Origin of the sequence: Bradyrhizobium genosp. SA-4 str. CB756 (genome assembly GCF_000473125.1) — a bacterium.
Classification (GTDB): domain Bacteria; phylum Pseudomonadota; class Alphaproteobacteria; order Rhizobiales; family Xanthobacteraceae; genus Bradyrhizobium; species Bradyrhizobium arachidis.
The window spans coordinates 8,202,118-8,315,237 of the sequence record NZ_KI421499.1 but is presented as its reverse complement, the minus strand read 5'-3'; the positions used below and the strand labels follow the sequence as shown (position 1 = coordinate 8,315,237).

The 113,120-nt window shown below is 64.4% G+C and carries 102 protein-coding genes, 1 tRNA gene and 3 pseudogenes (2 of these 106 only partly in view); 61 read left to right on the top strand and 45 right to left on the bottom strand.

Annotated features, from left to right (window positions below; translation table 11 throughout):
- A protein-coding gene (locus BRAGE_RS0140220) for a transglycosylase domain-containing protein (RefSeq protein ID WP_027563296.1) crosses the window boundary here: on the top strand, positions 1-1,181 show its 3' portion. Its footprint begins 1,042 nt before the window's first position; 1,181 of the gene's 2,223 nt are visible here — the last part of the coding sequence; its start codon lies off the left edge, out of view; it ends in the stop codon at positions 1,179-1,181.
- Positions 1,182-1,660: 479 nt separating this feature from the next.
- Positions 1,661-2,320 (top strand): hypothetical protein, encoded by a 660-nt coding sequence (locus BRAGE_RS0140215; RefSeq protein WP_027563297.1) that lies wholly within the window; start codon positions 1,661-1,663, stop codon positions 2,318-2,320.
- Between the two features lie 157 nt (positions 2,321-2,477).
- On the opposite strand, the gene BRAGE_RS0140210 is transcribed toward BRAGE_RS0140215, so the two are convergent.
- The 4 genes from BRAGE_RS0140210 to BRAGE_RS0140195 form a co-directional block, all read right to left on the bottom strand.
- A complete protein-coding gene (locus BRAGE_RS0140210) occupies positions 2,478-3,317 on the bottom strand; it encodes a M48 family metallopeptidase (RefSeq protein ID WP_027563298.1) in 840 nt (279 codons plus the stop codon).
- 311 nt (positions 3,318-3,628) lie between these two features.
- Positions 3,629-4,957 carry a polyhydroxyalkanoate depolymerase gene (locus BRAGE_RS0140205; protein ID WP_027563299.1) on the bottom strand — a complete coding sequence of 443 codons (1,329 nt, stop codon included), beginning with the start codon at positions 4,955-4,957 and terminating at the stop codon, positions 3,629-3,631.
- A gap of 121 nt (positions 4,958-5,078) precedes the next feature.
- Entirely contained in the window at positions 5,079-5,897 is an 819-nt protein-coding gene (locus BRAGE_RS0140200) for an ABC transporter permease (RefSeq protein ID WP_027563300.1), read from the bottom strand.
- Positions 5,898-6,114: 217 nt separating this feature from the next.
- A complete protein-coding gene (locus BRAGE_RS0140195) occupies positions 6,115-6,915 on the bottom strand; it encodes an ABC transporter ATP-binding protein (protein ID WP_027563301.1) in 801 nt (266 codons plus the stop codon).
- 105 nt (positions 6,916-7,020) lie between these two features.
- Between BRAGE_RS0140195 and BRAGE_RS0140190 the strand changes: the two genes are divergently transcribed.
- Entirely contained in the window at positions 7,021-8,343 is a 1,323-nt protein-coding gene (locus BRAGE_RS0140190; RefSeq protein WP_027563302.1) for an ActS/PrrB/RegB family redox-sensitive histidine kinase, read from the top strand.
- 103 nt (positions 8,344-8,446) lie between these two features.
- The gene (locus BRAGE_RS0140185; protein WP_027563303.1) at positions 8,447-9,001 is read left to right on the top strand and encodes an ActR/PrrA/RegA family redox response regulator transcription factor; all 555 of its coding nucleotides are present in this window, start codon (positions 8,447-8,449) and stop codon (positions 8,999-9,001) included.
- A gap of 252 nt (positions 9,002-9,253) precedes the next feature.
- Here BRAGE_RS0140185 and BRAGE_RS0140180 read toward each other — a convergent pair whose 3' ends face one another.
- On the bottom strand, positions 9,254-9,745 hold the full coding sequence (locus BRAGE_RS0140180; RefSeq protein WP_027563304.1) for an MmcB family DNA repair protein: 492 nt from the start codon (positions 9,743-9,745) through the stop codon (positions 9,254-9,256).
- Between the two features lie 271 nt (positions 9,746-10,016).
- Here BRAGE_RS0140180 and BRAGE_RS0140175 point away from each other — a divergent pair, with 271 nt between their 5' ends.
- The gene (locus BRAGE_RS0140175) at positions 10,017-11,717 is read left to right on the top strand and encodes an alpha-amylase family protein (RefSeq protein ID WP_027563305.1); all 1,701 of its coding nucleotides are present in this window, start codon (positions 10,017-10,019) and stop codon (positions 11,715-11,717) included.
- Between the two features lie 172 nt (positions 11,718-11,889).
- Here the strand turns inward: BRAGE_RS0140175 and BRAGE_RS0140170 are convergent, their stop codons facing one another.
- The gene (locus BRAGE_RS0140170; protein WP_027563306.1) at positions 11,890-13,488 is read right to left on the bottom strand and encodes an alpha-amylase family glycosyl hydrolase; all 1,599 of its coding nucleotides are present in this window, start codon (positions 13,486-13,488) and stop codon (positions 11,890-11,892) included.
- Between the two features lie 172 nt (positions 13,489-13,660).
- Here BRAGE_RS0140170 and BRAGE_RS0140165 point away from each other — a divergent pair, with 172 nt between their 5' ends.
- Positions 13,661-14,341, top strand: a complete 681-nt coding sequence (locus BRAGE_RS0140165) for an MBL fold metallo-hydrolase (protein ID WP_027563307.1) — start codon at positions 13,661-13,663, stop codon at positions 14,339-14,341.
- A 3-nt stretch (positions 14,342-14,344) separates the two neighbouring features.
- On the opposite strand, the gene BRAGE_RS0140160 is transcribed toward BRAGE_RS0140165, so the two are convergent.
- On the bottom strand, positions 14,345-14,713 hold the full coding sequence (locus BRAGE_RS0140160) for a winged helix-turn-helix transcriptional regulator (protein ID WP_027563308.1): 369 nt from the start codon (positions 14,711-14,713) through the stop codon (positions 14,345-14,347).
- Between the two features lie 138 nt (positions 14,714-14,851).
- On the opposite strand from BRAGE_RS0140160, the gene BRAGE_RS0140155 reads away from it, so the two are divergent.
- On the top strand, positions 14,852-15,154 hold the full coding sequence (locus BRAGE_RS0140155) for a hypothetical protein (RefSeq protein WP_231164169.1): 303 nt from the start codon (positions 14,852-14,854) through the stop codon (positions 15,152-15,154).
- 189 nt (positions 15,155-15,343) lie between these two features.
- Here BRAGE_RS0140155 and BRAGE_RS0140150 read toward each other — a convergent pair whose 3' ends face one another.
- Positions 15,344-16,516: an extracellular catalytic domain type 1 short-chain-length polyhydroxyalkanoate depolymerase gene (locus tag BRAGE_RS0140150; protein ID WP_027563310.1), complete on the bottom strand. Its 1,173-nt coding sequence runs from the start codon at positions 16,514-16,516 to the stop codon at positions 15,344-15,346.
- Positions 16,517-16,656: 140 nt separating this feature from the next.
- Positions 16,657-18,069, bottom strand: a complete 1,413-nt coding sequence (locus BRAGE_RS0140145) for an MFS transporter (RefSeq protein ID WP_027563311.1) — start codon at positions 18,067-18,069, stop codon at positions 16,657-16,659.
- A gap of 160 nt (positions 18,070-18,229) precedes the next feature.
- On the opposite strand from BRAGE_RS0140145, the pseudogene sthA reads away from it, so the two are divergent.
- A pseudogene (gene sthA / locus BRAGE_RS50985) lies at positions 18,230-19,620 on the top strand (Si-specific NAD(P)(+) transhydrogenase).
- Between the two features lie 152 nt (positions 19,621-19,772).
- Here the strand turns inward: sthA and BRAGE_RS56240 are convergent.
- Complete coding sequence (locus tag BRAGE_RS56240; RefSeq protein WP_167336474.1) at positions 19,773-19,940, bottom strand: hypothetical protein; 168 nt, start codon at positions 19,938-19,940, stop codon at positions 19,773-19,775.
- Between BRAGE_RS56240 and BRAGE_RS0140135 the strand changes: the two genes are divergently transcribed.
- Positions 19,884-21,119: an LLM class flavin-dependent oxidoreductase gene (locus tag BRAGE_RS0140135; protein ID WP_027563312.1), complete on the top strand. Its 1,236-nt coding sequence runs from the start codon at positions 19,884-19,886 to the stop codon at positions 21,117-21,119. The genes BRAGE_RS56240 and BRAGE_RS0140135 overlap by 57 nt on opposite strands.
- Positions 21,120-21,262: 143 nt before the next feature.
- Positions 21,263-22,639 carry a cytochrome P450 gene (locus tag BRAGE_RS0140130; protein WP_027563313.1) on the top strand — a complete coding sequence of 459 codons (1,377 nt, stop codon included), beginning with the start codon at positions 21,263-21,265 and terminating at the stop codon, positions 22,637-22,639.
- Positions 22,640-22,894: 255 nt separating this feature from the next.
- On the opposite strand, the gene BRAGE_RS0140125 is transcribed toward BRAGE_RS0140130, so the two are convergent.
- On the bottom strand, positions 22,895-23,734 hold the full coding sequence (locus BRAGE_RS0140125; RefSeq protein WP_027563314.1) for an SDR family NAD(P)-dependent oxidoreductase: 840 nt from the start codon (positions 23,732-23,734) through the stop codon (positions 22,895-22,897).
- Positions 23,735-23,897: 163 nt separating this feature from the next.
- Here BRAGE_RS0140125 and BRAGE_RS0140120 point away from each other — a divergent pair, with 163 nt between their 5' ends.
- The 14 genes from BRAGE_RS0140120 (at position 23,898) to BRAGE_RS0140045 (ending at position 42,917) form a co-directional block, all read left to right on the top strand.
- On the top strand, positions 23,898-24,863 hold the full coding sequence (locus BRAGE_RS0140120; protein WP_027563315.1) for a sensor histidine kinase: 966 nt from the start codon (positions 23,898-23,900) through the stop codon (positions 24,861-24,863).
- Positions 24,864-25,212: 349 nt separating this feature from the next.
- A complete protein-coding gene (locus BRAGE_RS0140110; protein ID WP_027563316.1) occupies positions 25,213-26,949 on the top strand; it encodes a putative bifunctional diguanylate cyclase/phosphodiesterase in 1,737 nt (578 codons plus the stop codon).
- A gap of 295 nt (positions 26,950-27,244) precedes the next feature.
- Entirely contained in the window at positions 27,245-28,186 is a 942-nt protein-coding gene (locus BRAGE_RS0140105; RefSeq protein WP_028146490.1) for an IS110 family transposase, read from the top strand.
- 125 nt (positions 28,187-28,311) lie between these two features.
- Positions 28,312-29,751: a sigma-54 interaction domain-containing protein gene (locus BRAGE_RS0140100; RefSeq protein ID WP_027564003.1), complete on the top strand. Its 1,440-nt coding sequence runs from the start codon at positions 28,312-28,314 to the stop codon at positions 29,749-29,751.
- Between the two features lie 197 nt (positions 29,752-29,948).
- Complete coding sequence (locus BRAGE_RS0140095; protein ID WP_027564002.1) at positions 29,949-31,259, top strand: MFS transporter; 1,311 nt, start codon at positions 29,949-29,951, stop codon at positions 31,257-31,259.
- A 114-nt stretch (positions 31,260-31,373) separates the two neighbouring features.
- Positions 31,374-33,419, top strand: coding sequence for an acyl CoA:acetate/3-ketoacid CoA transferase (locus tag BRAGE_RS0140085; RefSeq protein ID WP_027564001.1), 2,046 nt, complete (start codon positions 31,374-31,376; stop codon positions 33,417-33,419).
- Positions 33,420-33,524: 105 nt separating this feature from the next.
- Entirely contained in the window at positions 33,525-34,709 is a 1,185-nt protein-coding gene (locus BRAGE_RS0140080) for a substrate-binding domain-containing protein (RefSeq protein WP_027564000.1), read from the top strand.
- Between the two features lie 166 nt (positions 34,710-34,875).
- Positions 34,876-35,640, top strand: a complete 765-nt coding sequence (locus BRAGE_RS0140075; RefSeq protein ID WP_027563999.1) for an ABC transporter ATP-binding protein — start codon at positions 34,876-34,878, stop codon at positions 35,638-35,640.
- Positions 35,637-36,359, top strand: a complete 723-nt coding sequence (locus BRAGE_RS0140070; RefSeq protein ID WP_027563998.1) for an ABC transporter ATP-binding protein — start codon at positions 35,637-35,639, stop codon at positions 36,357-36,359. Before BRAGE_RS0140075 ends, BRAGE_RS0140070 begins: the two co-directional genes overlap by 4 nt.
- Entirely contained in the window at positions 36,356-37,366 is a 1,011-nt protein-coding gene (locus BRAGE_RS0140065; RefSeq protein WP_027563997.1) for a branched-chain amino acid ABC transporter permease, read from the top strand. The genes BRAGE_RS0140070 and BRAGE_RS0140065 overlap by 4 nt, the downstream gene beginning before the upstream one ends.
- The gene (locus BRAGE_RS0140060) at positions 37,363-38,448 is read left to right on the top strand and encodes a branched-chain amino acid ABC transporter permease (protein ID WP_027563996.1); all 1,086 of its coding nucleotides are present in this window, start codon (positions 37,363-37,365) and stop codon (positions 38,446-38,448) included. The genes BRAGE_RS0140065 and BRAGE_RS0140060 overlap by 4 nt, the downstream gene beginning before the upstream one ends.
- 174 nt (positions 38,449-38,622) lie before the next feature.
- Positions 38,623-41,736, top strand: a complete 3,114-nt coding sequence (locus tag BRAGE_RS0140055; protein ID WP_027563995.1) for a bifunctional diguanylate cyclase/phosphodiesterase — start codon at positions 38,623-38,625, stop codon at positions 41,734-41,736.
- Positions 41,736-42,779, top strand: a complete 1,044-nt coding sequence (locus tag BRAGE_RS0140050; protein WP_027563994.1) for a sensor domain-containing diguanylate cyclase — start codon at positions 41,736-41,738, stop codon at positions 42,777-42,779. Before BRAGE_RS0140055 ends, BRAGE_RS0140050 begins: the two co-directional genes overlap by 1 nt.
- A gap of 61 nt (positions 42,780-42,840) precedes the next feature.
- Positions 42,841-42,917, top strand: a tRNA-Arg gene (locus BRAGE_RS0140045).
- A 152-nt stretch (positions 42,918-43,069) separates the two neighbouring features.
- On the opposite strand, the gene BRAGE_RS0140040 is transcribed toward BRAGE_RS0140045, so the two are convergent.
- The gene (locus tag BRAGE_RS0140040; protein WP_141263337.1) at positions 43,070-43,405 is read right to left on the bottom strand and encodes a hypothetical protein; all 336 of its coding nucleotides are present in this window, start codon (positions 43,403-43,405) and stop codon (positions 43,070-43,072) included.
- 438 nt (positions 43,406-43,843) lie between these two features.
- Between BRAGE_RS0140040 and BRAGE_RS0140035 the strand changes: the two genes are divergently transcribed.
- Positions 43,844-44,359: a Spy/CpxP family protein refolding chaperone gene (locus BRAGE_RS0140035; RefSeq protein ID WP_027563992.1), complete on the top strand. Its 516-nt coding sequence runs from the start codon at positions 43,844-43,846 to the stop codon at positions 44,357-44,359.
- Positions 44,360-44,499: 140 nt separating this feature from the next.
- Here the strand turns inward: BRAGE_RS0140035 and BRAGE_RS0140030 are convergent, their stop codons facing one another.
- Positions 44,500-45,399 carry a transglutaminase family protein gene (locus tag BRAGE_RS0140030; protein ID WP_027563991.1) on the bottom strand — a complete coding sequence of 300 codons (900 nt, stop codon included), beginning with the start codon at positions 45,397-45,399 and terminating at the stop codon, positions 44,500-44,502.
- A gap of 194 nt (positions 45,400-45,593) precedes the next feature.
- Positions 45,594-45,863, bottom strand: a complete 270-nt coding sequence (locus BRAGE_RS57390; protein WP_035731982.1) for a hypothetical protein — start codon at positions 45,861-45,863, stop codon at positions 45,594-45,596.
- Between the two features lie 286 nt (positions 45,864-46,149).
- Here BRAGE_RS57390 and BRAGE_RS55385 point away from each other — a divergent pair, with 286 nt between their 5' ends.
- A complete protein-coding gene (locus BRAGE_RS55385) occupies positions 46,150-46,347 on the top strand; it encodes a hypothetical protein (protein ID WP_027563990.1) in 198 nt (65 codons plus the stop codon).
- Between the two features lie 1,665 nt (positions 46,348-48,012).
- On the opposite strand, the gene BRAGE_RS0140020 is transcribed toward BRAGE_RS55385, so the two are convergent.
- The 3 genes from BRAGE_RS0140020 to BRAGE_RS0140005 all read right to left on the bottom strand — a co-directional run bounded on the left by BRAGE_RS0140020 (position 48,013) and on the right by BRAGE_RS0140005 (position 50,021).
- Positions 48,013-48,423: a hypothetical protein gene (locus tag BRAGE_RS0140020; protein WP_027563989.1), complete on the bottom strand. Its 411-nt coding sequence runs from the start codon at positions 48,421-48,423 to the stop codon at positions 48,013-48,015.
- Between the two features lie 406 nt (positions 48,424-48,829).
- On the bottom strand, positions 48,830-49,123 hold the full coding sequence (locus BRAGE_RS0140010; protein ID WP_027563988.1) for a hypothetical protein: 294 nt from the start codon (positions 49,121-49,123) through the stop codon (positions 48,830-48,832).
- Between the two features lie 211 nt (positions 49,124-49,334).
- Entirely contained in the window at positions 49,335-50,021 is a 687-nt protein-coding gene (locus BRAGE_RS0140005) for a DNA-3-methyladenine glycosylase I (protein WP_027563987.1), read from the bottom strand.
- Positions 50,022-50,166: 145 nt separating this feature from the next.
- Between BRAGE_RS0140005 and BRAGE_RS0139995 the strand changes: the two genes are divergently transcribed.
- Entirely contained in the window at positions 50,167-50,994 is an 828-nt protein-coding gene (locus BRAGE_RS0139995) for a metallophosphoesterase family protein (protein WP_027563986.1), read from the top strand.
- On the opposite strand, the gene BRAGE_RS0139990 is transcribed toward BRAGE_RS0139995, so the two are convergent.
- The 6 genes from BRAGE_RS0139990 to BRAGE_RS0139965 form a co-directional block, all read right to left on the bottom strand.
- On the bottom strand, positions 50,933-51,418 hold the full coding sequence (locus BRAGE_RS0139990) for a Crp/Fnr family transcriptional regulator (RefSeq protein WP_027563985.1): 486 nt from the start codon (positions 51,416-51,418) through the stop codon (positions 50,933-50,935). The genes BRAGE_RS0139995 and BRAGE_RS0139990 overlap by 62 nt on opposite strands.
- A gap of 130 nt (positions 51,419-51,548) precedes the next feature.
- Positions 51,549-52,085, bottom strand: coding sequence for a GNAT family N-acetyltransferase (locus tag BRAGE_RS0139985; RefSeq protein ID WP_027563984.1), 537 nt, complete (start codon positions 52,083-52,085; stop codon positions 51,549-51,551).
- 152 nt (positions 52,086-52,237) lie between these two features.
- A complete protein-coding gene (gene bchE, locus BRAGE_RS0139980) occupies positions 52,238-53,764 on the bottom strand; it encodes a magnesium-protoporphyrin IX monomethyl ester anaerobic oxidative cyclase (RefSeq protein WP_027563983.1) in 1,527 nt (508 codons plus the stop codon).
- Between the two features lie 133 nt (positions 53,765-53,897).
- Positions 53,898-54,626: a di-trans,poly-cis-decaprenylcistransferase gene (locus tag BRAGE_RS0139975; protein ID WP_027563982.1), complete on the bottom strand. Its 729-nt coding sequence runs from the start codon at positions 54,624-54,626 to the stop codon at positions 53,898-53,900.
- Positions 54,627-54,698: 72 nt separating this feature from the next.
- Entirely contained in the window at positions 54,699-55,073 is a 375-nt protein-coding gene (locus BRAGE_RS0139970) for a winged helix-turn-helix domain-containing protein (RefSeq protein WP_027563981.1), read from the bottom strand.
- Positions 55,060-55,677, bottom strand: a complete 618-nt coding sequence (locus BRAGE_RS0139965) for a hypothetical protein (protein WP_027563980.1) — start codon at positions 55,675-55,677, stop codon at positions 55,060-55,062. The genes BRAGE_RS0139970 and BRAGE_RS0139965 overlap by 14 nt, the downstream gene beginning before the upstream one ends.
- A 198-nt stretch (positions 55,678-55,875) precedes the next feature.
- On the opposite strand from BRAGE_RS0139965, the gene BRAGE_RS0139960 reads away from it, so the two are divergent.
- Positions 55,876-57,120, top strand: a complete 1,245-nt coding sequence (locus tag BRAGE_RS0139960) for a S1C family serine protease (protein ID WP_027563979.1) — start codon at positions 55,876-55,878, stop codon at positions 57,118-57,120.
- A 176-nt stretch (positions 57,121-57,296) separates the two neighbouring features.
- Here BRAGE_RS0139960 and BRAGE_RS0139955 read toward each other — a convergent pair whose 3' ends face one another.
- From BRAGE_RS0139955 to BRAGE_RS0139930, 6 genes and pseudogenes are all read right to left on the bottom strand, one after another.
- Positions 57,297-58,034 (bottom strand): DUF899 domain-containing protein, encoded by a 738-nt coding sequence (locus BRAGE_RS0139955; RefSeq protein WP_027563978.1) that lies wholly within the window; start codon positions 58,032-58,034, stop codon positions 57,297-57,299.
- Positions 58,035-58,056: 22 nt separating this feature from the next.
- A pseudogene (locus tag BRAGE_RS0139950) lies at positions 58,057-58,389 on the bottom strand (SRPBCC family protein); the annotation flags it as partial.
- Positions 58,390-58,400: 11 nt separating this feature from the next.
- The gene (locus tag BRAGE_RS0139945; protein ID WP_035730588.1) at positions 58,401-58,865 is read right to left on the bottom strand and encodes an ArsR/SmtB family transcription factor; all 465 of its coding nucleotides are present in this window, start codon (positions 58,863-58,865) and stop codon (positions 58,401-58,403) included.
- 99 nt (positions 58,866-58,964) lie between these two features.
- Positions 58,965-59,219: a DUF3551 domain-containing protein gene (locus BRAGE_RS0139940; RefSeq protein WP_027563975.1), complete on the bottom strand. Its 255-nt coding sequence runs from the start codon at positions 59,217-59,219 to the stop codon at positions 58,965-58,967.
- Between the two features lie 129 nt (positions 59,220-59,348).
- Positions 59,349-59,615: a DUF3551 domain-containing protein gene (locus BRAGE_RS0139935; protein ID WP_027563974.1), complete on the bottom strand. Its 267-nt coding sequence runs from the start codon at positions 59,613-59,615 to the stop codon at positions 59,349-59,351.
- 148 nt (positions 59,616-59,763) lie between these two features.
- Positions 59,764-60,738, bottom strand: a complete 975-nt coding sequence (locus BRAGE_RS0139930; protein WP_027563973.1) for a Bug family tripartite tricarboxylate transporter substrate binding protein — start codon at positions 60,736-60,738, stop codon at positions 59,764-59,766.
- 159 nt (positions 60,739-60,897) lie between these two features.
- On the opposite strand from BRAGE_RS0139930, the gene BRAGE_RS0139925 reads away from it, so the two are divergent.
- Positions 60,898-61,308 (top strand): VOC family protein, encoded by a 411-nt coding sequence (locus tag BRAGE_RS0139925; RefSeq protein WP_027563972.1) that lies wholly within the window; start codon positions 60,898-60,900, stop codon positions 61,306-61,308.
- Between the two features lie 87 nt (positions 61,309-61,395).
- Here the strand turns inward: BRAGE_RS0139925 and BRAGE_RS0139920 are convergent, their stop codons facing one another.
- Positions 61,396-62,490, bottom strand: coding sequence for an HD-GYP domain-containing protein (locus BRAGE_RS0139920; RefSeq protein ID WP_027563971.1), 1,095 nt, complete (start codon positions 62,488-62,490; stop codon positions 61,396-61,398).
- Positions 62,491-62,771: 281 nt separating this feature from the next.
- Between BRAGE_RS0139920 and BRAGE_RS0139915 the strand changes: the two genes are divergently transcribed.
- The 4 genes from BRAGE_RS0139915 to BRAGE_RS0139900 all read left to right on the top strand — a co-directional run bounded on the left by BRAGE_RS0139915 (position 62,772) and on the right by BRAGE_RS0139900 (position 65,421).
- Positions 62,772-63,536, top strand: coding sequence for an alpha/beta fold hydrolase (locus BRAGE_RS0139915; RefSeq protein ID WP_027563970.1), 765 nt, complete (start codon positions 62,772-62,774; stop codon positions 63,534-63,536).
- Positions 63,537-63,560: 24 nt separating this feature from the next.
- Entirely contained in the window at positions 63,561-63,890 is a 330-nt protein-coding gene (locus BRAGE_RS0139910; RefSeq protein ID WP_027563969.1) for a hypothetical protein, read from the top strand.
- Positions 63,891-64,049: 159 nt separating this feature from the next.
- Complete coding sequence (locus BRAGE_RS0139905) at positions 64,050-64,724, top strand: dienelactone hydrolase family protein (RefSeq protein ID WP_027563968.1); 675 nt, start codon at positions 64,050-64,052, stop codon at positions 64,722-64,724.
- Positions 64,725-64,941: 217 nt separating this feature from the next.
- Entirely contained in the window at positions 64,942-65,421 is a 480-nt protein-coding gene (locus BRAGE_RS0139900; protein WP_027563967.1) for a hypothetical protein, read from the top strand.
- A gap of 124 nt (positions 65,422-65,545) precedes the next feature.
- On the opposite strand, the gene BRAGE_RS0139895 is transcribed toward BRAGE_RS0139900, so the two are convergent.
- The 3 genes from BRAGE_RS0139895 to BRAGE_RS0139875 form a co-directional block, all read right to left on the bottom strand.
- Positions 65,546-66,283 carry a polysaccharide biosynthesis/export family protein gene (locus BRAGE_RS0139895; protein WP_027563966.1) on the bottom strand — a complete coding sequence of 246 codons (738 nt, stop codon included), beginning with the start codon at positions 66,281-66,283 and terminating at the stop codon, positions 65,546-65,548.
- A gap of 204 nt (positions 66,284-66,487) precedes the next feature.
- Complete coding sequence (msrA, locus tag BRAGE_RS0139885) at positions 66,488-67,144, bottom strand: peptide-methionine (S)-S-oxide reductase MsrA (RefSeq protein WP_027563965.1); 657 nt, start codon at positions 67,142-67,144, stop codon at positions 66,488-66,490.
- A 148-nt stretch (positions 67,145-67,292) separates the two neighbouring features.
- Positions 67,293-67,610, bottom strand: a complete 318-nt coding sequence (locus tag BRAGE_RS0139875) for a hypothetical protein (RefSeq protein WP_027563964.1) — start codon at positions 67,608-67,610, stop codon at positions 67,293-67,295.
- Between the two features lie 361 nt (positions 67,611-67,971).
- On the opposite strand from BRAGE_RS0139875, the gene rpsT reads away from it, so the two are divergent.
- The 7 genes from rpsT (at position 67,972) to gyrB (ending at position 77,476) form a co-directional block, all read left to right on the top strand.
- On the top strand, positions 67,972-68,238 hold the full coding sequence (rpsT, locus tag BRAGE_RS0139870) for a 30S ribosomal protein S20 (protein WP_027563963.1): 267 nt from the start codon (positions 67,972-67,974) through the stop codon (positions 68,236-68,238).
- Positions 68,239-69,538: 1,300 nt separating this feature from the next.
- Entirely contained in the window at positions 69,539-70,951 is a 1,413-nt protein-coding gene (gene dnaA / locus BRAGE_RS0139865; RefSeq protein WP_027563962.1) for a chromosomal replication initiator protein DnaA, read from the top strand.
- A 269-nt stretch (positions 70,952-71,220) separates the two neighbouring features.
- Positions 71,221-72,339 (top strand): DNA polymerase III subunit beta, encoded by a 1,119-nt coding sequence (gene dnaN, locus BRAGE_RS0139855; RefSeq protein ID WP_027563961.1) that lies wholly within the window; start codon positions 71,221-71,223, stop codon positions 72,337-72,339.
- 54 nt (positions 72,340-72,393) lie between these two features.
- Positions 72,394-72,681, top strand: coding sequence for a GIY-YIG nuclease family protein (locus tag BRAGE_RS0139850; protein ID WP_027563960.1), 288 nt, complete (start codon positions 72,394-72,396; stop codon positions 72,679-72,681).
- A 46-nt stretch (positions 72,682-72,727) separates the two neighbouring features.
- Entirely contained in the window at positions 72,728-73,864 is a 1,137-nt protein-coding gene (gene recF, locus BRAGE_RS0139845; protein ID WP_027563959.1) for a DNA replication/repair protein RecF, read from the top strand.
- A gap of 128 nt (positions 73,865-73,992) precedes the next feature.
- Entirely contained in the window at positions 73,993-74,751 is a 759-nt protein-coding gene (locus BRAGE_RS0139840) for a hypothetical protein (RefSeq protein WP_027563958.1), read from the top strand.
- A 289-nt stretch (positions 74,752-75,040) separates the two neighbouring features.
- Positions 75,041-77,476 (top strand): DNA topoisomerase (ATP-hydrolyzing) subunit B, encoded by a 2,436-nt coding sequence (gene gyrB, locus BRAGE_RS0139835; RefSeq protein ID WP_027563957.1) that lies wholly within the window; start codon positions 75,041-75,043, stop codon positions 77,474-77,476.
- 13 nt (positions 77,477-77,489) lie between these two features.
- Here gyrB and BRAGE_RS55375 read toward each other — a convergent pair whose 3' ends face one another.
- Entirely contained in the window at positions 77,490-77,645 is a 156-nt protein-coding gene (locus tag BRAGE_RS55375; protein WP_156950905.1) for a hypothetical protein, read from the bottom strand.
- 30 nt (positions 77,646-77,675) lie between these two features.
- On the opposite strand from BRAGE_RS55375, the gene BRAGE_RS0139825 reads away from it, so the two are divergent.
- The 6 genes from BRAGE_RS0139825 (at position 77,676) to BRAGE_RS0139800 (ending at position 83,972) form a co-directional block, all read left to right on the top strand.
- Entirely contained in the window at positions 77,676-78,143 is a 468-nt protein-coding gene (locus BRAGE_RS0139825; protein ID WP_027563956.1) for a hypothetical protein, read from the top strand.
- Positions 78,144-78,320: 177 nt separating this feature from the next.
- Positions 78,321-79,616 (top strand): UDP-N-acetylglucosamine 1-carboxyvinyltransferase, encoded by a 1,296-nt coding sequence (murA, locus tag BRAGE_RS0139820; RefSeq protein ID WP_027563955.1) that lies wholly within the window; start codon positions 78,321-78,323, stop codon positions 79,614-79,616.
- A 426-nt stretch (positions 79,617-80,042) separates the two neighbouring features.
- Complete coding sequence (locus BRAGE_RS0139815; protein WP_027563954.1) at positions 80,043-81,437, top strand: MATE family efflux transporter; 1,395 nt, start codon at positions 80,043-80,045, stop codon at positions 81,435-81,437.
- Entirely contained in the window at positions 81,434-81,922 is a 489-nt protein-coding gene (locus BRAGE_RS0139810) for a DUF2867 domain-containing protein (RefSeq protein ID WP_027563953.1), read from the top strand. The genes BRAGE_RS0139815 and BRAGE_RS0139810 overlap by 4 nt, the downstream gene beginning before the upstream one ends.
- Complete coding sequence (locus tag BRAGE_RS0139805; RefSeq protein WP_027563952.1) at positions 81,919-82,575, top strand: 2-hydroxychromene-2-carboxylate isomerase; 657 nt, start codon at positions 81,919-81,921, stop codon at positions 82,573-82,575. The genes BRAGE_RS0139810 and BRAGE_RS0139805 overlap by 4 nt, the downstream gene beginning before the upstream one ends.
- 74 nt (positions 82,576-82,649) lie before the next feature.
- Positions 82,650-83,972, top strand: a complete 1,323-nt coding sequence (locus BRAGE_RS0139800; RefSeq protein WP_027563951.1) for an SMI1/KNR4 family protein — start codon at positions 82,650-82,652, stop codon at positions 83,970-83,972.
- Between the two features lie 120 nt (positions 83,973-84,092).
- Here the strand turns inward: BRAGE_RS0139800 and BRAGE_RS0139795 are convergent, their stop codons facing one another.
- Positions 84,093-85,205 carry an FUSC family protein gene (locus BRAGE_RS0139795; protein ID WP_027563950.1) on the bottom strand — a complete coding sequence of 371 codons (1,113 nt, stop codon included), beginning with the start codon at positions 85,203-85,205 and terminating at the stop codon, positions 84,093-84,095.
- A 119-nt stretch (positions 85,206-85,324) separates the two neighbouring features.
- Here BRAGE_RS0139795 and BRAGE_RS0139790 point away from each other — a divergent pair, with 119 nt between their 5' ends.
- The gene (locus BRAGE_RS0139790) at positions 85,325-86,692 is read left to right on the top strand and encodes an MmgE/PrpD family protein (RefSeq protein WP_027563949.1); all 1,368 of its coding nucleotides are present in this window, start codon (positions 85,325-85,327) and stop codon (positions 86,690-86,692) included.
- Positions 86,693-86,788: 96 nt separating this feature from the next.
- On the opposite strand, the gene BRAGE_RS50975 is transcribed toward BRAGE_RS0139790, so the two are convergent.
- From BRAGE_RS50975 to BRAGE_RS0139775, 3 genes and pseudogenes are all read right to left on the bottom strand, one after another.
- The gene (locus BRAGE_RS50975) at positions 86,789-88,258 is read right to left on the bottom strand and encodes a serine hydrolase domain-containing protein (protein ID WP_035730584.1); all 1,470 of its coding nucleotides are present in this window, start codon (positions 88,256-88,258) and stop codon (positions 86,789-86,791) included.
- Between the two features lie 324 nt (positions 88,259-88,582).
- A pseudogene (locus BRAGE_RS50970) lies at positions 88,583-89,637 on the bottom strand (helix-turn-helix domain-containing protein).
- Between the two features lie 53 nt (positions 89,638-89,690).
- A complete protein-coding gene (locus BRAGE_RS0139775) occupies positions 89,691-90,260 on the bottom strand; it encodes a GNAT family N-acetyltransferase (RefSeq protein ID WP_027563948.1) in 570 nt (189 codons plus the stop codon).
- 64 nt (positions 90,261-90,324) lie between these two features.
- Between BRAGE_RS0139775 and BRAGE_RS0139770 the strand changes: the two genes are divergently transcribed.
- The 3 genes from BRAGE_RS0139770 (at position 90,325) to BRAGE_RS0139760 (ending at position 94,818) form a co-directional block, all read left to right on the top strand.
- The gene (locus BRAGE_RS0139770; RefSeq protein ID WP_027563947.1) at positions 90,325-91,242 is read left to right on the top strand and encodes a pirin family protein; all 918 of its coding nucleotides are present in this window, start codon (positions 90,325-90,327) and stop codon (positions 91,240-91,242) included.
- 63 nt (positions 91,243-91,305) lie between these two features.
- Positions 91,306-92,220, top strand: coding sequence for a phosphoribosylaminoimidazolesuccinocarboxamide synthase (locus BRAGE_RS0139765; RefSeq protein ID WP_027563946.1), 915 nt, complete (start codon positions 91,306-91,308; stop codon positions 92,218-92,220).
- Positions 92,221-92,601: 381 nt separating this feature from the next.
- Positions 92,602-94,818 carry a SulP family inorganic anion transporter gene (locus BRAGE_RS0139760; RefSeq protein WP_027563945.1) on the top strand — a complete coding sequence of 739 codons (2,217 nt, stop codon included), beginning with the start codon at positions 92,602-92,604 and terminating at the stop codon, positions 94,816-94,818.
- A gap of 224 nt (positions 94,819-95,042) precedes the next feature.
- Here the strand turns inward: BRAGE_RS0139760 and BRAGE_RS50965 are convergent, their stop codons facing one another.
- Positions 95,043-95,951 carry an NAD(P)H-binding protein gene (locus tag BRAGE_RS50965; protein ID WP_245161748.1) on the bottom strand — a complete coding sequence of 303 codons (909 nt, stop codon included), beginning with the start codon at positions 95,949-95,951 and terminating at the stop codon, positions 95,043-95,045.
- Between the two features lie 212 nt (positions 95,952-96,163).
- Between BRAGE_RS50965 and BRAGE_RS0139750 the strand changes: the two genes are divergently transcribed.
- Positions 96,164-96,901: a helix-turn-helix transcriptional regulator gene (locus tag BRAGE_RS0139750; protein ID WP_159073972.1), complete on the top strand. Its 738-nt coding sequence runs from the start codon at positions 96,164-96,166 to the stop codon at positions 96,899-96,901.
- Positions 96,902-96,999: 98 nt separating this feature from the next.
- Here BRAGE_RS0139750 and BRAGE_RS0139745 read toward each other — a convergent pair whose 3' ends face one another.
- A complete protein-coding gene (locus BRAGE_RS0139745) occupies positions 97,000-97,878 on the bottom strand; it encodes an MBL fold metallo-hydrolase (RefSeq protein WP_035730578.1) in 879 nt (292 codons plus the stop codon).
- A gap of 28 nt (positions 97,879-97,906) precedes the next feature.
- Complete coding sequence (locus BRAGE_RS0139740) at positions 97,907-98,896, bottom strand: zinc-dependent alcohol dehydrogenase family protein (RefSeq protein ID WP_027563942.1); 990 nt, start codon at positions 98,894-98,896, stop codon at positions 97,907-97,909.
- 153 nt (positions 98,897-99,049) lie between these two features.
- Between BRAGE_RS0139740 and BRAGE_RS0139735 the strand changes: the two genes are divergently transcribed.
- Entirely contained in the window at positions 99,050-99,967 is a 918-nt protein-coding gene (locus BRAGE_RS0139735; protein ID WP_027563941.1) for a LysR family transcriptional regulator, read from the top strand.
- Positions 99,968-100,068: 101 nt separating this feature from the next.
- On the opposite strand, the gene BRAGE_RS0139730 is transcribed toward BRAGE_RS0139735, so the two are convergent.
- Together BRAGE_RS0139730 and BRAGE_RS0139725 are read right to left on the bottom strand one after the other, a co-directional pair.
- Complete coding sequence (locus tag BRAGE_RS0139730; RefSeq protein WP_027563940.1) at positions 100,069-101,562, bottom strand: NAD-dependent succinate-semialdehyde dehydrogenase; 1,494 nt, start codon at positions 101,560-101,562, stop codon at positions 100,069-100,071.
- A 105-nt stretch (positions 101,563-101,667) separates the two neighbouring features.
- Positions 101,668-101,988, bottom strand: coding sequence for a hypothetical protein (locus BRAGE_RS0139725; RefSeq protein WP_027563939.1), 321 nt, complete (start codon positions 101,986-101,988; stop codon positions 101,668-101,670).
- Between the two features lie 344 nt (positions 101,989-102,332).
- On the opposite strand from BRAGE_RS0139725, the gene BRAGE_RS0139720 reads away from it, so the two are divergent.
- On the top strand, positions 102,333-103,526 hold the full coding sequence (locus tag BRAGE_RS0139720) for a serine hydrolase domain-containing protein (protein WP_027563938.1): 1,194 nt from the start codon (positions 102,333-102,335) through the stop codon (positions 103,524-103,526).
- A 160-nt stretch (positions 103,527-103,686) separates the two neighbouring features.
- On the opposite strand, the gene BRAGE_RS0139715 is transcribed toward BRAGE_RS0139720, so the two are convergent.
- Positions 103,687-104,688: an adenosine kinase gene (locus BRAGE_RS0139715; RefSeq protein WP_027563937.1), complete on the bottom strand. Its 1,002-nt coding sequence runs from the start codon at positions 104,686-104,688 to the stop codon at positions 103,687-103,689.
- Between the two features lie 124 nt (positions 104,689-104,812).
- Here BRAGE_RS0139715 and murJ point away from each other — a divergent pair, with 124 nt between their 5' ends.
- The 4 genes from murJ (at position 104,813) to BRAGE_RS0139695 (ending at position 108,829) form a co-directional block, all read left to right on the top strand.
- Complete coding sequence (murJ, locus tag BRAGE_RS0139710) at positions 104,813-106,363, top strand: murein biosynthesis integral membrane protein MurJ (protein WP_027563936.1); 1,551 nt, start codon at positions 104,813-104,815, stop codon at positions 106,361-106,363.
- A 74-nt stretch (positions 106,364-106,437) separates the two neighbouring features.
- Positions 106,438-107,490 carry a tryptophan--tRNA ligase gene (gene trpS, locus BRAGE_RS0139705; RefSeq protein WP_027563935.1) on the top strand — a complete coding sequence of 351 codons (1,053 nt, stop codon included), beginning with the start codon at positions 106,438-106,440 and terminating at the stop codon, positions 107,488-107,490.
- A 107-nt stretch (positions 107,491-107,597) separates the two neighbouring features.
- Positions 107,598-108,092 (top strand): universal stress protein, encoded by a 495-nt coding sequence (locus BRAGE_RS0139700; RefSeq protein WP_027563934.1) that lies wholly within the window; start codon positions 107,598-107,600, stop codon positions 108,090-108,092.
- Between the two features lie 167 nt (positions 108,093-108,259).
- Positions 108,260-108,829 carry a NifU family protein gene (locus BRAGE_RS0139695; RefSeq protein WP_027563933.1) on the top strand — a complete coding sequence of 190 codons (570 nt, stop codon included), beginning with the start codon at positions 108,260-108,262 and terminating at the stop codon, positions 108,827-108,829.
- A 133-nt stretch (positions 108,830-108,962) separates the two neighbouring features.
- On the opposite strand, the gene BRAGE_RS0139690 is transcribed toward BRAGE_RS0139695, so the two are convergent.
- Positions 108,963-110,609, bottom strand: coding sequence for a methyl-accepting chemotaxis protein (locus BRAGE_RS0139690; protein WP_035730573.1), 1,647 nt, complete (start codon positions 110,607-110,609; stop codon positions 108,963-108,965).
- A 375-nt stretch (positions 110,610-110,984) separates the two neighbouring features.
- Here BRAGE_RS0139690 and tsaB point away from each other — a divergent pair, with 375 nt between their 5' ends.
- The 4 genes in view from tsaB to BRAGE_RS0139670 are tightly spaced (at most 38 nt apart) and all read left to right on the top strand, a layout consistent with a single transcriptional unit that may run on beyond the window.
- Positions 110,985-111,677, top strand: coding sequence for a tRNA (adenosine(37)-N6)-threonylcarbamoyltransferase complex dimerization subunit type 1 TsaB (tsaB, locus tag BRAGE_RS0139685; RefSeq protein ID WP_027563931.1), 693 nt, complete (start codon positions 110,985-110,987; stop codon positions 111,675-111,677).
- A complete protein-coding gene (rimI, locus tag BRAGE_RS0139680) occupies positions 111,674-112,159 on the top strand; it encodes a ribosomal protein S18-alanine N-acetyltransferase (protein ID WP_027563930.1) in 486 nt (161 codons plus the stop codon). The genes tsaB and rimI overlap by 4 nt, the downstream gene beginning before the upstream one ends.
- A gap of 38 nt (positions 112,160-112,197) precedes the next feature.
- A complete protein-coding gene (locus BRAGE_RS0139675) occupies positions 112,198-112,653 on the top strand; it encodes a Fur family transcriptional regulator (RefSeq protein ID WP_027563929.1) in 456 nt (151 codons plus the stop codon).
- Positions 112,654-112,662: 9 nt separating this feature from the next.
- Positions 112,663-113,120: the 5' portion of an HAD family hydrolase gene (locus tag BRAGE_RS0139670; protein WP_027563928.1), read on the top strand. Its footprint extends 223 nt past the window's final position; 458 of the gene's 681 nt are visible here — the first part of the coding sequence; its start codon is at positions 112,663-112,665; its stop codon lies off the right edge, out of view.

The window sequence follows — 113,120 nt, the reverse complement described above, 5'->3', positions numbered from 1 at the left end:
TGCTGGACGATCTGGTCGGGCAGATCGACGAGAGCATCAAGGTCGAGACCACGATCGATCCGAAGCTGCAGAGCGTTGCGGAAGCCGCCATCATCGACGAGCTTGCGGCCAAGAGCGTGAAGTTCAATGTCAGCCAGGGCGCGCTGGTGGCGATGACGCCCGATGGCGCGGTGCGCGCCATGGTCGGCGGGCGGAACTATTCCGAGAGCCAGTACAACCGCGCGGTCACGGCGAAGCGCCAGCCGGGCTCCTCGTTCAAGCCGTTCGTGTATCTGACCGCGCTCGAGCAGGGCCTGACGCCCGACACCGTCCGCCAGGACGCGCCGATCGAGGTCAAGGGCTGGAAGCCCGAGAACTACACCCATGAATATTTCGGCGCGGTGACGCTGACCCAGGCGCTGGCGATGTCGCTCAACACGGTCGCGATCCGCCTCGGCCTCGAGGTCGGGCCGAAGAACGTGGTGCGCACCGCGCACCGGCTCGGCATCTCCTCCAAGCTCGAGCCCAACGCCTCGATCGCCCTCGGCACGTCCGAAGTCTCGGTGGTCGAGCTGGTCGGCGCCTATGCGCCGTTCGCCAATGGCGGCTTGGCCGTCACCCCGCATGTGGTGACGCGGATCAGGACGCTGAGCGGCAAGCTGCTCTACATGCGCCAGCCGGACGAGCGCAATCAGGTGATCGATCCCCGCTATGTCGGCATGATGAACGCGATGATGCGGGAGACGCTGATATCAGGCACCGCCAAGAAGGCGGAGATCCCGGGCTGGCCGGCCGCCGGCAAGACCGGCACCAGCCAGGATTACCGCGACGCCTGGTTCATCGGTTACACCGCGAGCCTCGTCACCGGCGTCTGGCTCGGCAATGACGACAACTCGCCGACCAAGAAGGCGACCGGCGGCGGCCTGCCGGTGGAGGTCTGGTCGCGCTTCATGAAGACGGCGCATGAGGGCGTGCCGGTGGCGGCCTTGCCAAACTCGCAAGCTAGCTGGGGCCTCTCGAACCTTGCGCAAGCGGCCTCGCAGATCTCGCCGCCGACACCGGCCGCGCCTGGACCTGCACCGGCGCCAGTCAGCAATGGCGGCTATCGCCCGCCACCGCCGACGCGCGCCAATGTGCGGCCGGAGGCCGCCGCGGGCCTGGATGGCTGGCTGATGGACCGGCTGTTCGGCGGGAATCGGTAGCTTCGGCCTGGGGTCATCGAGGCCTCGAAACCGAACTGCGAAAACAACCCCATGCACAGTAGGTGGTGATATCAGGCGCTGTGCGCGGTGGATGGTGCGAAGCGCTTGAAGCGACGGGGCAAATGACGCGTCTCGCGCAAGCGTCGCGGAGTGTGGCGAGAATCGAGCAAGGCGCGCGGACGTCACCTCGTCCTCTGCTGTCATTCCCCGCGCAGGCGGGGAATCCAGTACGCCGCGGCTCCTCGATTCAATCACTGCCGTCGCGGAATACTGGATCGCCCGCTTTCGCGGGCGATGACCTTGTTTGCTGGGCTGGCAGCCCGCGCCTCCCCGCTGCCGCTTCGGCAAGTCCTGCCTAGCGCGGCAAGATTCTCCGCGGGGCCGCAGCTCCCTAAAAGCAAAAACACCAATCTCTTCAAGCGCCCGTCAGCGGCCCGGGATTTGCTCTCACAGGTTGTGCGAGTACAGGAGAGCGTTCCATGATTTCAGGTGTATCCAACGGCGCGTTGCCTCAGCTGCGGCCTGCGTCAACGTCCACGTCGAGCGCGACATCGGGTCTCCAGCCGGTGGTACCGGATGCGAGTGACGCTGCGACCGGGGGCTTCCGGATCGACGTCTCGCAGGTCAAGCCGCTGACAGGTGCCAAGCCGATCTCGGCGGCGGATGATCCGTTCCTGCGCGACCTCATGGCAACGCACTGGCTGATCTCCCACGAGACCAGTGCGCCTGAATCGTCCGTCCCCGACAATGCACCGGAGAACGTTTATGCGCAGGTCAAGGTCGACGGCAAAGTGGTCGCCACGCTGTACAATGCCGGGTCTTCGGCGATGACAAACCAGGCGGCCGCCAAGATCGGCAAGCTCGAGGATCCTCCCGGTTTGAGCGGGCCGGATCTGGCGCAATGGAGGGCCGACCAATACGCCGAGCGGCTTGGCGGCACCGTCGAAAAGGCGCCCACCGCCATCACGCAATCGCAGTGGACGCCGCGTGAAAGCAAGTCCACGACCTATAGCCGCGAGCAACTCGACGCCGCGTTCCAGGCGATGCTGGCGGAGGGGCAGAAGGCGACAGCGCAGCAGCAATCGTCGTATGCGGCGTCACGCGCGCAGGCGGGGACGAGTGCGGATTTCAGTGCGTGAAGGTTGCTTGATGCCGCCGCACTCTTCGCTGTCATTCCCCGCGAAAGCGGGGAATCCAGTACGCTGCGGCGTCTGGGCTTAACAAGAACGGCCTCTGGAATACTGGATCGCCCGCTTTCGCGGGCGATGACACCTTCCAAGACGCTGGCGGCGAGCCCTAATCCTCGGCCCCGTACCGGTGCAGGTCGTTGCCGTGCGTATCGAGCCACTTCTTGGCGCGCTCCATTGACGGGCAGATCCTGCCGCAGACCCGCCAGAACCGCGCCGAGTGGTTCATCTCGACGAGATGGGCGACCTCGTGGGCGGCGAGATAGTCGAGCACGAAGGGCGGCGCGAGGATCAGGCGCCAGGAGAACGACAGCGAACCCGCCGAGGTGCAGGAGCCCCAACGGCTGGACTGATCGCGGATCGAAAGCCGCTTCACCCTGACGCCGAGTTCGTCGGCATAGGTTTCCGCCGAGCGCTGCAGATCGCGGCGCGCCTCGCGCTTGAGGAAGTCGCCGACGCGGCGATCGACATGGTCGAGCCCGCCGGCGACGCAGAGAATGCGTTCACCGCTGTCGCGCATCTCGGTCCACACCGTGCCGCGCTGACCGGCGCGATGAACGATGCGATGGGGCGTGCCGCGAAGCGGTATCACTGTGCCAGGTTGGAACGGCGCAGCCTTCGGCAGACGGCCGAGACGTGCCGCGATCCACGCGCCGTGACGCGACGCAAAGTCCTTCGCTTCAGCGAGTGTGCCGCGCGGCGGCATGGTGAGGATGGCTTCGCGGTCGCTCGGATGAATTCTGAGCGTGTAACGGCGCGCTCGGCGATGTCTGCGCAGGCGAATCGCAAAGAATTGCGATCCATGGGTGATGACGAGGGTCTTTGGTTCGTGGGGCCGCCGATAGAGGAGCGCGCGTGTGGCCATGTCTGTGAGTCCGGGGAGCAGGAGTTCGCCCGGATTCTGCCATAACCGCCGCCAGGGAAAGCGCTCGGCGCAAAAACAAATCATTTGCCCAATATACAGGGGTCTGACGTCCGGGAGACCCTACAGACTGGGGTTGGAACCCGTTTTTTTCGCCCCCTCTGGACGCATGCGGCACCCCCAAGGGGTGAGGCCGGACTCACTCCTACAGCGCTACCTAAATACCTCGAATCTGGCGGGAACCAAGCCCTCCCGAAGCCTCCGGGAGGACCTGAAATTTCGACGGGAAAGCCGAAATCGCGCCTAGAGCCGCCCCGATGTAATCGGAACGGCTCTAGATTCTTCTTTTGACGCGTTTTCTTTACGCGAACCGGTCGCCACTTCGCTCGAAAACGCTGTTACTCAGCCGCGAGAGCCTGCAACGAGGTCGGATTCGCCGCCGAGACCATGAAATCATGGATGCGCGGAACGATTTCCGACTTGAATCGCGATCCGTTGAACACGCCGTAATGTCCAACACCCTTCTGGACGTAATGAACACGGCGATGATCGGGGATCGAGCTGCACAAAGTGTGCGTCGCTTCGGTCTGACCGAGCCCGGAGATGTCGTCGTTCTCGCCTTCGACCGTCATCAACGCGACGCGGGTGACCTTGGAGGGATCGACGCGCGTTCCACGATGGGTCATCTCGCCCTTCGGCAGCGAGTGCTTCACGAACACGGTGTCGACGGTCTGGAGGTAATACTCGGCGGAGAGATCCATCACCGCGAGATATTCGTCGTAGAAGTCGCGGTGCTTGTCGACGAGGTCGCCGTCGCCCTTCACGAGGTTGGCGAACAGACGCTTGTGGGCGTCCATGTGCCGGTCGAGGTTCATGCTGATGAACCCGTTGAGCTGGAGGAAGCCCGGATAGACGTCGCGCATCATGCCCGGATGCGGGAACGGCACCTTGGTGATGACGGTGTTGCGGAACCAGTCGATGCCGCGCTCCTGCGCGAGCTTGTTCACCGAGGTCGGATTGCGGCGGGTGTCGATCGGGCCGCCCATCAGCGTCATCGAGGTCGGCACGAAGGGATCGCGCCGCGCTTCCATGATCGAGACGGCCGCGACAACAGGCACGGAGGGCTGGCACACCGCCATCACATGGGTGTTGCCGCCGAGGACGTGCAGCATCTCGATGACATAGTCGATGTAATCGTCGAGATCGAAGCGGCCTTCGCTGAGCGGCACCATGCGTGCATCGGCCCAATCGGTGATGTAGACTTCATGCGCCGGCAGGAAGGCCTCGACCGTGCCGCGAAGCAGGGTCGCATAGTGGCCGGACATCGGCGCGACGATCAGCACGCGCGGCTGCGGGCTGCGCAGCGGACGGGCGAACTTGCGATCGAAGTAGAGCAGCTTGCAGAACGGCTTTTCCCAGACCGAGCGGACCTCGACGGGGACGCGGATGCCGTTGACCTCGGTGTCGTCGAGGCCCCATTCCGGCTTGCCGTAGCGGCGCGTGGTGCGTTCGAACAATTCGCAGGCGGCGGCAACGGACTTGCCGACCTCGGTGCGCGCCCAGGGATTGAGGGGATTCTGAAACAGCAGCTTGGTCGCATCGGTGACCGCACGCGCCGGATTGAGAGAGGCCTGTGCCATCTCGTACATCCAGTACATCGGCGTCGTCAGGACCGGACTGCCTTCTGCAGCCAGGGGCGGCGCGCCGCCGAACTCACCAATAGGCATCGTCATATTCCTCTTCGCATCGCAGCATACTGCCGAATGCGTAATATTGCGTCAATGCATGCTTCCGTACATCTACGGAGCCGCCAGCGCTAAATCAGCCTGAATCCACGAGAAAGTGACGTTATTCACCGGCCGAGAGCAGCGAGCCGTGCTTTTTGGCGCTGCGCAAAAGGGCAAGGAATGCCCCAAAAGAAGCGACCAGAAGCACCGCGTTGATGAGCAACGCATCCAGCATCAGATCGCTCCTAAAGGTGTTCTCGATCAGCAGCGCGCGCATCCCTTCGAACACGTAGGTCGGCGGCAGCGCCCAGGCGACATATTGCAGCCAGACCGGCAGCACGCTGACGGGATAGTAGACGCAGGCCAGCGGCATGATCGCGAACATCAAGGTCCAGACGATGCTCTCCGCGCCGAGGCCGTTTCGTACGACCAGGCCGGAAACGAAGATGCCGACCGACCAGCTGGTGAAGATCAGATTGCAGAAGAAGGCGATCAGCGGCAGGCCGAGGGCGTAGACGTTGAAGTGAAATAGGAACAGCGCCAGCAGCGTCATCGGAATGACGCCGATGGCGAGCCGGATCAGGCTCATGATCATCAGCGACAGCAGAAACTCGATTGGTTTCAGCGGGCTCATCATGAGGTTGCCGAGATTGCGCGCCCACATCTCCTCCAGGAAGGAGATGGAGAAGCCGAGCTGGCCGCGGAACAGGATGTCCCAGAGGATCACGGCGCCGATCAGCGTGCCGCCGGCGCGGGCGAAGAAGCTGGCGTTTTCCGCGATGTAATACTGGATGAAGCCCCAGGTGATGACCTGGAGCGCCGGCCAGTACAGCAGCTCGAGCAGCCGCGGCCAGGACGACAGCAGCAGGTACCAGTAGCGCAGGATCATCGCGCCGATGCGGTGGGCGGAGATGCCGCGGTGGAGGGAGAGCTCGGTCATAACGGCACCGTGTAGCCCGGATGAAATCTGTCATCCCGGGGCGCGACGTAGTCGCGAACTATGATGCGCAATTGCGCATCTGAGGATCCATAACCACAGGATTGAATTTGGCGAAGACTCGGAGTTGCCAATCTCGCCCCACAACGATCGCCTGTGGTTATGGATTCCGGGCTCGCGCTCCGCGCGCCCCGGAATGACAAACGAATACGGCTACCCCTCACCTCGCTGCCTCCTTCGCGCCGTTCACGCGGCCGCGCGCGACGTCCAGAAACACCTCCTCCAGCGTGGTGCGGTTGTAGCGGGCCATGATGGCCTCCGGCGTGTCGTCGTCCTCGATGCGGCCGCGCTTCATGATGATGACGCGGTCGCAGAGTCGTTCGACCTCGAGCATGTTGTGCGAGGCCAAAAGGATGGTGGCGTTGTTTTCCTTGCGATAGCTCATAAGATGCGCCCGCACCCAGTCGGCGGTATCGGGATCGAGCGAGGCGGTCGGCTCGTCCAGCAGCAGCAATTCGGGCTGGTTGATCAGCGCCTTTGCCAGCGCGACGCGGGTCTTCTGCCCGGCGGAGAGTTTGCCGTTGGCGCGATCGATGAAATCGGTGAGGTCGAGATCGTCGGCGAGTTTTGCGATGCGATCCGAGAGATACTTGACTGCGTACAGCTTGCCGAAAACTGTCAGGTTCTGGCGTACCGTGAGCCGCATAGGCATGTCGACATAGGGGCTCTCGAAATTCATCCGCCCCAGCACGGCCGCGCTCTCCTCGGGCATCTCATGACCGAGCACCTGCACGCGGCCGGAGGTCGGCAGCACCAGGCCCATGATCATCGCGATGGTCGTGGTCTTGCCGGCGCCGTTGCCGCCGAGCAGCCCGGTGATGCTGCCGCGCGGCAGCGAAAAGGAGATGTCGTCGACGGCGCGGGTCTGCTTGTAGACCTTGACCAGATGATCGACCGCAATCGCCGGGGAGCTGTGCTCCGCGACAGTCGGCCGACTTGAAGCCTTGCCATTCTCGGTCATGCTGGCCGTTCTTCTGCTATTGCAGCGGATAGCGCAAGGCTTGTAATCCGGTGGTTCCGCCAGCCCTGCGCTTGTGATCGAGAAGGCACCGCCACATTGGCCGATATGACCGAAATCGCCGCTTCCGGCTTCCGCCCCGCGCAGCGGCATATCCGGCTCGACACGATCCTGCGGCTGCGCTGGCTCGCCGTGCTCGGCCAGCTCGCCGCGATCTTTATCGTGGCGCAGGGGCTGGAGTTCAACGTCGAGATCGTCCCCTGCGTCAGCATCATCGCCCTGTCGGCGGCGCTCAATCTGGGACTCCAGACCGCGGCCAATCCGATGCAGCGGCTGGAGCCGATGCAGGCGGCCGGGCTGCTCGCGCTGAACATCGTGGAGCTGGCCGGGCTATTGTTCTTCACCGGCGGACTGCAGAACCCGTTCTCGTTCCTTTTCCTCGCGCCGGTGCTGATCTCGGCGACCGCGCTGCCGGCCCGCTTCACCTTCGGCCTCGGCCTCCTGGCCGTTGCCTGCGCATCGATCCTGTTCTTCTTCCATTTTCCGCTGCCCTGGGATTCCGACGATCCCCTGGTGCTGCCGCCGATCTATCTCGTCGGCGTCTGGCTCTCGATCGTGCTCGCGATCGGCGTCACCAGCCTCTATTCGTTCCAGGTGACCGAGGAGGCGCGCAAGCTTGCGGACGCGCTGGCCGCGACCGAGCTGGTGCTGACGCGCGAGCAGCATCTGACCCAGCTCGATGGCCTTGCCGCCGCCGCCGCGCACGAGCTCGGCACGCCGCTCGCGACCATCTTCCTGATCTCGCGCGAATTGGAAAAGACCGTGAAGGATCCGGTCTTTGCCGCCGATTTGAAGACGCTGCGCGAGCAGACCCAGCGCTGCCGCGACATATTGAGCAAGATCACCCAGCTCTCCTCCACCGGCGCGCCGTTCGACCGCATGAAGCTGTCCGAGCTGATCGAGGAGGTGGTGGCCCCGCACCGCGATTTCGGTGTCGAGATCAAGGTGCGGATCGCGGTGACGGCCGCCGCCGAGCCGGTCGGCTCGCGCAATCCGGCGATCCTCTACGGCGTCGGCAACATCGTCGAGAACGCGGTCGATTTCGCCCACACCACCGTCGAGGTCAATGCCTGGTGGAACAAGGACGCGATCGAGCTCGTGATCTCCGACGACGGCCCCGGCATTCCCCCCGATATCCTTAACAGGATCGGCGAGCCCTATCTGTCGCGGCGGCGCACCGTCGATGACGTCGGCGGCGAGCGGCGCGGCCTCGGGCTTGGCGTGTTCATCGCGCGCACGCTGCTGGAACGTACCGGCGCCAAGGTCTCGTTTACCAACCGGACCTTCCCGGAACACGGTGCAGTGGTGCAAGTCACGTGGCCGCGAGAGCGTTTTGAGGCTATCGAGACGCTCGAAGAAACAATAGGATAGACCGCGACCTAGGGTCGCACAGCAGGGCCGATCGACTATAGGCGGCCTTGGCACCGCCCGATTGCGACGCCATATGTAGACGCGCTGGAGAGAGGACAACACCTTGAACGCCATCGCCGAACTGAACGAACAGGCCGACCGCTCGCTGCTCATCGTGGAAGACGACAAGCCGTTCCTGGAGCGGTTGTCGCGCGCGATGGAGACCCGCGGCTTTGCTGTGACGTCGTGCGACACCGTCTCCGACGGTCTTGCGCAGATCGGCAAGGCGGCGCCGGCATTCGCCGTCGTCGACTTGCGGCTCGGTGACGGCAACGGCCTCGACGTGGTCTCGGCGCTGAAGAAGAAGCGTCCCGACGCGCGCGCGATCGTGCTGACCGGCTATGGCAACATCGCCACCGCCGTGACTGCGGTGAAGATGGGCGCGATCGATTATCTGTCCAAGCCCGCGGATGCCGACGACGTCGTCGCCGCGCTGCTTTCGACCAGCGCGGAGAAGTCCGAGCTGCCGACCAACCCGATGTCGGCTGACCGCGTCCGCTGGGAGCACATCCAGCGCATCTACGAGATGTGCAACCGCAACGTCTCGGAAACCGCGCGACGGCTCAACATGCACCGCCGCACGCTGCAGCGAATTCTCGCAAAGCGCGCGCCGCGGTAGTTTTCCGCAACTACCGATCGCTCACCGTCACCCTGAGGTGCTCGTCTTGCAACGCAAGGCGAGCCTCGAAGGGCGACGGCCCGGCTGCATCGGGGCCGAGCATCCTTCGAGGCTCGCTACGCTCGCACCTCAGGATGACGGATCGACAGGTATCGTAGGGTGGGCAAAGGCGCGAAGCGCCGTGCCCACCATCTCTAATTGGTGGGCACGCTTCGCTTTGCCCACCCTACGGCACCTTTGTTCGCGGCGCCGCTATTCCCAGAAATCCGCGTGGCCTTGCGGATCGACCAGGCGGTTGATCCGTAACGCTGCCGCCATCGCGAAACGCACCGTCATCTGCTTGCGCGTCGGCGCGGGCAGCTTGTGCTCGGGCGCCTCGCACTGCATGTGCGCGCCATAGGCGTCCGCGACGATCAGGCCGGTATCTCCAGGAAAGATCTCGCACGGCAGATCCTGCGTGAAGGCGAAGAACAGCCGGTCGCAATGGGCGCGGTATTCGTGCCATTTCTGGTCGGCGCGCAGATCCTCGACTGACGATTTGATCTCGACGATCCAGATCTCGCCGCGCTCGTTCAGCGCGACGAGATCGGCGCGCCGGCCCGAGGGCAGCGGCAATTCGCTGATGCAGGAGAAGCCGAGCGAGCGCAGCAGCCGCGCGGTGCCGCGCGCGATGGCGAGCGCGGTCTCGGACTGGCGACGGTCCGGCGGCGGAACAAGGTCGATGTTGCGCGCGGTGTTGTCCATGGCGGGAGATTAGCCGATTCCGTTCTGCCCGTCATTCCGGGGCGCGACGAAGTCGCGAGCCCGGAATCCATAACCACAGGGAGGAGTTGTGGAGCGAAGTGGATCACTCCTGATCTTCGCAACACGACTTCCTGTGGTTATGGGTCCCGGGCTCGCGCTACGCGCGCCCCGGGACGACAGAGAGTGTGAGGCGACGCGCGGAACCTCCCCTCCCCCACGTACTTATCACGCAGCCGCCACACCTCGGCGGGGACATCGAGGCTGCCCGCGCATGATCGACGATCTCTGGTACAAGAACGGCGTGATCTATTGCCTGTCCGTCGGCACCTATATGGATGCGAACGGAGACGGCGTCGGCGATTTCAAGGGCCTGCTCCGCCGGCTCGACTATCTGCACGGGCTCGGCATCACCACGATCTGGCTGATGCCGTTCCAGACCTCGCCGGGCCGCGACGACGGCTACGACATCGCCGACTATTACAGCGTCGATTCCCGCTACGGCACGCTGGGCGATTTCGTCGAGTTCACCCATGGCTGCCAGCAGCGCGGCATCCGCGTCATCATCGACCTCGTCGTCAACCACACCTCCGACCAGCATCACTGGTTCAAGGAGGCGCGGCGCGACAAGAGCTCGCCCTATCGCGACTGGTATGTGTGGTCCGACAAGAAGCCGGCCGGCGCCAACAAGGGCATGGTGTTTCCCGGCGTGCAGAAATCGACCTGGACGCGCGACAAGGACTCCGGCGCCTACTACTTCCACCGCTTCTACGATTTCCAGCCCGATCTCAACACCTCGAACCCGCATGTGCAGGCCGAGATCCTGAAGATCATGGGCTTCTGGATCCAGCTCGGCGTCTCCGGCTTCCGCATGGATGCCGTGCCCTTCGTGATCTCCACCAAGGGCGCCAAGGTGAAGAAGCCGGTCGAGCAGTACGACATGCTGCGCGCGTTCCGCGAATTCCTGCAATGGCGCCAGGGCGACGCCATCATCCTTGCCGAAGCCAATGTGCTGCCGGAAACCGACCTCGACTATTTCGGCCGCGATGCCGACCGCATGCACATGATGTTCAACTTCCAGGTCAACCAGCACCTGTTCTATGCGCTGGCCTCCGCCGATTCCCGCCCGCTGGCCAAGGCGCTGAAAGCAACGAAACCGCGGCCGGCCTCGGCGCAATGGGGCCTGTTCCTGCGCAATCACGACGAGCTCGATCTCGGACGGCTGACGAAAACGCAGCGCGAGGTGGTGTTCAAAAGCTTTGGTCCCGACAAGGACATGCAGCTCTACGACCGCGGCATCCGCCGCCGCCTTGCTCCGATGCTGGGCGGCGATCGCAGGCGGCTCGAGCTCGCATACAGCCTGATGTGCACGCTGCCGGGAACGCCCGTGATCCGCTACGGCGACGAGATCGCGATGGGCGATGATCTCTCGCTGCCCGAGCGCAATTGCGCGCGCACGCCGATGCAATGGTCGACCGAGCCGCATGGCGGCTTCACCAAGAGCGACAAGCCGGCCTGCCCCGTGATCGACCAGGGGCCCTACGGCTACCCGCACGTCAATGTCGCCAAGCAGCGGCGCGATCCCAACTCGATGCTGAACTGGACCGAGCGCATCGTGCGCATGCGGAAAGAAGTGCCGGAGATCGGCTGGGGCGATTTCGCTGTCATCCCTCTACGCGATCCCGCCGTGTTCATCATCCGCTACGACTGGCGCAACAATTCGGTGCTGTTCGTGCATAATCTCGACGAGAAGCCGCGCGAGATCGCGTTCTCGGCGGGGCTGCCGGATGATGCCGGCGCGCACCTGATCAATCTGCTCGCGGAAGATCACAGCCACGCCGACAAGCGCGGCCAGCACCGCGTCGTGCTGGAGCCCTATGGCTATCGCTGGTATCGCGTCGGCGGGCTGGATTATCTGTTGAAGCGGGATGATATCGACGAGCATACGGTGCGAGGGAAGAAGCATCCGGGGTAGATGCGGCCGCCTGCGTCATTCCGGGGCGCGCCACTCGGCGCGAGCCCGGAATCCATAACCACGGGCAGGAGTGTGGCGCGAGCAGGTCACTCCGAGTCTTCGCCAAACTGCTCCCTGTGGTTATGGGTCCCGGATCGGCGCGCCGCTTCGCTGCGCTTGTCCGGGACGACGGCTAGCGCGGCGCGACGATCACCCCTTCATTCCCGCGCAAATCGAGCACGCCTTCGAGCCGCTCGCCCTCGCGATCCAGGAACGTCGACAGCACAATCTCGCTGCCGAACCGGATCGCGCTCGTCGTCACCGCGATCGGCTCGCGGCCGAGATTGAGCGCCACGATGATCGCCTTGCCCTCGGCGGCGCGGCGGTAGATCAGGAGATCGCCTTGCGCGGCGATCGGGTGATAGTCGCCCGACACCAATGGCTGACATGTCCGCCGGAAGGCGATCAGGCGCCGGTACAGGCTGAGGATCGAACGCGGATCGGCCTCGAGATCGACGACGTTCTCGCGGATGTGATCCTCGGGCAGCGGCAGCCATGGCCTTGCTTCCGAGAAGCCGGCGTAGTTCGACGAGTCCCATTGCATCGGCGTGCGGCAGCCGTCGCGCCCGACGCCCAGGCCAGGCACGTTCTTCTCGAAGGGATCCTGCACGTCCTCCGGCGCGATCGCGAGCTGATGCATGCCGATCTCGTCGCCGTAATAGAGCGTCGGCGTGCCGCGCAGGGTCAGGAGCAGCATGGCGGCGACGCGGGCCTGCTCAGGCCCGACGCGGCTTGCGACACGCGGACGGTCGTGATTGCCGAGCACCCAGTTCGGCCAGGCGCGCTTCGGCAGCGCCTTCTCGTAATCCTCGACGATCGTCTCGATCGAGCGCGCGCTCCAGAAGGTCGAGAGCAGCGCGAAATTGAACGGCATCTGCGCGCCGGTGAGGTCGTTGCCGTAATAGGCCATCAGGCGATGCAGCGGCAGGTAGATCTCGCCGATCAGCACGCGCGCCGCATACGCATCGGTGACGCGCCGCATCTGCGCGATCACCTCATGCACCTCGTCCTGGTCGGTGGAATATTGGGTGAGGATCTTCTCGTTCGGCGGCCGGCCCTCGACGTAATGCGGGTTCGGCGGATTGTCGCGGAACTCAGAATCCTTGATCAGGTGCCAGATCACGTCGACGCGAAAGCCGTCGACGCCCTTCTCCAGCCAGAACCGCATCACGTCGTAGATCGCGGTGCGCACCTCGGGATTGCGCCAGTTGAGGTCCGGCTGCTGGGCCAGGAAGGCGTGGTAGTAGTACTGACCTGTGGTCTCGTCGAGGGCCCACGCGCTGCCGCCGAACTCGGACAGCCAGTTGTTCGGCACGCCGCCGTCCGGCTTCGGGTCGCGCCAGATGTACCAGTCACGTTTGGGATTGTCGCGCGAGGACCGGCTCTCGATGAACCACGGATGCTGGTCCGAGGTATGGTTCGGTACGAGATCGAGGATCAGCTTCAAGCCGTTGTCATGCGCGGCCGCGAGCAACGTATCGAAATCCGCCATCGTGCCGAACAGCGGCTCGATGCCGGTATAGTCGGAGATGTCGTAGCCGAAATCGGCCATCGGCGAAGGAAAGATCGGCGACAGCCAGATCGCGTCGACGCCGAGCGATTTCACGTAAGGCAGCCGGCGCAGGATGCCGGCGAGGTCGCCGACGCCGTCGCCGTTGCTGTCCTGAAACGAGCGCGGGTAGATCTGATAGAAGATGCCGTCGCGCCACCAATTGTCGCCGCCCTGTGCCATGCCGGAGGTACCACCCGATATTCTGCCCTGCGCGAGAGAACGCGGCAGGAACGCCCCGGTTCAAACTGGCAAGGCAATTGGGACGGCCGTGTGACGTTTGGTGCGGCTGTTCCCCCGCCGCTCGCACGAATCTTTTGCTTGGCGGCATGGCAAAAATCGGCATTGTGGCGCCATGACCGAGCAAAATGACACCCAAGACTCCTCGCAAGCCAAGGCGGGCGCGATCATCGTTCCTGTGACGCTGTTCGAGCAGAACTGCACCATCATCTGGGACGAGCCCGGCAAGAAGGCCGTGGTGATCGATCCCGGCGGCGACGTGCCGAAGATCCTGGACGCGATCAAGCAGACCGGCGTCACCGTCGAGAAGATCTGGCTGACCCACGGCCATATCGACCATGTCGGCGGCGCGGCGGAGCTGCGCGATGCGCTGAAGGTGCCGATCGAGGGCCCGCATCAGGCCGACAAGTTCCTGCTCGACAATGTCGTCGAGAGCGGTGCACGCTTCGGCATGACCGGGGTCCGCAACTTCGCGCCGGACCGCTGGCTCGACGAGGGCGACACCGTCTCGATCGGCGGCCTCTCCTTCGACATCTTCCACTGCCCCGGCCATTCGCCCGGCAGCGTGGTGTTCTTCAACAAGGAATTGCGGTTCGCCCATGTCGGTGACGTCTTGTTCGCGGGCTCGGTCGGACGCACCGATCTGCCCGGCGGCAGTCACCCCACGCTGATCGATTCGATCAAGACCAAGCTGCTGCCGCTCGGCGACGATGTCGGCTTCATCTGCGGCCATGGCGCCGGCTCGAGCATCGGCCAGGAGCGGATGACCAATCCGTTCGTCACCGGCGAAATGTAGGTTTTACTCGGCGGCGTCCGCGAGCGCCGCCGTCTCACTCAGGTTACGCTCGCCCCATTCGCGAATGGCCGCCACGACGGGCACGAAACTCTTGCCCTTGCGCGTGAGGCGATACTCGACCTTGGGCGGCACCTCGCCAAAATCCTTGCGGTCAATGAGACCACTCTCGGTGAGCGCCTTCAATTCGCGGCTGAGCACGCGCGGGGTGATCTCGGCGCTGCCGCTGGCGCCGCGCAGCAGGCCGCTCCTGATCTCGCCATAGCGGCGCGGGCCGTCCTTGAGGTCCCAGACGATGCGCAGCTTGTACTTGCCGCTGATCATTTTTTGAAACGCCGCAACCGGACAGGTGCGCGCCGGATTGGCCTTTGCCATGTCGTCTCCTCCATGCCAGCCAGCTTGCGGCAGGATAGGAGCGACGGCGAAAAAGTCCATACTATCAATTTTGTCCATACTTGCGGGATCGCTCCCAGGGCGCAGATGATGACGCACAGGACGAACAGGGAGCGTCACATGAAGCACTTCATGATCAAGTACCAGTTCAGGAACGGCACGACGGAGGAATGGCACCGCGAGATCGGCCGCTTCATCAAGGCGATCGACGGCGATCCGGAGCTGAAAGGGCGGATCGGCTATCGCGTCCTCAAGAACCGCGACGACGGCCAGTATTTTCACCTCGCCAGCGTCACCGACGATGCCGCGCAAAAGACGCTGCAATCGCGGGAGTTCTTCAGGGCCTATCAGGAGATGACAAGGAAGGTCGCCGGCGGCGAGGTGACGGCGACGCCGATCGAGATGATCGACGCGACGAAGTAGCTTCGTCATTCCGGGGCGCGATAGCGTCGCCACAAATCCCGCTGTCGTCCCGGACAAGCGAAGCGCAGATCCGGGACCCATAACCACAAAGAGAGGTCTGGCGAAGGCTCGGTGTTCGGTACTTCGACCTGCCGCGATCGATAGATCACGCGGTATGGGTCCCTGCGTTCGCAGGGACGACGGTGGGGCTTACTTCATCAACCCCGCCGCCGTCAGCGCGCGGGTGATGATCTGGCCGAGATCGAAGCTGCGCGATTTCTCGCGCTTGGGCTCGGGTTGCTCGGCGACGGCGGCGCGGATCGAGCGGGCGAGATGCGGCGCGGGGGTCAGCGCCGGCTTTGGCGTTGCGGGCTTTGCCTCCGCTTTCTTCGCGGCGTCCGGAATCCAGCCGGTCAGGCCGAAGAATTTTGCGATGTGATAGGACGAGGAGATGCCGGCCTCGATCAGGAACGCACCTTCGATGCCGTAGCGCTGGTCGTTGTCGGCTAGCCCAAGCGGCGTGCCGTGCGCCATGTCGGTGATGGCGTAGGACTCGACCAGCGTCTCGCCGTCCTTGTTCCACCAGGCCTGGCGCGGATATCCGTCGACATTGGTCTCGGCCATCGGCACGGCGGGCAGGTCATGCAGATCGAGCCACTGCTTGACGATCTCGTTGGCATTGCCGGGATTGACGGTGCGGTCGGCGCTGCCGTGCCACACAGACATCTTTGGCCACGGCCCGCGATGATCCGAGGCATTGCGGACGAGATCGCCGAGCGCGCGCGCGGGGCGCACCGGCGAATGAAACATGCCGTCCAGCGCCTCGCGCAAATTCGAGGCGATGCCATATGGCAGGCCGGCAATGACAGCGCCGGCTGCGAAAACTTCCGGATAGGTTGCAAGCATCACCGAGGTCATGCCGCCGCCGGCAGAGAGACCCGTGATGAAGATGCGCCTGGCATCGATGCGATGCGTCGCGGCCATGTGCGCGATCATCTCGCGGATCGAACGCGCCTCGCCGCTGTCCCGCGCGGTGTCTTCCGGATTGAACCAGTTGAAGCAGGTGTTGCCGTTGTTGACGCGCTGCTGCTCGGGCATCAGCAGCGCGAAGCCATAGTGCTTCGCGAGCGTCGACCAGCCTGCGCCGAGATCATAGCCGGCCGCGGTCTGGCCGCAGCCATGCAGCACGACGACGAGCGCGCGCGGCTTCTGCAGCTGCGCCGGCACGAACGCGAACATGCGCAAGTTTCCGGGATTGGCGCCGAAGTCCGTGACTTCTTGCAGCGGGCTGGATGAATCAGCGCTGCGGCCGAACTCGGCAAAGCGCAGACCGTCCAGCTTCGGCAGACGTCTCAACAGATCGACATTTCTGGCTAACGACACGGCAACTTCCTGATGGGCGAATCTCAACGTTCACCCAAACCAAATAGTTGCTGCGGTGCAAAATAAAAAGGCCGTGCGCTGTCAATCACCCGAAATCACGCAAATACCCGCAGGAATCCGCACGTATTAACCGCACTGCCTCAACTTCGTGCAGATGCGCGGCGCATCCACGACAAGAATGCGGCGCAGATCATGATTAACGTCACAAACAACACAAGCGAGACGAGAAATCCTGCGCGCGCTGATTGCAGCGCTTCGATTGCGAAGAACACCGCACCGATTGCGGCCACTCCGGCCGCATTTCCGATCTGCGCCGTCGTGCCATACGCGCCGGAGGCGGAGCCTGCCGCGACAGGCTTGACGGTCGACAGCACCGCGCCTGACAGCGGCGCCATCACAAGTCCCTGACCGTAGCCGAAGACGATCATGGTGAGTGCGAGCGTGGTTGCCGTTGGCGATTCGACACAGGCAGCAACAAGCGCAAGCGCGGCGAGGCCCGCGATCTGAAGCGCGCAGCCTTCGATCAACACCTTGGTGCCCCGATGACGCGCTCGCACGCCGCTGTGGCGCGAGGCAACAACGAATGCGAGCGCGAGTGGAATGAAGGCCATGCCGGCTTCGAGCGGCGCGATCTTGAGCCCGCGCTGCATGAATAGCGTCATGACCAGATAGAAGGAGAGATTGGCGACGAAGAAAAAGAACGCGGCACCAAGCCCGCGCAAAAAGGCGGCATCCGCGAGCAGAGTGAGGTCAATCAGCGGCATGCCGCCGCTACGCGCGACGGCATGTTCGAGCTTCAGGAATGCAAAGAGGGTCACACCGCCGAGCACCATCACCGCCCACAGCCACGGCGCCCAGCCGACATCATGGCCGAACAGCAGCGGCCCGATCAGGCAGAGCAGCCCCGCGAACAGGACGACGCTGCCCTTGATGTCGAGCCTCGTGCCTGATCGCCGCGGCACCGTCGGCATGATGCGCCAGGCCGCAGCGGCGATGACGAGGCCGCAGGGCACGTTGACGAAGAACACCGAGCGCCAGCCGGTGTGCGCAAGGTCGATCGTGACGAGGAGACCGCCGAGCAGAAAACCCGCAGCACCGGCGAGCCCGAGCACGATGCCGTAGATGGCGAAGGCGCGGCTGCGCGTCTCGTCGGTGAAGAGCAGATGCAATGTCGCCAGCACCTGCGGCACCATCAGCGCCGCGGTCGCGCCCTGTGCCAGCCGCGCGATGATCAACTCGGCGCCGGACTGTGCCAGCCCGCACCAGAGCGAGGTCGCCGTGAAGCCGAGCACGCCTGCCAGGAAGACATTCTTCGTGCCATGGATGTCGCCGAGCCGGCCGCCGGTGACGACCAGCGTCGCATAGGCGATCAGGTAGATCGCGATCACGGATTCGATCTGCGCCGGCGTCGCGTGCAGATCGACCGCGATGGTCGGGATGGCGACGTTCACGATGAAGGCGTCGACGCCGAACATGAACTGGGCGGCGACGACGATCGCCAGCACCCACCAGCGGCGGGTCGAATCGATGGGCTTTGTGACGGTTTGATGCATCGGCGAAGCAGCTTTCGGGAATTTATTTGCGCGCGATGCTCGCAGATCGGCGTCATCCGCGCGATTACCTCGGAGGTAGGACTTGTTTTCCCCTTGCCGCACTGGCCCGATTGCTGCATGTCGGTTCCCGCTGATTTTGCAGGGGTTCGGAAGTCTCCCGATGTACGACTACGACATGGTGGTGATCGGCTCGGGCCCGTCCGGGCGCCGGGCCGCGGTGCAATGTGCCAAGCTCGGCAAGGCCGTACTGGTGGTGGAGAAGGGCCGGCGGGTCGGCGGCGTCTCCGTTCACACCGGCACGATCCCTCCAAGACGCTGCGCGAGACCGTGCTGAACCTGTCCGGCTGGCGCGAGCGCGGCTTCTACGGCCGCTCCTACAAGGTGAAGCAGGACATCGCGGCAAGCGATCTGATGATCCGGCTCCAGAAGACGCTCGACCACGAGGTCGAGGTCTTGGAGCATCAGTTCAGCCGCAACCTCGTCCGCACCGCCAATGGCGAGGCGCGCTTCGTCTCGCCGCACGAGGTCGAGATCACGAGCGCAATCGGCGAAACCAAGACCGTGTCGGCCGCCTTCATCCTGATCGCCTGCGGCACGCGTCCGTTCCGGCCCGATTACGTGCCGTTCGACGGCACAAGCGTGCTCGACAGCGACGAGATCATCGAGCTGCCGAAGCTGCCGCGCAGCCTGGCCGTGATCGGCGCCGGCGTGATCGGCGTCGAATATGCCACCATCTTCAGCGCGCTCGACGTGCCCGTGACCCTGATCGAGCCGCGACCAACCTTCCTCGATTTCATCGACAAGGAACTGATCGAGGAGTTCATGCACGAATTACGCGACCGCAATGTCGCGCTGCGGCTCGGCTCCAAGGTGACGTCGATCGAGAAGACCGCGCAGGGCGGCATCGTCACCAACCTCTCCGACGGACGGCACGTCACCACGGAAATGCTGCTGTTCGCGGCCGGCCGCGTCGGCGCCACCGACCGCCTCAATCTCGAAGCCGCCGGCATCGCCGTCGACCACCGCGGCCGCATCACGGTCGATCCGGTCAGCTTGCAGACCAGCGTGCCGCATATCTACGCCGCCGGCGACGTGATCGGCTTTCCGAGCCTTGCCTCGACCTCGATGGAGCAGGGCCGCGTCGCTGCCTGCCACGCGCTCGGCATGGAGCCATTGGCGCCGCCGGAATTCTTCCCCTACGGCATCTATTCGGTGCCGGAGATCTCGACCGCGGGTCTGACGGAAGAAGAGGTGCGTACGCGCGGCATTCCCTACGAGGTCGGCATCGCGCGTTTCCGCGAGACCTCGCGCGGCCACATCATGGGGCTGAACAGCGGCATGATGAAGATGATCTTCTCGACCAAGACCCGCCGCCTGCTCGGCGTGCACATCCTCGGCGAAGGCGCCACCGAGCTGATCCATATCGGCCAGGCCGTGCTGAACCTCAAAGGCACAATCGACTATTTCATCCAGAACACGTTCAACTATCCGACGCTGGCCGAGGCGTACAAGATCGCTGGCCTCGGTGCGTGGAACAGGATGACGCGGTAGCTCCGCCCTCTTCTCGTCATGCCCGGGCTTGTCCCGGGCATCCACGTTCTCCGTACAGCGGGGCAAGGCGTGGATGGCCGGGACAAGCCCGGCCATGACGGGTGTGGAAGCGTGTGCGCGCAAGCAGTGAATAGCGAAGAGAGCAGTCTACGCTACGCATGCCTGCATTCCGCTGCGCGGGACATCACGCGATTGCGTTCGTTGCCGCCACCACGTAGCCTCATCACTTCAACAAACAGAAAATCGAAGCCGGAGAGAACGCCATGGCGCGCCTGAAGTTCGGAGCCTTTCTTGCCCCGCATCACCCGATCGGGGAACATCCGATGCTCCAGTTCCGGCGCGATCTCGACCTCGTCGAGCAGCTCGACGCGCTCGGTTATGACGAGTTCTGGTGCGGCGAGCACCATTCCTCCGGCTGGGAGATGATCGCCTCGCCCGAGATGTTTCTGGCCGCGGCGGGCGAGCGCACCAAGCGAATCAAGCTCGGCACCGGCGTGGTGTCGCTGCCCTATCACCATCCCTTCAACGTCGCGCAGCGCATGGTGCAGCTCGACCACATGACCGGCGGCCGCGCCATCTTCGGCTCCGGCCCCGGCGCGCTTGCCTCCGACGCACACACGCTCGGCATCGACCCGATGACGCAGCGCGACCGCCAGGACGAGGCGATCGGCGTCATCCGCCGCCTGTTCAACGGCGAGCGCGTCACCGCCAGGAGCGACTGGTTCACCATGAACGACGCCGCGCTCCAGCTCCTGCCGCTACAGGAGGAGATGCCGTTCGTGGTGGCCTCGCAGATCTCGCCGTCAGGCATGACGCTCGCCGGCAAATTCGGCATCGGCATCATCTCGCTGGGCTCGATGACGACGCAAGGGCTGATGTCGCTGCAGCAGCAATGGCAGTTCGCCGAGGACGCCGCCAAGAAGCACGGCACCAAGGTGAACCGCGCCGACTGGCGCGTGCTGCTCACCTTCCACATCGCCGAGAGCCGCGAGCAGGCGCGCCGCGAGGCCGGCGCCGGGCTGATGCGCTGGCACAACGAATATAATGTCGGCACGCTGCAGCGGCCGGGGCTGACCGCGTTCTCCTCGCCGGATGAAGCCGTGGACAAGACCGCCTTCGTCGAGGGCGCGGCCTCCACCATCGGCACGCCCGACGACCTCGTCAAAACCATCAAGAACGTGATGCAGGTGTCCGGCGGCGTCGGCGCCATCATCGGCTTCGTGCACGACTGGGCCAATCCGGAAGCCACGCGCCGGAGCTGGGACATGGTCGCGCGCTATGTCGTGCCGGAGATCAACGGCTACATCGACGGCCTGCGCAAGTCGCAAAAATTCGTGATCGAGAACCGCGCGATCTTCGAGCGCGCCGGGCAAGCGGTGATGGCCAAGATCATGGAGAACGAGAAGGCCGCCGAGGCGCTGAAGGTGACCGGGCCGGGCCGCGTTGCGATTCCAGCCGTCAACGCGCCAGATCTGCAGAAGGAAGCGGCGAAGCGCTAGGCCTCATTGGCGTTACGCTCGTAACCACGTTCACGCGCAAGACATATCGGCCTGTGCTATTCTGACCTGGTCAGTTTGGCGCAGGCCGCAATATTGCCGTGGTCGCGCGATGTCTGTTCGGTCCGCCAACCGGAGCAATCGTCATGTCGATGCAGAATGTGGCCACGTCTGAACTCGGCTACACCCCGCCCAGGCGCAACGAGCTGACGCACATCCCGGGCGACGAAGGCTGGCCGATCATTGGCATGACCTTCAAGGTGCTGGCCGACCCCAAGGGACATATCGAGCGGAACGGCGCCAAATACGGGCCCGTCTATCGCACCCACATTTTCGGCGAGACCAACGTCGTGCTGCTCGGCCCCGAGGCCAACGAGCTGGTGCTGTTCGACCAACACAAGCTGTTCTCCTCGACTCACGGCTGGAACAAGGTGCTGGGCCTGTTGTTTCCACGCGGCTTGATGCTGCTCGATTTCGACGAGCACCGGCTGCATCGCAAGGCGTTGTCGGTCGCGTTCAAGTCGGGGCCGATGAAATCCTATCTGGCCGATCTCGACCGCGGCATCGAAGGCCGGGTCGCGCAGTGGAAGGCTAGACCCGGCGAGATGCAGCTCTACCCGGCGATGAAGCAGCTCACGCTCGATCTTGCCGCGGCGTCGTTCCTCGGCGCCAATATCGGGCCGGAGGTCGACGAGATCAACCGCGCCTTCGTCGACATGGTCGCGGCCGCCGTCGCGCCGATCCGCCGGCCCCTGCCCGGCACACAGATGGCGCGCGGGGTGAAGGGCCGCAAGCGCATCGTCGCCTATTTTCGCGAGCAGATTCCGCTGCGACGCGGCAATCACGGCGGCGACGATCTGTTCTCGCAGCTCTGCCGCGCCACCCATGAGGACGGCGCGCTGCTGTCCGAGCAGGACATCATCGACCACATGAGCTTCCTGATGATGGCGGCGCACGACACGCTGACCTCGTCGCTGACCTCCTTCGTCGGCGAGCTCGCCGCCAATCCGGACTGGCAGGAACGTCTGCGCGCGGAGGTTATGGCACTCGGGCTCGCGCCGGACGCGCCGAGCAGCTTCGACGATCTCGACAAGATGAAGCTGACGGAGATGGCGTTCAAGGAAGCGCTGCGGATCAAGCCGCCGGTGCCCTCGATGCCGCGCCGCGCGATGCGCGATTTCAGCTTCAAGGGATACAGGATTCCCGCCGGCACCGCGGTCGGCGTCAATCCGCTCTATACGCATCACATGAAGGATATCTGGCCGGAGCCCGACCGCTTCGATCCCATGCGCTTCACCGAAGAGGCCCAGCGCAACCGCCACCGCTTCGCCTTCGTGCCGTTCGGCGGCGGCGCGCATATGTGCCTCGGCCTGCACTTCGCCTACATGCAGGCAAAATGCTTCGCGCGGCACTTCCTGCAGAACATCGAGGTGTCGCTGGAGCCCGGCTACAAGCCGGACTGGCAGATGTGGCCGATCCCGAAGCCGAAGGATGGGTTGAGGGTCAGGGTGCGGGCGGTGTGACGTTTCTCATGTCCCGGACGCGCGGACCGCGAGCCGGGACCCAGAATCGTTAGCCGCGTTGAGTTCGGAGAGATGGGCCCCGGCTCTGCAGCGCACCGCTGAAGAAGCGCTGCGCTGCGTCCGTGGCACGAGATATCGTAGGGTGGGCAAAGGCGCGGAGCGCCGTGCCCACGATCTTTCGCATAGGGACATTTGGTGGGCACGGCGCGCGAAGGGCGCGCCTTTGCCCACCCTACGGCACCGTCGCCGGAGCGGTTACGCCCCGTCGTCAAATGCCTTGCGCAACGCGCTCAAGCCCTGCTGCTGCTGGCTCCAGTTGCGGCCGCCGGTCATGGCGCCGTCGATGACGAGGTCGTGGCCGTTGATGAAGCTGGATTCGTCACTGGCCAGGAACACCGCGGCGTGGGCGATGTCGTCGGGCAGGCCCGCACGCGGGATCGGCTGCGCGGTCTTGTAGACCTCGCGCATCACCGCCGGCGTCTTCTCGGCGGCGTCGGTCGATAGCCCAAGCGCCTTGCCGAAAATGCCGGTCGCGATCGCGCCGGGCGAGATCGAGTTGACGCGCACATTCGCTTCGCCGAGCTCCATCGCCACGCATTTGGTGAGATGGATCACCGCCGCCTTGGCCGCGCCATAGACGACCGACGAGGAGAAGCCGGCGAGGCGGCCCGCGATGCTGCCATTGTTGATGATGCTGCCGGAACCCTGCTTCTTCATGTAGGGCGCGGCGTGCTTCATGCCGAGCATGACGCTGCGGACCAGGGTCGCCATCGCCGCGTCGAAGCGCTCGACCTCGAGGCCCTCGATGCCCCCGGTCTGCGCCGGGCCGCCGGCATTGTTGAAGAGACAGTCGACCCGACCGAATTTCTCCACCGCCAGCGCGATCAGCGCCTGCATCTGCGCTTCGACCGTCACGTCGGTCTGGCGGAAGATGCAGTTGGACCCGAGCCGCGTGGCCAGCGCCTCGCCTTCCGGTAGTCGCCGCCCCGCGATCACAATTTTGGCACCTTCGGCAACGAAGACTTCCGCAGTCCGCAATCCGATGCCGCTCGTCGCGCCCGTGATCACCGCCACCTTGCCGTCCAGCCTGCCCATGGAATGTCCCTGTTTTTGAACTTTTTGATGCCAAATGGCGGACACCGAGCATGACGGCTCCGCGGTGCTCACTATTCCTGCCGACTTTCGACAAGGCAAGCTTTGCTTGCGCTGGCGACATGCGTAACATTCATGGCGAATGCAGATCGCGACCGGGCCGCGCATGGAGAAGCTGATCGACGAATTCCGCAAGGGCTGGCAGGGCATGGCGCCGCCATCACTCGGCCTGAGCCTCGCCTTTGCGACCACCTGCGTGCTGGTTGCGACGCTGGCGCGTTGGGGACTCGCGCAAGTGCGGCCCGACGTCTACTTCACCCCCTACTTTCCTGCCGTGTTCTTTGCTACCGCCTTCGGCGGCTTCCGGATCGGCATCTTGACGGCGATCGTCGGCGGCGTGCTCGGCGTCGTCCTGAATTTCGGCGATGCCTTTGCCGATCGCGCGCGATTTGCCCTGCTGGCGCTGTATTGGGCGGTCTGCGCGCTCACCATCTGGGGCGTCGAGCACTATCGCTCGCTCCTGGTCGAGCAACGCCGGATCTCCAGGCGGCTGATCGAGGAAGAGGAGTATCGCAAGCTCCTGGTCGAGGAGCTCCAGCACCGGCTGAAGAACAAGCTGTCGACTGTGCACGCCGTGATGCACCAGGTGCTGCATGACCAGCCGCAGGTGTGGGCCCGGATCGACCCGCGGCTGCGGTCGCTGGCCACGACCGACGATCTGATCTCGCGGGTCGACAAGGGTGGCTGCGACATCCGCGATCTGCTGATCGCGGAGCTCGGGCCTTACGGCCATGTCCGCTTTACGCTGAACGGCGACCGGCTGTTCCTGCCGCCGAAGCTCGCGGTCACGCTGTCATTGATGTTTCACGAGCTCGCCACCAACGCGGGCAAATATGGCGCGTTCTCCTCGCCCCGCGGCTTGTTGCAGGTCTCGTGGACCGTCAACGGCGATCGCCTCACCGTCACCTGGGATGAAACCGAAGGCCCGAGCGTCGGCGAGGTGTCGGCGCCGGGCTTCGGCACCAAATTGCTGAAGTCGGCCCTGTTCGCCTTCGAGGGCAAGACCGAGATCTCGTATCTTCAGACCGGCCTGCATTGCATCATGCAATGCCGCATCCCGAAGAGCGGCTAGGCGGATAGCGAACTCGATCGATCGGGTCACCGAAGCATCCACAGCGTCATGGCCGGGCATAGCCGTCCGAAGGACGGCGTCGCTTCGCTCGCCTATGTCCCGGGCATGACGACCTTTGATCACGCAACGAGAACGAAACAAGCGAAAGACAACCGCGCGCGCCGCCCGCGCTTTCGCAAGTGGCATTGACGCTCTGTTAATGACGATCGACAGCGCGTGTCGCATCGCCGCAAGTTTCCTCGAAAACACCCCCGTATTTCTGCGGACCCCTTAACCAAACTTAAGAGGGAACCACGCAAGATCGCAGCCATTGCAAAGGCGCGCTGAAACAACAAGATTCATGACTTCTATGAACGACAACAAATATTCCGGCGCGAGTGAAGCCGAGCTCGGATTTCTCAAGGAAATCGTTAGAATGCTGCCTGCCGGCCTGACCGTGCAGGACGCCGAAGGCAAGCTTCTGCTGGTTAACGATGCAGCGGCCGCCCAGCTCGGCATGGACGGCAGCCGTCCCTCCCCCGATCTTTCGCCGCGCCGCGAAGCCTGCCGCCAGGCGCTGAGCGCCGGCCAATCCGTCGTCACCGAGGAAGCACTGCACGAGGGCGCCGCGCGCCAGGTGCTGCTGACGACCCATCGTCCCGTGCGCCTCGCTGGACGCGAACTCCTGATCTCGGCCTCCTCCGACATCACCGAACAGAAGAATTTCGAGGACCAGCTGTTCCGCTCGGCCTATTTCGACGAGCTGACCGGCCTGCCCTCGCGGCGCGTGATCGAGCATCGTGCCAACAGCCTGCTGGCGCGCGAGCGCGGCGGCGATCGCTTTGCGCTGGCCTTTCTCGACGTCGACAATTTCAAGCACATCAACGACTATTACGGCCACGCCGTCGGCGATGCGCTGCTGGTCGAGCTGTCGAAGCGGCTCGGGCGGGACTTGCGCGATTCCGACATGCTGTCGCGCATCTCCGGCGACGAGTTCCTGCTGCTGCTCGCCCCGATCCAGAGCCAGGAGGAAGTCGCCGAATTCATGCAGTCGACGCTGGAGCGGCTGACCGCACCGTTCTTCATCGACAATTCGGAAGTCTTCGCCTCCACCTCGGTCGGCATCAGCCTCTATCCCGATCATGGACGCAATTTCGAGACGCTGCGCCAGAACGCCGACATCGCGATGTACCGCATCAAGAACGACGGCAAGGGATCGGCGGCCTTCTTCGATTCCAGCATGGAGCGGGAGGCGCTGGCGCGGACGAAGATCGAGCAGTCGCTGCGGCTCGCCATCCTCGAAAAGCGCTTCTGCTGCGCGTTCCAGTCCAAGGTCGACATCCGCACCCAGGCGGTGAAGGGCATCGAGGCATTGGTGCGCCTGCGCGACGACGAGGGCGTGATCCAGGCGCCGGGCTCGTTCATCAACCTCGCCAGCGAGCTCGGGCTGATCGACGAGCTGACCCATCTGGTGCTGGCCGAGATCGTCAAGTCGATCGACCTGATCAACGACACGTTCGGCCCGGAAGCGACCATCAGCATCAACGTCGCGGCCAAGCAGGCCGGCAATCCCGAATTCATGCGCAGCTTCGCGCAGGCGCTCGACGACACCGGCTTTCCCAAGCGGTTCATGATCGAGGTGACGGAAGACGCCTTCGTCGCCAAGAATCATTTCCAGGCCGAGATCCTGCCGATGTTCCGCAAGCTCGGCGTCGGCATCTCGATCGATGATTTCGGCACCGGCTATTCCTCGCTCTCGGCGCTGGCCGACATCACAGCGGACGAGATCAAGATCGACCGCTCCTTCATCACCGACATCCATAAGCGTCCGCGCAGCCAGGGCATCCTGCGCGCGATCGAATCCTTGAGCGAGGCGCTCGGCATGACCGTGATCGCCGAAGGCCTCGAATCCTACGAGGAGCTCGCCTATCTCCAGGCTGCGACCAAGATCCGCTACGCCCAGGGCTATTACTTCTCGCGGCCCATCTTCCTGGAGGAGCTGAAGCTCGCGACGCCTGCCTCGAGCGAGTCCCGCGCCAGCGTGGCGAGCCGCCCGATGCAGCAGAACCGCCAGGGCTATTCGCGGGCGAGCGGGTATCGGCGGTAGGGCAACGGCGCGACGATCTCGCTGTCGTCCCGGGGCGCGCGAAGCGCGAGCCCGGGACCCATAACTACAGGAAGCGGTTAGGCGCGAGGCTCCCACTCCGAGTCTTCGCCAAACCTCTTCCTGTGGGTATGGGTCCCTGTGTCTTGGAAGTCTGTCAGGATGGGTTGGGCGGGAAGCCGTTGGGTCCTTGGCGCTTGACGCCGTGAGCCGGCTCGGTCTCCCGCCCGTTCCATTACCAACCTGAACAGTTGCACGAGGCTGCGCCAACAGACCTCGCATCACAGGGACAGGCACCGTGATCATACCCCTTCGTTGCGTCGGAATCGACGTCTCCAAACAATATCTCGATATCTTCGATGAAGGCCTGGGCGTGCCGGAGCGCATCGCCAACGCGACGCAGGCCATCACCCAGATCGCGGCGCGTTGGCGATGCGATGTGCTGGTCGTCTTCGAGGCCACGGGTGTTTATGACCTCGAGCTTCGCGAAGCGCTGAGCGAGGCCGGCATCCGTTTCGCCCGGATCAACCCGGCCCGGGCTCGTGACTTCGCGCGCGCCAGCGGGCAGCTCGCCAAGACCGACCCGATCGACGCGCGAATGCTGGCAGCCTTTGCGCGGGCCATGCAGCCAGCAACGGAGCCGACTGCCAATCCCGCCCGCAACGCCTTGGCGGGACTTGCAAAACGGCGAGATCAGCTGGTTCGCATGCGCGCGCAGGAGAAGAACCGGCGCAGCGAGACCGACGACCGTGCCATGGCCGAGCGCATCGGTCGCCTCATTGAAGTCCTCGACGGCGAGATCGCCGAGATCGAGGCCGACATCAGGGGACTAATCAAAGCCGAGCGAGAGATTGCGGACGATGCGCGATTGATGCGCTCACTGCCTNGCGTGGGTCCCGTGGCTTGCATGCAACTCATCGCGAAGATGCCGGAACTCGGACATGTGGGAGCCAAGCAGATCGCGGCGCTCGCCGGCCTGGCTCCCTTCAACGTCGACAGCGGAGCCTTCCGCGGCAAACGCAAGATTGCCGGCGGCCGAAAGCGCGTCCGTGACGCCCTCTACATGGCTGCGCTCAACGCGGTTCGCAGGGCCGATCCGTTCAAGGCCTTCTACGCACGGCTGCGACGGGCCGGCAAACCAGCCAAGCTCGCCCTCATTGCCGTCGCCAGGAAGCTGCTAACGGTCCTCAATGCCATGATGCGTGACAGAAAGCCGTACCTGAAAGCCAACCCAACATAACAGTTGCCGGGTTCGCTTCGCGCCCCGGGACGACGGCAATTGCTGAGCTGGCTTGCGTGCCATTTCCCCCTTTGAAATTGCTGCCCTTTTGCTAATACACAGGCGGACCTCCCCTGGGGTATGTCATGTCCACCTCATCCTCCGTCAGCGATCCCGCCTATCTTCGCGCGCGCGCGATGGAGACGCTGTTCGAGCGGCTGGAGAAGCTCTGCGAGGGCGCGATCGCGATCGATCGCGGCGGGCGGGTGGTCTACGTCAACGAGAAATATCTTGCGGCGCTCGGCCTCAAGCACACATCCGAGGCGATGGGACGGCCGATCGAGGAGGTCATTCCGAACAGCCTGATGCGGAAGGTGGCCGAGACCGGCGAGCCGATCCTGCTCGACATCATGGAGCTCGGCGGCGAGCAGCTGGTCGTCACCCGCATGCCGATCGAGGACGAGAACGGCAAGGTGATCGGCGCGATCGGGTTCGTGCTCTACGACCATCTCGAAAGCCTCAAGCCCCTGCTCGCCCGCGTCGCCCAGCTCGAGAGCGATCTGCGGCTGGCGCGGCGGCAATTGTCCAACGCCCGCGCGGCGCGCTTCACCTTCGCCGACTTCGTCGGCACCACGCCGGCGATCGCGCAGGCCAAGCAGCTCGCAAGCCGCGCTGCGCGCCAGAGCGTGACCGTGCTGCTCACCGGCGAGACCGGAACCGGCAAGGAGATGCTGGCGCAGGCCATTCACAATGCCTCCTCGCGCGCCGAGAAGCCGTTCGTCAGCGTCAATGTCGCGGCCGTTCCCGACACGCTGATCGAATCGGAGTTCTTCGGCACCGCGCCGGGCGCCTATACCGGCGCCGACCGCAGGGGGCGCGAGGGAAAATTCCGCATCGCCGACGGCGGCACGCTGTTCCTCGACGAGATCGGCGAGATGCCGCTGCAATTGCAGGCCAAGCTCTTGCGCGTGCTGCAGGAGCGCGAGATCGAGCCGCTCGGCTCGGACAAGATCTCCAAGGTCGATGTCCGCGTCGTCGCCGCCACCAATGTCGATCTGCGCAAGCGCGTCAGCGACGGCGCGTTCCGGCCCGATCTCTATTACCGCCTCAACGTGCTCTCGATCGACTTGCCGCCGCTGCGGGACTGCCTGGACGATCTCCCCGATATCTGCGCCCGGCTGCTCGAGGACATCAGCGCGTCCGGCGATTACGTCAACGCCAGGATCACGCCGAGCGCGCTCGCAGCGCTAGCGCGCTACGACTGGCCCGGCAATGTCCGCGAGCTCCGCAATATCCTGGAGCGCGCGCTGATCCTGAGCGATTCCGGACGGCTGACCGGCGACGACGTCGCGCGCATCCTTCCCGTCGGCGCCGAGGTCAGGGTCGCGGCGCCTTCGCGCCCGGCCGGAGCAGTGGTGCCCTATGCCGAAGCCGAGGCCGAGTTCGAGAAGCACACGCTCGAACAGGCGCTCGCCGCCAGCAACGGCCAGATCGCCGAGGCCGCGCGGATGCTGCGGATCTCGCGCGCGACCTTCTACAAGAAGCTCGCCAAGTTCGGCCTCGCCTCGGGCCCCGCCTCCGTCTGAGTTTCGAGACTTGGAGTGTCCGGAGTCTCGGATTCCGGACACGGCGATTTGCACCTCCATTCCGGCGCGGACGCTGAATCTGCTGGATTTTCCGGCATTTTGCCCAGGTCCGCGGCATCTGGCGCGGCGCTTGCTCTTTGCTTTGCACAATGACGCATGCCGCACATGCGCATTCGCAAAACCAGGGAGGACGCAAGATGAGTGAAGCGATCTCAGTTCATCAGCTTCAGGCGAAACAGCCCTCGCACGTCACGGTCGCCACCGCGAGCCTGATCGGCACGGCCATCGAGTGGTACGACTTCTTCCTCTACGGCACCGCCGCCGCGCTGATCTTCAACAAGCTGTTCTTTCCGACCTTCGACCCGATGATGGGAACGCTGCTGGCGTTCGCGACCTACGCGCTTGGCTTCATCGCGCGCCCGCTCGGCGGCGTCGTGTTCGGGCATTACGGCGACAAGATCGGCCGCAAGACCATGCTCTATCTGACGCTGCTGATCATGGGCGCGGCGACCGCGGCGATCGGCTTCCTGCCGACCTATGAGACCGCGGGCATCTGGGCCGCGATCCTGCTGGTGACGTGCCGCCTGGTCCAGGGCTTTGGCTTAGGGGGCGAATGGGGCGGCGCGGTGCTGATGGCGGTCGAGCATGCGCCCGCGGACAAGAAGGGTTTTTACGGCAGCTGGCCGCAGCTCGGCGCACCACTCGGCCTCGTGCTCGGCACGCTGGTGTTCTCGGTGGTGTCCGCGATGCTGACCGACGCCCAGCTCTATGCCTGGGGCTGGCGCATCCCGTTCCTGTTCTCGATCGCGCTGGTGCTGGTCGGCCTGTGGATCCGTTTCACCATCGCGGAATCGCCGGAGTTCCAGAAGGTCAAGGACACCAAGCAGGAGGTGAAGATGCCGATCCTGGAGGCGATCCGGATGTACCCGAAGAACATCCTGCTCGCGATGGGCGCGCGCTTTGCCGAGAACGGCTTCTTCTACATCTACGCCACCTTCGTGCTCGCCTACGCGACGCAATCGCTCGGCATGAACAAGCAGGACATGCTCAACGGCGTCCTGATCGGCGCCGCGATCGAGACCTTCACCATCCCCGCCTTCGGCGCGCTCTCCGACCGCGTCGGGCGGCGGCCGGTCTATATCTTCGGCGCGGTGTTCTCGGCGCTGATGTCGTTCCCGCTGTTCATGCTGCTTGCGACCAAGAACCCGCAATATGCCTGGATCGCGATCGTGCTCGGCCTCGCCGTCGGCCATGCCGCGATGTATGGGCCGCAGGCGAGCTTCCTGTCGGAGCTGTTCGGCACCAAGGTGCGCTATAGCGGCGTCTCGCTCGGCTACAATCTCGCCTCGATCTTCGCCGGCGCATTGTCGCCGCTGATCGCGACGGGATTGATGACGGCCTACGCGCCGGCGACCTGGCCGATCTCGCTCTACATGATTGCGCTGGCGATCATTACCGTCGTGTCGGTCTATTTCGCCACCGAAACGCGCAAGACGCCTCAGTCCTGAATGGGCTGCCCCGCGACGCCGGAGCGGCTGGTCGCCAGCCGCTCCACGCGATACCAATAGAGCCAAGCGAGAAGAACGGGCATGCAGTCCGCAACAGACATGGGAGGGAATGCCATGAGCCAGCATCCTGCCTTGCCCTATTTGCGCAACGCCGAGAAGGGCAAGGTCGTCAGTGCAGCGGAAGCGGTCATGCTGATCCGCGACGGCGATACCGTGGCGACCGGCGGCTTCGTCGGCATCGGCTTTGCCGAGGAGATCGCAATCGCGCTGGAGGAGCTCTATCTCTCCAACGAGGGCGATGCGCCCTACACCCAAGGCAAGCCGCGCAATCTGACGCTGGTCTATGCCGCGGGCCAGGGCGACGGCCAGCATCGCGGCCTCAATCATTTCGCGCATGAGGGCCTGGTCCGCCGCGTGATCGGCGGCCATTGGGGGCTTGCGCCGAAATTGCAGCAGCTTGCGATCGCAAACCAGATCGAGGCCTATAACCTGCCGCAGGGCGTGATCACGCATCTGTTCCGCGACATCGCCGCCCACCGGCCCGGCCACATCACCCGCGTCGGCATGGGCACCTTCGTCGACCCCCGGCACGGCGGCGGCAAGCTCAATGCGCGCACCACCGAAGAGCTGGTCGAGCTGATCCGGATCGGCGGCGAGGACTGCCTGCTGTATAAGACATTTCCAATCGACGTCGGCATCATTCGCGCCACCACCGGCGATGCCGACGGCAACCTCACCATGGAGAAAGAGGCGCTGACGCTGGAAGCGCTCGCCATCGCCATGGCGGCGCATAATTCCGGCGGCATCGTCATCGCCCAGGTCGAGCGCGTCGCCGAGAGCGGCAGCCTCAATCCGCGCCAGGTCAAGATCCCCGGCATCCTCGTCGACTGCGTCGTCGTGGCGAAACCTGAGAATCATTGGCAGACGTTCGGCACGCCCTACAATCCGGCCTATTCGAGCGAGATCCGCGTCCGCGCCGCCTCGCTGCCGGTGATGCCGGTCAGCGAGCGCAAGGTTATCGCACGGCGCGCAGCGCTCGAGCTGAAGGCCAACAGCGTCGTCAATCTCGGCATCGGCATGCCGGAGGGAATCGCCTCGGTCGCCAATGAAGAGCGGATCATCGATCTGATCACGCTGACGGCGGAGCCCGGCGTGATCGGCGGCATCCCGGCGAGCGGCATCGATTTCGGCGCGGCGATCAACACCCAGGCGGTGATCGACCAGCCCTACCAGTTCGACTTCTACGACGGCGGCGGTCTCGATGCGGCCTTCCTCGGCCTTGCCCAGGTTGACCGCGCAGGCAATCTCAATGTCAGCAAGTTCGGCCCGAAGCTCGCGGGTGCCGGCGGCTTCATCAACATCAGCCAAAACGCCAAGGAGGTCGTCTTCGTCGGCACCTTCGGTGCGGGCCGGCAGCGCATTGCGGTGAACGACGGCAGGCTGTCGATCCTCGAGGAAGCCAGCTCGCGCAAATTCGTCGACCATGTCGAGCACGTGACCTTCAGCGGCGCCGTCTCGGCGGCACGCGGGCAGCGCGTGCTCTATGTCACCGAGCGCTGCGTCTTCGTGCTGCGCCCCGACGGGCTCGAGCTCACCGAGGTCGCGCCGGGCATCGACATCGAGCGCGACATCCTGCACCTGATGGATTTCAAGCCGCTGATCCCGCGCGATCCCATGCTGATGGACGAGCGCATCTTCCGCGACGGCCTGATGGAGCTGCGCGAGCGACTGCTCACCATCCCGCTCGACCAGCGCTTCTCGCTGGACGAGCAGCAGAACCTGTTCTTCGTTAATCTGGAACGCTATCCGCTGCGCAGCCGGGCCGAGATCGACACCATCGCCGCCATCGTCGAGGCGAGGCTCGCCCCGCTCGGCCGCCGGGTCTACGCCATCGTCAATTATGACAACTTTTCCATCCTGCCGGAGCTGATGGACGATTATTCGGCCATGGTCCGCAGCCTGGTCGATCGCTTCTATTCCGGCGTGTCGCGCTACACCACATCGGGGTTCCTGCGCATCAAGCTCGGCGAAGCGCTGGAGCGGCGCGGCGTTGCGCCGCATATTTTCGAAAGCGCGGACGAGGCGCAGTCGGACTGGCGTCAAGTCGAGGGAGCTGCCGCGGCCGGCGCATCCCACGCCCTGCGGCAGGCTCAAAAATGATGCAGGCCCGCATGTCGACGCGCTTCGCCGGAAGGTGCAATTGCAATGTTCGCAAGCTTGTGCAAATCGCTGTTGCCGAGAAACTTTGAATCAGGAGGGACCATCGTGCGTCGATCGCTCATCATAACAACAACCATTCTCGCCCTCGCCGCGAGTGCCTCCGCGCAGGCCGACGATCTCAAGGTCGCGCTGATCTACGGCAAGACCGGCCCGCTCGAAGCCTATGCCAAGCAGACCGAGACCGGCCTGCAAATGGGTTTTGAGTACGCCACCAAGGGCACCATGACGATCGACGGCCGCAAGATCGTCGTCATCACCAAGGACGACCAGGGCAAGCCGGACCTGTCCAAGGCCGCTCTCGCCGAAGCCTATCAGGACGACAAGGCCGACATCGCGATCGGCACGACCTCGTCGGCCGCCGCACTCGCGATTCTCCCCGTCGCCGAGGAGAACAAGAAGATCCTGATCGTCGAGCCCGCGGTCGCGGACCAGATTACCGGCGAGAAGTGGAATCGCTACATCTTCCGCACCGCCCGCAACTCCTCGCAGGACGCGATCTCGAACGCGGTCGCGATCGGCAAGCAGGGCGTCACCGTTGCGACGCTGGCGCAGGACTACGCCTTCGGCCGCGACGGCGTCGCCGCCTTCAAGGAAGCGCTGGCCAAGACCGGCGCGACGCTCGCCGCCGAAGAATATGCCCCGACCTCGACCACGGACTTCACCGCGGTCGGCCAGCGCCTGTTCGATGCGCTGAAGGACAAGCCGGGCCGCAAGGTGATCTGGGTGATCTGGGCCGGCGCCGGCAATCCGCTGGCCAAGCTCCAGGACATGGACCCGAAGCGCTACGGCATCGAGCTCTCCACCGGCGGCAACATCCTGCCGGCGCTCGCCGCCTATAAGGGCCTGCCCGGCATGGAAGGCGCCACCTATTACTACTACGACATCCCGAAGAACCCGGTGAACGACTGGTTCGTTGCCGAGCACCAGAAGCGCTTCAACGCGCCGCCGGACTTCTTCACCGCGGGCGGCTTTGCCGCGGCGATGTCCGTCGTCGCCGCCGTCACCAAGGCGAAGTCGACCGACACCGAGAAGCTGATCACCGCGATGGAAGGCATGGAGTTCGATACGCCGAAGGGCAAGATGGTGTTCCGGAAAGAGGACCATCAGGCGCTGCAGAGCATGTATCACTTCAAGGTCAAGGTCGATCCGAACGTCGCCTGGGCCGTGCTCGAGCCGGTGCGCGAATTGAAGATCGAGGACATGGACGTTCCGGTGAAGAACAAGCGGTAGGTGCTTCTTCACCTCTCCCGCTTGCGGGAGAGGCCGGGAGAGGGCTCTTTCCTCTCGGGGGCTCTCGATTGCTGAGACACCCTCTCCCCTGCCCTCCCCCGCATGCGGGGGAGGGGGCGCAGCGTAGCTGCGGATAGATCCCGCTTCATCAATTGCCAGCCGGTCAATGTCTCTCACCCTCGAAACCCGCGACCTCACCATTCGCTTCGGCGGCCATGTCGCGGTCAACAACGTCACCTGCACGTTCCGCCCGGGCGAGCTGACCGCCATCGTCGGGCCGAACGGCGCCGGCAAGACCACCTATTTCAATCTGATCTCGGGCCAGCTTCGCGCCTCCAGCGGCAGCATCCTGTTTGGCGGCACCGACATCACCCAGCATTCTGCGCCCTTGCGCACGCGCGCGGGCCTCGGCCGTGCCTTCCAGCTGACCAACCTGTTCCCGAACCTGACGGTGGAAGAGAACGTCCGCCTCGCCGTGCAAGCCGCGAACGGCACGCATTACGACATGCTGCGGCCCTGGATGGTCCGCCGTGACCTGATCGCACGCGCCGACGGCATCCTCGACCAGGTCGCGCTCGGCAATCGCCGCGGCGTCGCCGCGACCGCGCTATCGCATGGCGACCAGCGCAAGCTCGAGGTCGCCCTGATGATCGCGCTGGAGCCGAAAGTGTTCATGTTCGACGAGCCGACCGCGGGCATGAGCATCGACGAGGTGCCTGTCGTGCTGAACCTGATTGCGCAGCTGAAGCAGGACAAGAGCAAGATCATTCTCCTCGTCGAGCACAAGATGGACGTGGTGCGCTCGCTCGCCGACCGCATCATCGTGCTGCATAACGGGCAGCTCGTCGCCGATGGCCCGCCGGCCGAGGTGATCGCCTCGCCGATCGTGCAGGAAGCCTATCTCGGCGTCGCCCCGAAGAGTGCTGCATGACCGACCTCTTAAAACTCTCCGGCGTGCATACCCATATCGGGCGCTACCACATCCTCCAGGGCATCGATCTCGCCGTCCCGCAAGGACAGGTCACGATGCTGCTCGGCCGCAACGGCGCCGGTAAGACCACGACGCTGCGCACCATCATGGGCCTGTGGCAGGCCTCCTCCGGCGAGATCACCCTCGCCGGCGAGCGCATCGAAAGCCGCGCGACGCCCGACATCGCCCGGCTCGGCGTCGGCTACGTGCCCGAGAGCATGGCGGTGTTCTCCGACCTCACGGTGAAGGAAAATCTCGTCCTCGCAGCGCGTGACGCGCCGCTGGATGACAGGCAGCTGGAATGGATTTTTGGCTTCTTTCCGGCGCTGCGCCGCTTCTGGCTGTCGCGGGCGGGAAGTCTCTCGGGCGGACAAAAACAAATGTTGTCCATCGCACGCGCGATCATCGAGCCGCGCAAGCTGCTCTTGATCGACGAGCCGACCAAGGGCCTCGCGCCCGCCATCGTGATGGCGCTGATCGAGTGCCTGAAAGAGATCAAGCGCAAGGGCGCGACGATTCTTCTCGTCGAACAGAATTTCTTCGCCGCCCGCGAGCTGGGCGACAATGTGCTGGTGATGGACAACGGCACCATCGTCCACCGCGGCGAGATGGCGGCGCTCGCCGCCGACGTGCCGCTGCAGGAGCGGCTGCTCGGCCTGAGCCTGGAGGCGCATCAGTGACTGACCTTGCCGCAACCGACCCGTTGCCGAAGCCGAAGCGCGACCTCGCGCCGATCCTGCTGCCGATCGCGCTCGCGCTCCTGATGATCCCGCTGATCGGATCGACTTCGTCCTGGCTGACCTTGACCGCGGCGAGCCTCGCCATGGGCATGATGATCTTCATCATGGCCTCCGGGCTTACTCTCGTTTTCGGCCTGATGGACGTGCTCAATTTCGGCCATGGCGCCTTCATCGCCGTCGGCGCCTATGTCGCAACGCTGGTGCTGGCACCGTTCGCGGCTTCCATCCAGGCGGATTCGCTCTGGGTGAACCTTGCAGTGCTGGCCCCAGCCGCGCTGCTGTCCATGGCGGTCTCCGGCGCGCTCGGCCTGATCATCGAACGCGTGCTGATCCTGCCGGTCTACGGCCAGCATCTGAAGCAGATTCTGATGACGACCGGCGGCCTGATCGTCGCCGAGCAGACGCTTTATGCCCTTTGGGGGCCGCAGATCATCCCGATGCCGCTGCCGGCCTCGCTGCGCGGCTCCTTCATCCTCGGTGACGTCGCGATTGCCAAATACCGCGTGCTGGCAATGCTGATTGGCCTTGCCGTCTTCATCGCGATCCAGCTCGTGCTCAACCGCACCAAGCTCGGCCTCCTGATCCGCGCCGGCGTCGAGAACCGCGAGATGGTCGAGGCGCTCGGCTATCGCATCCGCCGCCTGTTCCTCGGCGTGTTCATGACGGGCTCGGCGCTCGCCGGCCTCGGCGGCGTGATGTGGGCGCTCTACCGCGAGCAGGTCCACGCCTCCATGAGCGACGACCTCACCGTCCTGATCTTCATCGTCGTCATCATCGGGGGTTTGGGGTCGATCGGCGGCTGCTTCATCGGCGCGATTTTGGTTGCGATGGTCGCCAATTACGGCGGCTTCCTGGTGCCGAAACTCGCCCTCGTCTCCAACATCCTGCTGATGGTCGCCATTCTGATGTGGCGGCCGCGCGGCCTCTATGCGGTGACCAGCCGATGATGATCCTTTCCGGCGATCCGCCGCGGAGCCGCGTGCTCACGCTCCTCCTCGTCGTCATCATCCTGGCGCTGGCGGCAACGCCTTTCCTGTTTCCGGGCGCCAAGGCGCTGAATGTCGCAGCAAAAATCTGCGTCTTCGCCGCGCTGGTCGCCTCGTACGATCTGCTGCTCGGCTATACCGGCTCGGTGTCGTTCGCCCACACCATGTTCTACGGCATCGGCAGTTACGCCATCGCGATCGCGCTGTACGGCATGGGCCCGAACTGGGCGGCGGTCGCAACCGGCATCGTCGTCGGCCTGCCGCTCGCCGCGCTGCTGGCGCTCGCGATCGGCCTGTTCTCGCTGCGGGTGGCCGCGATCTTCTTTGCCATGATCACGCTCGCGGTCGCCTCCGCCTTCCAGGTGCTGGCTTCGCAGCTGTCCTGGCTGACCGGCGGCGAGGACGGCCGCAGCTTCCAGCTGCCCGAGCTGCTACGCCCCGGCACGGTCCTGATCTCCAAGAACCTGCTCGGATTCGAGATCAACGGCCGCATCCTGACTTTCTACCTGGTGTTCGCGATCTCGGCGCTGATGATCCTTGCGCTGCTGCGGGTGGTGAACTCGCCGTTCGGGCGCGTGCTGCAGGCGATCCGCGAGAATCGTTTCCGCGCCGAGGCGCTCGGCTTCCGCACCGTCTTCCACCTCACCTACGCCAACTGCCTCGCGGCGCTCGTCGCCGCCGGCGCCGGCATCTTGAACGCGCTGTGGCTGCGCTATGCCGGCCCCGACACCTCGCTCAGCTTCTCGATCATGCTGGATATCCTGCTGATGGTCGTGATCGGCGGCATGGGCACGATCTACGGCGCGATCATCGGCGCCACCATCTTCATCCTTGCTCAGAACTATCTGCAATCGCTGATGGGCGTTGCCTCCAAGGCGGCGAGCGAAGCCGGCCTGCCGCTGCTGCCGGGGCTGTTGCACCCGGACCGCTGGCTGCTGTGGCTGGGGCTGCTGTTCATCGCCAGCGTCTATTTCTTCCCGACCGGCGTGGTCGGACGTCTCCGCAGTGGCGGCAGCGACAAGAGCACGGGCGCCTCGCATTAAGCTATGATTAATGATGCAGCGCAACGATTGCTGCGCGCGCCGCACAACCGCGGCGTGGTTCCCGTCCCGCTGCATGGGAGCGCATCCGCGCAACCGGATTAATGCTTAGGTAACTGGCTTTCCTAAGGTTTGCGCCATTTGTGCGGTGTAATTCTGTCCCTCCAGGGAGGGGGAATGCGCCAGGTCTTTACAGGGATGGCAACCGGAATGTCCCTAGCCGCCCGAGGCGGCTGGGAGGCAGCGCTTCGGCGCGGGCCGGTGCTTTGGCTGACCCTGTGCGGCGTGTTGCTGGTCGCGGGGATCTTCGCCGTGACCGCAATGGCCATCGGCGAATTCCGCGAGCGGACCCTCGTCAATCGCGAGCGCGAGCTGGAAAACACGGTGCAGCTGATCGCGCGCCACTTCGATCAGCAGTTCGAAGATTCCGACGTCGTCGCCGCCGATCTGATCGGGCAGATGAACCTGCCGGAGATCAATTCGGCCGCCATGTTCCGCGAGCGCATGACGGGACCGGCCGCGAACCAGATGCTGCGCAGCAAGATCAGCTCGGTCTCCTATCTCGGCGACATCGCGATCTACGATGCCGACGGCGAGTTGATCAACTGGTCGCGAAGCCAGCCGCTGCCCAAGATCAACGTCTCCTCGCGCGCCTATTTCCAGACCTTCAAGTCGGATCCGATGTCCGAGCCGGTCATCCTGGAATCGGTCCGCAGCTTCATCATCGGCAAGTGGACCACGATCGTGGCGCGGCGGCTGCACGGGACCGACGGCACTTTCTTCGGCGCGATGGTCCGCCGCATCGATCCGGACACCTACCAGAACTATTTCGCATCCGTGGCGCTGGCCGAAGGCACGGCGATTGCGCTGTTCGACCGCGAAGGCAAGATGCTGGCGCGCTATCCGCATGTCGAGGAGCTGATCGGCAGGAGCTTCAAGACGGCACCGCTGATGCAGAAGGTGCTGGCCAAGGGCGGCCAGCACACGCTTCGCGTCAGGAGCCCCGTTGACGGCGAGGAGCGGCTCGGCTCGGCCGCCTCGTTGAACCATTTTCCGCTGGTCATCGTCGCCACCAACACCATGAGCGCTGCGCTGGCCGACTGGCGGCAGCAGACCGGCTTCATGGTCACGACCGCGACGCTCTCGGCCGCCGTGATCGCGATGATCCTCTATCTGATCATCCGCCAGATCAACCGGCAGAATCGCGACGCCCAGGCGCGGATCGAAGCGGAGCGACAGCGGCTCGACACCGCCCTCAACAACATGTCGCAAGGGCTGATCCTGTACGACGCGAACGGCTACATCGTCATCTGCAATCGCCGCTATGCCGACATGTTCGGCCTGTCCCACGACGTCATCAAGCCCGGCTGTCACATCCTCGAGGCGATGCGTCACCGCAAGGAGCGCGGCGCGTTCGACGGCGACGTCGAGGCGTTCTGCGCCGACGTGATGCGGGTCGTGGCCGAAGGCACGGTCTCCACGCGAACCCATCATTTGCCGAACGGCCGCGCCTTCCAGGTCATCAACACCCCGCTCGCGCAAGGCGGATGGGTCGCCACCATCGAGGAGATCACCGAGCGGCGCAATCTGGAGCAAGAGCGCGACCGCAACTACACGTTCCTGCGCGAGATCATCGATCATATTCCATCACAGATCACGGTGAAGGACGCCCGGACGCGGCAATATCTGCTGGTCAACCGGACCGCCGAGGAGCAGTTCGGCCGATCGCGCGAAGCCATCGTCGGCAAGACTCCCCTCGACGTCTACCCGGAGGAGACGGCGAGGCGCGTCACCGAGGACGACAGCGAGGCGCTGCAAGGCGCCGACACCGGATTGTTCAAGGACGAGCATCCCTGGCCGAGCCAGACCAAGGGGATGCGCTATATCACCTCGACGCGGATCGGCATCCGCGACGAGTCCGGCGAACCGCGCTATCTCATCAGCGTCATCGAGGACGTCACCGAGCGGCGGCGCGCCCACGACAAGATCGCGCATATGGCGCATTACGATGCGCTGACCGACCTGCCGAACCGCACGCTGTTCCGCGAGCAGATCGAACGCGAGCTGGCCAAGGTCGCGGATGGCTGCCAGTTCGCGCTGCTCTATATCGACGTCGACGAATTCAAGGGCATCAACGATTCGCTCGGTCATCATGTCGGCGACGAGCTGCTCAAGGCGATCGCGACCCGCCTGCGCGGCTGCCTCAAGAAGGACGATCTGATCGCGCGGCTCGGCGGCGACGAATTCGCCGTGATCCAGACCGGGATCCAGTCCTCTGCGGACGTGCTGTCCTTCGTGACGCGGATCTACGAGGCGATCCGGCAGCCGTATCACTGCCTCGGCCACCAGCTCTCCACCGATGCCAGCATCGGGATCGCGCTGGCGCCGCAGGACGGGGCCGATCTCGACCAGCTCATCAAGAACGCCGACCTTGCGATGTACGGCGCCAAGGCCGAGGGACGCCGCACCCACCGCTTCTTCGAGCCGGAGATGGACGCGAGCGCCAAGGCGCGCCTCGCCATGGAGCAGGATCTGCGCTGGGCGCTGGTGAATGGCGGCTTCGAGATCCACTACCAGCCGCTGGTCGATCTGCGCTCGGGCGAGGTCTCGGGCTGCGAGGCGCTGCTGCGCTGGCGGCATCCCGAGCGCGGCATGGTCTCGCCGGCGGAGTTCATTCCGGTGGCCGAGGACACCGGCCTCATCAACGAGCTCGGCGACTGGGTGCTGCGCACCGCCTGCAACGAGGCCGCGACCTGGCCTGCGCATGTGCGCGTCGCGGTCAACGTCTCGCCGGTGCAGCTCAAATGCGACACGCTGGCGCTGCGGATCGCCGGCGCGCTCGCCGCGTCGGGGCTGGATCCGCGCCGGCTCGAGCTCGAGATCACCGAGGCCGTGCTGATCCGCGACGACGAGGCCGCGCTCTCGATCCTGCACCAGCTGCGCGCGATCGGCGTGCGCATCGCGCTCGACGATTTCGGCACGGGCTATTCCTCGCTGAGCTATCTGAAGCGCTTCCCGTTCGACAAGATCAAGATCGACCGCTGCTTCGTCGCCGACATCGCGGAGACCAGCGGCGCGCCCGTGATCGTGCAGGCGGTGGTGAACATCGCCGCCGCCAGCAACATGACCACGGTCGCCGAAGGCGTCGAGACCGAGGCGCAGCGCGAGATGCTGCGTAACCTCGGCTGCACGGAGATGCAGGGCTACCTGTTCAGCGCGCCGAAGCCGGCCGCTGACGTGCGCAAGCTGTTCGGCCCGGGCGATGCCGTGCGCGTGGCGGCGGTGGCCTAATGGCAAGATCGCGCAAGATCGTCGATGTCGCCGACTCCTATGCCGTGCGGCTGATGCAGCACCTGGTGGTGCCGACCTTCGTGATCGACCCCAAACGCCGCGTCGTGATCTGGAATCGCGCCTGCGAGCGCCTGACCGGCGTTGCCGCCTCCGAGGTGATCGGCACGACAAGACACTGGCAGGCGTTCTACGAGACCAGGCGGCCCTGCCTTGCCGACCTCGTCGCGCTCGACCGTCCCGAGCAGCTGCCGGAATACTATTCGGAATATGCCGCGCGCGGTCATAACGGGCTTGGCTTTTCCGCGGAGAACTGGTGCGTGATGCCCAAGCTCGGCAGCCAGCTCTATCTCGCCATCGACGCCGGCCCGATCCATGACGAGGCCGGCGACCTGATCGCGGTGGTGGAGACGCTGCGAGACCTCACCGACCAGAAGCGCGCCGAGACGGCGCTGAAGGAGCTCGCCACCAAGGACGGGCTGACCGGCCTGTCGAACCGCCGCGCCTTCGACCAGATGCTGATGAACGAATGGGCCCGCGCCCAGCGGACGCAGAAGCCGGTGGCGCTGCTGTTCGCCGACGTCGATCATTTCAAGCTGTTCAACGATCGCCACGGCCACCAGACCGGCGACGAATGCCTGCGCGCGGTCGCTGCGGTCGTCAGCCGGCATGCCGTGCGCCCGCTCGATCTCGCCAGCCGCTATGGCGGGGAAGAATTCGCGCTGATCCTGCCGGACATGGATGGCGAGGCCGCCTGCACTGTTGCGGAGGACATCCGCACCGCGGTGATGGCCTTGGCGATCGCCCATGGCGCCAATGGGGCCGGCGACCACGTCACCCTGAGCGTCGGCGTCGCCAGCCACATTCCGGGCGAAGCCGACGGCGGCCCGGACCGGCTGCTGGGTGCCGCCGACGAGGCGCTCTATGCGGCCAAACGGCTCGGCCGCAACCGCGTCATCGGCGCCGACCGCCTGCTCGCCGAATTCGCCGGGCTCCGCCGCGCGGGCGTGCCAGTTCCGACCCCGATCCGGCGCAAATCGGCCTGACATGATGTCGGCGAGAAGCGGTTGCCCGCCCCCCGCCAATCAGCTAAATGAGGCCCCACTAGCACCCGTAGCTCAGCTGGATAGAGCGTTGCCCTCCGAAGGCAAAGGTCACACGTTCGAATCGTGTCGGGTGCGCCAGTAAAATCAAGTACTTCCGACAATTTCCCATTTTTGGGGCAGTGCCGGGTAAGCACGCGCCCCGCTCATGGCGTTTGAGCTGCATCGAACGAGCCGAAGCCGCGGACTTCGGGAAAATGCTCGTTGTCATCTGCCATCGCCACGACACGCACCTAGTCGCAGCCGGTGATGCGCTTCACCGCCTTCGTGTACTTCAAATGAAGCGAGCCGTCAGGCTGGTCCGAAGGCGCATTGCGACTTAGGCGGCGATCCGAGTCCTGGCATGTTTGAAGGTCGAGCTGGATGTGCGAGCAGGATCCCAGGGCGTTGTTCTCGGCCTCCTCCTTCGACGCTCCGAATCCGACAAACGTCTGTACGCGCCCGGCCTCGGTGTCGGCCGCCGATACGAGAGTGATTTCCGAAATGTAATAGGACGAGCACGGCGCAGCGAGCACCTCGGCAGAAGCGAGCATTCCAATCCAGAGTGCGCCCAGCGAAGCTGCTTTCATGCTCCATCCTTTCAAGCGATGAACATCAGCGACCAACCAGATGCTACGGCGAAGCCCACAATGGCAAATAGTCGGATCATTGTGCCTCTCGCTGTGGTTCAGTACCAACCTGGAATTCAAGAGCCAAATGCGGGACAGGTTTTGAGCCAAATCAAGGTCCGCTCCGCGAACGCCGTCACGCCATGCGCCTGCACGATGACGAGCAAATTCCGCGGCAGCAAGCGCCAGCGCCAATTACCTCTTCGCGGCCCAGTTGCTTACGCACGCTTTGATGTAGACGTTCGTTCGTCCGAATGCCGGCGCGAGAACGGACATGTCGTCGCACTTGCCTGCGCGCCACGATTCTTTCCTCAAGTCCCTTGATTTGAATCAATGCGACATCGCACTGCCGACCATTGTTGGCGTGGTGCTGGAGGCCGCTTACCCAGGAGGTCGCCGATGATGAAAGTAGTAGTGATCGGAACAGCCGCGCTCCTTCTTACCGTACCGTCGATTGCCCGAGCGCAAACTCCCTCACCTGCGACGCCAGAGAAGCTCAACGCAGTGGACCGGAGTACATTGATGGACATGCGGATCGATTTGACCAAGGCCGCATTGCAACTGACACCTGACCAGGAAAAACTCTGGCCGCCTGTCGAGAGCGCCATTCGTGCCAGGGCGGAAGATAGGAAGGCCCGTGTTGCAAAAATCTCGGAAACAGTGGGTAGACGGGCCGACCAAAACGCCGTCGAAACCATGCGCAATCGCGATCCTATCGCCTTCCTGCAACGACGCTCGGAGGCCTTGGCTCAACGATCAGCCGATCTGGATAAACTCGCCGAGGCGTGGCAGCCACTCTACAAGACCCTCAATCCCGAACAGAGGCAGCGCATGGGGGCCCTCGCGGTCCTTGTGCTTCACGACATGAGCGATGTCGTGGAGCGACGTCGTGCGCAGGCCGAGGATGAAGATTGAGCAGGATGTTGACTGATCCCCGCCGTGACGGCCTGAACCTTCCCGGCTAACCAACTCTAAGCCTGGGCGATGTCCCCTTTGGAAGGGCCGACATCCCCAGGCATTATGCCACGACTATCGAGGCGTCGCGTTCGGCCGAGCTATCCCTCGGACTGATCAGCAACGTCACCCAGTTTGTGGACCTCGACGCGCACTGACATACCGAGATTGTCCTCGGAGCTTCCCAACCATGATCCCGCAAGAGGCACGGCCTGAGCGGGGTGCCGCGCGAGCGCGACGGGAATAAGATCGAATCCGGCGTTGATGTGATTGGTCGGATCGTAGTTCATCCAACCGGCACCGGGCAGGAACACCTGCAACCACGCATGGGTGGCGCCCGAACCCGCCATCCCGATCTCGCCCCCATCGAGCGCCGCATCATAGATGTAACCGCTGACAAAGCGAGCTGCGAAGCCAAGCCGGCGCAAGGCCTCGATCATGAGCCACGCATAGTCCCGGCACGTTCCCGACCTTGAGTGCAACGTTTGCGCGGGTGCAAGGGTCCCCTCCGCCTCCCGAGCCTGGTAGTTGAATCCGTCGCGGAAAGCGTCGAGCATCTGTTCCAAAGCACCGATCGTCTTGCCGTCGGCCACAAAGCTCCTGGCCCACTCTGCGAGGGCGAGGTCGGGATCCTCGGTGTGCGGGCGCATGAAGCCGGCGAGGTCGTTCCATTCGTCCGGCGTGTACTGCACGGGCATTCTCTCGGCGCGCCGCTCCAGCACGAACTGCTTCACGTCCTTGGCCCCGAAATGAATGCCCCGAAACTGAAACGTGAAGATCAACTCGCTGCCGGGCTCCTCGATCTCGATCTCCGCTATATTGTTTGAAAGGCTGTCGCTAATCCACCGGATCCGAGAGCGAAGATTGGTGCCTGCGGACCAGCTTAGCAAGCGTCCGCCCGCTCCGCGCCTCGGCAGGAACATTGCGCGATGCGTGCCAAACGTCACCGGCTTCGCATAATTGTAGGTGGTGGTGTGCTTGATCTCGAAGATAATGCCCATTGCGCCTCCGAGTATGATCGAATGATCCTCGGCCGAACGCGCCATCAGGCCGATACCGTCCTTTCGATCCGGCGGCGCAATGATGCCATGGCTCCGTGCTCCGCGCCGTGAATGCGCCTCTACAGTGGAATGAGCTGCGAGGCCTGAATGAAACGGCTGGGACCGCGGCATCGAAGCCGAAGCCCAGACGTTTCTCAGCGACACACGTAGGAACCATTCACGAGTACGCGCACACATGCCGTACCGGCAGCCGCTGCGCCGACCGCAGCTCCTCCTACGACCGCCCGTCGCGTCTGTCTGCGCGCCACGCCTGCGACGCTCATCGGTGTTGCCGGTCGACCGACCCTGGCTTCCGCGCTTTGCACGAGCGACAGGCCGTCGCTTTCCGTCCAATTGATCGCGCCAAATCCGCATGCCAGCCCGATTGCCACGAACGCGATCTGCATTCCGCGAGCCCTTTTCATCATGAGCCTCCTCGTCGTCGGTATTCCTTGCCTGCCGATACTTTCCCGATGGCGAATGCGCCGCTTGATCTACATCAACGGGGAGAAGCCATCCTGGACGAGGTTGCCCATTCGGAAGTTTGGCAAGCTGCCGTGGCGCATGAAACGGTATCGACCCTTGATGCACTTGCAGCCGGTTGCACTACGAAGCGCTGCCGACGCAGCGAAGCTCCTGCGCGGCAGGTGCATTCTCGGCAGAAGGCGAAGCAACTGCGTGCGCCGTCCGACATATTGAGGAAGGCCTGCCATGCTCGAAGGTCTGATTGATCTGGTCATCAACGTCGTCGTCATCGGCCTCGTGATTTGGCTGTTGCGCTTCCTGATCGAGTTGAACCCACTCGGCAAGCCGTTGCGGCGCGTCGCCAACGTCGCGGTCGTGGTGATGGGTGTGCTGATAATCGTCATGTTGCTCATGAACTTCCTGAGCAAGCATCTCATGGCATGATGCTCGCTTGGCATTCGGCTGAGTCGGCACGATCCATCGCCTCCTGCGTCCTCGTCAGCCAGCCAGGACTGAATGCGGGACGACGGGATCAGTTGCTTGGGAAAATGCGGATTGAGCGTGCCAGCCAGCAGCACCACGCCATCCTCAAGCCTTGTGCGAGCGAACACCTTGGCGTCCGCTTCTGTCGCAAACGTTCACGTTTCGTGAGGACTTCCCGGTTTCACGCGCACGCCATGTCTGCGAACTTCGGAGGTCACGCACCAAATTGCCATCACCCGTCAAGTCCGCTCGATGTTTTGACGAGTGAAACAACCTTGGCGCCACGCCGATCGTCCTTGGGCGGGCGCAAACTGCCCTTCATCCAACCCATGATGATTGGGGACGTCAGCGGATCAAGCGAACGCTCGTTTGACGCACGATGCTTGTGGCTCGCTGTGAGCCACGCGCGCACATTGATGCGCGAGCGCTCGCCCCGCAGGGACCATAATTCTCGCCATCCCCGGATAAGCATCATTGGCCTGTACTGCTTTGGAGCGCGCCGAGCCGACCTGCGGATGGACACCTCCTCGAGAGGTCGATGATTAATTTGGAGCTTGAAATTGCTGCTCGCGCCATTGTCCGAAAGGGAAGCTGCGGTAACAGGTGATGCCTGCGTGCCAATTTGCCTGATGATCTCGCCCGCATGAATCCTCCGCCCGCTGAATCAGAAGGGTTTGATCCGGAGGCGGCCGTTCCGGCCGCCTCCTCATTTCTGCGCGTGACCGGCGTGCCGATTTGCAACCAATTCCGCTGCTCTGCGCATCAGATCAGGGTGCCATGACGTCGCTGATATGCCGACGCGCCGAAGTCGATGCTCGCCTCACTGGCTTTCGTCTGTGCTTTACGGGCAGCGGAACGGCATGCCGTTGGCGCCTGTGACAAAAGCCCCCGATGTGCAGGCCATGCCGGCGGGAGTTATGTACCAGCCACTGCTGTCGCTGGCCGTGGACGCAGGATAGTAGGCATTAGCTCCCAGGGCCCCGCCATAGTAGGCATTAGCTCCCAAGCCTCCACCAGAGTAGGAAGGCCCACCTCTGTAAGGACTCACGCCCGTAACTCCATAATTGCCGGCGCCTGTGTAAGGGCCGCTTCCCCATCCCCAGTTGGGAGATGTGGCCGCCACAGCAGCAGCCGTGCCCACGGCGGCCGCGCCGGCAACGCCAGCGCCGACCACCCCGGCTCCATATCCGTACGCAGCCCGCCGGCCTTGCCGGCGAGCAACACCTGCAACGCTCACCGGGGTCAGCGGTCGTCCGACCCGCGCTTGGGCACTCTCCACTGACAAGGAGATGCCGCCTTGTTCAGTCCAACTGAACGAGAACAGTGCCGCGCATGCGACAGTTGAGCCCGCAATTGCAAGTTTTGCTGGATGCATGTGTCTCATGAACTTGCTCCATTACTGGCTTGCCCCATGCTGAAAGGATGCGGCCTCCCCGCTGGTCCGCATTGCGCTAGATCAAGATAGAGAAGGAGGCTTGCGAGCTCGGATGAGGCAGAGGCTTTGACGTTATCAACGCGTATTCTCGATGGCGCGCGTCAACCAACTGAGCCGATGGCGGCGAGAACGAACGACGCTTTCAAATTGAAAGAGGCGGCGATTGCGCCGCCTCTTTCTGGTCCGCGTGCTTACTGGCAGACATACATGATTCCGTCAGCACCCTTGATCAACGTGCCAGGCGTGCAGCCAATGCCGTTGAGCTTCGCATAGCTATCCCAGCCGTCGTAGCAGGTATAGGAAGCAGCTCCAAAGACTCCGCCGGACGTGCCGTATCCGTATCCGTATCCGTATCCGGTCGTGCCACCGACCCCACACCAGGGGCCGCCAGCGTAGTAGGCGCGCACCGCGTACCAGGGGAGACCGGTCTGATTGGGTATGTAGTGATTATAGGGATACGGGCTGACATAGAGTCGTCTCGCTTGGGCACGCTCAACTGAGAGCGAGATCCCGCGTTGCTCAGACCAGTCAACGGTGAACAGCGCCGCAAAGGCGATAGTCGAAGTTGCAATCGCAAAATTTCTGAACGCTGTCTGCTTCATCGTTTTGCTCCTATGCTGTCGCCCCCTTTGCATAAGAGGCCCGTCCGCTGGGGCCGAATTGACAGAGATCAAGCGCCTTGTGCACGCAATCGTGCGTAAGGCGCCAGCCGAAAGAGGTTGACGCGTCGCGCTCTCAGATGTGCTTGCCCGGTGCAACGATGTTGCCGGACGTCGCAAAGATCGAGAAAAGGCAATTAGGTGTGTGACGTCGGCTCCCGGTCCCATCAGACCGAAGCAGGACGCACGCGGCAACGCAGCGCTAATGCTTCATGGACGGGATCTCGACTATCTCGACAAAGACCCCGCTCACATCAGGCTCATTGTAGTTGTCGCTGTGATTGCACTTGCACAGCGAACTCATGGCGCGATCTTTCCAATCAACCACCCGCGTGCGATCTATTGTCGCTCAATGCTTCATCTGCTCGAACACCACGATCACCCCGGTCGGCTCGGGCTCGTGGGCCATCAGGCGCGTCAGGTCGGCATCGCCCCAATCGGCGAGGCTGACGACTTCGCCGCTCTCGCGTTCCGCGCCCAGCGACGGCGTGGGCTCGAGGACCTTGAGGCCCATCTCGTCGACGAAGAAGGTGTGCTCGCCGAACATGCTGTTGAGCTGGGGCATGGCGGGATGCTCGTCGGGCAGCACCTGAGCGCCGAGTTGGTTGACGGTCTGCTTAACCTGTTCGGATGTGAGCTTCATGAGCTGCTCCGTTTCTGTCACGTCGGGTTTCGCTGAACTGAGCCGAAGCGAGCGTTCCCTGCGCCGGTGTCGCCTGGCTCAAGTTTCCGAACGGGTGCTGCGCGCAAATGTTCCTGCGAAATGAATTTCGTGATTGCGCGTTCCATCCGCCGCGCTCGCGGCACGTGATCGCCACACGATGCACATGATTTGGCTGGCGCGTGCGAGAGCCCTACTCGCTGCGGTTCTCGCCGACCGACAGCGCGCAGATACGTGACAGATATGTGTAGGGCAGGCCGGTCTCCTCGGCCCAAGCGTTGAATTGTGCCTGCACCTTGGCGAGATCGCCTTTCGACTTCACCTCTTCGGCGATGTCGAGCCCGGCATCGCGCAAGGCCGCAACGACGTCCTTGGATGTCACAAAGCCGTCCCAGCCGACGAAGCGCAGCAGCAGCTGGCCGGTGTTGCCGCCAAGCCGGCTGCCGCGCTTGGTGAGGAGATCGAGCAGGCCGATCTCGTTCGATGGCGGCCACTTCGCCAGAAACTTGCCGAAGCTGCCGTGCTCCTTCGCGATCTCCTGCACGAAAGCAGCGTTCTCGCGCACCGACATGATTTTTGCGCCATTGCGCACGATGCGCGCATCGCGCAAGAGGCCTTCCCAATAGTCTTCAGGCTGGAAGCTGAGCTTGGCCGGCTGAAAATGCAGGAAGGCTTCCTCGAAGCCGTCCCATTTCGAATCGATCACGCTCCAGGCAAAGCCGGCGCAAAACACCCGCTTCGTCATTTCTGCGAGGATACGGTCGTCGCCGAGGTTGGCCAGGCCCTTCAGGTCGGGCTTGTCAGGCATCAGCTTGTCCAGCGCCTTGGCCCCGCCCTTGCGCTTCTCGGCGCGGGCACGAATGGTCTTGAAGGAGGTCATGCGGACGCCCGCGTTGAGGGTGCGCCACGACATCAGAATTCGACGATCCGGTCCAGTCCTGCGATTGAAAGGCGGCGCTGGTCCGCTTCTTGCTTCGCAAGCGACTTGGAATTCCCAGCCATTTTCAATCGCGAACGGATTTTCAATGCGCTGCCTAGTCGTGGCCGACCTGCACTATTCGCTGCCGCAGCTCGACTGGTTGGTCAGCGCGGCCCAAGAGTTCGACCTCGTGATCTTCGCCGGCGATGCGCTCGACATCGGATCGATGGTGGATTTTCGCGCGCAGATCGTGGTGGTGAAGAAATACCTCGCGCTGATGGCCGGACAGACCCGCGTCATCCTCTGCTCCGGCAATCACGATCTCGACGAGCGCAATGCGGAAGGCGAGAAGATCTCGCGCTGGATATCCGAAATGCGCGAGCTCGGGATTGCCTGCGACGGCGACAGCCTCGCCATCGGCGACACGCTGTTCACGGTGTGCCCGTGGTGGGACGGGCCGCTGGTCAGGCAAGGCATCGTCGAGCAGCTCCACGACGCGGCAGTCGATCGGCCGCGGCGCTGGATCTGGGCGCATCATGCGCCGCCGGCGAATTCACCGACGAGCTGGGGCGGCAAGCGCTTCTTCGGCGATGTCGAGCTGGTGCAATGGATCATGCAGTATCAGCCGTCGATGGTGATCTCGGGCCATGTGCACCAGTCGCCGTTCGTCACGGACGGCTCGTGGTTCGACCGGCTGGGCCAGACCTGGGTGTTCAATGCCGGCCTGCAACCGGGCCGGCCGCCAACGCATATCGTGCTCGATCTCGATGCGGACAAGGCGTTCTGGCTGGCGGCGGGCGAAGCGCAGTGGATCGACCTGAACGCGCCGCTGAAGCGGCCAGCCAACTCCATCGAGGAGCCGCCGGACTGGCTCACATTCTTGGATCGGATTGCCGATCCGAGCCTGGCGAGACCTCAAGCGGCGGCAGGTTGATCATGCTCTGGAGCACCTCGCCGACCATGGCGAGATGGGTGCCGTGGCCGGCATATTGCCGCTTGAGATCGGCGAGATAGGTGTTGGCGACGTTGAGCCGCTGCGCCAGCATTTTTGCGATCAGCAGCGCCACCTCGGGCGTCTGCTTCAGGAACGAGGCGGCATCCTCGAACTCGTAGACGACCGCGTCGGAGCACGCCCGTACCGTCGCGGTGTGCGGCAGGCCCAGCAGCACGGACATCTCGCCGAGCACTGCGCCGGGCTCGGTGACGGTGGCAACCACCATCTCGCCCTTGAGCACCTCGAGCTTGCCCTGCATCAGCACATAGAGGTGGCCGGAGGCGCCGCCCTCGGTCACAAGGTGCGTGCCGGCCGCGACCTGCCGCTCGGTCCCGCCGGTGCAATAATCCAGAACTGCGCGCATCCTGCAAAACTCCCGTCAGGGGAGGCAGTAGAGCACGATCCGCGCCGCAGGCTTGCTCAAATTTCCGGCATGGCTCGAGGTTATTGTTTGCGGATGGTCTTTTCCGAAACGCCGCGCTCCGGATCATGCGCTAGCGCGACAGGCGCTTGGCGAAGTGGATCGACTGCCAATCCCCGAGACCGGTGTCCGCGAAGCCCGCTTTCTTCGCGGGGCCGCGCATTTCGGCGTTGGCTCGCGCGGTCTCGGCTGCAATCATCTCGTGACCGAGATCGCTCGCGCGCGTTTCCATCGCCGTCATCATCTGAAGGCCGAGGCCTCTCCGCTGAAAGGCGTCGGCGACCGAGATGGCGAACTCGCCGTGCCGTGCAGCCGGATCATAGGCGTAGCGCGCTTCGCCGATGATCGTGCCCTGCCCGTCCGGCCTGAGCTCGGCGAGCAAGGTGAAATGATCAGGACGATCGGCCTTGGGCACGCATTCGGCCGCGACCACGGTGAGGTCGGCCCGCCCGCCCATGAACCGCTTGTTGCGCGATGTGGTGGAAAGACCGGTGAAATAGACCGACAGGCTCTCCACATCGGATGCGCTCGCGGTCCTGATGCAGACCATGCCCCTGGCTTCGGCCAATTCGACCGGCTCGATGACGGCTCCCGGAAACAGCTGTGACATGCGTGATGCTTTCGGCAGGTTGCTGGGACCTGCAGACCTAGCCGAGACCATGCACGCGCCGCTTGGACATGGCTGCCAAACTTGCGGCCGAAAACGAACCGCACATGTGTCCTGTGCCGTGCGTCACACACGGCGCATGGGCATGATCGTCGTCAGGCGGCTTCACGCCTCCCGACGCGCCGTTCGGGCCGGGTCGCAATCATCGATTGCTCCTCGCCGTCCTGCGGCGCGCCCCAGAACTCCCGCACCGATGGCCCCCATTTCAAGCGGCGCGCGCGGAAAAATTCCAGGATCTCGTGCGGCCAGACCCTGCGGCCCATCTGCGTGTACCAGCGCATGGCGTGGCGCAGGCCCGCATCGGGCTGGAACAGCACGCGCCAGATCGCCTTGGGCCGGCATTGCAGCACCATTTCCGTGAACTTGAACCAGACCAACACGCGCCATGGCGCCATGTAGCGCGTCGCGAGCACCTGATGCTTGTAGTCCCAGCGGCGGCGGTCGGGCTGGATCACGCGGCGGTCGGCGGCAAGCCGGAAATACGGTGTCCAGCGATGCGGCGTGACGTAGAGCAGCTGCACCTGGTCGGGATCATAGGCGAGCAGCTGCTTCAACCCGCGCCAGTGATCGCGATCGGTTTCTTCCTCGAACCCGACCACCCAGGTCGCCATCGACAGGATGCCGTGCTGCCGCATCAGGCGAATGGCCTCGCGGTCAGTTGCGGTGGTCGCGCCCTTGCGGATCAGCTCCAGCGTCTTCTCGTCGGTGTTCTCCAGCCCGAGCAAGAAGCGCTGCCAGCCCGCTTTCTTGTAGAGATGCAGGATGTCGGCATCGCGCACGATGTCGTCGGCGCGGGTCGAGCCGACCAGGATGAGATCGACATTCTCGGCGATCAGCGCTTCCAGGAAGGCGCGCCACACCTTCTTGGACACGGTCGGATTTTCGTCGGCGAAGTTGATCACCTTGACGCCGTGCTCGCGGTGCAGCCGCGCCAGCTCCCTGGCGAAGCGAACGGGATCGCGGTGACGCCAGCGCGTCCAGAAACCGCGCTGACCGCAATAATTGCACAGATGCGGGCAGCCGCGCGAGAACTGCACGACCACGGCACGCAAGCCACCCCAATAAGAGTAGCGTGCATGATCGATCAATTCCCAGCCGATGCGATAGGCATCGAGGTCGGCGATCACGGGCGCTGGCTGTGTCGCGCGCGGGCCGGTGGCGTCGCGGAACGCGATGCCGGCAATACCGCCGAGATCGTGGCCATATTCCAGCGCGCGCATCAGGCGCCGCGCGGTCTCCTCGCCTTCGCCGCGCACGATGGCGCTGACATAGGGCTCCTCGCGCAGGATCTCGCGCCAATGATAGGTCGGGAAGACGCCGCCATAGACGATCAGGACATCAGGCATGGTCCTGATCAAGGCCTGGGCAATCTCCGCGATCACCGGATGCCCTGAGGTGGAGCCGGAATGGCCGAACAGCACTGCGTCTGGCCTAAAGCGGCTCGCTTCGCTGATGATCGCCGCGACCGGCATCGGGCCGAACTCGGCATCGAGCAGCCGCACGGTGTGACCGTCGTCGATCAGCGGTCCGCCAATCGCGAGCAGACCTAGCGGCGGCAGATGATCGTCCGGAATCCGGCTGCCGATCGAGGGATGAGGCACGTTGACGAGAAGAACACGCATGGACTTTCGCTCCCGCTTTGGTTGGCGTGATCGTCCGTCCCGCTTTTATGAAGAAGCCCAATCCCCCGACTGAACTCGAAGATGTCGTGCGTGACTTGCTGCGGAGCCCCTTGCTGGCCCCCGCCTTGCAGCGTCACGCGCGAGAAAGTGACGGCACCTCCTCCGGCATGATGGCCTGGAGGCCGCCGAAGCGGCGCTCGCGGCCATGGAAGGAGGCCAGCGCCGCGGCGAGATCGCCGGCGTCGAATTCGGGCCACATCCGCTCGGTGAAGTGCAGCTCGGCATAGGCGCCTTCCCACAGCAGGAAGTCGGACAGCCGCTTCTCGCCGGAAGTGCGGATGATGAGATCGACGTCGCGAAGGCCGGCTTCGCCGGTGACGAGCTGCGAGAAGGCTTCGCGGGTGAGGCTGGTCAGCGCCGCCGCCTTCGCGGCAGCATTGAGGATGGCATCGCGCGCGGAATAGTCGACCGCGATTCGCAGGTGAAGTGTGGACCCATGGGCGGTTGCGTGCTCGGCGCGCGCGATCGCATTGGCGATGCCGTCAGGCAGGCGGTCGCGGCGACCGATCACGGAGAGACGCACGCCGTTCTTAGCGAGGCTCTGCACCTCGTTGGCGAGATAGAAGCGGAGCAAGGTCATCAGCGCGGCGACTTCCGTCTTGGGTCTTCGCCAATTGTCGGTGGAGAAGGCATAGAGCGTCAGCGTGCCGATGCCCTGCTTGGGCGCGGCCTCGACGATACGGCGGATGGTCTCGACGCCCGCCTCGTGGCCGCGTACGCGCGACAGTCCGCGCCGCGTCGCCCATCGGCCGTTGCCGTCCATGATGATGCCGACGTGAAGCTTCTCGTTGCGAGAGGTCATGTTGCTGGAGGTCTTGTTGCTGATGGTCTTGTCACTTTGCATTGCAAAGTCTCCGGTCAAAAAAGGGGAGGATCAGGTCGAGGCGATGCCGAGGCGGCCGAACGGCGGCGCCTCGCGGCCCGCGGCCTTGGCGGCGTCGCGCACCAGGCGTTCGAGCACGGCGAGATAGTCGAGGAAGCGGCGCCGGCCGGCCTTGGTCAGCCGGCAGGTGGTGTGCGGGCGATTGCCCTCATAGCCCTTGTGCACCTCGACGAGCCCGGCCTCCTGGAGCACGGCGAGATGCCGGCTGAGATTGCCGTCGGTGAGGCCGCAAAGCTGCTTGAGATCGGCAAACGCCAGCCCCTTGGGATGTGCCATCAGCGAGGTCAGAAGCCCGAGCCTCGCCTTCTCGTGGATTACGCGGTCGAGCCCTTCATAGGAGAAGGGCGCACTGTCAGTCTTCGACATCATGGTCTCCGGACGCGAAATACAGAATGGCTGCCATCACCGACTGCCCGATCACGAAGGGCAGGCCCATGGTCCATGGCGACAGCGTGTGGGTCCGGCTCGCGAGCACCACGACCGCAAAGCCGGAGATGAAATACCAGGCGCCGGCGAGCGCGACGGTGCGCGGCAGCGAACGGACGGAAGCGAAGATGCCGAGCGACACCAGGATCTGCCACAGGCCCGGCAGCAGCCACAGCGTCTCGCTCGCGAACTTCCACATCACGACCGCAAGCAGGATGCCGGCGACGCCCGCTGGCAGGAACTGCTCGACCGCCTGATGGATCATGGCGTCGGCGAAACCCGAATGATGACGGCGCGAGCGCGCCCTCATCTCGATGCCGATGATCAGGACGGAGAGCGCAGCGGCGATGAACCAGCCGAAGAAGAAACCGATCGGCTCACTCGTGGCATCTCGGAGCAGCCAGAATTGCAGGATTGCTGTGATCAGTGCGACGGCGCCGGTCGCCGCCATCGTCGCCGGGCCATAGCCGCGGAACGCCGTGCCCGCCGCAATCTGGCTGCGGATCGCCACGATGTCGGCCAGTGCCTTGTCGAGATCGCGCATCGGCAACGCCAAAACCTCGCTCCACCCATGCTGGCGGGATTGCTGCCCCGTTACTTTGTATTGCAAAGTATATAGCAGTGCGAAGTAAAGGCAAGGCGAAATCATTTGAATGAGACCTGACCCGCGGCAGACAACTGCGGGTTGCGCGCCCCTGATCCGGCAGCTAAGATGTTCCCATAATGTTCCTGGGGGAAAGGTATGTGGCTTAAGTCATTTATCGTCGCGTCTTGCTTGCAACTCAGTGTCATCGGCGTGGCGCAGGCGGCGGGGCCGTTCGGCTCCGTCAATGTGGGTAACTGGATCGGCGGCGCCTTCAGCAATGACGAGACCGGCGCCTTCTCCCATTGCGCGGCTACCGCGCCCTACGCCAATGGGGTGAGTCTCGTCGTCGCGCAGAATGCGGCCGGCTCCTGGCTTCTGAGCTTTGCCAGCCCCGGCTTTCGCTTCAACAAGGGCGATACCGCGCCCGTCGATGTCATCTTCGACGGCCAGGAGCAGGCCAGGTTGTTCGCGACCGCCAACGCCCCCAACATGGTGACGACCATCCTGCCCCTCAATGTCGCTCGCACCTTCCAGAAGGCAAGCCTGATGGTGGTGACGACCAACGGCAGCAAGCCGCTCCAGTTCGTGTTGACGTCGACAGCGCCCATGGTCGCGGCGCTGGCAAATTGCGTCACACGGGTGAAGGCAGACGGGCTCAGCAAGGCCGGGGATTTCACCAAGGGTACCGCGAAGCCAGCGGTCACGGCGGATAAGCAGGCATCACCGCCGGCCGGCAAGTCCGCCAAGTCCAAGAGCGGCACCGGCTTCGTGGTCAGCGCCAATGGGCACATCGTCACGAACAACCATGTGATCGACGGCTGCAGCGACCTCAAGGGCAATCTCACGGGCGAGGCCGCGATGGCGTTGCGCGTCGTATCGAGCGATGCAAACAACGATCTCGCCCTTTTGCAGGCGCCGTCAACAGCGACGTTCAAGGAGTTTGCCCGGATCCGCGACCGCTCGATCCGCTCCGGCGATTCCGTCGTCGCGATCGGCTTTCCCTATCACGGGCTGCTGAGCTCGGACTTCACCGTGACCACCGGTATCGTGAGCTCGCTCAGCGGCATGCGCAACGATTCGCGTTTCCTGCAGATCAGTGCGCCCGTGCAGCCCGGCAACAGCGGAGGCCCGCTGTTCGACACCACCGGGCAGATCGTGGGCGTGGTCACGGGAAAGCTCGACAATCTGCGGATCGCGGTCGCAACCGGCAACATTCCCGAGAACATCAACTTCGCCATCAAGACCGGCGCGCTGCGCGACTTCCTCGATAATTCCGTGGTGCCGTACCAGACGGCAGAGCCCAAGGGCGAGCTCAAGACCACCGACATCGCCGGCAACGCGCGGCCCTATACGATGCTGATCTCGTGCAACGCCACGGAACAGGCCGACGCGAAGCGGTGAGCCTGCCAAGACAACCAGCCCCGAGGTGCAAGCGGCGCGATGCCATGCATCGCGCCGGGAGCCTCGAAGGATGAACGGCCCGGATGCAGCGCGGCCGTCGCCCTTCGAGGCCTCCGCTGCGCTCCGGCACCTCAGGGTGACGGTGATAGATCAGAGGCCACGGCAGCAGCCCCCTCTCACCCGTGACAACACGCCCCCTTCGCCGCCTGCGGCTCGTACTGGTCGCGGAGACGGACCCAGTCCATCGGATAAGGCAGGCCGTCCTCGTGGCGGCCGAGCGGGGTGAGGTCGAGGTACTGATAGGCGGCGTTCATCATGTCGAGGCCGCGGGCGAAGCAGGAATAGGTGTGGAAGATCTCACCGGCCTCGTTACGGAAGAACACGCTGATGCCGGGGAGCTCGGGGCCGTAGAACGGCGTGGTGCCGAAATTGTACTTTGGGATACCCCTGTCGATCTCTTCGCGCGTGAACGAGACCTCGTAATCGCGGTTGAAGTCGTTGCCGCCTGACGAGACCCAATCGAACGTCCAGCCCATCCGCCTCTTGAAGGCTTCGAGCTTTGCGACCGGCGCCAGCGAGATCGCCGCCATTGCGGTGTCGCGCGCGGCAAGGTGCGGCGCCATGCGATCGAGCCCGTCGGCCCAGAACGAGCAGCTCTTGCAGGCGACGTCCCAGTCGGGCGCGAACATCACGTGCTGGACCACGAGTTGCGGACGGCCCTTGAAGAGATCGCCGAGCGTCACGCTGCCGGTCGGCGCCTCGAACACATAGTCCTTGTCGACCCGGACCCAGGGCAATGCACGGCGCTCTTCGGCGAGGCGTTCGCGGGCCTGGCTGAGCTCCTTCTCATGCGCGAGATGAGCCTTGCGCGCTGCGATCCATTGCTCGCGCGAGACGATCTGATGGGACTGCATGGCATTCTCCTCTGACGGGACTTCAGGCAACGAAGGCATCGAGCTTGTCGAACGACGCGATCCAGCCATGCTGGTGGTTGTCGCGTGCGGTCTCGTCGAAGAACTGGCCGTGATGGAACACCATCAAGGTCCCGGCACTGTCCGGCTTGAACGTGATCGTCACCAGCGATTCGCGTTCCGGGGTCGAATGCCAGGCCCAGGTGAAGACGAGACGTTCGTTCGGCACCACTTCGCGATAGGTGCCGCCGGCCTCGAAATATTCGCCGTCTGCACCGGTGAAGCTGATCCTAAAGCGGCCGCCGGCGCAGACGTCGAGCTCGGCTTCAAGCGTCGCAGGCTTCATATTCGGCGGCCCGAACCATTGCGCTAGCTGCGCGGCTTGCGTCCAGGCGGCGTAGACTTTTTCCGGCCGCGCGCGGAGCCGACGCGTGAGCGTGAGGCTTGGACGTTCGGTTGGGGGAGTGGCTGTGCGGGAATTGGTGTCGATGGCTGCATTGGCCATGTGTCTTCCTCCACGAAAGCGGCAAGGCGGTCGAACTTCTCGGACCAGAACTGTGCGTAGCGATTGAGCCAGTTCATCGCCTGCTCCATCGGCTGCGCCGCGAGCCGGCAGGACACCGTGCGCCCGGTCTTCTCCCGCACGATCAGGCCCGCATCCGAGAGCACGTCGAGATGCTTCATGATCGCCGGCAGCGAGACCGGAAACGGTGCGGCGAGCTCGCTCACCGACAGGCCGTCCTGCTCGCCGAGGCGCGCCAGCAATGCGCGCCGCGTCGGGTCGGAGAGCGCGGCAAAGGTCCGGTCCAGCGCGTCGTCCTGATACTTAACCATTTGGTTTAGTATAGCCGCGAGCGAAGATGCGTCAAGCAGGAACCCGCGTGCGCAGGTCCGCACGACTGCGTGATCAGGCAGAAGCCAATTAAATGGCGACTAGTATGGCGGAACGTGCCGACCGCGCAGCGCCGGTGGAGGCAGCGGTCGCGTGGCTATCGCAGGATTCGGTCCGCAAAAACCCTTGCGGCCGGATGCGCTCAGCAGACATTGCTCGCGGGTTTGATAGGAGCAGTCGCCGGGATAGCCATATTCCGAATCCTGGATGCACCACGCGTAGTCCGCGCGCGCCGGGCTGCCGCCGACCAGCCACATCAGGGCTATGGCGCCCAGCACGACCTGCACCTTGCGCATGACCGATCTCCCGTGTTCGCCGCGCGACATGCGACCTCACAGAGAAAAAGGCTTGGCGAGCCGATTTATTCCGGAGCGATCAGGCGAAAATGCATCGCGCAGGATGGGCGCCGGCTTCGCAGGTTGCGATCAGTAGGGCGCCACAGGCCGCGCGCGCCGCTGCGGCCGCGGTTGCTGGCCGTAGGCGAAGCGAGGGTTGCGGTCGCAATACAGCAGCCGGCCCGACACACTGGCCAGGCATTGCTCATAGGTGCTGTAGGCGCATTCGCCGGGATAATCATACTCGCCGCCCTGCGCGCACCAGGGATAGTCGCGAGCAGCGGCCGGCGTCACGGTGACGAAGCCGGCAAGAACGGTCGCGCCCAGCGTCAGCAGCGCCAATTGCGTCTTGCGCATGATCCCAACTCCTCTGCTCACGGCGCGAGATACGCGCCTTCTCTCACCAGGTTTCGCTGCGCCGTTTTATTCCGCCGTGGCAGAACAAGATACGCAAGAAAAAAGCCCTGCCGACCGGCAGGGCTCCATTCCCGTCATCACAAGATCGCTACTCGACCTTGAGGCCGGCGAACTCGACGACCTTCTTCCACTTCTCGGTCTCGGCCTTGATCTCCTCGCCGAACGCCTCCGGCGTCTGGACCCGCGGCTCGCCGCCGAGCTCGACCAGGCGCTTGGTCATGTCAGGCTCCTTCATCAGCGTGTTGATCTCGCTGTTGAGCTTGGCGATGATCTCCTTCGGCGTGTTCTTCGGCGCGCCCATGCCGAACAGCGCGCTGGCCTCGTAGTCCTTCACGGTCTCGGCGATCGCCTGCACGTCGGGCAGCTGCGGCGAGCGCTCTGCCGTGGTGACGCCGATCGCACGCAGCGAACCGGAGCGGATGTGCTGGATGATCGAGGGCATGTTGTCGAAGATCACCTGCACCTGGCCGCCGAGCATGTCGGTGATCGCGGGCGCCGCGCCACGATACGGCACGTGCTGCATCTTGCAGCCGGTCATCGCCATGAACATCTCGCCCGACAGATGCACCGAGGTGCCGTTGCCGGACGAGGCCATGTTCACCTTGCCGGGATTGGCCTTCACGTATTCGATGAACTCGGCGACGTTCTTGGCGGGCACGTCCTTGTTGACGGTCATCACGTTCGGCACGCGCTGGAACGAGGCGACGGGCGCGATGTCGCGCACGAAGTTGAACTTCAGATTGGCGTAGAGCGAGGCGTTGATGAAGTTGGCCGGATTGACCAGCTGCAGCGTGTAACCGTCGGGCTCGGCGTTGACGACCGATTCGGTGCCGATGTTGTTGCCGGCGCCCGGCTTGTTCTCGATCACGAATTGCTGGCCGAGCTTTTCCGACAGACGCTGGCCGATCAGCCGCGCCAGGATGTCGGTGGCCCCGCCCGGCGGATAGCCGACGACCCATTTCACGGGCCGGGACGGATAATCCGCGGCAAAGGCCTTCGACAGCGGGCTGGCTGCAAGAGGCGTGGCGGCAAGCAGGCCCAGCGCGGTACGGCGAGTGATCATCTCAAGGGTTCTCCCAGGTGGTATTCTTCAAAGAGTGTTGTTCTTCAAAGAGCGTTGTTCTTGAAGGCCGGATATCTTGAAAGTGTCGTCGACGCGGTTGTAACAAAGCTTACCGCAGGCGGAAAGTGCACCTGGCGCATCACGACGAAAGGATAAGGCATGACGGTCAAGGTCGAAGCCCTCGATCATCTCGTGATCAACGTCGCCGACGTCGCGGTGACCGCCGAGTGGTACCGCAAGATTCTCGGCATGGAAGTCAAGGTGTTCGACCCCGGCGGCGGCAAAGCGCCGCGGACATCGTTGCAATTCGGTAACCAGAAGATCAACGTCCGGCCGCGCGATGCCGACAAGGTGGAGTGGTTCACCGCCGACCACCAGACCGCCGGCAGCGACGATCTGTGCTTCCTCACCTCCGCTGCGCCCGACGAGGTCGTGGCGCATTTGCAGGCACATGGCGTCGCGATCGAGGAAGGCCCGGGCCCGAGGCAAGGCGCCCGCGGCACGCTGCGCTCGGTCTATTGCCGCGATCCAGACGGGAACCTGATCGAGATCTCATCGTACGAAGACTAGACTCGTTCATTCGGGGGCGGTGCGCAGCACCGAACTATGGTGCGCAGTTGCGCAATCGCAGCTGCCGTAGGGTGGCGAGCGACGCGCCTAGAACGCCCCCAGCGCCACCGGGCGGAACGCCTGCAGCAGCTGCTGGTCGAGCTTGCCGCCCATGCCTTCCATCATCGCAAACGCGCGCGAATGGGTGAACGGCATGCGGTAGGCGCGCTTCTCGACGAGCGCCGCATAGATGTCGACGATGGTCGTGAGACGCACGATGTCGCTGATCTGGTTCGACGACAGGCCGTTGGGATAGCCGCTGCCGTCGAGGAATTCGTGGTGATGCAGGATCACGTCGAGCATCTCCGGCGGGAAGCCGCCTTGGGCTGCGAGCGCGTCATAGCCGCGGCGCGGATGCTGGCGGACCTCGGCCATCTCCTCGTCGGTGAGCTTGCCGGGCTTGTCGAGCAGGTTGGAGGGCACGAAGGCCTTGCCGACGTCGTGCAGCAGCGCGGCGCGGGTCAGGCGGCGCTGGTCGTCCTCGCGCATGCCGAGATGCTGCGCGAAGGCAACCGCAAAGCCGGTGACGAACAGGCAGTGGCGATAGCTGCCGACATGGTGGCAGCCGACGGTGGTGAGCCATTCGCGCAGCGACGAGTGCTTGATCGCCTTCAGGATCTTGCTCTCGGCGGCGATGACGTCGTCGAAGGTCAGGGGCACGCCGAGCGGTAGCTTCTCGAACATCTTTGCGAGCACCGCATGCGCCGCCTCGACGCCGCGGTTGAGCGTCTTGCCGCGATCGGTCGCGTCATAGACGGCGGTGTCGGGGAAAGCGGCGCGGATGCGCTGGAGGATGGCTTCCGGCTGCAGCGGACGCGAGATCGTATCGGTCGCGCCAAGCGCCCAGGCCTGCATGGTGCCGTGATGCAGGGCATCGGCGAGCACGAACAGCCGCGGCATCGAACGGTAGGCATCGCCGCGCAGCTTGTTGCGCACCCGCTGCACGCTCTCGGGCGAGCGCAGGTTGATGTCGACGACGAGACCGGAGAGATCACGCGAGGGCTGCTCGGGAATGCTCTCCGTCGTCACCGTCGAGACCTCGCCGACCGCCTTCAAAATGCTGGCGAGCTCGGTGCTCTCGTCGCTCCGGTCGGAGGCGAGCAGAAGCCGGCGTTTGGCTGCAGGTTTGGCTGAGGCGGTCATGGCTTCCCCAAAAGCGCGGGACTGGATTTGGGCTCAGCCTAAGCCGGATCAGGTTCTCCGGCCCTTAAGAGGCGTGCTCAATGGAACCCTGCGGGATTGCACGCAATTTTAGGGATTTCGACTTCCGCCGCCGGAACCGCAGGACAGCGAAAACAACCCCATGCACAGTAGCCGGGGCCATTGCAAAGACTGGTTTTTTTGAACCGGCGAATCCGCCGCGGTTTCCTCCGCGCAGCCCTGCGGGCTAGGATGGGGTGGGGAAACAAGAAGAGGCGGAAGACATGCCGAAGATCGATCGGGACGGCGTCGGGATCTATTACGAGGTTCACGGCAACGGCCCGCCGCTGCTGCTGACTCACGGCTACTCCTCGACCTCGGCGATGTGGCATGGGCAAGTCGATGCGCTCGCAAAAAACCACAAGCTGATCCTGTGGGACATGCGCGGCCACGGCCAATGCGATTATCCCGATGACCCCAACGCCTATAGCGAAGCGCTGACCGTCGGCGACATCGCGGCGATCCTCGATGCCGTCGGCACAGAGCGCGCCATCATCGGCGGCCTCTCGCTCGGCGGCTACATGTCGCTCGCGTTCTATCGCGCTTATCCGCAGCGCGCGCGGGCGCTGCTGATCATCGACACCGGCCCCGGTTTTAGGAAGGACGACGCGCGCGAGGCCTGGAATGCGCGGGCGCTCGCTACCGCGGACAAGCTCGATCAGGAAGGGCTCGCGATGCTGAGATCGGCGACGCGCGAGCGCGCTACCGCGAGCCATCGCGATGCCAAGGGCCTGGCGCTTGCGGCGCGGGGCATGCTGACCCAGCGCGATGCGCGCGTGATCGAGCTGTTGCCCGACATCAAGGTACCCTCCCTGATCGTGGTCGGCGCAGACGACACGCCGTTCCTGGCGGCGTCGGACTACATGGCGGCAAAAATCCCTGGCGCACAAAAGGTCGTGATCCCCGCGGCCGGACACGCCGTCAACATCGATCAGCCCAAGGCTTTTGTTGACGCGGTGATGCCTTTCCTGAAGAACTTGCCGGCATAGGACGATCGGACAGGAACACAAGCGATGAAGCGAGCGATGTTGGCAGCCAGCGCGATGTTGCTCTCGATGTCGGCGCAAGCCGAGCCGTTCGGCGGCGTGCGCCAGCCTTTCGTCACGACCTTGTCGAACAACATCCCGCTCGCCTTCGGCATGGACGCCGGGCAGACTGCGCGCGCCCTCGGGCAACCGCTGCAATATGTGCGCGGACGTCCCGGCAACGAGATCTACCTCGCGCTTCGCAACCTCGGCGGCAGCGGCCTGATCCCCTACCGCCACCGCCTGTTCCTGCAATTCCGTCATGGACGGCTGGCAGGATGGAAGGAGGATTACGGCGAGAACTGGATGTGGGAGTGAGGTGTCTCCCCTCATCCTGAGGAACTTGCGCAGCAAGCGTCTCGAAGGATGAAGGCCCCGCTGCTGCATCTCGGCCATTCAACCTTAGAGACGTGCTGACGCGCTCCTCAGGATGAGGGGAGAGAGCACAGTTCGTAACAACCAAGAAGGACAACCCGCGTGGGACAGGACATCAAACTGACGGCTTCCGACAATTTCCTGCTTGGTGCCTATCGCGCTGATCCCGCAGGCAGGGCGAAGGGCGCGGTGGTGGTGATCCAGGAGATCTTCGGCGTCAACCACCACATCCGCTCGGTCTGCGACCGGCTCGCCAAGGAGGGTTACGTCGCGATCGCGCCGTCGATCTTCGACCGGACTTCGCCGGGCTTCCAGTCCGGCTATACGCCCGACGAGATCGCCGAAGCGCGCAAGTTCGTCGCAAATCCCGATTGGGAGGCAATGCTGCGCGACACGCAGGCCGCGATCGACGCGGTGAAAAGCGTCGGCCCGGTCGGCATCATCGGCTTTTGTCTGGGCGGCAGCATCGCCTTTGTCGCGGCAACGCGATTGTCCGGCCTCAAGGCCGCCATCGGCTATTACGGCGGCGTCGTCGTGCGCTTTGCCGACGAGAAGCCGAAGGTGCCGACGCAGCTGCATTTCGGCGAGAAGGACGCCGGCATTCCCCTGACCGATGTCGAGACCGTCAAGGCGAAGCGGCCGGATGTGGAAGTCTTCATCTATCCCGGCGCCCAGCACGGCTTCCATTGCGACGAGCGGCCGAGCTACGACAAGGCGAGCTCGGAGATCGCCTGGCCGCGCAGCATGGACTTTTTCGCGAAGCATTTGACAAAGTAGCGACCGCGGCTCTCTCCACCGTCATTCCGGGGCGCGCGCAGCGCGAACCCGGAATCCATCGTTCCACCAGTTCAGCGGCCTGATGGATTCCGGGCCTGCACCGCTTCGCGGTGCATCCCGGAATGACAGAAGAGGGGAGAGCAGGAATCGGGTGGCTGCATCCTGCCGCCCGGCGATAGAGCTGGCCGATCGCGCCAACCGACGCCGGGAACTCATCATGCAGCAGGCCAACACGAACATCATCATCCGCAATCCGTTCGGCACCATGGACGTGCCCGCGCCTGATGATCGCGAGGTCATGGATTATGCCGCGACCACATCGCTTGCCGGCGATGCGGCCGACGTCAATGCGGCGGCATGGGCGTCCATTGCCGCGCCGTCCGATCCGCTCGAAGGCACTTGGGCCAGTCGCTGGAACGGCGGCGCCGATCCGACCATTGCGGGCGACACGCCGGACAAGTGGAAAGAGGGGCGCGCGGAGGTCCGGGTCATGGGCGAGCGCATCTATCTGCGCTTCGACTGGGACCATGGCCGCCGGCACGGGCTGATCGATGCTGCGCGCGAGGGTACGCGGCTGGTCGGGAAGTACATCAATCTCACCAACCCGGCGATCATGCGGCCATGGGTGGGGCGCGTGATCGATGATGCGCGGATCGACGGATGCTTTCCGAACGGGCGGCTGGATTTTCGGAGATAACTGTCCGTCATTCCGGGACGCGCCGACAGGCGCGGGCCCGGAATCCATCGTGCGTCAGTGACGGTGGAGCAATGGATTCCGGGCTCGCGCTGCGCGCGCCCCGGAATGACGGGCGGAGAGAGTCTTAGAACCAGCGCTCGCCGACGAACACGGTGTCGCCCGGCGCGAGCGGCGTGCCGAGCGGGACGACGGCGCGCATGGCGCCACCGGCTTCGGTGTGCGTGACGGTGACCATGTCGCGCTTGGCGCGCGGCGAGAAGCCGCCGGCGATGGCAACGGCGCTTTCGACCGTCATGTTCGGCACATACGGATATTGGCCGGGCGCTGAGACTTCGCCGAGGATGAAGAACGGGCGATAGGTGTCGATCTCGACGGCGACCGAGGGCTCGCGGATGTAGCCGTTGCGCAGGCGCCCGCCGATCTCGCCGGCAAGGCCCGCGGTTGTGCGGCCACGCGCCGGCACGGCGCCGATCAGAGGCATGGTGATGGAGCCGCCGGCATCGATGGCGTAGCTGTTGGTGAGACCTTCCTGGCCGTAGACCACGACGCGCAGCTTGTCGCCGGCGTCGAGATGATAGGAGGCGTCGTAGCGGACGGGCGCGGCCATCGGCGCGGCATAGCCGACGGGCATCGGCGCAGGCGCGGAGGCAAAGGAATTGCTGAGCGCGGCGATGGCGCCGCCGCCGTTGTTGGCAACGACGACGGGTTGCGGAGCGCCATAGGCCATGGCGTCGAGATCGGGGCGCGGCTGAACATATGCGACAGGGCCGGCAGTCTGCATGCAGCCGCCAAGGGGCAGCGCGGCGGACGCTGCCAAGCAGGCTGTCAGGATCGACCATCGAAACGCGCGTGCAACCGGCACCGGACCTATCCCTCGAAACGAGACGGCTCCAGTGATGCACCGGTTATGGTTAATAAAGCGTTGAGCGGGGCGGCTATGGCGGTGGTGGCGCTTTTGGCGGTCATTCCGGGGCGTCGCGATCGCGACGAACCCGGAATCCAGAAGTTGTGGCACGAGATTCCGGGTTCGCGCTGACGCGCGCCCCGGAATGACGGGCCAAAATAACTACGCGCTCACACCAAGCCCGATCGGGCAGGACACGCCGGTGCCCCCTAAGCCGCAATAGCCGGCGGGATTCTTCGCCAGATATTGCTGGTGGTAGTCCTCGGCGAAGTAGAATTCGCCGGCGGGCGCGATCTCGGTGGTGATTGCACCGAGACCTTTTGCGGCGAGCGCCTTCTGATACAGCGCCCTCGACTCGTCGGCCGCCTTCTTCTGCGCATCGGAATAGGTGTAGATCGCGCTTCGATACTGCGTGCCGATGTCGTTGCCCTGGCGCATGCCCTGCGTCGGGTTGTGGTTCTCCCAGAACGTCTTCAAGAGCTTCGCATAGGAGACCTTGCTCGGGTCGAACACGACCAGCACCACTTCGGTGTGGCCGGTGCGTCCCGAGCAGGTCTCTTCATAAGTCGGGTTCGGGGTGTGGCCGCCGGCATAGCCGACGGCGGTGGTGTAGATGCCCTCGCCCAGTTCCCAGAATTTGCGCTCGGCGCCCCAGAAACAGCCGAGACCGAACACGGCCTGCTCGAGTCCTGCAGGATAAGGCGGCTTGAGCCTGCTGCCGTTGACGAAATGGGTGGTCGCAGTCGGGATGGCTTGCGCACGACCAGGCAGCGCCTCAGCTGCGCTCGGCAATGCGGTCCTCTTTCGCATGAACAGCATGATGGGTCTCCGGAACGAGACGTCCGTCGCGCGAGCCAGATGCTCGGGCGGCGTGCTCGCGATCAGGTGGGATATAGATGTCTACGTCAGCGAGGGCAGCGTTGTTACGCCGCGCCTTCGCGGGGTTCAGTCCCGCGGGGATTGAAGATCAATCCCGGGAATATCCGATCAGCGGCTTGCGCGGCCGGAACAGGATCATCAGCAAGATGCCCAAAATGCCGAGCACGGCGAAGACCGGCTGGTCCAGCACCAGGCGGATCACCGAGGTCCAGAGCCAGGGCGCCTTGGCCTCGACCCAGGTCCGGAACGCCGATTGGCTGGCCTGGTTGATGTCGTTCCAGAACTGGCCGAAACGGGTGAAGCGCAGGGTCTGGTCGGCCACCCAGCGGGCACCGTCATAGACCATGAAGATGAACCCGCCGGCGAGCAGCAACAGCCCAATCAGTCGGAAAAAGCCGCGGATCATGCCTCACCCCAGATGGTCGTCCGATCGATCGATCCGTATAACGCCCGCCAGCCAATAGCCAAGCGACGGCAGAAATTCAACCACTTCAGGGCGTTACACCCTTCCTTGAACGCCCTTGAGGGCGGTTTTCCGGCCCCGGAAAGCGTTGACGGTGCCGCAGACCCCCTCTATAAGGGCGCCAACTGGCGGCGGGCGCAATCCTGCCGCCGCTGTTCTTTGAGCAGTTGCAGGCTCTTTGAGGCCTCATGTTCCGGGAACGGCCCAGCAACCGAACACCCTAAATCCGAGCGTCGATTCCGCGGTCAAGCAGCCGGCGCTACCCGACCAAGACGCGACCGGTACCGCAAAGGACATTGAGACCATGGCCAATACCACTTCCGCCAAGAAAGCGACGCGCAAGATCGCCCGCCGCACTGCCGTCAACAAGTCGCGCCGCACCCAGATGCGCGGCGCGGTGCGCACCGTCGAAGAAGCCATCGCGACCGGCGACCGCGCCGCCGCCGTGAAGGCGCTGGCGAATGCCGAGCCCGCCTTGATGCGCGCCGCGCAGCGCAACATCATTCACAAGAACAACGCCAGCCGCAAAGTCTCGCGCCTCACCGCGCAGATCGCCAAGCTCGCCAAGTAAGCCGATCCAAGTAAGCCGATCCACGTCGGCCGATGCGATCGAGTCATTCGATCGGTTGAAGCAACATCGCGCGCGTTACATCAGCCCGGCCTCGTGCCGGGCTTTTCGTTGTCTGTCACAATTCGCCTGTCACAATTCACGCAAGCGGTCGTTCGACCGACGATGGACATTGGAAGATTCACTTCGACCGCATGATACCGCACGATAATGCGTCCCGTAGTTTTACCGCGGACGATTTTGCAACAGCGGAAACTTTCACTGCGCTGCGAAAAACCCCTGCGGGACGGGCCTAAGTTGAATTCGCACGCGCGCGAGTTCTGCACACCGTAGATTCACAGGAGCGGATCTCCCGGTGGAGTTACCCTGTGAAATGAGACTCAAAAAACGATGTTTCGCGAACAACTTATCAACATAGTGACAGCAAGCATTTGGAAAACGACCGGGCGAAGTCGGCGCGTGAAGGTTTTTTGAATTTTTTTTGGCCGCTGTTCGCGAATTGTCACACAACGCGTCTCGTCTTCGATTCTCTACGCGGATTCAAACTCTTGGTCTCAGACCTGTGAACAACTCGTGCGCCGCGTTAACGCTGGTCAAGATTTTTGATGCCTCAAGTGTGAATCAATTCCGTTGCGAGTCTTTCCGCTTAGTGTATTCCTTAAGTCGTCAGCGGCGCCCACGATCTTGAGACCAGCGCGGTATCGGAAACGGGGCGAGCGTGCAAATCGGCGGCGGTGGGCACGTTGGCAACGCATCAACAAGCGATAGTCGGTTCAAACCCACAGCACTGTGGGAACGGTAGCTCTTTGTCTGAATGTCTCCAAGCAGGATTTCATCCTGCTCGCGCCAAGCGCAAATGAGAGACGTCGTAAAGCTACCCCGACCCGCATGAGGCGAAGTCGAGCGGACGACTAGTACACGGGCAGGCATCCGCGACACGACTATTCCGCGGTTGTCTATTGGACACGTAGGACCTTGCCGTGAGCAATCACGGCAGGACGGGGAGGTATCATGTCTAACGGACGCAACGCGGTATTGAAGCACGTTTCCTATTCCAACGATGCCGGTTTAGATCAGTCCGACCTCCAGCCCCCCGCCTGCGATGGGGCGCCGAGTACGCGCTGACCTCGCGAACCCTCCATCTCTGACATCGCTGACCTGACGCGGCGTTCACGCCGAACGGTCGAGCCATGTCCGACGCTGGACTCGCTCTGAGGTCGCGCCCTGTCAGAAACCCTGATGGCAGGAACTCTGCATGGCGCTCACCCACGCAACTAAATCTCTCAAGAGAAGTTTTTTGACGATGAACACATCGGAACAGGATCGCTGGTCGCGCGTGAAGAACCGGCTGCGCACGAACGTTGGCGAAGACGTCTATACGAGCTGGTTTGCGCGCATGGATTTGGAAGGCGTGCAGGAGGAGAGCGTGCGGCTGTCGGTTCCGACCCGCTTCCTGAAGAGCTGGATCCAGGCCCATTATGCCGAGCGCGTGCTGTCGTGCTGGCAGGCCGAGATGCCCGAAGTGCATCGCATCGATCTCACCGTCCGCTCCGCGGTACGCCCGGTCGTGGCGCCGAAGGAAGCGCCCGCGCCGGTCGAAACGCGCCGCGCGCCTGCGCCGGAACTGCGCTCGACTGCGACCGCGCCGGTCTCGGCCAATCATGATGCGCTCGGCGGCTCGCCGCTCGATCCGCGCCTGACCTTTGCGAGCTTCGTCGTCGGCCGCTCCAACACGCTGGCGCATGCCGCCGCGCGTCAGGTCGCCGAAGGTCGCCGTGGCGACCCCGTGATGTTCAACCCGCTCTACATCCATGCCGGCGTCGGCCTCGGCAAGACGCATCTGTTGCAGGCCGTGACCTGGGCCGGCAATTCCGGCAACGAGCGCAAGGTGCTGTATCTCACCGCGGAAAAATTCATGTACGGCTTCGTCGCTGCGCTGAAGACGCAGACGGCGCTGGCCTTCAAGGAAGCGCTGCGCGGCATCGACGTGCTCGTCATCGACGACCTCCAGTTCCTGCAGGGCAAGTCGACGCAGGCCGAGTTCTGTCACACGCTGAACGCGCTGATCGATGCCGGCCGCCAGGTCGTGATCGCAGCGGATCGTCCGCCGTCCGATCTGGAAAGCCTGGATGATCGCGTCCGCTCGCGTCTTGCCGGCGGTCTCGTGGTCGAGATGGGCTCGCTCGGCGAGGAGCTGCGCCACGGCATCCTCAAGTCGCGCGTCGCCGCGGCCCGCGCCCATCATGCGACATTCGACGTGCCGGAAGAGGTGCTGCATTATCTCGCGCGCACCATCACCCATAACGGCCGCGACCTCGAAGGCGCGATCAACCGCCTCCTGGCTCACTCCAAGCTCAACAACCAGCCGGTGACGCTGGAAATGGCCGAGCGTGAGGTGCGCGACCTGGTCCGGCCGCAGGAGCCGAAGCGGATCAAGATCGAGGACATCCAGCGCGTGGTGGCGCGGCAGTATAATGTCAGCCGCTCCGACCTCCTGTCCTCGCGCCGCACCGCCAACGTGGTGCGTCCGCGCCAGGTGGCGATGTATCTCGCCAAGACGTTGACCTTGCGCTCGCTGCCCGAGATCGGCCGCCGCTTCGGCGGGCGCGATCACACCACGGTGCTGCACGCCGTGCGCAAGATCGAGGCCCTGGTCTCCAAGGACACCGCGCTGTCGGAGGAAGTGGAGTCGCTGAAGCGCCAGCTTCAGGAATAAACGCCTAGGCCTCCTGCCATTCTCCCGCCGCCCCGGCCATGCCTGGGCGGCGGTTTTCGTTTGGGGCGGTAAATCGTGGGAATCGTGCGGAACTGGCTCCCCAATCCCTTGAATCCGGGGGCCATCCGCGCCACCTTGCGCGACCCTGACGGCTTTGGTCATATCGGCTGGATGATCCGGCTTTCCGGGGTCTTCGGTGCCGTGGCGCGCGTCCTGCCGCCCGGCTTTCCAACGTTGGTGTTTTCCTTGGGGATCGGGCGAGTAGTGCAATGAAGGTTACGGTCGAACGCGCGCAACTCCTGAAATCGCTGGGCCATGTCCACCGCGTGGTCGAACGCCGCAACACGATCCCGATCCTCGGCAACGTGCTGGTCCGGGCCGAGAATGCGAAATTGTCGCTGAAGGCCACCGACCTCGACCTCGAGGTGACGGAGACGCTGGCGGCGGAAACCGCAACCGCCGGGGCCACCACGGTGCCGGCGCACATGTTCTACGACATCGTGCGCAAGCTGCCCGACGGGTCCCAGATCGTGCTGGAGGCCGACGGCGACCGCGCCGTGCTGGCGATCCGCGCCGGCCGCTCGCGGTTCACGCTGCAAACCCTGCCGGAGAATGATTTCCCGGATCTCGCCGCCGGCGACATGTCGCATTCGTTCTCGCTGGCCGCCAAGGACGTCAAGCGGCTGATCGACCGCACCCAGTTCGCGATCTCGACCGAAGAGACGCGCTACTACCTCAACGGCATCTACCTGCACGCCGCAGGCACCGCGAAGGCTGCGACCTTGCGCGGCGTCGCCACCGACGGCCACCGCCTCGCCCAGCTCGACCTGGTGCAGCCCAAGGGCGCCGAGGGCATGCCCGGCGTGATCGTGCCGCGCAAGACGGTCGGCGAGGTGCAGCGCCTGATCGAGGACACCGAAGCCGAGATGACGATCGAGCTGTCGCAGGCCAAGATCCGCTTCACCATCGGCAACGTCGTGCTGACCTCGAAGCTGATCGACGGCACCTTCCCCGACTACGGCCGCGTGATCCCGCAGGGCAACGACAAGGAGCTCGTCGTCGACAAGAAGGATTTCGAGAACGCGGTCGACCGCGTCTCGACGATTTCCAGCGAGCGCGGCCGCGCGGTCAAGCTGTCGCTGTCTGCGGGCAAGCTGGTGCTGTCGGTGACCAATCCTGACTCGGGCAGTGCGACCGAAGAGCTCGAGGTCGAATACGCCTCCGACGCCCTCGATATCGGCTTCAACTCCCGCTATCTGCTCGACATCGCCGCCCAGATCGAAGGCGACGTCGCAACGCTGAAGCTCGCCGATCCCGGCTCGCCGACCCTGGTGCAAGACAAGGACGACAAGAGCGCGCTCTACGTGCTGATGCCGATGCGGGTGTGAGGATATTTCCTCTCTCGTCATGGCCGGGCTTGACCCGGCCATCCATCAAACAAGATGACCTATTGGGTGTACATCCCCGCTAGCAAGCCCGGTGGAACACTCTATATCGGCGTCACCAACAATCTGGTCAGACGCGTCTACGAACACTGTGAAGGCTTGGCAGACGGCTTCACCAAGCGCTATGGGGTGAAGACCCTGGTCTATTTTGAGGCACACGACACGATCGCCGCTGCACTTCAGCGCGAAAAGAACATGAAACATTGGTCGCGCGAGTGGAAGATCGATTTGATTGTGAAGAGCAATCCCGCGTGGCAAGACCTATATGATGAAATTGCCCGCTGACGCGGGCGATGGATTGCCGGGTCAAGCCCGGCAATGACGAGCTAAGATGACCCCCTCCCGCATTCATCGCCTGACGCTGACGCATTTTCGCAATTATCGGGCGGCGGGGCTCGAGACGGCGGCTGACATGGTGGCGCTGGTCGGGCCGAACGGGGCGGGCAAGACCAATTGCATCGAGGCGATCTCGTTCCTGTCGCCGGGGCGGGGCCTGCGGCGCGCCACGCTGGAGGATGTCGCCGACAACCAGGGCGACGGCTCCTGGGCGGTGTCGGCGCAGGTCGAGGGCGCCCTGGGCCTGGCGACGCTCGGCACCGGCATCGAGCCGCCGCGCGCCGATGCCACCGTGAGCCGGCGCTGCCGCATCGACCGCGAGCCGGTGGGTTCAGCGGCGGCCTTCGGCGACCATATCCGCATGGTGTGGCTGACGCCGGCGATGGACGGGCTGTTCATGGGCGCCGCCTCCGAGCGGCGGCGCTTCTTCGATCGCCTGGTGCTCGCCATCGACAACGAGCATTCCAGCCGCATCAACGCGCTGGAACGCTCGCTGCGCTCGCGCAACCGCCTGCTCGAGACGCGCAATTACGACGACCATTGGTGTGACGCGATCGAGCGCGAGACCGCCGAGCTTGCGGTCGCGGTTGCCGCCACGCGCGGCCAGACCGCGGCGCGGCTCACCGGCATGTTGAATGCGCGCGCGCAGGCCTCCGCATTTCCGTCGGCGCAGATTGCGCTCGACGGCTGGATGGAGAACGCGCTGCTCGAGGAGACCGCGACGTCGGTCGAAGACCGCTACCGCCAGATCCTGCGCGACAACCGGCCGCGCGATGCCATCGCCGGCCGCACCACCGACGGCCCGCACCTGACCGATCTCCAGGTGGTCTATGCGCCCAAGAGCATGCCGGCGCGCGATGCATCCACCGGCGAGCAGAAGGCGCTGCTGATCGGCCTCGTGCTGGCGCATGCGAGCCTGGTCGCCGAGATGACCGGCATCGTGCCGCTGCTGCTGCTCGACGAGGTCGTCGCCCATCTCGATCCTGGCAGGCGCGCGGCGCTGTTCGACGAGCTGCGCAAGCTCGGCGCGCAGGTGTGGCTGACCGGCGCCGATCCCGCCGCCTTCGCCGAGATCGGCGCGGGCGGCGAGGTCTTTGACGTCGAGAGCGGACGAGTCTCGGCCCGGCGATAGGCCCTGGTATTGAACCCGGCCGTTTTCCGCGGCGACTAGCTCTGTGAGGCCGCGCCGACGGTGTCGCAGCCGCTGCAAATCGCGCGATGACGTCAAGCGCGATATCCTTGATATCCTTGGAGAGCAAGATGCGGACGGTAAGGCTCGGGACGAAAATCCCGGCACGATGGCGGGCGTTCGTGTGCGGCCTCGCTTTCCTCGCAAGCTGCGTGCTGGCGGCTACCGCCAGCGCGTGGGTGCCGCATCTGCCGCAGCTGTTCTCCACTGCGCTCACGCCGGACCCCGATGCCGTTCTGCCGGCGCCGACCCGCTACAGCTATCGCGAGATCCTCACCACCACGATGCTCGACGTCGACGCCCCGCTGCGCACCAGGCTGATCACCCGCATCCCCGCGAATCTCGGCGACGTGCTCGCCTTCTACCGCATCGAGCTCGGCAAGCGCGGCTGGCAGGAGCAGCACGATGGCGCGGTGGTCACCGCCGATCGCGTGCACCTCGCCTTCGCCTCCCCGCTCGGCCCGGCCATGCTGGAGCTTGACCGCACGGACACCGGCACCTCGATCCGTCTCGTGCAGCGGAACCGGGACGCCGCAACGAAGGCGCGCGTCATGCCCGAGGCGGGCCGTGCGGCGCTGATGTTCACCAATCTCGGCAGCAAGGACGTCGTCTTCGTTCTCGACAACCGGGCCATCACCCTCCCCGCCCGCGCCGGCAAGGAACGCCCTCAGGCGCCGCTGTTCAATCTGCCGCCCGGCAAATACCCCTACGCGTTGAAGATCGAGGGCCGTCCCGATCGCGACACGACGATCGATCTGGTGGCCGGTGATGCCTGGGACGTCACGGTCGGGCCCGATGGCGAGCTGTGGTCGCCGCTCCAGCTGTATTAGGGCATCTTTCGCCACTCCGAAGCGTTAGCCGGAAGGACCTCCGGACAGCCTCACCGATCCCGTGAAAACACCGCCTTCGAAGGGCTCGGAACAGGCCCTCGATTCGCGCTTTTTGCAGCGCCCAGAATCGACCCTCGTAGGCCTTGAAAATCGGCCAAAAACACCCATCTTCCCAAAGGGTTGCCGGAAGATACTTTGCGCTAGGCGCAGGCCCTCTTTCATGGCACAAATAACCACCAAATCAGCGCCTTTTGCGCAGCTGATTCGGGCGACATCTCGAAGGCCTCTCATGACAGAACCTGCTCGGCAGCCCGCTGCCGAAAACGAGCCCTCCAACGCGAGCGATTACGGCGCGGAATCGATCCGCGTGCTCAAGGGTCTCGATGCCGTCCGCAAGCGTCCGGGCATGTATATCGGCGACACCGACGACGGCTCGGGCCTGCACCACATGGTCTATGAGGTCGTCGACAACGCGATCGACGAAGCGCTCGCGGGCCATGCCACGCGCGTCGACGTCGTCCTCAATGCGGACAATTCCGTCACCGTGCGCGACGATGGCCGCGGCATTCCCGTCGACATCCACAAGGGCGAAGGCATCTCGGCGGCCGAGGTCATCATGACCCAGCTGCACGCCGGCGGTAAGTTCGACCAGAACTCCTACAAGGTTTCCGGCGGCCTGCACGGCGTCGGCGTCTCAGTCGTCAACGCGCTGTCGAGCAAGCTCGGCCTGCGGATCTGGCGCGACGACAAGGAGCACTACATCGAGTTCGCCCATGGCGATGCCGTCGCACCGCTGAAGGTGGTCGGCGACGCACCGGGCCGGCGCGGCACCGAGGTGACGTTTCTCGCCTCGACCGAGACGTTCAAGAACGTCGAATATGATTTCGCCACGCTCGAGCATCGTTTGCGCGAGCTCGCCTTCCTCAATTCCGGCGTCAACATCATCCTCTCCGACATGCGTCACGCGGTCGAGAAGCGCGAGGAGATGCATTATTCCGGCGGCGTCGAGGAATTCGTCAAATATCTCGATCGCAACAAGAAGGCCTTGGTGCCGGCGCCGATCATGGTGCGCTCCGAAGCCAACGGCATCGGCGTCGAGGCCGCCTTGTGGTGGAACGACAGCTACCACGAGAACGTGCTGTGCTTCACCAACAACATCCCGCAGCGTGACGGCGGCACCCATCTCGCCGGCTTCCGCGGCGCGCTGACGCGCCAGGTCAACGGCTATGCCGAGGCCAATGCGAAAAAGGAAAAGATCGCGCTGACCGGCGACGATTGCCGCGAAGGCCTCACGGCCGTGCTGTCGGTGAAGGTGCCCGATCCGAAATTCTCGTCGCAGACCAAGGACAAGCTGGTGTCCTCGGAAGTGCGCCCCGTGGTCGAGAACGTCCTCAACGAGGCGCTCCAGGCCTGGTTCGAGGAGCACCCGTCCGAGGCCAAGATGATCGTCGGCAAGGTGATCCAGGCCGCCGCCGCGCGCGAGGCTGCGCGAAAAGCGCGCGAGCTGACGCGCAAGAGCCCGCTCTCGGTCTCCTCGCTGCCCGGCAAGCTCGCCGACTGCCAGGAAAAGGATCCGGCCAAGTCCGAACTGTTCATCGTCGAGGGTGACTCGGCAGGCGGCAGCGCCAAGCAGGGCCGCAACCGCGAATTCCAGGCCGTCTTGCCGCTCCGCGGCAAGATCTTGAACGTCGAACGCGTCCGCCCCGACAAGATGCTGTCGAGCGAACAGATCGGCACGCTGATCACAGCGCTCGGCACCGGCATCAGCGACGAGTTCTCGGTCGAGAAGCTGCGCTATCACAAGATCATCGTGATGACGGACGCCGACGTCGACGGCGCCCATATCCGCACGCTGCTGCTCACCTTCTTCTACCGGCAGATGCGCGACATCATCGACGGCGGCTATCTCTATATCGCCCAGCCGCCGCTCTATAAGGTCTCGCGCGGCAAGTCCGAGCAGTATCTGAAGGACGAGCGGGCGCTGGAAGACTATCTGATCGACGCCGGTCTCGATGATTGCGTGTACATCCCCGGCACCGGCGGCGACCGCTCGGGGCGCGATTTGCGCGCGCTGGTCGACGACGCCCGTGTGGTCCGCAGCATCCTGCGCAACCTGCACAGCCGCTATAACCGCAAGGTGGTCGAGCAGGCCGCCATCACCGGCGTGCTGAACAAGTCGGTCTACGGCAACCCCGAGAACGCCACGGCCGCGGCGCAGTACATCGCGACCCGGCTGGACAGCCAGGCCGAGGAGGTCGAGCGCGGCTGGGTCGGGCAATTCGTCGAGGGCCAGGGCTTCCTGTTCGAGCGCACCGTGCGCGGCGTCAAGGAAGCGGCCGTCATCGACGACGCGCTGCTCGGCTCGGTCGAGGCGCGCAAGCTGGACGAGTACACGACCAAGCTCCAGGACGTCTACGCCCGCTCCGGCAAGCTGCGGCGCAAGGACAGCGAGCACGTGGTCCACGGCCCGGTCGATCTGTTCGAAGCAGTCACCGACGCAGGCCGCAAGGGCATCACGCTGCAGCGCTACAAAGGTCTCGGTGAGATGAACCCGGAGCAGCTCTGGGAGACCACGCTGGACACCGAGGTGCGCTCGCTGCTGCAAGTGAAGGTCAAGGAGGTCGACGAGGCCGACGACATCTTCACCAAGCTGATGGGCGACGTGGTCGAGCCCCGCCGCGACTTCATCCAGGAACATTCGCTCAGCGCGACGATCGATATCTAGCGCGCCGCGGCATTCACGAAAAGTCGTCATGCCCGGGCTTGTCCCGGGCATCCACGTTCTTCGTGCTCTGGGCAAAGGCGTGGATGGCCGGGTCAAGCCCGGCCATGACGTCGTGGACACCCCCCTGAACCTCACCAGCTGCCATCGCGACGAAGGGGCGTAGATCCATTGGCCCATCCCGGCCGGGAAGCGTCGTGCCATGACCGCCTCTGCACCCACCAGTTCCGCCACACCCTCCCGCCGGCTCGGCATCATCGGCAGCATTGTCGGCGTGCTGGCGCTGATGGCGGCGGTGTTGCCACATTGGGTGGTGCCGATGGTGTTTCCACCGCCGCCGGCGGACCAGGTCATCGTCGACACCGGACATCGCATCAAGAACCGCCTGATCGCGCGCGTGAAGGGCGTGGAATATCAGGCGCCCAGAATCGAACAATCCGCTGGACGGAGCTGGAGCGAAACTGCTTCGGCCACCGCGATCTCGCTCGGCCTGCTCGCCATCCTGCTCTCGGTGCTCGCGTTGATCTTCCGCGAGGAACGGCTCCTTGCCGGCGTCGCCGCCGTCCTCGGCACCGGCGCCATTGCGATCGAAATCTCCTTTGTCATGATCGGCGCGCTGATCCTGATCGCGATCCTCTATGTGGTTGGGAATATCATCGGCTTGTTCTGAGGCCCGCCCGCCACAACCTCCGACCCTCATCCTGAGGAGCCCGCGACAGCGGGCGTCTCGAAGGATGGCCGCGAGCGACACCGGGGCTGGCAACACCGCCCGCCACAATTGCTCCCGCGCTCAATTCTCTGTAGTTTCCGCCCGAAACAGCCCGCCCACCCAACAGGACAGAACCAAGTGGCGCCCATCCAGTACATCGTCGAGGGCGGTCACCGGCTCTCGGGCTCGATCGAGCCGTCCGGCAACAAGAACTCGGCGCTGCCGATCATCGCGGCCGCCCTGCTCACCGAGCATCCGGTGACGCTTCAGAACGTGCCGCGGATCCGCGACACCGAGACGCTGGTCGAGCTGATCCGCTCGGTCGGCGCGTCGGCGGAGTGGACCGAACGCAACACACTTCACATCCACGCCAAGAGCATCCGCGCCGCCGATCTCGACCCTGAGCTCTGCGTCCGCATTCGCGCCTCGATCCTGCTCGCCGGTCCCCTGCTGGCGCGCTGCGGCGAATTGATGCTGCCGCCCCCCGGCGGCGACGTCATCGGCCGGCGCCGGCTGGACACGCATGTGCTGGCGCTGGAGCAGCTCGGCGCAAAGGTCACCGCGACCGACCGGCTGGAATTCCGCGCGCCGAAGCTCACCGGTGCGGACGTGTTCCTGGACGAGCCCAGCGTCACCGCGACCGAGAACGCGCTGGTCGCGGCGGTCGCCGCCGACGGCATCACCTATTTGCGCAACGCGGCGTCCGAGCCGCATGTGCAGGACCTCGCCAATTTCCTCGTCGCGCTCGGCGCCAAGATCGAGGGCATCGGCACCAACACCATGACCATCCATGGTCCGGCGACGCTGGGCGGGACGACCTACCGGATCCAGCCGGATCATATCGAGGTCGGCTCGCTGATCGGGCTGGCCGCCGTGACGCGCTCGCCCTTGCGCATCACCCGCGCCGGCGTCGAGCATCTGCGCTCGATCCGCATGGGCTTCGAGCGGCTCGGCATCGTCTGCCGCGTCGAGGGCGACGATCTGATCGTGCCCTCCAACCAGACCATGAAGATCCAGGACGATTTCGGCGGCCACGTGCCGAAGCTCGAAGACCAGCCCTGGCCCGCCTTCCCGGCCGATCTGATGTCGATCGCGATCGTCACCGCCACGCAATGCGAGGGCGTGATCCTGATGTTCGAGAAGATGTTCGAATCGAGGATGTTCTTCGTCGACAAGCTGATCGGGATGGGCGCGCGTATCGTGCTCTGCGATCCGCATCGCGCCATCATTGCAGGCCCGAGCCGCCTGCACGGCGCGACGCTGAGCTCGCCCGACATCCGCGCCGGCATGGCGATGCTGCTTGCGGCGGTCTGCGCCGAGGGCACCTCCACCATCAACAACGCCGACCAGATCGAGCGCGGCTACGAGCGCATCGAGGAACGGCTGAACGCGCTGGGTGCCAAGATCAAGCGCGTGCCGGAGCGGAAGGGCTGAGGCTTCTTTCTTCTCCCTTGTGAGAGAACTCTCCGCGACCACAGTATCGTAGGGTGGGCAAAGCGCAGCGTGCCCACGCTTCTGTTGCAATATTGGAGAGGTCGTGGGCACGGCGCAATGCGCCTTTGCCCACCCTACGATTCCTGAGCTAGCGGATAGAGACCCGTCACCCGTCTCGCCGCTCTGCGGCGAGCCACCCTCTCCCACAAGGGGAGAGGGAAAAGAAGCACGCAACCCGCACACAAGTCTCGTGCCCCGGATGCAGCGCAGCACGTCAGTGATGCGCTGCTGAGCCGGGGCCCATGCGGCTAAGAGCTGCACTCGTGACTCCTGGGTCCCGGCTCTGCGGAGCAGCGCTGCGCGCTGCACCGCGTCCGGGACACGAGAGCCATGTTTTCGACGCCTGGCTGTGCTATTGCAGCCGCCATGCTCGACACCGTGCAACATCATTCGCAGCCGCAAGCCGGCGTGCCGCAGAACCATCTCGCGCAGGAATTCGTCGAGACGCTGCGGCTGGCCGTGCCGCTGATGCTGACACAGCTCGGGCAGATCGCGATGATCACGACCGATCTCGCGATGATCGGCCATCTGGGTGAGAATGCGGTCGCAGCAGCCGCGCTGGCGCACACGGTCTATTTCGTCAGCTTCACCTTCGGGCTCGGCCTGATGTCCGCGGTGTCGCCGCTCGCCGCGCAGGCCTTTGGCGCCGGCGATGTCAGGCGCATCCGCCGCTCCTTGCGCGTCGGGCTGTGGGTCGCGCTGCTGATCTCGCTGCCGATGATGGCCTCGCCACTCTATGGCGAGCAGATCCTGCTCGCGCTCGGCCAGGCGCCGCAATCGGCCGCGCTCGCCCAGCGCTATCTCAACGGCCTTGCCTGGGGCATCGCGCCAGCGCTCGGCTTCATCGCGCTGCGCAGCATGATGAGCGCGGTGAACCGGCCGCAGGCGCCGCTGTGGATCACCATTGCGGCCATCCCGGTCAATGCCGCGCTGGTCTATTGCCTGATCCACGGCCTGTTCGGCCTGCCCGAGCTCGGCCTGTTCGGTGCGGGGCTTGCGACCACGCTGGTCAATCTCGGCACCTTCATCGCCGCGCTCGCCATCGCCGGCCTGCGCAGGCCGTTCGCGGACTATCATCCGCTCGCCCATCTCTGGCGGATCGACTGGCCCTTGATGCGCCAGCTCATCGTCATCGGCGCGCCGATCTCGTTCTCGCTGCTGCTGGAATATGGCCTGTTCTCATCGGCGGCATTGCTGATGGGCTTGATCTCGACCGCCGCGATCGCCGCGCACCAGATCGCGCTCCAGGTCACCGCCGTGCTGTTCATGGTGCCGCTCGGCATCGGCATGGCCGCGACGGTGCGGGTCGGCCACGCCTTCGGCCGCAACGAGCCGCTCGCGGTCAAGCGCGCGGGCTTCGTCGCAGCCGTGCTCGGGACCGTCCTGGTCTCCGCCCTGACGGTCGCCATCATCATCGGCCGGTATCAGGTGGGACGGCTGTTCTTCGGCAACAGCGAGGCCAGCGCGCCGACCATCGAGCTGACGGCAACGCTGCTGGTGGTCGGCGCGACCTTCTTCATCGCCGACGGTCTCCAGACCATCATGGGCGGCGCGCTACGCGGCATCAATGACACCAGGATGACGCTGGTGTTCGCGGCAATCGGCTATTGGTGTATCGCCTTTCCCGTCGGCTGGGTGCTGGCCTTCAACGCCGGCCTCGGCGCGATCGGCGTCTGGGTCGGGTTCTCGGTCGGAACGTTCGTCTATGCCGGACTCTTGATCTTGCGATTCCGGATGCTGACGCGCAGACTGCTGGGATGACAGGATCGGTTCGCGAAGTCACCCCGAGTGTCGACGCCGGCGCGGTGCTATCAGGCGCGCAGTTCATCGACGCCTTTCGTGTCGAGGTCGGCGCGACGCAATTGAGCGCCCGCGAGGCCTGCACTCGAATGGTGCTGCATGGGCCGCGCTGGATCGATGCGCTGACGCGCTTGCGCAACATCCTGGTGAAACCCCTCGGACTGAAGACATCGGGCGAGGGCGCTCCGGCTCCGCACGGGATGATCGGCCTGTTTCCAGTGCTGAGCGAAACGCCGGAGCGGCTGATCGCAGGGTTTGACGACTACCATCTCGATTTCCGCGTCGTGGTTGACGTCGCCGGCGACGCGGCGGACCGACGGGTGACATTGACCACGTTGGTGCGGACCAACAATCTGCTCGGGCGTACCTACCTCACGCTGATCGTACCGTTCCACAAGCTCGTGGCCCGCAGCATGATGGGAGACATCGCGGAGCCGGCGCGATGACGCTCTCCGTCGACCTCTTCTACTCCTACCGCAGTCCGTTCAGCTATCTGGCGCTGCCGAAGACGCTAAAGCTGGTCGCGGACTATGATCTCGCGGTCAACCTGCGGCCGGTTTATCCGCTCGCGGTGCGCGTGCCCGGCTTCTTCAAGAAGGCCAGCCCGAACTTCATTCGCTATGTGGTGCTCGACAGCACGCGCGTGGCGCAGCACGAGGGCATTCCGTTCCGCTTTCCGAGGCCAGATCCGATCGTGCAGGACAAGGTGACGTTCGATGTGGCGGCCGAGCAGCCCTACATCCACCGGCTGACCCGGCTGGGCGCGATGGCGCAGCTCGAGGGCCGCTCGCTCGCCTTCACCGATGCGATCGCGCGCGTGCTGTGGGACGGCTCGGTGGCGGGATGGAACGAAGGCGACCACCTCGCGCGCGCGGCCGAAAAGGCCGGCTTCGACCTCGCCGCGATGGATCAAGCGATCACGACCGATCCGGATCGCTACGAGCACGTGATCGCGGAGAACGAGAAGGACCATGCGGCGTCAGGCCATTGGGGCGTGCCGACCTTCGTGTTCGAGAACGAGCCGTTCTTCGGCCAGGACCGCATCGATCTGCTGCTCTGGCGCATGCAGAGCAAAGGCCTGACCAGGCGCCAGCCGTGATGGCGTGAACCGGTTTCCCTGAGATCGCGACTGAGACATGGCGCCCCGATGCCGGCGGCGCCTTCGGAGGTCGCATGCATCTGGCAAAGTTCTTCCACCGTCCACCCGGCGACGACGATCGCGAGCTGATGCTGATTCCGGGCGGCGATCCCATGGTGATCGGCGTTCGCATGAACCGGCAGGACGATCCGGAATCGGATCAGTATCTGCGCGAGGAATTTTCCGACATTGACGACGCCGTCTCAGCTTTCCGCCGCCATGTCGCCGAACTCGTCGCGTCCGGCTATGTCGAGACCAGCCATACCAACTACACGCTACGCGACCTCGGACCTGATCCGCAGGCCAAGCCGGATTGGCAGAAGGGGCTCGATGAGCTGATGATCCTCGCGCTCAGCGCGCCGCTGGCCGAGCAGGCGAAGCAGATCGAAGTGCTCAGGGGCACGCCGGCCGAGCACGAGCCGCTCTATCTCTGGCTCGCCGCCGATCACGGCAAGGCCGCAGGCGAGGACTTCGCGCAGACCCTGCGCTATGCCGAGCAGGCGCGCGATGCGATCAACGCGCGGCGGGCATCTCGGCAGGCCCATTATGCATGGTCCATCTCCGAGCAGGACCTCGAAGGAGAAATCCTGGAGTTGCTGAGCAGTCTCTATCTTCTCGCCAGCAATCCAGCCGCCTCGCTGGCGATCATCGAGCATTTGTGCCGGACCGCTCCGAGCCATGATCGCATTCGCCAGCGTGCCGAGCTTCTCTGCGGCTTCTTTCCCGAACGGAGGGAGGAGGCCTTCGACGATGCCTATCAATGGTCGCGCTTCGGCGGCTACGACGTCATCTTGCTGTTTCCCGAATATGCGGAATATGCAGCACGGCGCAGGGAAGGGACATCTGCCAAGGGCTGGCGCTTGCGACCCGCTACGCCGGTCAGCGCCGCAGATATCAGCGCCGCCGAGCAGGCGCTTGGCGTCCGGCTCCCCGAGGACTATCGCAATTTCCTGCTGACCCGCGGCGAGACCGAGCTGCTGGTTCGCCTGCCTGAATCCTCCTCCGAGCTGCGGTTCTATGCGCCGGGCGAACTCGCCACGCAGCTGCGCAATGTCCTCGACTTCATCGCCTATTCCGAGGATGAGCTCGAGGAGGCCTGCGCCTATTTCCGCAAGGAGTACGGTGTTTCATTGAAGCACCTGATTCCGATTGCCGAACCCTCGCAACTCAGCCGCTGCCTGCTGCTCCATCTCGAGCCTGGGGAGCGCTATGGCTGGTGCTTCCAATGGGATCATGACGGCGGGTGGGAATTGGAACAGCCGCAACCGAGTTTCGACGTTGCATTGAAGGCGCTGACAGACGGCATCGAGAGGCGTGATGCAACGCAGCTCGCGTTTTTCGATCTCTCTAGCGGGTGAGCTCGAGCAATCGCGTCAATGGAAGTACGTTCCCTCCCGCAAGGTGCGGGGCGCATTTGTACGGCCTGAGCGGGCGTCTCGAAGGATGGCCGCAGGAAGCCGCTTCCATATGCGATTGCCCTACTCCGCCACACGCGCCGACTTGTCACTTGCCTCCGACCATTCGCCGACGACACGATCGAGGTCGCACAGGTTCTGGTGCATCTGCTCCAAGGAGAAGCCGAGCGCGAAGAAGCGCTCGGCGGTGTCACCGGGCTGGCCGCGGATCAGGCCGTCCTGGCGGACGGAGGCGACCGCCTCGGCGTAGTGCTGGAGCGCGACGTGGACCGGATGGATCGCCGGCGCGCCGGCGCCCTCGCGCAGGGCCGCGGCGGCCGCGCGCAGGAAGCGCGCGATCACCGTCGAGACCTCCGTCAAGGGCGCAGCTAACCGCATCTGCACCTCGACCGGCAACGGCACCACCGTGGCGCGGCCGATCATCACGACGTCGTGGCGCAGCCGCAGCACGGTTCGCAGCAAGGGACCCGTGTCGGGCCCGCTCGACAGCCGCGCGGCGCGCTCGCGCTCGGCCTCGGCGCCAATGGCATTCATGCCGACCATGGCGGTGCCGATGCCGTCCTGGATCCGGTGCAGCGCATCGTTGTCGCGGCCGCGGGTCAGGCCGGCGAGCAGTTCGGTGAAGGCATCGGCGATCAGCTCGAGCAATTGTGCGGCCACGGCACGGATCTGCCGCACCGCGCGCGAAGGCAGCACCACGAACGAGACGAGCAATCCGGTGACTGCACCGACGCCAACCTCGCTGACACGGTCGATCGCCGAGGTCATGGGATCGGAGTGATGCATGGTCGGGACCAGCAGCACAATCACGGCCGTCACCGTCGCGGCGCTCAGACTCGGATTGATCGCGGCGATGAAGGCGAGCGGAGCGACCGAGAGCACCAGCAGGCCAAGCAGGCCCACTTCGCTCGAATAGGGGATCAGGATCGCGATGGCGCCGCCATAGATCGCGCCGCCGATGGTGCCGAGCACATAGTCACGCGTCGCCTTCAGCGAACGGCCGACGCTCATCTGGGTCACGATCAGCGAGGTCAGGACAGCCCAGAGCGGCAGCAAGAGATGCAACGCGGTGGCGATCGCATAGGCCGCGGTCGCGGCCACGGTGACCCGGATCGCCAGTCCCAGCTGCGTCCGCCGCGACCGGATCCGCTCGAACACCTTGCCTGAGAATGCCATTGTCGAATGTCCCGGTCCGATCCCCGTAGGGCCAAAGCATAGCTGATGCCCGCGGCCGCAAGGCCGCTTGAAAGGCCAAATCAGCCCGCCTAACTTGCGCGCCAAAACGAGGAAACACGATGGCCCACGAAACCGCAACGCTCGCCGCCTATGTCGTCAATCTGAAATACCAGGATATTCCGGCGGAGGTGCTGGATCGCGCCAAGGTGCTGACGCTGGACTTCCTCGGCAGCGCCATCCGGGCTAGGTCCGAAGCGGAATCCACCCCCTCGATCCTGAAGATGCTGGAAGCGCTCGCGCTCGACACCAAGGGCGAGTCCACCGTGTTCGGCGACACCAAGACCTGGACACCGGCGGTGGCGGCTCTCCTCAACGGCGCGCTCGGCCATTCCCTCGACTTCGACGACACCCATGCCGATTCCTCGCTGCATCCGAGCGCGCCGGTGGTTCCCGCCGCCTTCGCCGTCGGCGAGATAGTCGGCGCCTCGGGCCGCGACGTGCTGACCGCGATCGTGGCGGGCTATGAAGTCTGCTGCCGGCTCGGCAACGCGCTCGATCCGACCTCGCATTATGCGCGCGGCTTCCACCCGACCGCGACCGCCGGCACCTATGGCGCGGCCGCGGCGGCCGGCAAGCTGTTTGGTCTCTCCGAGCAGCAGATCATCTCCGCCTTCGGCGTCTCCGGCAGCCAGGCCGCGGGCTCGCTGCAATTCCTGGTCAACGGCGCCTGGAACAAGCGCTACCAGGTCGGCGCCGCCGCGATGAACGGCGTGATTGCCGCAACATTGGCGCGCAACGATTTCGTCGGATCGACGGAATCGGTCGAAGGCAAGCATGGCCTGCTCGCCGGCTACACCAACGATGCGCATCCGGACAAGGCGGTGGCCGAGCTCGGCAAGAGCTACGAGACGATGAAGATCGGCGTGAAGCCGTATCCGAGCTGCCGCTACACCCACGCCGCGATCGACGCGCTGATCGCGATGCGGCGCGAGCACAATCTGACCCCCGACCAGGTCAAGCGCGTCGAGATCGGCCTGCACCGCAACGGCATTACGCTCACCGGCGATGCCGCGACCAAGCGCCACCCGCGCTCGATCGTCGGCGGCCAGTTCTCGATGTTCTTCACCGGCGCGCTCGCACTCGACCAGGGCTCATTCGGCTGGGACGACTATAACCGCCTTGGCGATGCCGCCATCGACGCGCTCGCCGACAAGTTCGACGTGGTGCAGGACGACCGCCTCGAGGTCGGCCGCACCCACCCGTTCGGCGCACGCGTCAGCATCACGACGGACGATGGCGTGCATGAGCGGCTCTATGCCGATCCCTCGGGCGAGCCGAATTCCTTCCCGGACACGCAGGCCATGCAGCAGAAGTTTCTGACCTTGGCGCGCCCGGTGCTGAATGCGCGGGCGGAGAAGTTCGCCGATGCGATCATGACGCTGGAGCGGTTCGATCGCGTGGCCAAGGCGACGGAGCTTGGGAGGTAGGAGCCGTCTCTTCGCCTCTCCCCGCTTGCGGGGAGAGGCCGAAATGCGCGCGAAGCGCGGATTCCGGGTGAGGGGGACTCTCCACCAATCCGACTCTCACCTCCCTTGCGGAGACTCCCCCTCACCCCAACCCTCTCCCCGCAATCGGGGAGAGGGGGAAGAGGTGGTGCGCGTCGCGGTCACCACGTCGCGCACAAGATCGAACACGCCGTCCGCTTCCGGCGGCCAGTTCGGCGAGCGGCCCATCCGCACGATCACCAGCTTCTCCGACGGGATCACGATGGTGTACTGCCCGATCGTGCCCTTGGCGAAGAACGCATCGCGCGGCCAGCCATGCTCCACGCGGAAGTTGGCGCCAAAGCTCTCGCCCTGGTTGGTCCAGAAGCCCGCGCCGATGCCGACCCATCCGCCCGGTGTCGCCGTGGCCGAATAGTTCACCCAGCCCTCCGGCAAGATGCGCTTGCCGCCGGCGACGCCGTCATTGAGATAGAGCTGGCCGAAGCGCGCCCAGTCGCGCGCCGACGCCAGCATCTCGCTCGAGCCCTCGATGGTGCCGACGCCATCGAGCTGAAGCGTGACGTGGCGCATGCCGAGCGGCGCGAACAATTCGCGGCGCGCGAAGCGCAGCGCATCTGCGGGATTGCCGCCGGCGGCATTGCGGATCAGATGCGAGAGGACGAGCATGTTGCCGTCGTGATAATTCCACGCCGTGCCCGGCGCGGTCGCAAGCGGCATGCTCGCGGCGTAAGTGGCCATGTCGTTCTCGACGAACTTCATGCGGTTGACAGGCTCGAAGGCGGAGCCGAGCGAAGCCTGCAACGAGCTGCCGAGCGCGAGGCCCGCCGTGTGGCGCAGCAGCTGATCGACGGTGATGGCATGGCGCGGATCATTGGGATTTTTCCAGGCGGCAACCGGTGCGGGTCCATCGAGCTTCAGCTTGCCCTGGCGCACGAGAATGCCTGTCAGCGCCGAGATCACCGATTTGGTCATGGAGAACCCAAGCAGCGGCGTCTCCGGCCCGATGCCGTCGGCATAGCGCTCGGCGATGATGCGGCCCGACTTCATCACGACGACCGCGCGGGTGCGGCGGTAGGGCGGCTGCGCAGGCTCGGTGAAGGCACGGTCGAGTGCGACGGCCAAGCCCTCGCTCTGCGGCGGCACGAGAGCGGGGCCGGCGATCTCCGGCAATAGCGCTGGCTGCCTCTCGTCCGGCGGTGGCGCCACGTCGGTGAGGCCAGTGCCATGCTCGAGCGTGCAGCCGAGCCCCTCGCGATAGACGGCATGGCTGCGGCCGATGCCGAACAGCGTCACCGTGACGTCCTTGCGCGCGCGGTCGACCTGATAGTCCATGGCCCAGGTGATCAGGCCGGTCCCGGGCATCGCGTCGTTGGTCTCGGTGAAGTTGCGGCGGGGGTCGAGGCCGGAGACGAACATCTCCGAGCACAGGATGTCGGCGACGAAGCCGGTCGCGACCTTCGGCACGTCGCGGGCCCGGGCGGCGCCGAGCGCGAGGCCGGCACAGGCGATGGTGGTGGCGAGGAGGACGATCTTGCGGCGGCGGGGCACGGGCTTTCTCTCCGGCTAAAGGGACGTGGCGGGAGGAAGCCGAAGCGGGCGGAGAAGCGCTCGCCGGATTTGGAAATGGGCTGGTTGAATATGGGCGGGGCTGGTCGATTTTGGAATTGCGGCGCGATTTCATGTATTTACAGGAGATTGAGCGGAGAGCGACGGTCTCTCGCTCCCTCTCCCCGTTCTTACGGGGAGAGGGTTGGGGTGAGGAGCCTCCCTCCCCGGCCGAGATCATCGTGAGACCTGTACCCCCTCACCCGGATTGCATCTTCGATGCAATCCGACCTCTCCCCGCAAGCGGGGAGAGGTGAAAAAAAGGCCTCAAGCCGTGCTCGTATTCAGCCGCCGGTATTCCGTCGGCGTCACGCCGGTGACCGCCTTGAAGGCGCGGTTGAAGGGGCCGAGCGACTGGAAGCCGGCGTCCATGGCGATGGTGATGACGGGAACCTCGGCCTGGGTGGGATCGGCGAGCGCGGCCTTGGCTTCCTCGATGCGGTGGTTGTTGAGGAACACATTGAAATTGCGGTAGCCGAGGCGCTGGTTGATCAGCCGGCGCAGCCGGTATTCGGGGATTTTCAGCCGGCCCGCCAGCGCGCCGATTGTGATGTTCTCCGGCGATAGATCCGCTCGTCCGCCATCAGGCGCATCAGGGCTTCGATGAGCTTTTGGTCGGCGGATTCGTCGATGGCCGCGGGCTGAGCCAGAATTGGCGGCGTGGCCACCGACGCCGGAAACAGATCGGCGCCGTCGACGCGCATCACTGTATAGGCGATGGCCGCAACGATGCTGACGAGCACACCGGCATTGATCGTGTTGGCGACATCGCCCGCGCTGCCGGCAACGAGGATCTGAAGCACCGCATTCACCCCGCCATAGAGCGCGGCGGCGCAAACGATGAAGACACGAACATTGCGGCGGCGTTCGACCAGATCGGCCGGCCACGACTTGATCATCTGCGCGACTGCCAGCGCGATGAAGCCGAGCACCATCAGGTTCACTGCAGTCACGGGGAACCGCACGTTTCCGCTCGGCGCGATCCAGAGACATCCGACAAAGCTGAACGCAGTCACCGCCGCCCAGATCACCCCGTGCCACCAGCGCAGCCGAAACTCGTCGTCGAACAGCGCGCGCGTGAACAGCCAGAACACCACAATGTTGCCAGTCGACAGCGCGATCAGCGGGGCGTGCCAGCCCGCGGCCAGCGAAGAGAAACCGACCGAATAGCTCGCCGCATGCGCGGCCGAGCCGAGTGCGAAAGCCGCGCCGAGCCGCCCCGCCAGCACATTGCGGAAATCGGAGAGCAACGACGCCGCCAGCACCAGCAGTAGCGCGACGCTGGCGGCGCGAAAGGCGAGTTCAAGGTTGGTCAGCAGCATCCGGTCGGTCCGCTTCGTCAGCGCCGCGAACTTAGGTCAGATCGGAGATCGATTCAATTTCGCCGCCATGAAGCCCGCGACGTGATCCAGGCGTCGGCGGGCTTGCCGAACAGATCGATCTGCCGATCCTTCCGTGCACCCAGGCTGCGGGCCACAGCTTGCGATGGTGCATTTTCACTGTCGATACAGTGCATGATCTCGTCGATCTCAAAACTGTCGAACGACCAGTCGATCGATGCGCGGGCCGCTTCCACCGCGTAACCCTTGCCGCGAAATTCCCGGGCAATGCCCCAGCCGACCTCGAAGGCAGGCCAGCCCGGCGGGCACCAGGGACCAACGCGCCCGACATATTTGCCGCTCGACTTCTCCTCGACCGCGAACATGCCAAAGCCGTAAAGCGCCCAATGCCCTGACATCACGGCGGCGTTGCGCCAACCGCCGATCTCGGTGGTCACAGGCTTGCCGTCCGGCGCGATGAAGCGCGCCGTGCCGGGATCGGTCAGCATCATCGCGTTCGGCGCGATATCGCTGGCGCGCCACGGCCGCAGGATCAGGCGTTCCGTCTCTATTCTGGGGCCTGTGGCCTGAAGCAGAACGGCACCAGGCTTGAGCGGCGGAATCATCTGTCTCCTCCCGTTCCCATCATTGTTCTGCTACGATCATACCAGCAAAGAACAGGAGTCCACCATGAGCTGGCAACCCTCGAACGATCCCGTGCTCGGCGATCCCATGTCCTGCGACGCGCTCGATCTTGTCATCGTACCGCGCACGCGCGATCTCGGCGACGGATTTGAAGTGCGGCGCGCGCTGCCGCACGGCAAGCGGCAGATGGTCGGGCCCTTCATCTTCTTCGATCATTTCGGCCCGGTGCAGTTCGTCTCCGGCAAGGGCATGGACGTGCGGCCGCATCCGCATATCGGGCTTGCCACCGTCACCTATCTGTTCGACGGCGCCATCATGCACCGCGACAGCGAGGGCAACGTCCAGGAGATTTCGCCGGGGGCGATGAATTTGATGACGGCTGGGCGCGGCATCGCCCATTCGGAGCGTACGCCAGATGCACAGCGCGCCTCGGGCCAGAAGATGCTGGGCCTGCAAAGCTGGATCGCGCTGCCGGCCGGATCGGAGGAGATCGAACCCTCGTTCCAGCATTACGCCGCCGGCGATCTGCCGATGATCTCCGAGCGCGATTTCACCGCGCGGGTGATCGCAGGCTCCGCCTTCGGCATCACCTCGCCTGTTACGATGGTGTCGCCCTGGTTCTACACCGAGGTTACGGCGGTGGCGGGCGCGACCGTGCCACTCGACCCCGATCATGAAGAGCGCGCGATCTATATCGTCGACGGCGAGGTCGAGATCGCCAACGAGCGCTATGAGGGGCCGCGGCTGCTGATCTTCCGCCCGGGCGACCGCATCACCGTGAAGGCGCTCAAGGCGACGCGGATGATGTTTCTCGGCGGCGATGCATTGGAGGGCCCGCGCCACATCTGGTGGAATTTCGTCTCCTCCAGCAAGGAGCGGATCGAGCAGGCCAAGCAGGACTGGAAAACCGGCCGCTTCGCCGGGGTTCCGCAGGAACATGAGTTCATTCCGCTGCCGGAATAGGCTAATCCGGTTTCCGGCCGCGCCATCAGGCGCGGCCGGATGTCCCGTGCGAAAGCTTTGCCGATGACCACCATGCTCTCCAGCAACCTGCCGCTGCCCAAGATCGGCCGCGGCAAGGTGCGCGATATCTACGCCGTCGACGACGACCGCCTGCTGCTCGTCACCACCGACCGCATCAGCGCCTTCGACGTCGTGATGGGCGAGACCATCCCGATGAAGGGCGCGGTGCTGACGCAAATCAGCGCATTCTGGTTCGGCAAGCTCGAAGGCGTGGTGCCGCATCACATGATCAGCGCCGACACCGACGAGATCATCGCCGCCGTGCCGGCGCTGAAACCGCATCGCGCCGAGATCCTCGGCCGCGCCATGCTGTCGCGCCGCACCACCGTGTTTCCGATTGAATGCGTGATCCGCGGCTATCTCTCCGGCTCAGCCTGGAAGGAATATGCGGCCAGCGGCACGCTCGCCGGCGAGAAGCTGAAGGCCGCTCTCGTCGAGAGCGAGAAGCTGGAGCCTTCGATCTTCAGCCCGGCGACCAAGGCCGAAAGCGGCCATGACGAGAACATCACCATCGCGAAGATGCGCGCGGTCGTCGGCGACGAGGTCGCCTACACGCTCGAGAGCATGACGCGCGCGATCTACACGCTCGGCGAGGAGCTCGCGCGCGAGCAGGGCATCATCATTGCGGACACCAAATTCGAGTTCGGCCGCGACAAGGACGGCCGCATCATCTTGATCGACGAGGTGATGACGCCGGATTCCTCGCGGTTCTGGGCGGTCGATGCCTACAAGCCCGGCCAGCCGCAGGCGAGCTTCGACAAGCAGCCCTTGCGCGACTATCTCGATGTTGAGCGCCGCGCCGGCCGCTGGAACGGCGACGCCCCGCCACCGCCGCTGCCGGCAAGCGTCGTGGATGCGACCAGCAAGCGGTATCTGGAAGCGTATCGGCGGGTGACGGGGAAAGAGCTGAAGATTTAGGCCGGGCTGCTGCTTTCTCCGCTGTCGTCCCTGCGAAAGCAGGGACCCATACCGCGTGATCCTTCGATTGCAGTCGGTCGCGGTATCACCAAGAGTCTTCGTCGCACTGCTTCCTGGGGGTATGGGTCCCGGATCGGCGCTCCGCTCCAGACAACGCTACGCGTTATCGGAAGCTGTGCTTGTCCGGGACGACACTGAGTTTGTGGCGCGGGCTTCGTCTCCATCCTGATGCGTGACCTGCCATTCACATGCAGTGGACCCACATCCGCATCGAGCCGTCCCAAACTGTCGGATACTTCATAGTTACAAGAATCCTGTTGCGCTAAGCCCGTACTCGTCTACGTCTCAAAACGGAATTCCTTCAGGGGCGAGCGGCAGGGCGTGACCGATCCAGCAATTACCTTCACTCCGGCTCCGCGGCTCGAGCCGGCTCTCAAGCGTGCGCTGAATGATATATTGGGTGGCAGTGCCGCCAGCGTCCTGACTGTCACCTTCGGGCTGTCCTATTCGCTGCTGATCTTCGCCGGCCCGCTCTCGCCCTATCTGTCCTACGGCATCGCGGCGACCTTCATCAGCTCCGCCGTGCTCGCCGCCATCGTCGCGCTCGGCAGCTCCCTGCCCTTCGCGATTGCCGCCCCCGACAGCTCGACTGCCGCCGTGACCGGCATCCTGGCGGCCTCGCTGGTCGAACGGGTGGTGGCGGCCAATCCGGCCGCGCCGCTGCTCTCGCCGGTCCTGATCACGCTCGGCCTGTCGACGGTGCTGACCGGCGTCGTGCTGTGCGGACTGGGCCTGACCCGGATGGGCCGCGCCATCCGCTACGTGCCATATCCGGTGGTCGGCGGCTTTCTCGGCGCGACCGGCCTGCTCATCGTGATGGGCGCGATCCGGGTCATCACCGATCACCCCGTGCAGTTCGCGACCTTGACGCGCCTTGCCAACGGCATCGCGCTGTCGGAACTCGGTGCCGCCTGCGCCATGGCGCTGGTGCTGTACCTGACCTGGCATCGCTCGCGCAGCCCGTTCGGACTGCCGATCATCCTGGTCGGCGGCGTGCTCACCGCGCATCTGGCGTTCTGGATCACGGGCGTCTCGCTCAATGAGGCCCGCGCGCTGGGCTGGACCTTCCAGCCGCCGCCGCAGGCGGCCTTCATGGTGCCCTGGCACGTCGATGGCCTGATCCACTATCCCTGGTTCGCCGTGCCGGACCTGCTCGGCAATCTCGTCGCCGTGATCTTCGTGACCGCGTCGAGCACGCTGTTCAACACGACGGGAATCGAGGTGGCCGTGCATCGCGAGGCCAATCTCGAGCGCGAGCTCAACGTCACCGGCACCGCCAACATGCTGACCGGCGTGCTCGGCGGCTATGCCGGCTGCATCTCGGTCAGCCGCTCGGTGCTCAACTTCTCGAGCGGCGGCCGCGGGCGGCTGTCCGGCCTCACGGTCGCGGCGATGTCGCTGCTGATGCTCGCGATCGCGCCCGATCTGCTCGGCTTCATCCCGAAATTCGTGCTCGGCGGCTTGCTGCTCTATCTCGGCGCCGACCAGCTGCACAAATGGATCATCGAATCGCGCAAACGGCTGTCGAAGCTGGAATATCTCTCGCTGATCGCCATCATCGCGATCATCGTGGTCTGGGCTTTCGTCCCCGGTATTTTGATCGGCATCATCATCGGCTGCGCGACCTTTGCGTTCAGCGCCGCAAGGGTGGAATCGATCAAGTACAGTTTCGACGGCTCGGAGTATCGCTCCTCGCTCGACCGCTCGCGCGACGACCAGGAGGTGCTGCAGGCCCATGGCGGCAAGATCCAGGGCCTGAACCTGCAGAGCTATCTCTTCTTCGGCTCGGCCAACCGGCTCTACCAGCACGTCAAGCGGCTGCTCCAGGAGCGCCCGGAGTGCCGCTATCTGCTGTTCGACTTCAAACTCGTCACCGGCGTCGACTCCTCCGCCGCCTACAGCTTTGCCCAGATCAAGCGCAGCGCCGCCGAGCTCGGCGTCGAGCTGATCCTGGTGCACCTGTCGGCCGCTGCCGAGAAAGTACTGCGCTCCAGTGATTTCATCGGCGAAGGCGTCACCATCATTCCCGAGCTCGATCACGCGCTGGAATGGTGCGAGAACGAGATCATCTCGCAGCATCAGGGGCTGGCGCAGGAAGAGGCCAGCCTGCGCGACTGGTTCGCTGGGATTCTCGACAGCGAGAGCGATGCCGACGCGCTGATCCACCGCTGCCAGCGCATCGAGGTCAGCGCGGGCGAGGTCATCGTGCAGGCCGGCGATCCCGCCGATTCCATGCATTTCATCCTCGACGGCCGCGTCGGCATCATGGTGCCTGCCGAGGACGACCGCACCACGCGTGTGCGCAGCCTGGGGCGCTACACCACGATCGGTGAAATGGGCCTCGTGTCGCACGCCCCGCGCAGCGCGACGATCCAGGCCGAAGTTGACAGCGTGCTCTACGTGCTGAACACGCACCAGTTCGACGCGATCAAGGAGGAGGATCCCGCGCTCAGCCACAAGCTGCTGACCTATTTCGTGTCGGTGATGGCGGAGCGATTGACGTTTGCGAACCGGACGATCGCGGTGCTGCGGCGGTGAGGGCCTGCGCTGGCAAGCCCCCTGTAACGGCGCAAACGCACGAGCAGGAGGCGGCTTTCGAGCCGCCTCCTGCCGGTTAGGCCCCTGCCATCATCGCGTATTTCGATCTCGACATATAAACATGCGCCTCGCTGAAGCCCCCCTCGATCAGCATCCGGCGCGTTGCCGCATCTCGCTCGTTCCAGATCGCGATGTCGTTCTGGACGGGATGGTCACCAGTTCACTCATTTCGCTTCCTTCCTCTTTGCACCCATGCCCACCAGTTGCGACAAGGTGTCGTGGACCATCGTGTCCAGACTGCTTGCAGTGACCCCCAGCAATTTCTCGGTGTCGCCGGCATCGAGCAGGAGCGGCTTCTCGAACAGATAGGACATCTCGATCCCCTCGTCGAAGCCGATGCTTTCCAGGTCGGCCGAGGTGAGCCGTGACAGATTCGGGACGTCAATCTTCAGCGCGGCCGCGAATCGGTGCACCAGTTCGCGCACCGACGCGGATTGCGAAGGCACGTGAAAGGCGCGCCCCCATTGTCCGGTGAAGCGCGACGCGGCAACCAGCGTCTTCGCGGTGTCCTTGGTGAAGGACCAGGCATGCGCCGCATCCGGATCGCCGAGGAAGGCCACAGGCCCGTTCTTGAGGAGAGACGGCAACGCCAGCAGCGAAAAATACGCGACCGCACCGTCGCCGAGATAGTCGCTGGCGCGAATCTCGAGCGCAGGAACGCTCGATCGCAGGGCGCGCTGCCACATGATGTGCCGGGTCGTGCCCTTTCGACTGGTCGGGTCCGGATCCAGGTCCGGCGTGAGAGGGCTCGCGGCCCGCGCGCCATAGCCATAGACATTTCCGACCACGAGCAGCCGGGAGCCAACCTGCTCGGCTGCCTTGACCGTTCCATCCATGATCGGAAAGAAGTCGGTCGGCCATCGATGATAGGCCGCCATGGCGCACATGAAGATCGCGTCGGCGCCCTTGCTCAGGGCCGCCAGCTGCGCGGCGTCAGTGGCATCCGACGAAACCGTTCGTACAGCTCCGGCACTGAGCGATCCGGCATTCCTGCTGGTCAGGATGACGCTGTGCCCTTCCTCCGCCAGAAGGCGCGCGGTTTCGCGCCCGACCGGGCCAGCTCCGACAATCACGTAATGACTCACTTTGCTTCCTCATGTGTCACGAAACGACAGATGAGTTCTTTGACGCTCCTGCCGTTGAAAATCGCGCACGATGCGCCAAATACCGGACACGTTCTGCCAAGACCTTGGGGCCCGAAGAGCCGGCCATGCGTGCGAGATCGAGTTCTGCGCCAACATCGACCGGCAGCACCGCCGCGGCCACGCGCACCGAGCCGAATTCCGTGGCGCTGGAGCCGATCGGCGATCACCGGATCATCATCCACCTCAGCCCTGCGACGCGCTCACTTTGCCTCGAGACCGGAGACAGGTTTCTGCGTCAGGCCGGCGATATCGATGTGATTCCGTCCGGCGCCATCGGCGGCTTCGTCGCGGAAACGCCCTACAAATCGCTTCAGATCCGGCTCGCGCCGCGCATGCTCGATCATGCGGCATCCCGGAGCGGACAATTGGCGTCCGCCCGACTCGCACATCATCATATGCTGCGGAATGACCGCATCATTCTGCTCGGACAGGCGCTCGAAAGCGACGTGAAAGCGGGCTCGCCGAGCGGTCCGCTGTTTGCCGAAAATGTTGGGATGGCCCTGGCGGTGGAGCTGCTCAGCCTGACGAATGATCCGCCGGCGCAGGCGGCGCGCCTGTCGAACGAGCAGCTCCAGAGGGTTTTGGCCTATATCGATGCCAATCTCGACCGGCCGCTCACGATCGACATTCTCTGCCGCGAGGCCGGCGTCAGCAGCTCACATCTGCGGACCTGGTTCAAGGCGGCCATGGACGTCACGATCCATCGCTACATCCTGAGACGGCGGGTGGAGCATGCACGCCTGCTCCTCCTCCAGGGCGATCGCAAGCTCAGCGACATCGCCCTGGAGGCGGGCTTTTCCCATCAATCTCATCTGGCCAAATGGATGCGCCGCGAACTCGGATACAGTCCGAGTCAACTGCGTCGAAGCCGGAATTGATCGAGCGAGGGCTTTAGACCCCCGCCATCATCACATATTTGAACTCGACATATTCTTCCATGCCGTGACGCGAGCCTTTGCGCGCATACCCTCTCGGCTCAGATGAGCTCCGCGGACCAGGGTTCATGACGGATTTCGAACGACTGTCCCTTCTTCGACAGCCGCGCGAACCCGGGGAAATTGAGGTGCATTCCGGCGACGAGCTCTCCGGTCGCGGAGACTCTTTCCAGCATTTTCTTTCGGGTTTCTGCGGCCGCCTGCGGATCGGCGTCGAACGCGATCGTCACGTCGGGCCTGGGCACCTGAATATCCGGATAGTGAACGATGTCGCCCCAGATCAGCAGGGACGCATCGCCGCCATCGATCCGGTAGCCGCTATGTCCGGGGGTGTGGCCGGGGAGATGTTCGATCACGATGCCGGGCGCGACTTGCCCTGCACTGACCGTCCGACGCCGCGCGCCATAGGCCTCGAATACACTTCGGGCGGCCTGAAAGAACGGCTTCATCGCGTCCGGGGCCTGATTGAGATTCGCATCATCCGACCAGAAGGCGAATTCGGCGTCGTGCATCACGATCTCGGCGTTTGGAAACTGGGGCGCCGACGGCAAGGCCCCGACGAGACCTCCGACATGATCCGGATGGGCATGGGTCAACAGGATCTGGTCGATCGCGAGCGGGTTCACATTGGCCGCGGCAAGCGAGGCATGCAAACGCCCTCCCCAACCGTGGATGCCGCCGCCGCCGCCATCGACCAATATGGTCCGGCCTTTTCCCTCGATCAGATAGGCGCTGACGGTCATCGCGGATGACGGATGACGTCCCGTCGCCACCGTCATGCTCATCGCCTCGTCAGGTCCTATTCCGGACAAGAGATCGAACGGCACGCTGACGACGCCGTCGACGATCGCAGTGACGATGTAGTCGCCGATTTTCCGTCGGTTCAGGCCGGCGGCCTGCCAGTTGTTCGTGTTCGTCATTCCATCATCCCTAACTGTGTTGCGGGTCTCAGACCGTGACGACGATCTTTCCGATCTGCTCATTCGACTCCAGGAAGCGCGTTGCCTCCTGGATCTGATCGAACTCGAAACTTCGGGAGATCACCGGCTTCAGCGTCCCGGATGAAAGGCCTTCCGAGATGTATCTCTTCGCGCGCGCCAGCACGTCGTCGTCATCGACGACCTCGTTGTAGAGATAGCCCTTGATTGTGAGGCTCTTTCCGAGCACGGCAAATTGGGGGAACGCGCCCATATCCGGGCTCAAGGCGCCGTACTCGATCAAGATCCCACGATGAGACATCGCATGCGCCAACTGCTCGATGGCGGGACCACCGATCGGATCGAATACGACGCGCGCTCCCTTGCCGCTCGTGATCTCCATCACCCGCGAGACGAGATCCTCTTCGGCGGTTGCGATGACGTGATGGGCACCTGCATCCAGCAGCGCCTTACGCTTCGCGCTGCTCCGCGTCGTCGCGATGATCGTCGCTCCCACCGCGCGCGCGATCTGAAACGCCGCAGTCCCGACGCTGCTGGATGCCGCCGTGACGATGACGTAGTCGTCCGCCTTCAGATTCGCTTGCTCGATCAGCGCACCCCAGGCGGTGACATATTTCATCCACGATGCGGCGGCCTGCGCAAAGGTGAGGTTTTTCGGATGCACCACCAGATTGCGGGCCGGAATATTGATGACTTCGCCGTACGTGCCCCATCGCGCCATGTCTTCGGTCGGAATGACGCTCACCGACTGGCCCGGACGGAAATCACTCACCGACGCGCCGACCGCTTTGACGATACCCGCCGCCTCATAGCCCAGCCGGCTGGGAAACTGCGCCTGCTGCACGTAAGCGTTGCGCCGGAACATGACCTCGGCCCGATTGAGCCCGATCGCGCGCACCACGATCTGGACTTCATCGACTTCGGGAGCCGCGACCTCGATGTCCTCGATCTTGAGAACGTCGGCGTCACCATATTCGTGAAAGCGAACAACGCGGGCCATCTCCTGCCTTTCCGGATTTCGTCTCGGCCAATTGCCGGACCCGGAGATAGCTCCGCCCTTTGTTCGTCGGAAGCGGTGAAATTTGAACTTTATTGTTATGATATTTTATAACAATCTGGGTGCGGCTGAGATCGCGCCCGATGGAGAAGACGCATGGACTTTCTGCAGCAATTGAAAGTCTTCGTGGCCGTTGCGGAGAACAGGAGTTTTACGCGGGCGGCCGAGGCCCTTCGCGCGACCCGTCCCACCGTGACGAACGCCGTGAGCGAACTGGAAAAGTCGATCGGCGCAAGACTGCTGCATCGAACGACGCGCCAGACCTCCCTGACGAGTGAAGGGCGATTGTTCTATGATCGCTCGGTCGCAATCCTCAACGAGGTCGGGGAAGCGCGTAACCTGTTTGGCGGCGCCGGCGACGCGCCAAAGGGACGCCTGCGGGTCGATATCCCCGTTGCGATCGCCAAACCACTGATCATCCCAAATCTTCCGGACTTCCAGGCAAAATACCCTGACATCGATCTCATCCTCGGTGTCAGCGATCAGCCGGTCGATCTGATCGCAGAAGGTATCGATTGCGTGCTGAGGATCGGCGACCTGCCGGTCAGCAGCCTCGTCGGGCGCGTTCTCGCCAAGATGGCCATGTTGATCTGCGCGTCACCTGTTTACCTCGACAGGTTCGGCACTCCGGAAAGTGTCGCGGACCTCAGGGGTCATCGCGCAGTCAATTATTTTTCGGGCCGGGGCCATGTCGCCATCCCCTGGCGTCTTCCGCGGGGGACCGGCGAGCGCGAGCTTCGCCTGGAAACCGGCATCCTCGTGAACGACACGGAGGCTTTCCTTGCGTGCGCTCTCGCCGGCATGGGGCTGATCCAGGTGCCCGGCTGCGTCGTCAAGGAATATCTGAACAACGGAATGCTCGTGCGGGTCCTGCCGAAGTTGCGGCCCGTCCATCGCCCGCTATCGATCATGTTTCCGGCACGCGAGCATTTGGCGCCACAAGTGCGGGTGTTCATCGATTGGGCGAAGAGCCTCGTCGCAGACGTGGACAGTCCCTGGATCAGCTCGCCCTGAGCTGCAACGCTGATGACGCTCGTGATGCCCGGGCCTGTCCCGATAAGTCGTGGATGGCCGGGTCAAGCCCGGCCATGACGGTTGTGGAGACAGCTACGCCCTCACACCCCGGCCATCATCACGTATTTGATCTCGACATATTCTTCCATGCCGTGACGCGAGCCTTCGCGGCCAAGGCCGCTTTCCTTGACGCCGCCGAAGGGCGCGACTTCCGTGGTGATCAGACCGGTGTTGACGCCGACCATGCCTGACTCCAGCGCTTCGGCGACGCGCCAGACGCGGCCGAGATCGCGGGAGTAGAAGTAGGAGGCGAGGCCGAACGGCGAGGCGTTGCACATCGCAATGACGTCCGCCTCGTCCTTGAAGCGGATCACCGGCGCAAGCGGGCCGAACGTCTCTTCCTGCGACACCAGCGAGTCCGGCTTGACGTCGGCGAGCACCGTCGGCTCGAAGAACGAACGACCGAGCTCGCTGCGCTTGCCACCGGTGACGACCTTGGCACCGCGCTTCACCGCGTCCGCGATGTGGCGCTCGACCTTGTCGATAGCCTTCATGTTGATCAGGGGCCCTTGCGTGACGCCGCTCTCGGTGCCGTCGCCGATCTTCATCGCCGCAACCTTCTTCGAAAGCTTTTGCACGAACTCGTCGTAGATCTTGTCCTGGGCGTAGATGCGATTGGCGCAGACGCAGGTCTGGCCCATGTTGCGGTATTTCGAGACGATGGCGCCTTCGACCGCAGCATCGATGTCGGCATCGTCGAACACGATGAACGGCGCATTGCCGCCGAGCTCGAGGCCGAGCCGCTTCACGCCGACGGAGGCCTGCTGGTAGAGGATCTTGCCGACCGCGGTCGAGCCGGTGAAGCCGACGAAGCGCACCGCCGGATGCTCGCACAGCACCTTGCCGATCGGCGGCGCGTCACCGGTGATGATGTTGAGCACGCCCTTGGGGATGCCGGCTTTCTCGGCAAGCACGGCCAGCGCCAGCGCCGACAGCGGCGTCTCGTTGGCGGGCTTGAGCACCACGGTGCAGCCCGCGGCCAGCGCCGGCGACACCTTTCGCGTGATCATGGAGTTCGGGAAATTCCACGGCGTGATGGCGCCGCAGACGCCGATCGGCTGCTTGATCGCAAGCAGTCGCGCATCCGGCCGCTGCGTCGGGATGGTCTCGCCATAGACGCGGCGCGCCTCTTCGGCGAAGAACTCGATATAGGCGGCGCCGATATCGACCTCGCCGAGCGCTTCCGACAGCGGCTTGCCCTGCTCGGAGGTGAGGATCAGCGCAAGGTCCTCGCGATTGGCGATGATCAGCTCGAACCATTTGCGCAAAATGTTGGAGCGCTGTTTTGCGGTGTGCTTGGCCCAGGCCGGGAACGCACGCTCGGCGGCTTCGACCGCCTTGGTCGTATCGTCCGCACCGAGCTGCGGGACCTTGGCGATCTCGACCCCGGTCGCAGGATTGTTGACGGCGAACACCGGCGTGCCGACCCAAGCGCCGTCGATGTAGCAGGCTTCCTTCAGCAGCGAGGGGTCCTTCAACCGGTCGCGCAGAGTGGCGGTAGATTGTTGAGCGCGTGCGGCGGCGGTCGGGGTCATGGCGTTGCTCCTCGGGACATCGATTGGCCCGGAATATAAGGAGAGACGGCGCGCAATGCACCGTCCCGCAACGCACATCTGATGGGAGCTAAGCTGGGGGCGGCCTTAGGCCGCGCCGCTCATATAGGTCTCGCGCCGGCCGATCATGCGCTCGGCGGCGGCCTTGGCATCGGCCTTCGATGAGGTCGCACACGTCCGGTATTCGAGATCGGGAACGTCGGAGGTGTCGCGGCGGCCGAACCACGACTTCGAGCCGACCGGCAGCAGCGCCAGCGACTGCGCGAGATTGTCGACCGCGTCGAACGAGTAGAGTGCGCCGGTGCCGGCGATCCGGACCTCGTAAATGCCCGGCGAGATCGGCGCCTCCAGATTGTCTCCTCGTCCAGGACGGGGATAGCGCTTCCATTCGCTCCAGGTCGAAATCATTTGAGGTCCCCCTCGCGGTCTTGAACGACCGCAAATTGCATCAAGTTCTAACGTCAGGCGCCGATCGGGCCATGTGCTGAACGCCGCAACGCACAAAATGTTTCAAGTGCTTCAAACACTGAAAACATATCGCCTGCGTCCATCCAAGGTCACGGCGAGTTGCGGCCATCCACCGCAGATTGTGACGGAGTGTTGCACCTCAGCCCGTGTTGTCGTCCTGCGGCGACAGCGCACCGTCAAGTCACGACATCGCGACCGGCGCGCAAGTTGAGAGACTTGCCGCACGCGACCTCAGGGAGGACAATCGATCACTTCCAACAATAATCAAACCGGAGGAAACGCGTATGCATAGCCAAGCCGAGATCGACGAGATCCTGCGTAAGACAAGCGACGCCAAGGAAATCCCCGGCGTGGTCGCCATCGCCGCGAGCGGCAGCGACGTGCTGTATCATGGCGCGTTCGGCAAACGCGATTTGTCGAAGCCCGACGCGATGACCGAGGACAGCGTGTTCTGGATCGCCTCGATGACGAAGGCGGTGACATCGGCGGGCGCGATGCAACTGGTCGAGCAAGGCAAGCTGTCGCTCGATAAGCCGATCGGCGAGGTGCTGCCCGACCTCGCCAAGCCGCAGGTGCTCGAAGGCTTCGACGCCGCGGGCGAGCCGAAGCTGCGGCCGGCGAAGGGGCCGATCACGCTGCGCCAGCTCATGACCCACACCGCCGGTTTTGCCTACAATGTTTGGAATGGCGATCTCGCACTCTATTTGGAGAAGACCGGAACCCCGAACATCTTCTCCTGCCAGGACATCGCGCTGAAGACGCCGATCATGTCTGATCCCGGCACGCGCTGGGAATATGGCATCAACATCGACTTCGTCGGCAAGGCCGTGGAAGCCGTCAGCGGCAAGCGGCTCGATGCCTATCTGCGCGACAATCTCTTCACCCCGCTCGGCATGAGCGACACCGGCTTCAAGATCACCGACAACATGCGCAAGCGGCTGGTCACCACCCATGCTCGCGGCGAGGATGGATCGCTGGCGCCGATCCCGTTCGAGATCGAGCAGAATCCGGAATTTTGCATGGGTGGTGGCGGCCTTTACGGCACTGCCGGCGACTACATCAAGTTCACCCAGATGATCCTCAGCAAGGGCCGCGGCAACGGAAACCAGGTGTTGAAGCCCGAAACGGTCGCGCTGATGGGCCAGAACCACATCGGCGACCTCACCATTGGCAAGATGACGACGGTTGCGCCCATGTACACCAACGATGTCGATCTCTTCCCTGACATCGTGAAGAAGTGGGGACTGTCCTTCCTGATCAACACAGCCAAAACGCCGGAGGGCCGCAGTGCCGGCAGCCTCGCCTGGGCTGGTCTCGCCAACACCTATTTCTGGATCGACCCGGCGCGCGATGTTTCCGGCGTGATCCTCATGCAGGTGTTGCCGTTCATCGACGCCAAGTGCATCGAGGCCTTCACAGGATTCGAACGTGGAATCTATGCCGGGCTCGATGCGGGGAGCGGACAGAAGGCGGCGTGAGGCGACTTGGCGTACGGCCCTGCCCCCACGACGATTGTCATCCCCCGCGAAAGCGGGGGATCCAGTACGCCGCGGCTCCTCGATGATCCACTGATGTCTCGGAATACTGGATCGCCCGGTCAAGCCGGGCGATGACAGCAGAGGTTGAGGCGCGACTTTCCTAAACCGTCAGCCCGCGCTGTTTCGCCAATTCCTTCAGCGACACTTGCGGGCGGGCGCCGATGTGCTGGATCACTTCGGCGGCGGCAAGCGCGCCGAGCTCGCCGCACTGCTTGTGGGACAGATCGCGCGCGAGGCCGTAGAGGAAGCCCGCCGCGAACAGATCGCCGGCGCCGGTGGTGTCGACCAACTGCTTGATCGGCGAAGCCGGAGCGGCGACCGCGTCCGTCGGCGTCACCACCACGCAGCCCTTCTCGCTGCGGGTGACGACGCCGAGCTTGACGTCGTTGCGCAGCTGCTTGAGCGCGGTGTCGAAATCCGAGGTCATGTAGAGCGAGTGCAGCTCGGACTCGTTGGCGAACACGATGTCGACGGTGCCGTTGCGCATCAGGCCAAGGAATTCGTCGCGATAGCGGTCGACGCAGAAGGAATCCGACAGCGTCAGCGCCACCTTGCGCTTGGCCTCGTGTGCGATGCCGGCCGCCTTGACGAAGGCGTCCTTGGCGTTCTTGGGGTCCCAGAGATAGCCCTCGAGATAGACGATGCCGGCAGACGCGATCTCGGCCGGATCGATGTCGGCGGGCGAGAGGTCCTGCGCGGCGCCGAGATAGGTGTTCATGGTGCGCTCGCCGTCGCCGGTCACCAGGATGTAGGAGCAGCCGGTGGCGGGACCGTCCTTGGCGGCGGGCGTGTTGAAGGCGACGCCGGCCGCGCGGATGTCGTGGACATAGAGCTTGCCGATCTGGTCGTCCTTGACCTTGCCGACATAGGCCGCGCGGGCCCCCAGGCTGCCGACGCCGACGATAGTGTTGGCGGCAGATCCGCCCGAGACTTCCGTCGCCGGACCCATGTCTGCGTAGATCGTGGCGGCACGCGCCTCGTCGATCAGGGACATGCTGCCCTTGGTCATCGCATGCTTGGCCAGAAAGGCCTCATCGGTCCGGACCAGCACGTCGAACAGCGCGTTGCCGATGCCGAGAACGTCATATTTCACGTCAGCCATTCACCTTGATCCTGTTTGGCGGATTGCGATTACCGGCAAAATCCGCTTCCTGTCGGCCTGAAATCCGGCTCGCGGCCTATCACGACCGGGCCTGCACGGGCAAGCAACGGTATTATAACAGCCGATGATCCGCTCCTTCCTGACCGTTTCGACGGGAACACTGGCCTCGCGGCTGCTGGGCTTTGCCCGCGATTCCCTGATCGCGGCGCTGCTCGGCACCGGGGCGGTGGCGGACGCGTTCCTGGCCGCGTTCCAGCTCGTCAACGTTGTGCGGCGCCTGCTCAGCGAGGGCGCGCTGAATGCGGCCCTGATCCCGGCCTGGCTGCGCGTCCGCGAGCGCGGCGGCGAGGCGGCCGCCTCCGCCTTCGCAGGACGCGTGCTCGGCACGGTCAGCGTGGCGCTGATCGCGGTCTCGGTCGTCATCGCGCTGGTGATGCCGCTGATCATCACGGTCATCGCGCCGGGCTTTCTCGGCAGCGCGACGCTCGATCTCGCAGTCCAGAACGCGCGGCTGATGCTGCCCTATCTCGCCTTCGCCGGCCCCGTCACGGTGCTGATGGGGCTCTTGAATGCGCAGGGGCGGTTGGCGCTGACGGCGTTCTCGCCGCTGCTGTTCAACGTCGCGCTGATCGCCGCGATCGCGATACTGCTCATCTGGCATGCCGATGCACTTCTCGCCGCGTGGATGCTGGCGGCCACGGTCGGCATCGCCGGCCTGCTGCAATTGCTGATGTTGTTGTCACAGCGAAGTGCAAACCTCGCGACACCGCTGCGCGTCAGCTTCGACACGGAGATGCGCGGCTTTTTCGCCAAGGCGATCCCCGGCATGATCGCAAGCTCGGGCCCGCAATGGCTGATGGTGGCCGGCGCGATCATCGCGTCCGCGACGCCCTCCGCCGTATCCTGGCTCTATTTCGCCAACCGCCTGATCGAGCTGCCGCTCGGCATCGTCGGCGTCGCCATGGGCACCGTGCTGGTGCCGGAGCTGACGCGCGCGGTGGGGAGCGGCGACCGCGACGCGGTGGCGCATGCGGAATCGCGCGCGCTGGAGCTTGCCACGGGGCTGGCGCTGCCGGCGACGCTCGGCCTGATCGTGCTGGCCGAGCCGATCGTGCGGCTGCTGTTCGAGCATGGCGCCTTCGGCGCCGAGGACAGCGTCGCCACCGCGCATGCGCTGATGTGGCTGGCGCTGGGCCTGCCGGCCCACGTGCTGATCAAGGCGCTGTCGCCGGCCTTCTTCGCCCGCAGCGACACGATGACGCCGCTCATTGCCACGGCCAAAGGCTTTGTGGTGGCAATCGCCCTCGCCGTCCTGCTCGACCATTTCTTCGGCGCGAGCGGGATCGCCGCGAGCATCGCGGCCGGCGCCTGGAGCAGCGCGCTTTCGCTGCTCCGGAAAGGCGCCAGCGAATTCGGCTTCTCGGTCGATACAGCCGCGCGAAAGCGGCTGCCGCGGATCGTGCTCGCCGCTTCCGCCATGGGCGCCCTGCTCTGGCTGACCGCGGATCTCATCCCGGCCGAAGCGCACGGCCTGATCCGCTTCATCGTGCTGGGCGCGCAGATCGGCGCCGGGATCGCCGTCTACGGCCTGCTGCTGCAAATCCTCGGCGCGGCCTCCTGGCGCGAGGCGGCCAGTGCCTTGAAGCGGCCCGCCCCGCAGGACCAGCGCGCTTGAGGGGCGCGAATTACCCTTGACGGGGCAGCGCCGCTGTTGGAAACGACGGCCGAATACCTATGGGAAGGCTTACCATGCCATTCGTTGAACGGGTCTTTTCGGGCGTCCAGCCGACCGGCAATCTGCATCTCGGCAATTACCTCGGCGCGATCGTCAACTTCGTGAAGATGCAGGAAACCCACAACTGCATCTATTGCGTCGTCGACATGCACGCGATCACGCAAGGCGTGGACGTCTGGGGCGGCCCGGCCGAGCTCGCGCGCAACACCCGCGAAGTCACCGCGGCCTTCATCGCCAGCGGCATCGATCCGAAGAAGCACATCGTGTTCAACCAGAGCCAGGTCTCCGGACACGCCGAGCTCGCCTGGATCTTCAACTGCGTCGCGCGCATGGGCTGGCTCGGCCGCATGACCCAGTTCAAGGAGAAGGCCGGCAAGGACCGCGAGAACGCCTCGGTCGGTCTGTTCGACTATCCCGTGCTGATGGCCGCCGACATCCTGCTCTACCGCGCCACCCACGTTCCGGTCGGCGAGGACCAGAAGCAGCATCTCGAGCTCTCGCGCGACATCGCGCAGAAGTTCAACAACGATTTCGGCGATTCCATCCGCGCGCAGGGCACCAATGACGGCCTGTTCTTCCCGTTGCCGGAACCCTTGATCACGGGCCCGGCGACGCGCGTGATGAGCTTGCGCGACGGCACCAAGAAGATGTCGAAGTCGGATGCATCCGACAATTCGCGCATCAATCTGACCGACGATGCCGACACCATCGCGCAGAAGATCCGCAAGGCCAAGACCGATCCGGAGCCGCTGCCGACCGAGGAGAAGGGCCTGGAAGCACGCCCCGAGGCGGACAATCTGGTCGGCATCTTCGCGGCGCTCTCCGGCCGCCCCAAGGCCGACGTGCTCAGGGATTTCGGCGGCGGCCAGTTCTCCAGCTTCAAGAATGCGCTGGCGGAGCTCTGTGTGACCAAGCTCGCGCCGATCGCCGGCGAGATGAAGCGCCTCGTCGCCGACCCCGGCCATATCGACACCATCCTGAACGATGGTTCCGACCGCGCCCGCGCTATCGCCGAAGAGACCATGAACCTCTCGAAGGACATCGTCGGCTTCATCCGCCGGCGCTGATGATGGCTTAGCGAAACCCGGCCTGCGCCACCGCGCCGGCCGCTTCTCCCCTCCCCAATTTTGCGGGAGTGTGGCAGCATGCCGTCCCTGCACATTCCGGGACATGCATGACCACCAAGCGACTTTGCTTCGAGCCGGGTCACAAGCCCAAATGCCTCGTCATCGTCGACGACACCGCCGAATGGGATCGGGCGGTCTACTATGCCAGCCGCTGGGCGATCCGCGCCGACGGCGGCGTGGTGATGCTGCGCATCATCGAGCCCGAGCAGCAGAGCCAGGAATGGCTTGGGGTGGCCGAGATCATGCGCGCCGAGGCGCATGAGGCGGCGGAAGCCGCGCTCGACCGTGCCGCAGGCAGAGCCAACGGCATCGCCGCGATCACGCCGGAGCGGGTGATCCGCGAAGGCGCGGCGATGGAACAGCTGCTCGCGGTGATCGACGAGGATCCCGACATCGCCATGCTGGTGCTCGCCGCCAATCCCGGCGCCGAAGGCCCCGGGCCGCTGGTCGCGCTGCTCGCGCATGAGCTCGGCACGTTCCCGGTGCCGGTGACGATCATCTCGGGCGCGCTGAGCGACCAGAGCGTGGATTCGCTGTCGTAGCGGCGCTGCCTCTTACCCTCCCCTGGAGGGGGAGGGTAGGAAGGCACCTAACCCGCTGATATAACAGCAAAACGCCCTTCCCGCCCCTTGATCGTGCGTTCGCCGTCGCCATCTGCTACTGGATGGAGCACGCGCCGGCCTTGAACCGGCGACGTCTGGAGAAAGCCATGTTCATTCAAACCGAAGCCACCCCCAATCCCGCCACGCTGAAATTCATTCCCGGCCGCGTCGTCGTCGACGGCAGCCCAATGGAATTTTCGAGCCGCGAATCGGCCGCGCGCTCGCCGCTGGCCGAAAAGCTGTTCGACGTGCCCGGCGTCACCGGCGTGTTCTACGGATCGGATTTCATCACCGTGACCAAGGCGAGCGGTGAGTGGCAGCAGCTCAAGCCCGCGATCCTCGGTGCCATCATGGAGCACTACATGTCCGGCGCGCCGCTGCTCGCCGACGGCACCGTGACCAGCGATGCCGATCTCGACGACGAGGACGAGTTCTTCGACGAGGCCGATGCCGAGACGGTCGACATGATCAAGGATCTGATCGAGACCCGCGTGCGACCGGCGGTCGCCAATGACGGCGGCGACATCACCTTCCGCGGCTTCAAGGACGGCATCGTCTATCTCAACATGAAGGGCGCCTGCTCCGGCTGCCCGTCATCGACCGCGACGCTTCAGCACGGCATTCAGAATTTGCTCAAGCACTTCGTGCCCGACGTGGTCGAAGTCCGACCGATGTGAGCTCCGCATCCTGGGTGCCGTAGGGTGGGCAAAGCGAAGCGTGCCCACCTTCTCTGCCATAAGATAAAGGTGGTGGGCACGGCGCAAGAGCGCCTTTGCCCACCCTACGGGATCTCTTCGTAAGAGACCTCGCTTACGCCGCCTGGCCGATGCTTGCGGCCTCTTCCGCCGCCCTGCGCATGTTTGCCGACATCTCGCTGGTGACCGTGCTCTGCTCCTCGACGGCCGCGGCCGTTGACGACACGTACTCGCTGACGCCCTGGATCGCGCTCTTGATGGATTCCAGCGCGCCGACCACGTCGACCGAGATGCCATTGAGATTGCCGATCTCCTGCTCGATCCGGTCGGCGGCCTGCTTGGCCTGATTGGCGAGGTTCTTCACTTCCGATGCGACCACCGCAAAGCCGCGACCGGCCTCGCCGGCGCGGGCGGATTCGATGGTGGCATTCAGCGCCAGCAGATTGATCTGGCCGGTGATGTTGCCGATGAGCTGCACGATCGTGCTCATCGATTCCGCCGCCTGCGTCAGCCGATGCGCCTGCTGGTCCGCTGCCTCGACCCGATCGACAGCGGTCGATGCGGTCTCGCGCGAGCGCGTCATCGCTTCGGCGATCTCGCGCACCGATGCGTTGAGCTCCTCGGCACCGGCGGCGACCGATTCCATCATGTCGCGCACCTTCTCGCTGCGCTTGCGCGCGATCACCTGCGCGGTGGTGTCGGAGGCGTATTTCACAACCTTGAACGGATTGCCGTTGAGGTCGCGGATCGGATTGTAGGACGCCTGGATGAAGACCTGGCGACCGCCCTTGCCGACGCGCTGATATTCGCCGGACTGGAATTCGCCGGCGTTCAGCCTGGCCCAGAAGCCGCGATAGGCTTCGCTGTCGCGCTCGTCGGCGTCGACGAACATGCTGTGATGCTTGCCTGATATCTCGGACAGCGTATAGCCGAGCGCACTGAGGAAGTTCGCATTGGCGGTCAGAATCTTGCCGTCCATGCTGAACTCGATCACCGCCTGCGACTTGCCGATCGCCTCGATCTGGCCGGCGAAATTCGCGTTCGACAGCTTCTGCGCGCTGACGTCGGTGGCGAATTTCACCACCTTGAACGGCTTGCCGGCGTCATCGAGGATCGGATTGTAGGAGGCGAGGATCCAGACCTCCTTCCCACCCTTGCCAAAGCGTTTGTACTCGCCGGACTGGAATTCGCCGCGGCCGAGCTTCGCCCAGAACTCGCGATAGGCTGCGCTGTCGCACTCGCCGGCGCCGACGAACATGCTGTGGTGACGGCCCTGGATCTCGTCGAGCCGGTAGCCGACCGTCGCCAGAAAGTTCTCGTTGGCGGTGATGATGGTGCCGTCGAGATTGAATTCGATCACCGCCTGCGCGCGGCCGATCGCGGAGATCTTGCCGGCATCTTCCAGGCTGCGGATCTTGCGCGCGGTGATGTCGGTCGCGAACTTGACGACCTTCACCGGCTTGCCGGCCTCGTCGATGATCGGATTGTAGGACGCCTGGATCCAGATCTCACGGCCGCCCTTGCCGAGCCGCTTGTACTCTGCGGACTGATATTCGCCGCGGGCGAGCCGTGCCCAGAATTCGCGATAGGCCGCGCTGCCCCGCTCCTCCGGCGTCACGAATATGGAGTGGTGCTTGCCTGCGATCTCGTCGAGCCGGTAGCCCATCGCGTGCAGGAAATTCTGGTTCGCGGTGATGATGGTGCCGTCGAGGTTGAATTCGATGACTGCCTGCGATCTCGAAAGTGCGGTGACCTGGGCCATAGCCTCGCGCGCTGAAGAGCCGCTTCGCCAAAAAGACATTAATAAAATCCTTCCAATTGCCCGGAACGCGCGTGGCTCGATCTGCCAAAAATGCATCGCCCGAGTCGCCGTTGACTCGCTTTTCCGCAACCGAAGGGTCTCACTTGATTGCTAACGCACTATTAATTTGAAACAATTTCAAGCACTTACACATATTTTAGGTTGTAAATAATGCGATTGCATCAAATCAGGAGAGCCGATCAGGGCTGAGAATTGCATGCTTTTCCCGAAGACGTAGAATTACGGGAGAGGTCGACTTGTCGCGCCGCTGGCCGGTTGTGCAATCCTCAAACTTGGTTCTGGTTCTGTCGGTACAGGACCGACTAGATTGCAGCCATGCTGATCCTTGCCATCGATACCGCGCTGGAGGCGTGCGCGGCTGCCGTTCTCGACACCGACGCCGGCGAGCTGCTCGCGCAAGAATCCCTGCTCATGAAGCGCGGTCATGCCGAGGCGCTGATGCCGCTGATCGCGCGCGTGATGCGGTCGGCAAACCTTGCGTTCACCGCGCTCGACCGCATCGCGGTCACGACCGGGCCCGGCAGCTTCACCGGCCTGCGCGTCGGCATCTCGGCGGCACGCGGGCTTGCGCTCGCCGCCGGCAAGCCGGCGGTCGGAGTGACGACGCTGTCGGCCTATGCCGCGGCCATCGTCACCCGGAACGAGACGGTGCCCGTGATCTCGGCGATCGATGCGCGGCATGACCACGTCTATTTCCAGATCGTCGCCGGCGACGGCAGCCAGCTGGTGCGGCCGGGCGTCGCTCCGATCGACGAGGCCATCGCGGCCTCGCAGTTCGGCGCTCCGCATCTGGTCGGCAATGCCGCAAGCATCCTCGCCGAGCGCTGGCCGACGGACGCAACGCAGCCCGTTGCGGTGGACGCGCAGCCCGCACCCGACATCGGCTGGATCGCGTGGCTTGGCGCTGCGGCCGATCCCGAGACGAATCCGGCGCGGCCGTTCTATCTGAAGGCGCCCGACGCAAAGCCGGCCGCATTGCCGCCGCTCGCACAAGCCGCAACCTCATGATGAGCTGGTTGTCGGAATGGTGGCGCGGCGGCACGGCCGCCGTCGAGCCCGCCTCCGCGCGCGACGCCGCGCGGCTCGCGCAGCTGCACGGCGCGTCGTTTGCGCGCGGCTGGGGCGAAGGCGAATTCGAAAGCATGATGATCGAGCGCAACACGCTGGTGCATCGCTTGCGCCTCGGCCGCAACACGATCGGCTTTGCGGTGTCGCGGATCGGCGCCGACGAGGCGGAAATCCTCTCGATTGCAGTCGACCGGGCCCATCGCGGCCGCGGTCTTTCGCGGACACTGCTGATGACCCATCTCGGCCACCTCGCCGGGCGCGGGGTGCGCACAATATTTCTCGAAGTCGAGGAAAATAACCAGCCGGCGCGGCGGCTCTACGATGGGGCCGGATTCATGGTGGTGGGCCGCCGCGTACGCTACTATAAGCAGCCGAACGGGGAACAATTGAACGCCCTTCTGATGCGACGTGACTTGTCGTAACATCGATGGCAGAAAGCGCCCCGCCAGGCAGACACATCATGACCGCACTGAAACCTTCTTCCGCATCCAAGGCGTCCGGCATCGAGGCGCGCTGTGCCGCCACCGGCATGCGCATGACCGAGCAGCGCCGTGTCATCGCCCGCGTGCTGGCCGAGGCGGTCGATCATCCCGATGTCGAGGAATTGTACCGGCGCTGTGTCGCCGTCGACGACAAGATCTCGATCTCGACGGTGTATCGCACCGTGAAACTGTTCGAGGATGCCGGCATCATCGAGCGCCATGATTTCCGCGAGGGCCGCGCGCGCTACGAGACGATGCGCGACAGCCATCACGACCACCTCATCAATCTGCGCGACGGCAAGGTGATCGAGTTCACCTCCGAAGAGATCGAGAAGCTGCAGGCGGAGATCGCCCGCAAGCTCGGCTATCGCCTGGTCGATCACCGGCTCGAGCTCTATTGCGTCCCGCTCGACGACGACAAGCCCACGTCTTAAGTAAGTCTAGTGTCCATCGATCTCATCATCTTCGATTGCGACGGCGTGCTCGTGGACAGCGAGGCGATCTCCTGTCGCGCGCATGCCGATGTGCTCACCCGCCACGGCTATCCGATCACGTCGGCACAGGTGTCCGAACGCTTCCTCGGCCGCTCGACAAAACAGGCCAATCTCGAGATCGAAGCCGAGCTCGGCCGTAAATTGCCCGACGCCTATCACGGCGATCTGCAGGACGAGCTGTTTCGCGCCTTCGAAGCCGACCTCGAAGCGATCCGCGGCATCCACGACGTGCTCGACGTCCTGACGCAACGTGTCTGCGTTGCCTCGAGCGGTTCGCATCCGCGCATGCAAGTGAGCCTAGGGAGCACGGGGCTCTATGAACGCCTCGCGCCGAACATCTTCTCGTCCTCGCAAGTGACGAATGGCAAACCCGCACCGGACCTGTTCCTGTTCGCGGCCAAGGAAAT

What these genes read in the sequence shown, in the direction of transcription:
- BRAGE_RS0140020 (WP_027563989.1), bottom strand. Translation starts at nt 48,423, where the DNA reads ATGAAGCAGACAGCGTTCAGAAATTTTGCGATTGCAACTTCGACTATC.
- BRAGE_RS0139825 (WP_027563956.1), top strand. Translation starts at nt 77,676, where the DNA reads ATGACCGCCTCTGCACCCACCAGTTCCGCCACACCCTCCCGCCGGCTC.
- BRAGE_RS0140040 (WP_141263337.1), bottom strand. Translation starts at nt 43,405, where the DNA reads ATGAAAGCAGCTTCGCTGGGCGCACTCTGGATTGGAATGCTCGCTTCT.
- BRAGE_RS0139725 (WP_027563939.1), bottom strand. Translation starts at nt 101,988, where the DNA reads ATGATTTCGACCTGGAGCGAATGGAAGCGCTATCCCCGTCCTGGACGA.
- BRAGE_RS0140215 (WP_027563297.1), top strand. Translation starts at nt 1,661, where the DNA reads ATGATTTCAGGTGTATCCAACGGCGCGTTGCCTCAGCTGCGGCCTGCG.
- BRAGE_RS0139675 (WP_027563929.1), top strand. Translation starts at nt 112,198, where the DNA reads ATGACCGCACTGAAACCTTCTTCCGCATCCAAGGCGTCCGGCATCGAG.
- BRAGE_RS0139720 (WP_027563938.1), top strand. Translation starts at nt 102,333, where the DNA reads ATGCATAGCCAAGCCGAGATCGACGAGATCCTGCGTAAGACAAGCGAC.
- BRAGE_RS0139690 (WP_035730573.1), bottom strand. Translation starts at nt 110,609, where the DNA reads ATGGCCCAGGTCACCGCACTTTCGAGATCGCAGGCAGTCATCGAATTC.
- BRAGE_RS0139930 (WP_027563973.1), bottom strand. Translation starts at nt 60,738, where the DNA reads ATGATCACTCGCCGTACCGCGCTGGGCCTGCTTGCCGCCACGCCTCTT.
- BRAGE_RS0140135 (WP_027563312.1), top strand. Translation starts at nt 19,884, where the DNA reads ATGGCGCGCCTGAAGTTCGGAGCCTTTCTTGCCCCGCATCACCCGATC.
- BRAGE_RS55375 (WP_156950905.1), bottom strand. Translation starts at nt 77,645, where the DNA reads ATGGATCTACGCCCCTTCGTCGCGATGGCAGCTGGTGAGGTTCAGGGG.
- BRAGE_RS0139745 (WP_035730578.1), bottom strand. Translation starts at nt 97,878, where the DNA reads ATGACGAACACGAACAACTGGCAGGCCGCCGGCCTGAACCGACGGAAA.
- BRAGE_RS0140205 (WP_027563299.1), bottom strand. Translation starts at nt 4,957, where the DNA reads ATGCCTATTGGTGAGTTCGGCGGCGCGCCGCCCCTGGCTGCAGAAGGC.
- dnaN (WP_027563961.1), top strand. Translation starts at nt 71,221, where the DNA reads ATGAAGGTTACGGTCGAACGCGCGCAACTCCTGAAATCGCTGGGCCAT.
- msrA (WP_027563965.1), bottom strand. Translation starts at nt 67,144, where the DNA reads ATGCTGTTCATGCGAAAGAGGACCGCATTGCCGAGCGCAGCTGAGGCG.
- BRAGE_RS0139790 (WP_027563949.1), top strand. Translation starts at nt 85,325, where the DNA reads ATGGCCCACGAAACCGCAACGCTCGCCGCCTATGTCGTCAATCTGAAA.
- BRAGE_RS0140130 (WP_027563313.1), top strand. Translation starts at nt 21,263, where the DNA reads ATGTCGATGCAGAATGTGGCCACGTCTGAACTCGGCTACACCCCGCCC.
- BRAGE_RS0140175 (WP_027563305.1), top strand. Translation starts at nt 10,017, where the DNA reads ATGATCGACGATCTCTGGTACAAGAACGGCGTGATCTATTGCCTGTCC.
- BRAGE_RS0139955 (WP_027563978.1), bottom strand. Translation starts at nt 58,034, where the DNA reads ATGCAGTCCCATCAGATCGTCTCGCGCGAGCAATGGATCGCAGCGCGC.
- BRAGE_RS0139925 (WP_027563972.1), top strand. Translation starts at nt 60,898, where the DNA reads ATGACGGTCAAGGTCGAAGCCCTCGATCATCTCGTGATCAACGTCGCC.
- BRAGE_RS0139695 (WP_027563933.1), top strand. Translation starts at nt 108,260, where the DNA reads ATGTTCATTCAAACCGAAGCCACCCCCAATCCCGCCACGCTGAAATTC.
- BRAGE_RS0140165 (WP_027563307.1), top strand. Translation starts at nt 13,661, where the DNA reads ATGACCGAGCAAAATGACACCCAAGACTCCTCGCAAGCCAAGGCGGGC.
- BRAGE_RS0139985 (WP_027563984.1), bottom strand. Translation starts at nt 52,085, where the DNA reads ATGTCACAGCTGTTTCCGGGAGCCGTCATCGAGCCGGTCGAATTGGCC.
- BRAGE_RS57390 (WP_035731982.1), bottom strand. Translation starts at nt 45,863, where the DNA reads ATGAAAAGGGCTCGCGGAATGCAGATCGCGTTCGTGGCAATCGGGCTG.
- rimI (WP_027563930.1), top strand. Translation starts at nt 111,674, where the DNA reads ATGATGAGCTGGTTGTCGGAATGGTGGCGCGGCGGCACGGCCGCCGTC.
- BRAGE_RS0139800 (WP_027563951.1), top strand. Translation starts at nt 82,650, where the DNA reads ATGCATCTGGCAAAGTTCTTCCACCGTCCACCCGGCGACGACGATCGC.
- BRAGE_RS0140010 (WP_027563988.1), bottom strand. Translation starts at nt 49,123, where the DNA reads ATGAAGCTCACATCCGAACAGGTTAAGCAGACCGTCAACCAACTCGGC.
- BRAGE_RS0139960 (WP_027563979.1), top strand. Translation starts at nt 55,876, where the DNA reads ATGTGGCTTAAGTCATTTATCGTCGCGTCTTGCTTGCAACTCAGTGTC.
- BRAGE_RS0139965 (WP_027563980.1), bottom strand. Translation starts at nt 55,677, where the DNA reads ATGCGCGATCTCGACAAGGCACTGGCCGACATCGTGGCGATCCGCAGC.
- trpS (WP_027563935.1), top strand. Translation starts at nt 106,438, where the DNA reads ATGCCATTCGTTGAACGGGTCTTTTCGGGCGTCCAGCCGACCGGCAAT.
- murJ (WP_027563936.1), top strand. Translation starts at nt 104,813, where the DNA reads ATGATCCGCTCCTTCCTGACCGTTTCGACGGGAACACTGGCCTCGCGG.
- BRAGE_RS0140100 (WP_027564003.1), top strand. Translation starts at nt 28,312, where the DNA reads ATGTCCACCTCATCCTCCGTCAGCGATCCCGCCTATCTTCGCGCGCGC.
- BRAGE_RS0140030 (WP_027563991.1), bottom strand. Translation starts at nt 45,399, where the DNA reads ATGGGCATTATCTTCGAGATCAAGCACACCACCACCTACAATTATGCG.
- BRAGE_RS0140110 (WP_027563316.1), top strand. Translation starts at nt 25,213, where the DNA reads ATGAACGACAACAAATATTCCGGCGCGAGTGAAGCCGAGCTCGGATTT.
- BRAGE_RS0140120 (WP_027563315.1), top strand. Translation starts at nt 23,898, where the DNA reads ATGGAGAAGCTGATCGACGAATTCCGCAAGGGCTGGCAGGGCATGGCG.
- BRAGE_RS0139765 (WP_027563946.1), top strand. Translation starts at nt 91,306, where the DNA reads ATGACCACCATGCTCTCCAGCAACCTGCCGCTGCCCAAGATCGGCCGC.
- BRAGE_RS0139730 (WP_027563940.1), bottom strand. Translation starts at nt 101,562, where the DNA reads ATGACCCCGACCGCCGCCGCACGCGCTCAACAATCTACCGCCACTCTG.
- BRAGE_RS0139875 (WP_027563964.1), bottom strand. Translation starts at nt 67,610, where the DNA reads ATGATCCGCGGCTTTTTCCGACTGATTGGGCTGTTGCTGCTCGCCGGC.
- BRAGE_RS0139935 (WP_027563974.1), bottom strand. Translation starts at nt 59,615, where the DNA reads ATGCGCAAGACGCAATTGGCGCTGCTGACGCTGGGCGCGACCGTTCTT.
- BRAGE_RS0139910 (WP_027563969.1), top strand. Translation starts at nt 63,561, where the DNA reads ATGAAGCGAGCGATGTTGGCAGCCAGCGCGATGTTGCTCTCGATGTCG.
- BRAGE_RS0140055 (WP_027563995.1), top strand. Translation starts at nt 38,623, where the DNA reads ATGCGCCAGGTCTTTACAGGGATGGCAACCGGAATGTCCCTAGCCGCC.
- BRAGE_RS0140160 (WP_027563308.1), bottom strand. Translation starts at nt 14,713, where the DNA reads ATGGCAAAGGCCAATCCGGCGCGCACCTGTCCGGTTGCGGCGTTTCAA.
- BRAGE_RS0139770 (WP_027563947.1), top strand. Translation starts at nt 90,325, where the DNA reads ATGAGCTGGCAACCCTCGAACGATCCCGTGCTCGGCGATCCCATGTCC.
- BRAGE_RS0139940 (WP_027563975.1), bottom strand. Translation starts at nt 59,219, where the DNA reads ATGCGCAAGGTGCAGGTCGTGCTGGGCGCCATAGCCCTGATGTGGCTG.
- BRAGE_RS0140200 (WP_027563300.1), bottom strand. Translation starts at nt 5,897, where the DNA reads ATGACCGAGCTCTCCCTCCACCGCGGCATCTCCGCCCACCGCATCGGC.
- tsaB (WP_027563931.1), top strand. Translation starts at nt 110,985, where the DNA reads ATGCTGATCCTTGCCATCGATACCGCGCTGGAGGCGTGCGCGGCTGCC.
- bchE (WP_027563983.1), bottom strand. Translation starts at nt 53,764, where the DNA reads ATGCGTGTTCTTCTCGTCAACGTGCCTCATCCCTCGATCGGCAGCCGG.
- BRAGE_RS0140155 (WP_231164169.1), top strand. Translation starts at nt 14,852, where the DNA reads ATGAAGCACTTCATGATCAAGTACCAGTTCAGGAACGGCACGACGGAG.
- recF (WP_027563959.1), top strand. Translation starts at nt 72,728, where the DNA reads ATGACCCCCTCCCGCATTCATCGCCTGACGCTGACGCATTTTCGCAAT.
- BRAGE_RS0140210 (WP_027563298.1), bottom strand. Translation starts at nt 3,317, where the DNA reads ATGATTTGTTTTTGCGCCGAGCGCTTTCCCTGGCGGCGGTTATGGCAG.
- BRAGE_RS0139900 (WP_027563967.1), top strand. Translation starts at nt 64,942, where the DNA reads ATGCAGCAGGCCAACACGAACATCATCATCCGCAATCCGTTCGGCACC.
- BRAGE_RS55385 (WP_027563990.1), top strand. Translation starts at nt 46,150, where the DNA reads ATGCTCGAAGGTCTGATTGATCTGGTCATCAACGTCGTCGTCATCGGC.
- BRAGE_RS0139795 (WP_027563950.1), bottom strand. Translation starts at nt 85,205, where the DNA reads ATGGCATTCTCAGGCAAGGTGTTCGAGCGGATCCGGTCGCGGCGGACG.
- BRAGE_RS0139970 (WP_027563981.1), bottom strand. Translation starts at nt 55,073, where the DNA reads ATGTCGAAGACTGACAGTGCGCCCTTCTCCTATGAAGGGCTCGACCGC.
- BRAGE_RS0140190 (WP_027563302.1), top strand. Translation starts at nt 7,021, where the DNA reads ATGACCGAAATCGCCGCTTCCGGCTTCCGCCCCGCGCAGCGGCATATC.
- gyrB (WP_027563957.1), top strand. Translation starts at nt 75,041, where the DNA reads ATGACAGAACCTGCTCGGCAGCCCGCTGCCGAAAACGAGCCCTCCAAC.
- BRAGE_RS0140180 (WP_027563304.1), bottom strand. Translation starts at nt 9,745, where the DNA reads ATGGACAACACCGCGCGCAACATCGACCTTGTTCCGCCGCCGGACCGT.
- BRAGE_RS0139945 (WP_035730588.1), bottom strand. Translation starts at nt 58,865, where the DNA reads ATGGTTAAGTATCAGGACGACGCGCTGGACCGGACCTTTGCCGCGCTC.
- BRAGE_RS0140125 (WP_027563314.1), bottom strand. Translation starts at nt 23,734, where the DNA reads ATGGGCAGGCTGGACGGCAAGGTGGCGGTGATCACGGGCGCGACGAGC.
- BRAGE_RS0140170 (WP_027563306.1), bottom strand. Translation starts at nt 13,488, where the DNA reads ATGGCACAGGGCGGCGACAATTGGTGGCGCGACGGCATCTTCTATCAG.
- BRAGE_RS0139740 (WP_027563942.1), bottom strand. Translation starts at nt 98,896, where the DNA reads ATGGCCCGCGTTGTTCGCTTTCACGAATATGGTGACGCCGACGTTCTC.
- BRAGE_RS0139975 (WP_027563982.1), bottom strand. Translation starts at nt 54,626, where the DNA reads ATGACCTCTCGCAACGAGAAGCTTCACGTCGGCATCATCATGGACGGC.
- BRAGE_RS0139735 (WP_027563941.1), top strand. Translation starts at nt 99,050, where the DNA reads ATGGACTTTCTGCAGCAATTGAAAGTCTTCGTGGCCGTTGCGGAGAAC.
- BRAGE_RS0139915 (WP_027563970.1), top strand. Translation starts at nt 62,772, where the DNA reads ATGCCGAAGATCGATCGGGACGGCGTCGGGATCTATTACGAGGTTCAC.
- dnaA (WP_027563962.1), top strand. Translation starts at nt 69,539, where the DNA reads ATGAACACATCGGAACAGGATCGCTGGTCGCGCGTGAAGAACCGGCTG.
- BRAGE_RS0140145 (WP_027563311.1), bottom strand. Translation starts at nt 18,069, where the DNA reads ATGCATCAAACCGTCACAAAGCCCATCGATTCGACCCGCCGCTGGTGG.
- BRAGE_RS0140075 (WP_027563999.1), top strand. Translation starts at nt 34,876, where the DNA reads ATGTCTCTCACCCTCGAAACCCGCGACCTCACCATTCGCTTCGGCGGC.
- BRAGE_RS0140070 (WP_027563998.1), top strand. Translation starts at nt 35,637, where the DNA reads ATGACCGACCTCTTAAAACTCTCCGGCGTGCATACCCATATCGGGCGC.
- BRAGE_RS0139840 (WP_027563958.1), top strand. Translation starts at nt 73,993, where the DNA reads ATGCGGACGGTAAGGCTCGGGACGAAAATCCCGGCACGATGGCGGGCG.
- BRAGE_RS0139920 (WP_027563971.1), bottom strand. Translation starts at nt 62,490, where the DNA reads ATGACCGCCTCAGCCAAACCTGCAGCCAAACGCCGGCTTCTGCTCGCC.
- BRAGE_RS0139995 (WP_027563986.1), top strand. Translation starts at nt 50,167, where the DNA reads ATGCGCTGCCTAGTCGTGGCCGACCTGCACTATTCGCTGCCGCAGCTC.
- BRAGE_RS0140085 (WP_027564001.1), top strand. Translation starts at nt 31,374, where the DNA reads ATGAGCCAGCATCCTGCCTTGCCCTATTTGCGCAACGCCGAGAAGGGC.
- BRAGE_RS0139990 (WP_027563985.1), bottom strand. Translation starts at nt 51,418, where the DNA reads ATGCGCGCAGTTCTGGATTATTGCACCGGCGGGACCGAGCGGCAGGTC.
- BRAGE_RS0139775 (WP_027563948.1), bottom strand. Translation starts at nt 90,260, where the DNA reads ATGATTCCGCCGCTCAAGCCTGGTGCCGTTCTGCTTCAGGCCACAGGC.
- BRAGE_RS0139715 (WP_027563937.1), bottom strand. Translation starts at nt 104,688, where the DNA reads ATGGCTGACGTGAAATATGACGTTCTCGGCATCGGCAACGCGCTGTTC.
- BRAGE_RS0140195 (WP_027563301.1), bottom strand. Translation starts at nt 6,915, where the DNA reads ATGACCGAGAATGGCAAGGCTTCAAGTCGGCCGACTGTCGCGGAGCAC.
- BRAGE_RS0140060 (WP_027563996.1), top strand. Translation starts at nt 37,363, where the DNA reads ATGATGATCCTTTCCGGCGATCCGCCGCGGAGCCGCGTGCTCACGCTC.
- BRAGE_RS0140005 (WP_027563987.1), bottom strand. Translation starts at nt 50,021, where the DNA reads ATGACCTCCTTCAAGACCATTCGTGCCCGCGCCGAGAAGCGCAAGGGC.
- BRAGE_RS0139850 (WP_027563960.1), top strand. Translation starts at nt 72,394, where the DNA reads ATGACCTATTGGGTGTACATCCCCGCTAGCAAGCCCGGTGGAACACTC.
- BRAGE_RS0139700 (WP_027563934.1), top strand. Translation starts at nt 107,598, where the DNA reads ATGACCACCAAGCGACTTTGCTTCGAGCCGGGTCACAAGCCCAAATGC.
- BRAGE_RS0140035 (WP_027563992.1), top strand. Translation starts at nt 43,844, where the DNA reads ATGATGAAAGTAGTAGTGATCGGAACAGCCGCGCTCCTTCTTACCGTA.
- BRAGE_RS0139810 (WP_027563953.1), top strand. Translation starts at nt 81,434, where the DNA reads ATGACAGGATCGGTTCGCGAAGTCACCCCGAGTGTCGACGCCGGCGCG.
- BRAGE_RS0139805 (WP_027563952.1), top strand. Translation starts at nt 81,919, where the DNA reads ATGACGCTCTCCGTCGACCTCTTCTACTCCTACCGCAGTCCGTTCAGC.
- BRAGE_RS56240 (WP_167336474.1), bottom strand. Translation starts at nt 19,940, where the DNA reads ATGTTCCCCGATCGGGTGATGCGGGGCAAGAAAGGCTCCGAACTTCAG.
- BRAGE_RS0140095 (WP_027564002.1), top strand. Translation starts at nt 29,949, where the DNA reads ATGAGTGAAGCGATCTCAGTTCATCAGCTTCAGGCGAAACAGCCCTCG.
- BRAGE_RS0140050 (WP_027563994.1), top strand. Translation starts at nt 41,736, where the DNA reads ATGGCAAGATCGCGCAAGATCGTCGATGTCGCCGACTCCTATGCCGTG.
- BRAGE_RS0139815 (WP_027563954.1), top strand. Translation starts at nt 80,043, where the DNA reads ATGCTCGACACCGTGCAACATCATTCGCAGCCGCAAGCCGGCGTGCCG.
- rpsT (WP_027563963.1), top strand. Translation starts at nt 67,972, where the DNA reads ATGGCCAATACCACTTCCGCCAAGAAAGCGACGCGCAAGATCGCCCGC.